The sequence below is a fragment of the Streptomyces sp. PTL18 genome (genome assembly GCF_059510295.1).
Genome location: NZ_JCAJZO010000002.1, coordinates 401,756 through 515,602, shown reverse-complemented (window position 1 = coordinate 515,602; position 113,847 = coordinate 401,756). Strand labels below are relative to the sequence as shown.

Genomic DNA, 113,847 nt, shown 5'->3' with positions numbered 1-113,847 from the left:
AGTACGTGCCGCCCTTCACGGTGGCGTCGTTGGCCACGATCACGCACTCGCGGCCGCCGACCCGCCCGATCCCGGCGATCACCCCGGCGGCCGGCGCCTGTCCGTCGTACATCCCCTCGGCGGCCAGGGGGGCCAGCTCCAGGAAGGGCGAGCCCGGATCCAGCAGGGTGTCCACGCGGTCGCGCGGCAGCAGCTTGCCGCGCGCCGTGTGGCGGGCGCGTGCCTTCTCGCCGCCGCCGAGCCGGGCCGCGGCCAGCTTGGTGTGCAACTCCTCCACCAAAGCGCGGTGCGCCGCCTCGTTGGCCCGCCAGGCCTCCGACGCGGGGTCTGCCGCGCTCGTCAGCTCCGGTGCCTCGTGCATCCTGCGGTCCCCTCACCTTGTTAATGAGCGTTAACGCATTTCCTTCAGGTTAACGACCGCTAACCTCCCTGTCTAGAATTGTTTTCATGGCCACCAGAACCGACGCCCCCACCCGTCGCCAGCAGATCCTCAAGGAGGCCGCGCGGCTGTTCGCCGAGCGCGGCTTCCACGGCGTCGGGGTCGACGAGATAGGGGCCGCGGTCGGCATCAGCGGACCCGGTCTGTACCGGCACTTCGCGGGCAAGGACGCGATGCTCGCCGAGCTGCTCGTGGGGATCAGCGGGCAGCTGCTGACCGGTGCCAGGCGGCGGGTCGCCGAGGCCGACGGAGGTCCCGACGGGCGGAAGCCGGAGGCGGTCCTCGACTCGCTGATCGAGGGGCACATCGACTTCGCGCTCGACGACCGTCCCCTGATCACCCTGCACGACCGCGAGCTGGACCGCCTCCGGGACAGCGACCGCAAACTCGTGCGCCAGCTGCAGCGGCAGTACGTGGAGCTGTGGGTGGAGGTGCTCCGCGAGGTCTACCCGGGGCTGGCGGAGCCGGCCGCCCGATCGGCGGTCCACTCGGTCTTCGGGCTGCTCAACTCGACGCCGCATCTCGGCCGCCCGGGGTCGCTGCCGGGGCGTGGGACCACGGCGGAGCTGCTGCACCGGATGGCGCGGGGGGCGTTCGCGGCGGCGGTGGCCGAATGAGCCGGGTGTCCGGTCCGTGAGCGTGACGAGCGTTACGGCCGGGTGCCTCTGGACTGTGGTCTGTACTGGCCGGTACGGTGCTCTCTGAGCAAGCGCTTAGACATGGCCGGAAGTAGCCAGCTGGAGGTGGCGGCGGTGCGCCGTACTGTGTTCAACGAGGACCACGAGGCGTTCCGGGAGACCCTGCGCGCCTTCATCGAGGCCGAGGTCGTACCGGTGTACGACGAGTGGTTCGCCGCCGGCCAGGCGCCGCGCGACTTCTACTACAAGCTCGGCGAGCTGGGCATCTTCGGCATCAGCGTTCCCGAGGAGCACGGCGGCGCGGGTCTGGACACCCACAAGTTCGAGGCCGTCCTCTACGAGGAGACCGCGCGCGCGGGCGTGCAGTTCGGCGGCTCCGGGGTGCACGTCCTGCTCGCCCTGCCGTACCTCAAGATGCTCGCCACCGACGAGCAGAAGAAGCGCTACCTGCCGAAGTTCGTCACCGGCGAGGAGATGTGGGCCATCGCGATGACCGAGCCGGGCACCGGCTCCGACCTCGCGGGCATGAAGACCACCGCCAGGCTCTCCGAGGACGGCACGCACTACGTCCTCAACGGCGCCAAGACGTTCATCACCGGCGGCGTCCACGCCGACCGCGTCATCGTGTGCGCCCGCACCGCCGCCCCGCGCGAGGACGACCGCCGCTTCGGCATATCCCTGTTCGCCGTGGACACCAAGTCCGAGGGCTACTCCATCGGCCGCAAGCTGGACAAGCTGGGCCTGCGCACCTCCGACACCGCCGAACTGGCCTTCGTCGACGTCAAGGTGCCGGTCGAGGACCTGCTCGGCGAGGAGAACAAGGGCTTCCACTACCTCGGCCACAACCTGGCCTCCGAGCGCTGGGGCATCGCCTTCGGCGCGTACGCGCAGGCCAAGGCCGCCGTCCGGTTCGCCAAGCAGTATGTTCAGGAGCGCACCGTCTTCGGCAAGCCGGTCGCCCACTTCCAGAACACCAAGTTCGAGCTGGCCGCCTGCCAGGCCGAGGTGGACGCCGCGGAGGCCGTCGCCGACCGCGCGCTCGAGGCCCTGGACGCCGGCGAGCTGACCCCCGCCGAGGCCGCCTCCGCGAAGCTGTTCTGCACCGAGGTCGCCCACCGCGTCATCGACCGCTGCCTCCAGCTGCACGGCGGCTACGGCTACATGAACGAGTACCCGATCGCCCGTCTGTACGCCGACAACCGCGTCAACCGCATCTACGGCGGCACCAGCGAGATCATGAAGACGATCATCGCCAAGGACATGGGTCTGTAAGGTCACCGAAAAAAGTGCCGGATACAACTGACCCCATGAGTCAGGCACTTCAGTCGCTGCTCGATCTGCTCGATCTGGAGCGGATCGAGCGGGACATCTTCCGCGGCCAGTCCCGCTCCGCCGTGGTCCCGCGCGTCTTCGGCGGGCAGGTCGCGGCCCAGGCGCTGGTCGCCGCGGGGCGCACGGTCCCCGAGGAACGGCACGCGCACTCGCTGCACGCGTACTTCCTGCGCCCCGGCGACCCCGGCGCGCCCATCGTCTACACGGTCGACCGCATCCGCGACGGGCGTTCGTTCACCACGCGCCGGGTCGTGGCCGTCCAGCACGGGCAGCCGATCTTCCACCTCTCCGCGTCGTTCCAGACGTACGAGGAGGGACTGGAGCACCAGGCGCCGATGCCGCCCGCGCCCGACCCGGCCGCACTGCCCACCTCCCAGGAGCGGCTGCGCGGCTACGAGCACCTCGCCCCCGAGGTGGTGCAGAGGTTCCTCGAAGCCCGCGAGGCCGTGGACCTGCGGTACGTGGAAGAGCCGCCGTACGGCAGGTTCGGCGAGCCGCGCGAGCCCCACTCCCAGGTGTGGTTCCGCACCAACGGCAAGCTCGACGACGACCCCCTGCTGCACGTCGTCCTCGCCACCTACGTCTCCGACATGACGCTCCTCGACTCCGTGCTGCTCGCGCACGGGCGCGGCGGCTGGGCCGTGGGCGACGTGGTCGGGGCCTCGCTGGACCACGCCATGTGGTTCCACCGGCCGTTCCGGGCCGACGAGTGGCTGCTGTACGACCAGGAGTCGCCGTCGGCCTCCGGGGGACGCGGGCTGGGCCAGGCCCGCATCTACACCCAGGACGGGCGGCTGGCGATCTCGGTGATCCAGGAGGGCGTGGTCCGCGTCCCCCGCTGACCCGCTCAGTCCTCCCTCAGACCCGCCGCACGCAGCAGGTACGCCGTCAGCGGGTCGTAGTGGCGGGGGCTGGTGACGTGGTCGTCGAGGGGGACCGTCACCTGCACGGTGCCCTCGGCCTCGGCGAGGAAGAGGGCCGGGTCGTTGCAGTCGGCGTACCCCACGGAGTCGATGCCGAGCTGCCCCGCACAGCCCGCCCAGCCGTGGTCGGCGACGACCAGGTCGGGCAGGGGGCGGCCCTCGGCCTCCAGGCCCTTCAGGATCGCCCGCATCGGCTCGCCCGAGTGCGTGTGCCAGAGGCTGGCGCCGTGCTCCAGGACGGCCACGTCCGCGAACTGCATGACGTACCCCTCGTCCGTCTGCAACCCGTCCGGGATCACGACGATCTCGCAGCCGGCGGCGCGCAGGGCGGCCGCGGTGGCGCGGTGCACGTCGAGGAGGCCGCCGGGGTGGCCGGTGGCGAACAGCACACGCTGCCCGCCCCCGGCGGCCTTGCGCAGGCGGGCCGCGAGGCGCTCCAGGGCGTCCACCGTCAGCTCCGGGTCGATGGTGTCCTGGCCGTAGCGGTACTCGGGGTCGTCGTTGACGCCGCAGCGCTCGGCCATCACCGCGAGGACGTCCTGCTCGTCGCTCCAGCGGTCGCCGAGCTCCAGGCCGAGCCAGTAGTTGCGGTCGCCGTTCGCGAGCTTGCGGTAGTGGGAGAGGTTGTTCTCGCGGGGCGTGGCCACCTCACCCGCGATACGGGTCCGGACGAGGTGGACGAGGAGCTCGGAGCGGCTGGGGGTCCCGGGTATCGGCATGTGCTCCATTCTGCCGGGGCGCTCCGCCGGGGCCGCCGGTGTTTCGTCCCGTGGGATGTGCGTCACTCCCCGGCGGGGTGCCCCCTCGGGACGTCGGCCTGGCCGCCCGCCTCCCCGTCACATCGGGTGGGGACCTGTCCGGCGAGGGGCGGGGGCGGCGGCCGTCGTCGGGCCGGCGTTGGTCCTTCGTCGGCCGTCACTCCGCCCCCGTCTGCTTGAGGGCGAACCACAGCTCCATCCGTACGTCCGCGTCGTCCAGGTCCGCCCCCAGCAGCGCCGCGCACCGCGCGATCCGCTGCCGGACCGTGTTGCGGTGGACCGACAGGGCGACCGCCGTGCGGTCCCAACTGCCGTGCAGCGACAGCCAGGCGCGCAGTGTCTCGGTGAGGGCGGTGCCCTGGGCCAGCGGTGCCAGCAGGGTGCGCGCGTGCAGCTCGGCCTCCGCGGGTGGGACCAGGTCCGCCAGGCCCGTGCGCTCGCCGTGCCGGACCAGCGCGGCGCGGGTCGCCCGGGCGCGAGCCAGGGCGCGGGAGGCCTGGGTGTCGGCGGCAGCCCAGTCGCGCGGGGCGACGGCGGCGCTGACGCCGAGGGTCCAGCCGGGCTGCGGGGCCGGATCGCGGTCGGCCGGGACCAGGATCCGTACGGCCCCGTCCCCGAGGTCGATCAGCGCGGACCCGAGCGCCGCCCCGAGCGCGGACGCGGCCACGGCGTCCGGTGCCGGTCCCTCCCCGGTGGGCCGGGCGTGCACCACCACCCACCGGTCCCCGCCGAGCAGCGGCGCGACCGCTTCCGCCGGGGCGCCGAGCAGCAGCCGTACGAGCGCCGAGGAGCGTGCCGCACCGGCGGCGCTCTCGTGCTCCCCGGTGAGGAGGGAGAGGAGCACCGCCGCGACGGAGGCGATGGTGTGGTCACCGTGGTCCCGCCGCGGTGCCGCCACGCCGAGCACGAAGCCCTGCCCGGTGCCGAGGGCGTAGGCGGCGAGTCGGGTTCCGGCGGCGGTGTCGGTGGCCGAGGAGGGGGTGGGGCCCGCGGGGCCGCCCGGGCGGACCACTCCCGCCAGTTCGCCCAGCGCCCGTACCGCCTCCTCGGGTGCCCGCCCCGCCTCCGCCAGTTCCGCGCCGTCCGGTCCGTACAGCACCGCCCGGCCGCCCGCCCACCGGGCCAGCTGCCGCAGTACCGACGGCACCGGGTCCGGGCGGGCCGCCGCCGCGGCCAGGCTCTGCTGCGCCTCCGTGACGCGCCGGAGTTCCGCGAGGCGGGCCTGGGCCATCAGCTGCCAGACCGCGCGGGCCACACCCGAGAACGTGGTCTGCGGAGGGACCGCGAGCAGCGGCAGCCCATGGTGGTCGCAGGCCGCCACCAGCGCCCGTGGCACCGTGTCGTGCACCGGCGCGAGGCCGAAACCGAGCGCCGCGCCGCCCGCCGCCACGATGCGGGAGACGTAGCCGTCGAAACAGGTCCCCGAACCCGCCGTCTCCTGGATGTGCACGCCCGCCGTCAGCAGCAGCTCGCCGCCCAGCAGGTACGGGTAGGGGTCCGCCATCTCCGAGGTGTGCGCCCAGTGGATCGCCGTGCCGGAGTCCCTCGGCCCGGCGATCTGCCGCAGGGCCAGGTCCTCCCGGGCCAGCAGGGCGGACAGGGGGACGGCTGGAGTGGGAGGGACTACAGGTGCGGATGGCTCCTGCATGATGTGCGTTCCCTCCACTTTTCCTCGTCCAGATGGAAGAAACGTACACTTTGCACCCGCCTTCCGGCCACCTACTGTCGTTCCGGGCCGGCAGCCCCGGTGCGGGCGGCCGTTCCACGAGGCCCGGCGCCGTCGGGGGCCCGCGACACTGGAAGACGCACCATGACCTGGAGGAGTCCGACGATGAGCAGCACCGAGAACCCCGCAGCAGGCGGCAGCCGGCCCCGCGGCCCCGTCGACTCGTCCCGCATCCCGCGGTACGCGGGACCGGCGACGTTCGCCCGGTTGCCCCGCCTCGACGAGGTCGGCACCGCGGACGTCGCCGTGGTCGGCGTGCCGTTCGACTCGGGCGTGTCCTACCGCCCGGGTGCCCGCTTCGGCGGCAACGCCATCCGTGAGGCCTCCCGCCTGCTGCGCCCCTACAACCCGGCGCAGGACGCCTCTCCCTTCGCGCTCGCCCAGGTCGCGGACGGCGGCGACATCGCCGTGAACCCGTTCGACATCCACGAGGCGGTGGAGACCGTCGAGGCCGCCGCCGACGAACTCCTCGGCACCGGCGCCCGTCTGATGACCCTCGGCGGCGACCACACCATCGCGCTCCCGCTGCTGCGGTCCGTCGCCAAGAAGCACGGCCCGGTCGCGCTGCTGCACTTCGACGCCCACCTCGACACCTGGGACACGTACTTCGGCGCGGAGTACACCCACGGCACCCCGTTCCGCCGCGCCGTCGAGGAGGGCATCCTGGACACCTCCGCGCTCTCCCACGTCGGCACCCGCGGCCCGCTGTACGGCAAGCAGGACCTGACCGACGACGAGAAGATGGGCTTCGGCATCGTCACCTCCGCCGACATCTACCGGCGCGGGGCCGACGAGGTCGCCGACCAGCTCCGCCAGCGCATCGGCGACCGCCCGCTGTACATCTCCATCGACATCGACTGCCTCGACCCGGCGCACGCCCCCGGCACCGGCACCCCGGAGGCGGGCGGCATGACCTCCCGGGAACTGCTGGAGATCCTCCGGGGCCTGGCGTCCTGCAACCTGGTCTCGGCGGACGTCGTCGAGGTGGCGCCCGCGTACGACCACGCGGAGATCACGTCGGTGGCCGCCTCCCACACGGCGTACGAACTGACGACGATCATGACCCGCCGGATCGCCGCGGCCCGCACCGCTGAGGAGACCGAGAGCAAGTGACCCACGACCACGACCTGGTACTGCGTCCCACGCCGGCTCAGAAGGAGGCCGCGCTGAACCCCCCACCCGGCCGCAACGGCGGAGACCTGGTCGTGGAGACCCTGGCCGGGCTGGGCGCGACGACGGTCTTCGGGCTGCCCGGCCAGCACGCGCTCGGCGTGTTCGACGCCCTGCGCCGCTCGGACCTGCGGTACGTCGGGCTGCGGGTGGAGAACAACGCGGGGTTCGCGGCGGACGCGTACGGGCGGATCACCGGTGAGGCCGCCCCGCTGCTGCTCTCCACCGGACCCGGCGCGCTGACCTCCCTGGCCGCGCTGCAGGAGGCCGCGGCGGCTTCCGCCCCCGTGCTGGCCGTCAGCAGCCAGGTCCCGACCGCCGGACTGGGCGGCGGCCGCCACGGCTATCTGCACGAACTCCCGGACCAGGCCGCCTCGTTCCGGGGCGTGGTGAAGTCGGTCCACCCGGTCCGTACGCAGTCGCAGATCCCGTCGGCGCTCGCGGAGGCCTGGACGTCGGCGCTGACGGTGCCGCACGGGCCGGTGTGGGTGGAGATCCCGCAGGACGTCCTGCTGGCTCCCACCCATCTGCCGGTGGTGACGGCGGTGGACGCGACCCCGGACGAGCTGCCGCCGCGTCCCGAACTCACCGCGGTGGCCGCGGACCTGCTCTCCCACGCCGAGCGCCCGGCGATCATCGCGGGCGGGGGAGTGGTCAGGGCGGACGCGTCCGGAAAGCTCCTGGCGCTCGCCGAGAAGCTGGACGCCCCCGTCGTCACGACCTTCGGCGGCAAGGGGGCCTTCCCCTGGGAGCACCCGCTGTCCCTCCAGTCCTGGCTGGAGGACCGCCACACCACGGACCTCCTCGAGGACGCGGACGTCCTGCTGGTGGTCGGCTCGGGCCTCGGCGAACTCTCCTCGAACTACCACACGTTCACACCGCGCGGCCGGATCATCCAGATCGAGGCGGACCTCGGCAAACTGGAGTCCAACCACCCGGCCCTCGGTATCCACGCGGACGCACGCCTGGCGCTGCAGGCGCTGTCGGAGACGGTGGAGCCGCGCGAGGACGCGAACTCCGCGCGGCGCGTACGGACGCTGCTCGCGAAGGTGGCCGAGCGGATCGCGTCCCAGGACCTGACCCTGGAACAGCAGGTGCTGGCGTCGGTGCGCCGCGCCCTCCCCGCCGGCGCCCCGTCCTTCTGGGACATGACGATCCTGGCCTACTGGGCGTGGTCGGCCTTCGACGCGAAGGGGCCCAACACCATGCACTCGGCGCAGGGAGCGGGCGGTCTCGGCTACGGCTTCCCGGCCGCCCTGGGCGCCGCGGCGGCGGACCCCACACGTCCCGTCCTCGCGGTGTCGGGTGACGGCGGTGCCCTGTACTCCATCGCGGAACTGGCGACGGCGCGGCAGTACGGTCTCCACGTCACCTGGCTGATCGTCGACGACGGCGGCTACGGCATCCTGCGCGAGTACATGACGGACGCCTTCGGCCAGGCCACGGCGACGGAACTGACCCGCCCCGACTACGTGGCGCTGGCGGAGTCCTTCGGCGTCCCGGGCGTGCGCACGACCCCTGAGGCCCTGGAGGCCGACCTGGCGAGGGCCCTGGCGGAACCAGGGCCCTCGGTGGTCGTCCTGCCGGCGGTCCTGCGGATGTTCGCGCCGACGCACCTGGGCACGGGCTGATCACCCGATCGGCTGGTCGCGGTGATCTCCAAGGGATATGTTCCGTGAGGTCGCAGGCGTCCCGGCCGGGCCGATGTCGGACGCGGCCACTACCCTGAGCCCGGAGAGGAGGACAGCGTGCTGCTGAGGTTCCGCGTCGCGAACGTACGGTCCCTGCGGGATGAGCAGGAGCTGTCCTTCGTCGTGCCTGGCGACGAGCAGGGCGGGTCGGCGAACCCGGTGGATCTCGCGGGCGGGGAATCCGTCTCCGTCCTTCCGCTGATCGGAATCTTCGGGGCCAACGCATCCGGCAAGTCGAACGTGCTGACGGCGATGACCGGCATGCGTAATGCGGTCCTCAACTCCTACGCCCGCTGGGCCTCTTACGACGGCATCCCGCGCCAGGTCTTCGCCCTTGACCCCAAGAGCGAGAGCGAACCTTCCTTCTTCGAGGTCGACGTCGTCATCGACTCGGTCCGCTGGACGTACGGCTTCGAGCTCGGCGCCACCCGTGTCGAGTCCGAGTGGCTGCACAGCTACCCGCGCGGCCGCCGTCAGGAATGGCTCGACCGCGACGCCTCCCGGCCGGACGTCTTCAAGTGGCCCGGCGGTCGTGTCAGGGACCGGGCCCAGCTCGTACGGCGTACGCGGCCCAACGCACTGCTGCTCTCCACGGCCGGCACGGACAACCACCCGCAGCTCTCCCCGCTGTTCCACTGGTTCCGCCGTAACTTCTGGATGATCAGTCCCGAGGTCGAGCGGGACGAGCGCGCGCGGTACACCACGAAGGAACTGTCCGGCCCGAGGGCCACCAGGATCCAGGAGCTGTTGAGGGTCGCGGACCTCGGCATCACCGGAGCCACAGTCGTCAAGGACGGCCCGGGCCAGGACGCGGTGAGGCTGACGCACCACGCGGCTCCCGGGGATGTGGCCTTCGACTGGCAGGAGGAGTCCTACGGCACCCGCTCCTGGTTCGCCCTCCTGGGCCCTCTGCTCCTCGCCCTCGACGAGGGCGCGGTCCTGCTCGTCGACGAACTCGACGCCAGCCTGCACTCCCGCTTCGCAGCCGAGGTCGTGCGGCTCTTCCACGACCCGTACGCGAACCCCAAGGGCGCCCAGCTGGTCTTCACGTCACACGACGCGACGGTGCTCACCACCCCGAGCGGCGAACGGCTCCTCGATCCGGCGCAGGTGTGGCTGACGGAGAAGGACAAGGACGGGGCGACCGAGCTGTATCCCCTCACCGACGTCGAGCCGGGCGAGGACGAGGACCTCACACAGTCGTACCTCGCTGGGGCTTTCGGCGGGGTTCCGGCCCTTCTGGAGGGCCAGATCGCGCGGCGACTGCTCGTGGCGCGTGAGGCCGATACGTACGACGAGACAGGCGAGCGAGCGGACCGGGCGGGGCGCGACTGATGGGGCGGGCGCACAAGGGCAGGGACTCGTGGGAGCGTCCGGCCCGAGGGGGCGGACAACGCAGGCGTCAGGTCTTCATCTTCACCGAGGGCAAGGTGACCGAGCCCTCGTATCTCGACATCCTCAAGGACAAGGGCGTCCCGCACGCCGACAAGGTCCCGGTGGAGATGCACATCGCCAACCGCAAGGCGGACAGCGGGCGCAAGCCGCTGGACCTCGTGGAGCAGGCGATCAAGCTGAAGCGTGAAGAGGACCGCAAGGCCAAGCGGGCCAAGCTGGACGCAAAGTACCTGCCCGCGGTCTGGTGTCTCTTCGACCACGACAGATACAAGTACATTCGCGACGCGTTGGAGGAGGCGGAGAAGGCGGGAATCGGAGTCGCCTTCTCGCATCCGTGCTTCGAGGTCTGGCGGCTCGCCCACTACAAGCCGGTCAGCGGCTCGTTCGCCGGGGTCTGCGACGGGGTGGCCGAGCGGCTCCCGTTCCGGCGAGGGTCCCAGGACGCCAAGACCCCCAAGGTCGTCCTGCCGCGCCAGATCCTCGGCCGTTACGAGACGGCGCGGAAGAACGCCGAGCAGATGAACAGTCGGCATGCGGCACATGTGGCCAAGTGGGACAGGGACCCGTACACAGACGTGCACGAGTTCGTGGAGAAGGCGCTGCACATCGGCACGTACTGATCCCGGAGGCCGTCTGCGCACCGATTTCGATATGGCTCCGGCCGGGCAATAAGGTCTCTCCGTTGTCCCAGGTCGGGTTGTAGGGAGTCGTACGTGGCCAAGCTCACGCTCGCGCAGCTGGAACGCCATCTATGGGCCGCCGCGGACATTCTGCGCGGCACGATGGACGCCTCCGAGTACAAGGACTACATCTTCGGGCTGCTCTTCCTGAAGCGCGCCAACGACGAGTTCGAGGCGGCCAGGGACAGGCTCCGGCAGTATGCCGTCGAGGAGCTGAAGCTCGGCGTCGAGGACCTTCGCGGCTACCTTGAGCAGCCGGGCCCCTACCGCAAGCGCGATGTGCTGTACGTGCCCGAGCAGGCCCGTTGGCACAGGATCTCCGCCGTCCCCCACAACATCAACGAGAAGGCGCTGCGTCCCGCGCTGCAAGCGCTCGAGAGCCAGAACGCGAAGCTCAAGGGCCTCTTCGACCACCTCGATTTCAACCGCATCGGAGGATCGGGCGCCGCGTCCGGCGCGGCCAAGCTCGCCGACCAGCGCCTGAAGCTCCTCATCGCGCACTTCGGGCGTATCAGGCTGCGCACGGACGACTTCGAGTTCCCTGACCTGATCGGCGCCGCGTACGAGTACCTGATCAAGGAGTTCGCGGACACGGCCGGACGCAAGGGCGGCGAGTTCTATACCCCGCGCGCCGTGGTCCGCATGATGGTCGAGCTCCTCGCCCCCACCGAGAACATGAGGATCTACGACCCGTGCGTCGGCTCGGGCGGCATGCTCATCCACGCGGCGGAGTACGTGGAGGAGCACGGCGGCGACACATCGTCGATGTTCTTCGCCGGACAGGACGCCAACTCCGGCTCCTGGATCATGTCGACGATGAACATGGTGCTGCACGGCGTACGTCGCTTCGACCTGGCCACCGGGGACACGCTCTCGCAGCCGGCGCACGTTCCGCGCTCGGACGAGGACCGGTTCGACGGGGTGCTCAGCAATCCCCCGTTCTCCCTGGACTACACCCTTGCGGACCTGGCGCACCCGGCCGAGCGTGCCAAGTACGGGGCGACGAGTGAGCGCGGCAAGGCCGACCTGATGTTCCTCCAGCACATGCTGTGGGAGGCCAAGCGGGAGGGCTCTCGCGGCGGCATGGTGATCACGGTCATGCCGCACGGGGTGCTGTTCCGTGGCGGCGGTGAGAAGACGATCCGTACGGAACTGCTGGAGAAGGACACCATCGAGGCGGTCATCGGCCTCGCCTCGAACCTCTTCTACGGGACCGGCATCCCGGCCTGCATCCTGGTGCTCCGCCCGCCGGGCCGGAAGGACCGGGAGCGTGAGGGCAAGGTGCTGTTCATCAACGCCGACCGTGAGTTCCACGCGGAGCGGGCGCAGAACATTCTGCTTCCCGAGCACGCCGAGAAGATCGTCTCGACGTTCCACGCGTACGAGGAGGTCCCCGGCTTCTCGCGGATCGTCACCCGTGAGGAGCTCGCCGCCAACGACGACAACCTCAATATCCGCCGGTACGTGGACAACACACCGCCGCCGGAGCCGCAGGACGTGCGGGCGCATCTGGTGGGCGGGGTGCCGCGCGCGGAGATCGAAGCGAAGAAGGCGCTGCTCGACTCGTACGGGATCGGGGTGGCCGACCTGTTCGTGGAGCGGGGGCCGGCGGACCCGGCGTACGTCGACTTCCGGGACGAGGCGGCGGGCGGCCGTCCCGATCTGGGCGAGCTGGCCCGGCCCCGGGAGGAGGCGCTGCGGGCGGAGTTCGCCAAGTGGTGGGAGGAAGAGGCCGCCCTGCGGCTGGAGGCGGTGGCGGCCACGCCCGAAGCCCTCGCGTCGTCCACGTCCTCCGAGCGCAAGGCCGCGTTGATGGCGGTGCGGGGGCAGCTGATGAAGTCGTTCGGGGAACGGCTGGGCCGGGTCGGACTGCTGGACCGGTACGCGCTGGCGGGGGCGGTCGCGGGGTGGTGGTGGGACGCCAAGTACGACCTGCTCGCGCTGTCGGAGAACGGGTTCGGGGGCGTCGTCGACGGGTGGGTCGAGAACGTCGACACGATGCTCTCGCCCGAACAGGACGCACGCACGAAGAAGCTGCGGACGCGGACGGCCGCGGAACGACGTCAGGCGTACGACCACAAGGTGGTCGCCGCCATCGCTCCCCGGTTTCTGGAGGAGCTGGCGGAGGCGGATGCGCGCAAGGCGGCGGCGGACGCGCGGTTCAAGGAGTTGAGCGCGCGGCTTTCCGGGGGCGGGGAGGAGCCGGAGGCAGATGGCGACCCGGTCGACGATGAGGTTGACGTGAAGGAAGTCGCTCTGAGCGTCGAGGAGTTGGTCGAGCTCACGGCTGAGCTGGCCCGCGTGAAGAAGGCGCGCACGAAGGCGGGCGCGGACATCAAACGCCTTGAGGCGGACTTCCACCGCTACCCATACCCGAGCGATCCGCCGACCTTGGGGGAGCAGCCGCCGCGTTTGTTCCGGGCGCGGGCGGAGCTGGACGCGGAGGGGGAGCACCGGGTGGTGCTCGACCTGCTGCGGGACGACCTGGCGGCGAAGCTGGACGGCCATGTGGTGCGGTGGCAGCGGGAGTTGGCGGCGTCCTATGAGACGTGGGAGCAGAAATACGCGGTGTCGTTGAGGGAGATTCGGGCGGGTCGGGAGCGGACGGCTGGCGAGCTGGACGGGTTCCTTAAGGAGCTGGGGTATGCGTGAGCTGGCTCCTGGGTGGATTTTGAGTAAGGTTGGCGACCTTTTTGACATGCAGCTCGGCAAGATGCTGAGCAAGGACGCTTCCGCGGGGCCTCAGCAGCGGCGGTATCTGACCAACAAGAACGTTCAGTGGAACAGGATCGATTTTGAAGCGCTGAACTATATGAGCTTCAGCTCGGCTGAGCGCGACAAATTTCGCCTGGTTCCAGGCGACCTGCTCGTCACTGAGGGGGGTGAGGTCGGGCGGACGGCGATGTGGGAGGAAGAGCGCGAGGAGTGCTACTTTCAGAAGTCCCTGCATCGGCTGCGGTCCCGTGGGCAGATCGAACCTCGGTACATGCTGCATTACATGAACTATGCGGCGCGCTGGCAGATGTTCACAGATTCGGTGGGGCAGACGAGTATCGCGCACCTGCCGCAGGACAAGTTTGCTGAACATCTTGTCGCGTACCCGGTTGACTTGGCGGAACAGCGGCGGATCGTTGCGGTGATCGATAGTGTCGCTGAGTTGGAGCGCGGAATCGAGACGTCGATCGCCAAGCTGCGCAGCGTGAGGCGGGGAACGCTGCTGGCGGAACTGGTATCTGTTGCTCGAGCAGCGCCTTCGCCAGGGTGGGTTCGCGTGCCACTCAAGGACGTTGTGCCCTCGGTCGAGTATGGAATTTCGGAAGCGCTTGACAGGGATGCTGGCGGCGTTCCTGTTCTGCGGATGAATAACATCCGGGATGGGCAGATCGACGTGGGAGAGCTCCGATACTGTCCGGTGCCAGTCCCAAGGCGGCTACTCCTCCAGCGTCAGGATGTTCTGTTCAACCGGACCAACAGCATCGACCACGTCGGCAAGGCTGCCATGTGGCGCGACGAACTGCCAGCTACAACCTTCGCGTCGTACTTGGTGCGCCTGGTTCCTGACTTGCAGCGGCTGACTCCGGATTACCTCGTCGAATGGTTGATGCACCCCCTGGTTCGGCAGCGTGTGCGATCCATTTCGACGGTTGCGGTGCAACAAGTGAATGTGAATCCATCCCGGCTGCGGGAGGTGGAGATCGATCTCCCAGTCGACCTGGCTGAACAGCGGCGCATCATAGCCACGCTGGAGGCGTGCGACGAGCAGATTGGGCGTGAGAACGAAGAACTGAACAAGCTTCGCGCACTCAAACAAGGACTAGTAGATGACCTGCTGTCGGGGCGAACTGAGAGATCTGCTGTGGTGGCCTGAGTGAACGATGTCTGGCCCGCGCTGGAGGGAGCGCGGGGGTCAGACGAATCGTGGTGGTAGCGGTTAGCCGGAGAGGCTTCCGTCCTTGACTGCTGTGACGAACGACGTCCAGTCGGCCGACGGGAAGACCAGCGCGGGTCCCTCAGGGGTTTTGGAGTCGCGGACGGGCACGCCCGTGGGGTGGTCGTCAAGGACCTCCAGGCAGCTGCCGCCCTGGTCGTTGCTGTGAGAGGACTTCCGCCAGCCCCTCAGTACCCCCGCGTTCGGTATCGCTCGGTCAGCCATGATGTTCGTAGTCCCTTGCTGTTGCCCTGAGCAGATCCAGTGATTCCTTGAGAGGCAGCGCGTTGCCCAGTGCGAAATCGTAGCGATGCTGCAGCTCCTGAACCACGGATGGGCTGTCGTGGATCTTCCCCATGTATAGGCCTTCGCCGTAGGCCACGGGCGGCTGATCCTCGAACCACATCAGCGTGAGCATGTTGCTCATGAGGGGATGCATGCCCAGCGTGAACGGTAGAAGGTGAAGTTGGATCCGTTCGGCCTCGGCGAGTCTGACGAGGTGGTCGATCTGCTCCGCCATGACCTCCGGGCCGCCGATCCGGCGTCGCAGCACCGCCTCATCCAGTAGCGCCCACACTACGGGTGTCACCGGGTCGGCAAGGATCTTTGCGCGTTCCAAGCGTGTGACAAGGCGTCTGTCACGTTCCTGTTCACTCGCCGGAGGGAACGGCATACTCAGAACCGCACGCGCGTACCCTTCCGTCTGGAAGATGCCGGGAATGAACGACAGGGCGAACTCCCTGATCATGGTCGCCTGTCGTTCGAGCTGAAGGGCCGCCTCGAAGTACCCCGCGACAGCGGTGTCGTCGTCCGGCAGGAAGCTGCTGAGCACATCGCCCGTGTTCAGCGCCCTGTCGAGGCGTCTTGCGTCCTCCTTCGACGGGGTGCGTCGGCCCGCCTCGATGTGCGCGATGTGCGAACGCGTCATGACGGCGGCCGTCGCCAGCTCTTGCTGTGTCATCCCGGCCGCCTCGCGCTGAGCCTTCAACCACTCCCCATAGATGTTGCTCATCGTCAACTCCCGTGTGACAGATGCGTTGTCACATCCGACCCTCTGGCGAGCCTAGTCCGATCCGTCTCACTCTGTGAGTGGATCACTACACAGCGATGTCCATGCACCTCGACCTGCCCTCGGGCACGGAAGACCCCCGCGACCGCTACCGACGGCCCGGGGGCATGGCCCTCAACCGCACTGGAGTTGAAGACGTGTTGCACCGTATCGCCCGCCTCGTCGAACCGCTGCTGCGGCTGCTGTGGCCCGCCTCAGGGCGGCACCGGCACCGGCACCGCGCAGGGGGAGGGGTGCCGCTCGGCCCAGTGCCGACCGTCGCCGTCGCACCAGGCCGCCGCCCCTCCCCGCACGAGAACCTCCTCCGCGGCGAGGACTCCCGGCTCGTCCGTCCCTACCTCCTCGCGCATGAGCGACGTGATCAGGCCAGGCGGCAACGCGCCCGGCGCAGGGCACTCTGGCTCGCCGTGCACGGCGTCGACGTAGGGCCAAGGCGTATCCATGGTGTGGACGTCGGCTCGCGCCGAATGCGGGACACCGAGGTGGCCGCCGCGTGATCTACGAGACCCGCGACGCCACCGCCCCCGCGGTCGGCCGGCCCCGCCTCCTCCCCTGGTCCAACCTCGACGGCAACCCTTGCTATCTCCTCACCGACGACACCGGCACCGGCCGTCTCTCGCGCCTCGCCGACGACGTCGAAGCCGTGCAGCTCGGCATGGCAGACGACCTTCTCGGCCATGCCGCCGATCTCCTGGGTGACTGCAAGGCCACTGCGCCACAGCTCCGCTTCCTCGCGGCCCGCTTGGCGGAATCGCTCCACGACGTGCATCGCATCGCCCGCAGCAGGGGAGCGCGCCTCCCCCTGCCCCACGACGACGAGGCCCCCGGCACCGCCCCTGAAGAGGACCCCGGCGCCTGACTCGCCCGCCCCGCCGCCGAGTCTGCGGACGTACCGCTACAAAGCCCCGTACGTCCGCATGCTCAGTCATGTCCTACGCCTGTATCCCTTCCCCTCACCCCGCCCCCCGGGCGCAGAATGGATCTCCGGGAACAGAGGGACTTACGGGAGGCGCGGGGCCGTGGTGGTGCACGTCGAGCGGGACGAGGTGGAACGGCCGTTAGTCGCGCAGTTGGAGGCCATGGGATGGACGCACGTCCCGGGCGTGGAGCTGGACACGCTCGACGCGGCTGTGCCGCTGCTCGTCGACCAGCTCGGGCCCGCACTGAGGCGAATCAACCTCCGGGGCAGTGACGGTCAGTCCTGGATGGGTGAGGACGACATCCGGCGGGCGGTCGGCGAGCTTGCCTCCCTCTCCCTCGGCAAGGGTGTCGTGCAGGCGAACCTCTCCGCCACCGACATGCTGCTTCACGGCTGGACGCTTCCCTCACCGTCCGCCGCGCACGGTGGTCCGTCCGCCACCGTCCAGTACGTCGAGTGGCATCCGGACCTGGTCACGCGCAACACCTTCACCGTCGTCGACCAACTCCGTGTGCGCAGCCGCTCCGGCGAACTGTCCATACTCGACCTCGTCCTCTTCGTGAACGGCATTCCGCTCGTCGTCGTCGAGTGCAAGAGCCCCGATCTCGCCGAGCCCGTCCGCAGTGCCGTGCTCGATCTCCGGTACTACGCGGGGAATCCCGTCCTTGACCTCGACGCCACCGGTACTCCAGTCGCCGCCGGCGTGCCGGAACTGTTCCGGACCGTGCAGCTCCTCGTCGCCGCGACCGGCGAGACCGCCCACCTCGGCACCGTCACCTCCGAGCCCGAGCACTTCCACCCGTGGCGCAGCGTCGAACCGGAGGAAGAGGGCACGCTGCGGCGGGAGCTGCGTACCGCCGGGCTGCTCGTGGACGGCGCCGACCCGGTCGCGCCCGCGCCGCTCGGCGAGCAGCAGAAGCTTGTCGGTGTGGTTCTGCGGCCGGCCGCCCTGCTCAACGTCGTACGGCATTACGTGATCCCGATGACCGTCGAGTCGGATGCGGACGGCGGGGCCGTGCGGACTGTGAAGGCCGTCGCCCGGCACCAGCAGTACCGGGCCGCCGAAAAGGCCGTGCGCAGACTGCTGACCGGGCGGGTCCGTGCCGGGCGTGACACCGAGGACGAGCGCGGCGGTGTCATCTGGCACACGCAGGGCTCCGGTAAGTCGCTGACCATGACGTTCCTGGTGCGGCGGGTGCATCTGCATCATCGACTCAGCGAGTTCATGGTGGTCGTGGTCACCGACCGCACCCAGTTGCAGACCCAGCTCTCACGGACGCTGAAGCTCAGCGAGTCCGACGTCGAGACGGCGGAAACCCGGACGCAGATGGAGGGGCTGCTGCGCGACGGCGGGCGGCGTGTCGTCTTCGGCATGATCCAGAAGTACGGGAGCGGTTTCACCTTCGCCGGAGACGCCGAAGGCAGCGGAGACGACCGGGACCTGACGGGAGAGGGAACGGACCCGAGCGAGGACGAAAGCCCCGGCCCCGTACCGGACTTCCCCGAGTGCAACACCTCACCGGACATCCTCGTCCTCGTCGACGAGGCACACCGCTCGCACACCAGTGTCCTGCACGCCGCCCTGCGCAAGGCCATCCCGAACGCCGCAAAGATCGGGTTCACGGGTACGCCGATCATCACCGAACGTGAGGAGGACACGCGCCGGATCTTCGGGCGCGGTGACTCGCCGCGGGGTTTCCTCGACGAGTACCGGATGGAGGATGCCGAGCACGACGGCGTCGTCGTCCGTATCCGGTACGAGGGGCGGACCGGGGAAGGTGAGGTCCGTGACGGGGAGGTCCTCGACAAAGGGTTCGACGACCTCGTCCGGGACCGCACGCCCGAGGAGCGGGCCGCGCTGCTCAAGCGGTGGCCCACTGAGCGGGACGTCGCCGAGTCCGTACCCATGATCGAGGCGAAGGCCGAGGACATGCTGGAGCACTGGGTCACCACCGTGCTGCCCGGCGGCTTCAAAGCGCAGGTGGCGGCCGTCAGCCGGAAGGCGGCCGTGCAGTACCACCACGCCCTGCGCAAGGCACGTGACGAACTGCTCTCCCAGCTGTCCGAGTTCGACCCGGAGTCGGTGGCCGGTATTCCGCCGGAGAAGCTGTCCGGCAGGCTGCGCTATCTCCACCAGGCCTACCAGTTCAGGGCGTTGCTGCGCCGGATCGACTTCGTCCCCATCATCTCACCGGGCCCCGGCCACAAGCGGGGGGAGTGGAGGGAGTGGACCGACGCCGGCCGCCAGGAGGCCTACACCGAGCGCTTCCAGAAGGCGTTCCCTGAGCTGGTGCCCGATTCGGAGTGGGTCGCCCTGACCCCTTTCAATCCACCCCAAGCCCCGATACCGCCCATCGATCCCGCCGACGGCACGAACGCCCCCTGGTCCGAGGCCGCGAACAGCGAGCCGCAGCCGCTCCCCACCTCGGTGCCCGACCCCGTGCACCCCGACAGCCCCATCGCGTTTCTGATCGTGAAGTCCATGCTGCTCACGGGGTTCGACGCCCCGCGCGAACAGGTGCTCTACCTGGACCGGCCGATCCGGGACGCCGAGCTGCTCCAGGCCGTCGCGCGGGTCAACCGCACCTCGCCCGGCAAGGAGGTCGGTTACGTCGTCGACTACTACGGCGTCTTCGAGCACCTCTCCAGCGCACTCGCCGGGTACCGGAACGCCGACGTCACCGACACCATGCGCGATCTGTCCTACGAGGTGGACAAACTCCGCCCCGCCGCCGAGAAGGTCCGCGACTTCCTGCGGCGCAACGGCATCGACGACGCGCAGCTCGACCAGCTCGCCAAGCTGGGACCCGCGGCCCTCGCCCTGCAACCCGAGGACCTGCGATTCGACTTCGACGAGGTACTGCACGCGTTCCTCGCCACCCTGGAACGCGTCCTCCCGCACGAAGAGGCCCTGGACTACGTCGCGGACGCCCGGCGCTGGAGCCTGCTCCAGAAGCGGGTGCGGCGGCTGTGCAGGGACGACGAGGGCGGCACGTTCACCCTGCGCCGGTACGGGCGCAAGGTCCGGGCGATGATCGCGGACCACCTCGAAGGGCCGGAGATCGACCAGGTCATCCCGCCGGTCTCGCTCACGGCCCTCACCTTCGACGACGCCGTGCGACGGCTGCCGCCGCGGGAGGCGGCGGCGGAGATGGGCCATGCGCTCCGCTTCCACCTGGAGGAGCGGACCAGGCGGGAGGACCCCGCAAAGTACGAGCGGCTCTCCAAGCGCCTGGAAGAGATCCTGCGCACCATGCCGGGCCGCTTCGAGGAGCAGATCGAGGAGTTCGGCCCGCTGATCGAGGAGGCCAGGCAGGAGCAGGAGGAGTCCCCGGAACTCGCCGGTCTCACGCCGCTCGAACAGAGGGTGTACCGGCTGGTGGAGCAGATCCTCGAGGACACCCCCGGCATCAGGCTTGCCGATAGAGGAGACGTCAGACGGCTCACGGGCAGGGTGTGCGACGTGGCCACCGGAGTCATGGCCAGGGCGTCGTACCAGGGGCAGCACCAGGACATCAGCATGCTGGCCGGAGACCTCCAGGATGCCTTGCTCAACAACGATGTCCGGCCCGTGGGCGGGGACTGGGCGTCGTTGGAGAACGCGGCTGAGCGCCTGGCGTCCTTCGCGCAGGACAACCTGCGACAGTTCCGGAGCAGGGCGAGGGGAGAATAAGCGGGTGACCGCGCCGGCCGATCCTTCGACGTACTCGACCCCCGAAGCCCTCCTCATTGTGGAGGGGCTGTCTCTGCGGGTGCGTACCAGCACCCGAAGGAAACGGTTCGCACTGACCGTCGAGACCGACGCGACCCTTACCCTGCACACCCCGGCCGGGCGTTCGACAGCCGAAGCGGAGCAGTTCGTCCGCGCACACTGGCACTGGCTGCTGAGCAAGCGGCGGGAACGGGAGCGCACACGCCCGCTCAGCCCCGTCAAGCAGCTCGCCGACGGAGAGGTCTTCCGCTATCTAGGGCGAACGTATCGGCTCGCCGTATCCGGTGAGGAAGGGGCGACCGGAGGAGTCCGGCTGATCGCGGGGCGTCTTGTCATGGGCCGGGACCTGGCGGCGGAGCCCCAAGCGGGTCGGGCGGCGCTGGTCGACTGGTACTGCCGGGCCGGCCGGAACTGGACGGAACAGCGGCTTCAGCCCTGGGCGGCCCGCATGGCGGTGACCGAGCCGGAACTCGAGGTGCGGGACCTGGGGGACCGGTGGGGTTCTTATCGACCGCCGCGGGACGGGGCGGGCGACAAGGGGTTGATGAGTCTCGGGTGGCCGCTCTTCCAGCTGCCCATGCATCTGATCGACTACGTCATCGCACACGAACTGGCCCACGTGAAAGTGTCCGGGCACCGAGAGGACTTCTGGCGGCTGCTACGGATCGCGCTGCCCGAGTACGAAGAGCGGCGTGCGGACCTCGACGAGCTAGGGCGACGACTTTGGATGGGCGATATTCGGTAAGTCCTGGCGTGACTCCCCGCGTGTAGGGAGTTCAGTTACCGCAGTGCCACCAGTCGCGTCCACCTACTCCGGCCACGGCGGACCCGACGCGCCCCGTCCTGGCGGTGTCGGGTGACGGCGGTGCCCTGTGCTCCATCGCGGAACTGGCGACGGCGCGGCAGTACGGTCTCCACGTCACCTGGCTGATCGTCGACGACGGCGGCTACGGCATCCTGCGCGAGTACATGACGGACGCCTTCGGCCAGGCCACGGCGACGGAACTGACCTGCCCCGACTACGTGGCCCTGGCGGAGTCCTTCGGCGTCCCGGGCGTGCGCACGGCCCCCGAGACCCTGGAGGCCGACCTGGCGAGGGCCCTGGCGGAACCAGGGCCCTCGGTGGTCGTCCTGCCGGCGCTCCTGAGGATGTTCGCGCCTACGCACCTCAGCTGACCGCGGGGCGGCCCGGCGGCCGTCGGACCGGGAGCGGGGGCCGCCGGGGACTTCGGAGCGAGGATGCGTGGCAGAGGTCACCGGTGCACCATGCGGGGATGCCACGGGTACGGACCGTGGTCACCCGGGCGTGGACTGTGGATGGTGAGATCCCGGTAAGCGGACGGCAAGTGAGAGGTTCCTCACAAGGGTGCCGTGACTGCGGGCGTGAACCGGCCTGCGGACGACTGTGTGAGCGAACTCGCCTACAGCTTTCGGACATTGCCGTGAGTCAATGGGGCACGAGCGCGCCTGGGTGCGCTCTTCTCCATGTAAGAGGATGGTCAACCTCTATGACTCACCGGATACCCGGTAATTTCCGGACATTTAACAGAGCTCGGGTCCTTGCGGCCGGGCTCGGCGTCGGCATGCTCGTACCGTTCGCGGCGGCCGCCGCGCCCGCCGCGGCCGCCACGCCCACCGTCAGCTGCACCTCGGGCAAGGCGGGTCTGGCCGCCAAGCTGCAGCACGACATCACCTCGGCCCTCGCCGGCCGAAGCGGCACCGTCGCGGTCGGCCTGTACGACCGCTCCACCAACACCACCTGCTCGCTGCGCGGCACGTCCGCCTACGACTCGGCCAGCGTGGTGAAGGCCACCGTGCTCGCCACGCTGCTGTGGGACGCGAAGAAGCACAACCGCTATCTGACGAGCCGCGAGAACAGCCTCGCCACAGCCATGATCACCAAGTCGGACAACAACGCCACCAGCACGCTGTGGAAGCAGCTGGGCCTGACGAAGATCAAGGGCTTCCTCACCGCCGCCGGCATGACCCAGACCAAGCCGGGCGCGAACGGCTACTGGGGCCTGACCCAGATCACCGTGCAGGACGAGCAGAAGCTCCTCAAGCTCCTCACCGCGAAGAACTCCGTGCTGAGCGACAACTCCCGCGCGTACGAGCTGAAGCTGATGGCGAACGTCATCTCCTCACAGCGCTGGGGCACTCCGGCGGGCGCACCCTCCGGGGTGGCGGTGCACGTCAAGAACGGCTGGCTGCAGCGCTCCACGCACGGCTGGCGGGTGCACAGCATCGGCACGTTCAACGGCCGCGGTCACGACTACATGATCACCGTGCTGACCTGGGACGACAGCACGATGAACTACGGCGTCAGCACCATCCAGAACGTGGCGAGGGCCATCCACGAGGACCTGGTGCCGACGACGTCCACCACCAGCACGTTCGTGCCCACGAGGACGCCGCAGGAGGCGTACCCGGCGGCTCCTGCGAGCTGACACGGCCGGATGCCCGGTGATCCGCGCATCCGGTCCGCAACAATCGGCCTCCTACCCGCCGGTAGGAGGCCGATTGTTGCGGAGGGATGAAAATCGCTGCTGACGGCGTTGGTGCCTTCCGGTAGACCAGGTATGAAGGAGGGCACCGCGTGGCAGCGCACCAGGGCGGGACACAAGGATGGGCGCGCAGGCTCGCCGGCTTCGCCTGGCGGTATCCCAAGGACGTCGTCCTCGCCCTGGGCTCGTCCCTGGCCGGGATGGCGCTCACGGCCCTGGTGCCCCTGATCACCAAGGTGATCATCGACGACGTCATAGGCAACCACAGCAGACCCATGGCCCCCTGGGCCGGCGCCCTGATCGGCTCGGCCGTCCTCGTCTACCTGCTCACCTACGTCCGCCGCTACTACGGCGGCCGTCTCGCCCTGGACGTCCAGCACGACCTCCGCACGGAGATGTACGGGACGATCACCCGGCTGGACGGGCGCCGCCAGGACGAGCTGTCCACCGGGCAGGTCGTCGGCCGCGCCACCAGCGACCTCCAGCTGATCCAGGGCCTGCTCTTCATGCTCCCGATGACCATCGGGAACGTCCTGCTCTTCCTGGTCTCGCTGGTGGTCATGGCCTGGCTGTCGCTGCCGCTGACCCTGGTGGCGCTGGCCGTCGCGCCCGCCCTGGGGTTCATCGCCAAGCGCAGCCGGTCCCGGCTGCACCCGGCGACCTGGTACGCCCAGGCCCAGGCCGCCGCCGTGGCGACCGTGGTCGACGGCGCCGTCAGCGGCGTCCGCGTGGTGAAGGGCTTCGGGCAGGAGGAACAGGAGACCGGCAAGCTCCGGGAGGTCGGTCGCCGGCTCTTCGCGGGACGGCTGCGGACCATCCGGCTGAACTCCAGGTACACCCCCGCGCTGCAGGCGGTGCCCGCCCTCGGCCAGGTCGCCATGCTGGCGCTCGGCGGCTGGCTGGCGGTGCGCGGGCACATCACGCTCGGCACGTTCGTCGCGTTCTCCTCCTACCTGGCGCAGCTCGTCGGACCGGTCCGCATGCTCGCCGTGGTCCTCACCGTCGGCCAGCAGGCCCGCGCGGGGGCCGAGCGGGTCCTGGAGCTGATCGACACCGAACCGTCGCTTCAGGACGGCACCAAGGAGCTGCCCTCCGACGCGCCCGCGACCGTCGAGTTCGACGACGTGTCCTTCGCCTACGAGGACGGGCGCCCGGTCCTGGACGGGCTCTCCTTCGAGATCCGCCCCGGCGAGACCCTCGCCGTCGTCGGCTCCTCCGGCTCCGGCAAGTCCACCGTCTCGCTGCTGCTGCCCCGCTTCTACGACGTCACGCACGGCGCCGTCCTGGTCGGCGGCCACGACGTGCGTGAGCTGACCCTTCCGTCCCTGCGGGCCGCGATCGGGCTCGTCCCCGAGGACTCGTTCCTCTTCTCGGACACGGTCCGCAACAACATCGCCTACGGCCGTCCCGACGCCACCGACGAGGAGGTCGAGCGGGCCGCGCGCGCCGCCCAGGCGGACCGTTTCATCGCCGAGCTGCCCGACGGCTACGGCACCAAGGTCGGCGAGCACGGCCTGACCCTCTCCGGCGGCCAGCGCCAGCGCATCGCGCTCGCCCGCGCCATCCTCGCCGACCCCCGGCTGCTGGTCCTCGACGACGCCACCTCGGCGGTGGACGCCCGCGTCGAGCACGAGATCCACGAGGCGCTCAAGCAGGTCATGCAGGGCCGCACGACCCTGCTGATCGCCCACCGCCGCTCCACCCTCAACCTCGCCGACCGCATCGCCGTGCTCGACGGCGGCCGTCTCGCCGACATCGGCACCCACACGGAACTGCAGGAGCGTTCCGCCCTCTACCGCCGTCTGCTCACCGACCCCGACGAGCTGGGCGGTGTCTCGCCGGGCCACACCCGGCCCGCCGTGCCGGAGGAGGACACCAGCGTCCGGGACGAGCTGGACGCCGAGTTCGACGCCGAGCGCGGCGTCACCCCGCGACTGTGGACCGGCGACCGGGAGCCCAAGGACCACGCCCTCGCCGGGACCCCGGCGACCCCCGAGCTGCTCGCCCAGGTCGAGGAGCTGCCCCCGGCCACCGACACCCCCGGCGTCGACGAGGCACGCGCCGTCCAGCCCGAGGAGTCCTACGGCCTGACCCGGCTGCTGCGCGGCTTCGGGCTGCCCCTGCTCGTCAGCCTCGCCCTCGTCGCGGTCGACGCGGGCATGGGACTGCTGCTGCCGATCCTGATCCGGCACGGCATCGACCGGGGCGTGTCCCGGATGGCACTCGGCGCGGTCTGGTCGGCGTCCCTGCTCGCGCTGGTCACCGTTCTGATCCAGTGGGCGGCGCAGGTCGGCGAGACCCGGATGACCGGGCGCACCGGAGAGCGGGTCCTGTACTCCCTGCGGCTGAAGATCTTCGCCCAGCTCCAGCGGCTCGGACTCGACTACTACGAGCGGGAGCTGACCGGGCGGATCATGACGCGGATGACGACGGACGTCGACGCCCTGTCCACGTTCCTCCAGACCGGGCTGGTGACGGCCTTCGTCTCCGTCGTCACCTTCTTCGGGATCATGGTCGCGCTGCTGGTGATCGACGTACAGCTCGCGCTCGTCGTGTTCGCCACCCTGCCCCCGCTGATCGTGGCGACCGTCTTCTTCCGCCGGGCCAGCGTGAAGGCGTACGAACTGGCCCGCGAGCGGGTGTCGGCGGTCAACGCCGACCTCCAGGAGTCGGTGTCCGGGCTGCGGATCCTGCAGGCGTTCCGGCGCGAGCGGGACGGTGGGCGGCGGTTCACCGAGGGCAGCGACTCCTACCGCCGGGCGCGCATCCGGGGCCAGTGGCTGATCTCGGTCTACTTCCCGTTCGTGCAGCTGTTGTCGTCGGTGGCCGCGGCGTCCGTGCTGATCGTGGGCGCGCACCGGGTCGGGGCGGGGACGCTGACGACGGGCGCCCTGGTCGCGTACCTGCTGTACATCGACCTGTTCTTCGCGCCGGTGCAGCAGCTCTCCCAGGTGTTCGACGGCTACCAGCAGGCCACCGTGTCGCTGGGCCGCATGCAGGAACTCCTCCAGGAGCCCACCACCACGCAGGCCGCAGACGAGCCGCTCGAAGTGCTGTCGCTGCGCGGCGACATCACCTTCGACGGCGTCCACTTCGCCTACGGAGACGACGAGGAGGCGCTGACCGGCGTGGACCTGACGATCCCCGCCGGACAGACCGTCGCGTTCGTGGGCGAGACGGGCGCGGGCAAGTCGACCCTGGTCAAGCTCGTCGCCCGGTTCTACGATCCCACGCGCGGCCGGGTGCTGGTCGACGGCACCGATCTGCGCTCGCTCGACCTGACCTCCTACCGGCACCGGCTCGGCGTGGTCCCGCAGGAGGCGTACCTGTTCCAGGGGACCGTCCGGGACGCCATCGCGTACGGGCGCCCGGACGCCACCGACGCCGAGGTGGAGGCCGCGGCGCGGTCGGTCGGCGCGCACGACATGATCGCCCGCCTCGAGGGCGGCTATCTGCACGAGGTCGCCGAGCGCGGCCGCAACCTGTCCGCCGGACAGCGGCAGTTGATCGCGCTGGCCCGCGCGGAGCTGGTGGACCCCGACGTCCTGCTGCTCGACGAGGCGACCGCCGCGCTCGACCTGGCCACCGAGGCCCAGGTCAACCAGGCCACGGACCGCATCGCCGGGCGGCGTACGACACTTGTCGTGGCCCACCGTCTGACCACGGCGGCCCGTGCCGACCGGGTGGTGGTGATGGACCACGGTCGCATCGCCGAGGACGGCACCCACGAGGAGCTGCTGGGCCGCGGCGGCCGCTATGCCGAGCTGTGGCGGACGTTCGTCGGCGCGCCGGAACCGGAGCAGGAGGAGCCGGTCGGCTCCTCGGCCTGACGCCCCGTCCGAATGCGCAGACGCTGCGGACGTCGCCCCCGGCGTTCGACAACGTCCCTGTGTGCACCACCGTGACGCAACCATTCGACGTACGCCATGCGTCCGTACATCAGTACGTTCATCGTCGCGGAGAGGGACCACAAAGGTGGACAAGGGTGCGATACGCCGGCGCCTGGCGCTCGGCATGACCGTACTGACGGCTTCCGGGCTGTTCGCACTGGCGAGCCCGGGACACGCGGAGGCGGCCGACTTCTGCTCGGGGAACAAGGTTCGTACGCTCTCGTTCTCCAGCGGCTCCGTGCAGGTCTACAGGCGCGACGGCTATGTGTGCGCGGTGACCTTCGCCCGTCGGGTGTCCAGCAGGAGGACGATGTCGGTGAGCGTGCAGGCGCGCGGCAGCCGCCCCGCGGCCGACAGAGGGTGGTACATGCACCACGCCGGGCCCGTCACCGTGCACGCCGGCCACCGGTGCGTGTGGATCCGCGGCTCCGTGGGATCCGGGTCGGTCAGCTCGGGATGGATCCTCTGCTGAGCCCTGACCGCGCGGAATGCCGTCACAGCCGCCGGGCGCAGCCCACCGGTGTGCTGCCGCCCAGTTGCACGTAGAGCGCGGTCGAGGACGGGCACTGCGCGCGGCGTGCGACCGCCGACGTCACCTCGTACTCGGGCGCGTGCGCGCCGCTGCCGTCGCAGGCCGTTTCCCGGACCTCCCCCCTGCCCGCGCCGTACACGCAGTCCCCGACGATCGTGCGCGGGCCGCCGCCGCCACCGGGGTCGCCCGGGTGCGGCGGCTCCAGGTTCCGCATGCACGCGTATCCGCGCCGCACCGCCCCGAAGGGGCTGATGTGCAGCACGAAGTCCGTGGTCGCCGGACATGCCGGGCCCTGCGCCGGATCGCCGTCGTACCGTGCGACCACCCGGGCGGCGGCCCGTTCGCTCGTGCACGGCACTTCCGTGAAGCTCTTCGTCCCGAAGGAACTGCACTCGTCCACGGCGAGGAACCGGGTACCGAACCCGGACGGCCCCGGCGACGCGGCAGGCCCGCTCGGCCGGTCCTGCGCCGCCCCCGCCATCGCCCGGCACCCTGACAGGCCGCCCGCCGCCAGCGCGGCGGCCAGCAGCGCACCCGGCCACGCTCGTGTCCCTCGCATCGCGAACCCCCCGGTCCACCCCCGTCCAGCGTGACCCGCGGCCACGGCGCACGCCAGACGTCCCGGGTGCTTTGCGACAAAAAGGGGCGGGGTGCCCGGTTCCCGGCGTACGGCTAGTACGACAGTCCGTACCCGATCGGGTACAGCACCTGCGCCGGGTCGTCCGCCCGTCGCACCGGCACCGGCAGCTTCCCGCGCGGCCCGACCCGGCCCGCGATCACCCGCGCCGCGGCGCGCAGTTCGACGTCCGTCCAGGAGTACGAGGCCAGGAAGGCGCCCACGTCGGGGAGTCGGGCCACGTCGTACGGGTTCCGCAGAGCGAGCGCGATCACCGGCTTGCCCGTGGCCACCAGCTGGTTCACCAGCGTCCGCTGGGAACCGGTCGCGCCCACGTCGTACGTGGCCACCACCACCGCGTCCGCGCCGTCGGCAGCCGCCACCGCCTTGGCGACGGTGGCCGACGAGGGCGCGGTCCCGGTGGACAGCGCGGTCGCCGTGAAACCCAGCTCGGTGAGGGCGTTCGCCAGGACGGTGGTGGGCGGTCCGTCGGTGCCGGTCGGGGACGCGGGGTCCGCGCCCGCCACCAGCAGCCGGGCGCGGGTGCGGCGCGAGAGCGGCAGCAGACGCCCCTTGTTGACCAGCAGGGTGGTCGTGCGGTCCGCGATGCGGTCGGCGGTGCGCAGGTGCCCCGGCGTGCCGACCGTCCGGTCCACGCCGGCCTCGCTCACGCAGGGCTGGTCCAGCAGCCCCAGCTTCGCCTTCAGCCGCAGGATGCGCAGCAGCGACTCGTCGAGCCGGGACTCGGTCAGCTCGCCGTCCCGCACGGCGCTGAGCACCGCGTTCCAGGCGAGGTCCAGGTTCGGCGGGTCGAGCAGCTGGTCGACTCCCGCCCTCAGGGCCAGCACGGGCACGCGGTCGTCGCCGTACTTCTGCCGTACGCCCGCCATGGCCAGCGAGTCGGTCACCACGACCCCGTCGTGGCCGAGTTCCTCGCGCAGGATGCCGGTGACGACGGGGCGCGAGAGGGTCGCGGGGTCGCCGGAGCCGTCCAGCGCGGGCACCATGATGTGCGCGGTCATCACGGCGTCGACCCCGGCCCGGACCGCCGCCCGGAACGGCACCGCGTCCAGCCTCTCCCACACCTCGCGGCTGTGCGTGATGACCGGGAAGCCGTAGTGGCTGTCGACGGCGGTGTCGCCGTGGCCCGGGAAGTGCTTGGCGGTCGCCGCGACGCCCGAGGACTGATACCCCCTCACCTCCGCCGCGACCAGGCCCGCCACCGCGTCCGGGTCGGCGCCGAAGGACCGTACGCCGATGACCGGGTTGGCCGGGGCGACGTTCACGTCCGCGTCGGGCGAGTAGTTCTGGCGGATGCCGAGGGCCCGCAGCTCGGCGCCGGCGATCCGGCCCAGGGCCTGCGCGTCGGCACGGGAGCCGCCGGCGCCGATCGCCATCGCTCCCGGGAACAGCGTCGCGGGCCTGCCCACGCGGGCGACGATCCCGTGCTCCTGGTCGGTGGCGATGAGCACGGGCAGCCCGCGCGGCTGGTCCAGCGACGCCTTCTGGATGCCGTTGGACAGATCGGCGATCTGGCGGGGATCTCGGGTGTTGTGCGCCCGGGTGAAGTAGATGATGCCGCCGACGCGGTACCTGGCCACCAGCTCGGCGGCGGTGCGGACGCCGATCTCCTTGAGGTTGGCGTCGATGTCGGACTGGTCGGGGGCGGTCGCGGAGTGGCCGTGGACCCGTGTCACGAACAGCTGGCCGACCTTCTCCTGGAGCGTCATACGGGAGATCAGGCCCCCGAGCCGCTTGTCGTCGTACGCGGCGTACCCGGCCGCTCGAGCGGCTCCCGGGGTCAGGGCGACGGCCGCCGTCAGGCCCGTCGCGGCGGTGAGGACCGTGCGTCTGGAGGGCAGTGCGGTGCTTCCCGTGCCGCAGTCGTGCACGTGCGCTCCTTCCGGAGGAGAACGCTGAGGGAAACTTCCGAGGGATCAGCAATATCCGGGAGCTTTCCGCCGGTCAAGGCGCCGCACAGGGGATACCGCGCATGAGGGGCCGCCATCGGCGCTGTTGGAGGGGGCGCGCCGACGGCGGCGTGCTGCCGGCCGCGTGCGGCGGAGAGGGTGGTCAGCGATCGCAGCCAGCGGCGAGGCCGACACCGCAGCGCGGAGACTCATCCGGCAACCTGCCCATGGGACGAAGGGACCCCGGGTCGGGTTCCCCGGAATCGGCCGGCGGCCGCACGTCGGTACCGGAGTGGTCAACGGGGCCCGTGCGTCGACACCGCGGGCCAGTGGTGCTGGAGGGTGCGCACGGTCTCGGCGATCGCCGGCCGCCGGGCCGCCCCCCTGCGCCACAGCGCGTACAGGTGCCGTACCGGCAGGGGGTCCAGGGGCACCTCGACGACCCCCTCCGGCAGCGGGCCCCGGCCCAGCCGCGGGATCAGGGCGATACCGAGTCCGGCGGCGACCAGGGCGACCAGGGTCGGGTTCTCGTCGGCTCGGTGGACCACCTCGGGCTCGTGCCCGGCCGCGCGCAGCGTCCGCACCAGCCACTCGTGGCAGACCCGGCCGGGCGGCTGGCAGATCCACCGTTCACCGCCCAGCTCCTCCCGGCGCACCGCCGACCGCCCGGCGAAGCGGTGCCCGGCGGGCACGAGCAGATCGCACAGGTCGTCTCCGATCGCCGCCTGTTCCACCCCCTCCGGCGCGGGCAGCGGCGCGATGTCCCAGTCGTGCGCCACGGCGACGTCCACCACGCCCTTGGCGACCAGGTCGACGGACAGATGCGGATCCACCTCGGTCAGCCGGGTGTCCAGGGCGGGGTGCCGGCTCGCGAGATCCGCCAGCACCCGGGGCATCAGCCCGCGCGCGGCCGACGCGAACGCCGCCACCGTCAGCCGTCCGGAGGGCAGGCCCCGCCGCTCCTCCAGTTCGGTCTCGGCACGCTCGACGATCGCCAGCAACTCCTGGGCGGTGGCGGCAAGTTGCCGTGCCTCGTCGGTGAGCCGCACGCCGCGCCCCTCGCGCTCGAGCAGCACCGTCCTGGTCTCCCGCTCCAGCTTGGCGATCTGCTGGGAGACGGCGGACGGGGTGTAGCCGAGCGCGACGGCCGCGGCGCCGACCGTGCCGTGGACGGAGACGGCGTGCAGGGCGCGCAGACGCTGGAGATCGAGCAAGATGCCCCCCGAGGAATCACCGATGCTTCATCCAACCATGCAGGAATCATCGCTGGTGCTTCACTGTTCTGGGGCGTGATCCTCGACGCATGCGACCCGCACACCTGTCTCTCGCCGTTCTCGTCGCCGCCGTCTGGGGCGTCAACTTCACCGTCATCGAACTCGGCCTCGGCCACTTCCCGCCCCTGCTCTTCTCGGCCCTGCGCTTCCTGGCCGCGGCCGTCCCCGCCGTCTTCTTCGTGGGCCGCCCCAAGGTGGCGTGGAAGTGGATCGCGGCGGTGGGCCTGGTGCTGGGCGTGGCGAAGTTCGGGCTGCTGTTCCTCGGCATGGCCGCGGGGATGCCCGCCGGCCTGTCCTCCCTGGTCCTGCAGATCCAGGCGGTCTTCACGGCGCTCATGGCCTTCGCACTCCTCGGCGAACGCCCCACGCGCCTGAGGGCGCTGGGCATGGCGGTGGCCCTCGGCGGTGTGGCCCTCGCGGCCGTCGACGAGGGAACGGCCGGCCCGCTCGGCGCGTTCGCCCTGGTCATCGTGGCGGCGGCCTGCTGGGGCCTGTCCAACGTCCTCACCCGCAAGGCGTCCCCGCCGGATCCCCTGAACTTCATGGTGTGGGTGAGCACGGTGCCGGTCCTGCCCCTGCTCGGCCTGTCCCTCCTCAGGGAGGGCCCGTCACGCGACCTCGCCGCGCTCCGCGCCCTCGACTGGCAGGGGGTCGGCATCGTCCTCTACGTCGCCTGGATCACCACGGTCTTCGGCTTCGGCGCCTGGGGCTGGCTGCTGCGCCGCCACCCCGCGTCCACGGTGGCCCCGTTCTCCCTCCTGGTCCCGGTCTTCGGGATGTCGTCCGCGGCCCTGTTCCTGGGCGAACCGATCAGCCCGCTGCGCTGGGGCGCGGCGGCACTGCTGGTGGGCGGGGTGGCGCTGACGTCGCCGGCGCCGGCGGTGAGGGTTTCGCCGAAGACGGTCCAACCGGCGGACGTGTCGGCGCGTGAGCCGGTCAGCGAGCCGGCATGAGGCCATGCCCGTGGTCCGGATCCCGGCTGGGGGGCGGGCGCGCTCCAGGGAAACCTGGGCTTCGTGGACGTGCTGCGGCGGATGGGCGCGGAGGTGGAGGTGGGCGCGGACCGCCCCAACCTCCTGCTGTTCCGCCACGCGTTCGAACACTGGGGCGTGGCGCGCGTCGACCTGAAGACCGACGCCCGCAACAACCGCTCCCGCGCGGCGATCCAGAGCGTCGGCGCCCGCTTCGAGGGCGTCCTGCGCAACTGGTCCCGCTCCTGGGCACCGGGCGAGGAGGACCGGCTCCGGGACTCCGCGATCTACTCGATCACGGCGGAGGAGTGGCCGGAGTGCCGGTCACTGCTGGAGGCGAAGGTGAGGAAGCGGGTCCAGGCGTCGGGGGAGACGGTGAGGTAGGGCAACTCCCGGGCCTTGGAGTCGCGGATGTGTATCGCGGTGGAGGGCGCGACCTCCACGCATTCGCCACCACTGCTGTCGCTGTAGCTGCTCTTGAACCACGCCAGTTCGGTCATAGCTCACCTGCCAACTGCTCGATCAGGGCGACGGATTCCTCCGGCTGGAGGGCCTGACTTCTGATCATCGCATAACGCCGCGCCAGGACACCGGCCTCATCCGGCCGGGAGATGAGAGTGCTGTGGCCGTTGCCCTCCATGTACGCCAAGGTGGTGTTCTCGGGGGTGTCGAGCACGGTCAGCGCCCCTTGCAGGCCTGCGTGTCCCGGCCTGTTTTCAGGCATGACCTGAAGCACGATGTTCGGTCGCCCGGCACATGTGAGCAGGTACTCGTACTGGTTGTGCATGGCCTCATGGCCGCATACGTGGCGCTTGAGAGCCGCCTCTTCGAGGATGACGTTGACGACGCATCCCGGCTTACGGTCCAGCAGCGCCTTGCGCTCCATGCGTGCCGAAACGAGCAGTTCGACCTCATCGCCTTCCAGCGGCGGGAAAGCGTAGTGCAGCACCGCCTCGGCGTACTCCTTCGTCTGCAGCAAGCCATGGATGAGCTGCGTGCAGTACGACGAGACACTCAACGCCTCCTGCTCCAGCTGCACGAACCCTTGGAAGTGCTCGGGATACCGCTCCAGCCGCAAGTACTTCGCCGCCGCCGCAATCAACCCCCCGGCATCCAGTGCCTTCTCCGCCGCCGCGATGAACTCGTCCGTCGCCGGCTTCGCGCACGTCTCCACCGCGCTCACCGCCGCCCCCGAGTAGGCCATCCGGTCGCCCAGTTCGTTCTGCGACAGCCCGGCCTTCATCCGCAGCGTCCGTAACACCTCCGCGAAGTACTGCGCTGCGGGTGACGCCGAGTTCCTCCTGGGCTGCCCCATCGCAGCCACCCCCCTCTACACGGCTCTACGTGACTCAACGTGAGCCCCGCCGCAGTTGCCGTACGTGACCGTCGTGTTCCGGGCCTGGTGGCGGCGGGCCTTCTGGCCGACAGTATCTCTATGAGCACAGAACGTGATGGCGTACATCCGCAATCCCGTACCTGGAGGCTGAGGTTCGCACCGACCCCGCGCAATGTCGTCGAGGCCCGACGCGGCGCCCGCTGCGTGCTGCGCTCCTGGGCGGTGTCGGCCGACGCGCGGGACGTGGTCGAACTCGTCGTCTCGGAGCTGGCGACGAACGCGATCCGCCACGGCCGCGTCCCGGGGCGCCACTTCGAGGTGGCGATGACGTACGACGGTGAGAAGACCGTGGACGTGGAGGTGTCCGACGCCTCCCCGCGCAGGCCGGTCCTGTCGGCCCCGGACCCGGCGGCGACCTCGGGCCGCGGCCTGCTGCTGGTGGCCGCGCTGGCGGAGGCGTGGGAGGTCAGGGAACGGTGCGTCGGGAAGACGGTGTGGGCCCGCGTCGTCGTCTGACCGCGGGGAGTTCGTACCATCGGCCCATGAGCGCCTACCTCATCCTCCACGGCTGGCAGAACCACCGCCCGGAGGACCACTGGCAGCACTGGCTGGCCGACCGGCTCACCGGACTCGGCCACCACGTCACCTATCCGCAGCTGCCCGACCCCGACGACCCCGAACTGGACGTGTGGCTCGCGGAGCTGGCCCGCTACCTCGAAGAGCTCCCCGGCGGCGCTGAACGCGTCGTCGTGGCCCACAGCCTGGCCGGCGTGCTGTGGCTGCACGCGGTCGCGCGGGGGGTGAAGGGCGTGGAGGTGGACCGCGTGCTGCTCGTGGCCCCGCCGTCCGCCTCCGTCCTCGCGCGGTACCCGGAGGTCGCCGCCTTCGCGCCGCCGCTCGACGGTCTGACGTCGCCCGCGCCCACCCTTCTCGTCGCGGGCGACGACGACCCGTACTGCCCGGAGGGCGCGAAGACGGTCTTCGGGGATCCCCTCGGCATCCCGACCGAGATCATCCCGGGTGCCGCCCACCTCGACCTGGACGCCGGCTACGGCTCCTGGCCCGCAGTCCTGGACTGGTGCCTGGACGGCTCCGCGAAGCTCACCGGTCGCTGAGGCCGGTCCGGGCGTCCCTACGCCGACTCGTTCAGCAGCCGCCGCAGATGCTCCCGCCCCGCGCCCAGCAGCTCCGGCAGCGGGGTCGCCGACTCGTACCAGCGCTTCTCGTACTCCCAGCACAGCCAGCCGTCCCAGCCGTGGCGGGAGAGGACCTCCACGCACTCGGCGAGCGGCAGCACGCCGGAGCCCAGCGGCAGCGGCGTCGTGTCGTCGGCGGACGCGATGTCCTTGACCTGGACGTAGCCGAGGTACGGGGACAGTGCCGCGTACGTCTCCTGCGGCTGCTCGCCGCCCAGCCAGGTGTGCATCACGTCCCACAGCGCGCCCGCGTGCCGGTGGCCGACCGTGCCGAGGACGCGCAGGGCGTCCGCGCCGGTGCGGTGCGAGTCGTGGGTCTCCAGCAGGATGCGCACGCCGGCGTCGGCGGCGTACTCGGCGGCGGTGCCCAGCCGCCGGGCGGCCGTGGCGTCGGCCTCCTCGGGGCTCTGCCCGGTGCCGGCGCCGGGGAAGACGCGGACGAAGGGGGCGCCCACGTCGTGGGCGAGGTCGAGCAGGGCGCGGATCTCGGCCAGGACGGGCGCGTCGTCCCCGGGCGCCGCCACGCGCGCGTACCCGGCCAGGCCCAGGATCTCGACGCCGGCCGCCTTGAACTCGGCGGCCGTGTCAGCCCGTTCCGTGGCACCGATACCCGGGTGGACGGGCTCGTCCGGATGCGCGCGCAGTTCGACGCCGTGGTAGCCGTGGGTGGCCGCGAGGTGGACCACGTCGGGTATGGGCAGGCCGGGGACACCGAGGGTGGAGAAGGCGAGCTTCATGCTCATCGACCCTACTGGGCAGCCAGGGGGAGCGCCCGTCGGCGACACCCGGGCGCGCCCGTCGCGGGGAAGCGCCCGCGGCCCCGGTCGGGCAGGCAGCGGCGGGACGTTCCCGTGCCCGCCCCACCATGCGGGCTTCCCGTGCCCGCCCCGTCATGCGGCGTTCCCGTGCCCGCCTCACCATGCGGCGCTCCCGTGTGCGCCTACCCCCGCGGCGCCCCCGTGGATCCCCGCACCATCAATTCCCCCCGCACCGTCGCGATCCCGCCCGGCGGCGGCTCCTCGCGCTCCATCGCGATGCGGCCCGCGCGTGCCCCCGCCGCCGAGAGCGGGAGGCGGACCGTCGTCAGGGCCGGTACCGCGTCGATCGCGAACGGGAGGTCGTCGAAGCCCGCCACCGACACGTCGTCGGGGATGCGCAGTCCGGAGTCCCGCAGGGCCGCGCAGGCGCCCAGCGCCACGGTGTCGTTCGCGGCCACGATCGCCGTGAGGGACGGGTCCCTGCGCAGGAGTTCGAGTGTCGCCTCGTAACCGGCCCGGCGGTCGTACCGGCCGTGCACCGTCAGCTTCGGGTCGTCCTCGATCCCGGCGGCGGCCAGCGCCTCCCGGTGGCCCTCCAGGCGGTGCCGCGTCGTCGTGCGCTCCTCCGGGCCCGCGATGTAGCCGAGCCGCCGGTGCCCGAGCCCGATCAGGTGCTCGGTGAGCTGCCGGCCGCCGCCCCGGTTGTCGAAGGTCAGTGCGATCGCCTCGGGTGCCGGTGGCCGGCCGCACAGCACCACCTTCGTCCCCGCCTCCGCGAGCTTGCGCAGTTTCGTGCCCACGGCCTCCACGTGTGCGCTGACCTCCACCGCGCCACCGGTCAGCACCACGGCCGCGGCCCGCTGACGCTGCAGCAGCGTCAGATACGTCAGCTCCCGCTCCGGCGAGCCGCCCGTGTTGCACACCACGGCGAGCCGTTCGCCGCCGGCCCGGCCGCCCGGGCCCCCTATCTCCGACTGGATCGCGCTCGCCATGATCCCGAAGAAGGGGTCGGCGATGTCGTTGACGAGGATGCCGACCAGGTCGGAGGTGGCCGCCGCCAACGCGCTCGCCGGGCCGTTGAGGACGTAGTCCAGCTCGTCCACCGCGCGCAGCACCCGCTCCCGGGTGGACGCCGCCACGGGATAGTTCCCGTTCAGCACGCGCGACACGGTGGCGGGCGACACCTGCGCGCGCGCCGCCACGTCCGCCAGGGTCACCGTCATCGTCGTCGTCCTCCGGTCGCGTGTTCTCGTCGTACCCGTCGTGCTCGGCGGCGTCCGCCGGTCCGTCCACCGACGTCGACCGACTTCCACCGAGATCCATCTACAGCTCTACAGACACCCGTGTACAGGCCCTCGGTTCGCCGTGTTCGACGGATCGACCAACTTCGCGCTCCCGGACCGTCCGAGTTCACGGCAACGTGTCCGTAGTGTCACGTCCTGTGACGTTGTATGTGGACACGTACATCTCGTCGTCGCCGCGGTCTTGTCCGGGCAGCCGAACAGAGGCTAGCGTCTCCTTCTGTAGAAAGCGCTTGCTGTCGCGCTCGTCGCCGAGCGTACGAGGCGCCGGACGCGTACGAAGGGATTGACGTGACACGCAAGACGGTGCGTATCGCCATGAACGGCGTGACGGGGCGCATGGGCTACCGCCAGCACCTGGTCCGCTCCATCCTGGCCCTCCGCGAACAGGGCGGCCTCGACCTGGGCCACGGCGTCGTGCTGTGGCCCGAGCCGGTCCTCGTCGGCCGCCGCGAGCACGCCCTGAAGGCGCTCGCCGAGCAGCACGGCCTGGAGCACTGGTCGACGGACGTGGACGCCGTCCTCGCCGACCCGGCCGTCGAGATCTACTTCGACGCGCAGGTCACCTCCGCCCGCGAGAAGGCGCTCAGGAAGGCGATCGCGGCGGGCAAGCACATCTACACCGAGAAGCCGACGGCCACGGGCCTCGAGGGCGCCCTGGAACTGGCCCGCCTCGCCCACCACAAGGGCGTCAAGCACGGCGTCGTCCAGGACAAGATCTTCCTGCCCGGCCTGCTGAAGCTGAAGCGGCTCATCGACGGCGGCTTCTTCGGCCGGATCCTCTCGGTCCGCGGCGAGTTCGGCTACTGGGTCTTCGAGGGCGACTGGCAGCCCGCCCAGCGCCCCTCGTGGAACTACCGTGCCGAGGACGGCGGCGGCATCGTTGTCGACATGTTCCCGCACTGGGAGTACGTACTGCACGAGCTGTTCGGCCGCGTGAGGTCCGTACAGGCCCTGGCGACCACCCACATCCCCCAGCGCTGGGACGAGAACGGCAAGCCGTACGACGCCACGGCGGACGACGCCGCGTACGGCGTCTTCGAGCTCGAAGGCGGCGCGATCGCCCAGATCAACTCCTCCTGGGCGGTGCGCGTCAACCGTGACGAGCTGGTGGAGTTCCAGGTGGACGGCACCGAGGGCTCGGCCGTCGCGGGGCTCAGGAAGTGCCGGGCGCAGCACCGCTCGGCGACCCCGAAGCCGGTGTGGAACCCGGACATCCCCGCCACCGAGGTCTTCCGCGACCAGTGGCAGGAGGTTCCGGACAACGGCGAGTTCGACAACGGCTTCAAGGCCCAGTGGGAACTGTTCCTCAGGCACGTCTACGCCGACGCCCCCTACCACTGGGACCTGCTGGCCGGCGCCCGCGGCGTGCAGCTCGCCGAACTCGGCCTGAGGTCCTCGGCCGAGGGCCGCCGCATCGAGGTGCCGGAGATCGCGCTGTGACCATCCACCTGCCCGACGCGAGCGGGCGGCTCAGGGCGTACGAGCCGCGCCGCGAGCCCCTCGCCGTCTCCACCGGCACGCCGTTCACCTCACGTACCGTCCTCTCCGCCGCGCACGTCGTCGCCGACCCGTACGCGGACGTGTCCCCCGACTCGCCCGCCGCCGTCGACTGGGACGCCACGCTCGCCTTCCGCCGCCACCTGTGGTCGCACGGGCTCGGTGTCGCCGAGGCCATGGACACCGCGCAGCGCGGCATGGGCCTGGACTGGGCGGGCGCCGCCGAGCTGATCCGCCGCTCCGCCGCCGAGGCGAAGGCGGTCGGCGGCCGCATCGCCTGCGGCGTCGGCACCGACCAGCTCACCGCCGGGTCCCTGGAGGAGATCCGCAAGGCGTACGAGGAGCAGCTCGCCGTGGTGGAGGAGGCGGGCGCGCAGGCGATCCTCATGGCGTCGCGCGCCCTGGCCGCCACGGCCAGGGGGCCCGAGGACTACCTGGAGATCTACGGCCACCTGCTGCGTCAGGCCGCCGAACCCGTCGTCCTGCACTGGCTCGGCCCCATGTTCGACCCGGCCCTGGAGGGCTACTGGGGCTCGAGCGACCTGGACGCCGCCACGGACGTCTTCCTCGAGGTCATCGCCGGTCATCCCGACAAGGTGGACGGGGTCAAGATCTCCCTGCTCGACGCCCAGCGCGAGATCGGCCTGCGCCGCCGCCTCCCGCAGGGCGTGCGCTGCTACACCGGTGACGACTTCAACTACCCCGAGCTGATCGCCGGCGACGAGAAGGGCTTCAGCCACGCCCTGCTCGGCATCTTCGACCCGCTCGGCCCGCTGGCCGCCGAGGCGGTACGGGTCCTGGACACCGGCGATGCGAAGGGCTTCCGGGAGCTGCTCGACCCGACCGTGGAGCTGTCCCGCCACCTGTTCCGGACCCCCACCCGTTTCTACAAGACGGGCGTGGTCTTCCTGGCCTGGCTCGCGGGCCACCAGGAGCACTTCACGATGGTCGGCGGCCTGCAGTCGGCACGCTCGCTGCCGCACTTCGCGAAGGCCTACGAACTCGCCGACGGCCTCGGCCTGTTCCCGAATCCCGCGTTGGCCGAGGCACGGATGAAGACGCTGCTGTCCCTGTACGGAGTGGCCCGGTGAGCGCGGCACCGGAGCGGTTCTCCATCAACCAGATGACGGTGAAGCAGCTCGGCATGCCCGAGCTGGTCGACGCCTGCCTGGAGTCGGGTGTCCGGGGCGTGGGCCTGTGGCGGGAGCCCGTCCGGTCCTACGGTCTGGAGGCGACGGCGAAGCTGGTCCGTGACGCCGGGTTGACGGTGACGACGCTGTGCCGGGGCGGCTTCTTCACCGCGATCGACACAGCGGCGCGGGCGCGGGCCCTCGACGACAACCGCCGGGCGGTCGACGAGGCGGCCACGTTGGGCACGGACACGCTCGTCCTGGTGTCGGGCGGGCTGCCGGCCGGCTCCAGGGACCTGCGCGGGGCGCGCGAGCGCATCGCGGACGCGCTCGCGGAACTGGGCCCCTACGCGGCCGGGCGCGGCGTGCGGCTGGCCATCGAGCCGCTCCACCCGATGTACGCCTCGGACCGCTGCGTGGTCTCCACTCTGGCCCAGGCGCTGGACCTGGCCGAGCGCTTCCCCGCGCAGCAGGTGGGCGTCACGGTGGACACGTACCACATCTGGTGGGACGACACGGCCCCCGAACAGATCGCCCGCGCCGGTGCCGGCGGCCGGATCCACACCTTCCAGCTCGCCGACTGGACCACCCCGCTGCCGGAGGGTGTCCTCAACGGGCGCGGGCAGATCGGCGACGGCGCGATCGACATGCGTGAGTGGAGGGGCTACGTGGAGGCCGCCGGCTACACCGGTGCCATCGAGGTCGAGCTGTTCAACGACGGGCTGTGGGCGCGCGACGGCCGGGAGGTCCTCGCGGAGACGGTGGAACGGTTCGTGGAGCACGTGATCCGGTGACGCGCCCTCGGGCGGGCCGGGCCCGGCCCGCCCAGGTGCTCCACGTGCTCTCACGCGCAGCGCAGGGCCCCGCAGGGGCTCTCACGGTGGGAGCAGCGTGCCCAGCGGGCCCAGGTCGATGTTGAGGTCGGCCATGGTCAGGCCGTACTGGTCGCACAGGTCGGCCATCTTGTCGTGCAGGAGCATCAGGGTCAGCCCGAGCCGCTCCTCCTGCTCCTCGCTCAGGTCGCCCTCGTCGACGCGGTGCAGGGCCTGCCGCTCCATCAGCTGACGCAGCAACTCGACGATGGTGAGGACCAGTTTGACGAGGTCACGCTCCACCGTCTCCGGGTCGGCGTGCAGACGGCGGGCGAGCTGCGAGCCCCGGCCGGCGGACGGCGGGGGGACCTCGTCCGGGCGGGCGGGCAGCAGCGAGAAGGCGCGGGTCGCGGCCTCGGCCACCTCCCGCAGCCGGTCGGCGTCCGCGCCGTCAGCCGGGCCCGTCACCGTGGCTCCCGTGGACGGGAAGCGCGGTGGGCCCCGGGGGCAGGAACGTCGACCATCCCTCGTCCAGCTCCTCGCGGACCGCGACGATCACCGCGCGCAGCGAGATCCGCACCAGGTCGACGTCGGCGATGGACAGCACGAGATCGCCCGTGAGCACCACACCGCCGCTCAGCAGCCGGTCCAGCAGGTCGATCAACGCCACCTGCGGCTGAGCGACCGGGCGGTCGTCGTACGCGTCGTACTCGCTCACCGCTGCCCGGCCCCTTCCGGCGTGTCGGGCGCGAGCGGCGCGGTGAAGGAGTACGGCGCCCACGGCCCGGTGACCTCCACGCGGATCCCGGGCAGGCCGTCGGCCGCGTGCAGCATCCGGTCGCGGAACTCCTCGGACCGCCGGCGCGGGACCAGATAGGCGTCGTTGGCGATGTTCTCGCCCGGCACGTGCGCGAGGCCCTCCTGCTGCGGCCGGTGCCGAGTGCGCTCCACCGCCAGGCCCCGGGCCTGCTCCTCGGTCCGTCGTACGGCCTCCTCGGCGGTCCGCCACGCGTCCGCGCGTGCCTGCCGCTGGTGCCGGCGGCTGCGCAGATACGCCCGGCCCGGGTTCTCCTCGCCCGCCGCGTCGCCGGTGGCCGCCTGGGCGGTCGGGGGCTCGGGCGGCGCCTCGACGTACACCTTCACGCCCCACTCCACGTGCTCGGCGAGCCGGGCGAGGAGCGCCCTGAACTCGTCCTGGCGACCGGCCAGCATCTCCCGTACCCGGCTCTCGTCCAGGTAGACGGTGGCCAGCCGCAGCGGGAGGACCGTGGTGCGCCCCGCCAGGGCCTCGATCACGAAGTGGTGCGCCCGGGCCGTCGCCTCCAGCCACCGCAGGTCCTCGAGACCCGCCTTCAAGGCCGCCTCCGAGAACTCGGCCGCGGGCACCGCGCTGACCGCGGCGGCCACCTCGCCGGAGCGGACGAGGGTGACGGGTGCGTCGGTCACGCCCCGGACAGCCGCGAGCGCCGTGTCCTGCACCGCGGAAGCGCCGAGCACGGCATACGCGTAGCACAGCTGCTCGTCCACCGTCCTCAGCTCCGGTCGTCGTGGTCGGCGTCATCGGTCCTGCGCCGGGTGCGCCGCGGCTCGGTGCGTGGCTTCCGTTCGGTGTGCGGCTTCCGTTCGGCGCGTGGCTCCCGTTCGGTGCGCGGCTCCCGTTCGGTGCGCGGCTCCCGTTCGGTGCGCGGCTCCCGTTCGGTGTCGCGGTCGCGCCGCCGCTCCCGCTCGGTGTCATGCTCCTCCCGCGGCCGGCCACGGCGGGCGGACCTGCCCTCGGACAGCTCGGGCGTCGGTGAGGCGGCCAGCTGTTTGCGCAGTTCCGCCACCTCGCCACGCAGCCGCTCGTTCTGCTCCCTCAGGTCGCGTCGGCCGTCGGCGCGGGAGGACAGCGCCGGGTCGTGCTCCCACCAGTCGATGCCGATCTCCCGGGCCTTGTCCACGGACGCGACCAGAAGCCGGAGTTTGATGGTGAGCAACTCGATGTCGAGCAGGTTGATCTTGATGTCGCCGACGATCACGATGCCCTTGTCGAGCACGCGTTCAAGGATGTCGGCCAGGTTGGCGCCGGAGGACCCCTGACTGTAGGGAGTCAGGGGCCGCGACGCGGGGACGGCGGGCTCGGACACGTCACACTCGACCTCGTTTCCCTGAGCACCCGACGTCGGCGTCGCGGAGACCGGGAGGTTCGCGCACCTCAGCGCCCGGAGCTATCCGCGGCGCCGACGCCCTTCGGGTGCCTCCCTCTCGTCGTAGCGGTCGTCGGGTTGCTCGTCTTCGTCCTCGTCCTCCTCCCACTCGTCGTCTTCCCCGGATGCGGGGTCGTCCTCGGATTGCCGGTCCTCTTCGTCCTCTTCGTACTCGTCCTCTTCGTCCTCGTCCCGGCGCCGCCCGCGGCCCTCCTCCTCTTCTTCCTCTTCCTCGCCCTCGCGGCGCTCCTCGGGTTCTTCCTCGCGGCCTTCCGCCTGCCCCTCCTCCGCTTCCTCGCGCTCCTCGCTCTCGACCTCCTCCGAGCTGCGGACCACCTCCCCGTCGCGGATCTCGCCGCGCCAGGCGCCGGTGGCCTCACCGCGGTCCATGACGAACGAGCGGTAGAGCTTGAGATCGAGCCGCGCCCGCCGCCCCTGGGCGCGCCACAGGCTGCCCGTCTTCTCGAACAGGCCCTTGGGGTAGTAGTGCAGGACGAGCAGCACCTTGGTGAGGTTGTCGCCGAGCGGGTGGAAGGTGACGACGCCCTTGTTCGTGCCCTTGGGGCCCTCAGTGGTCCAGGCGATGCGCTCGTCGGGCACCTGCTCGGTCACGATGCCCCGCCACTGGCGGTGTGACTTGGCGATCTTGACCTTCCAGTGGGTCGTGGTCTCGTCGTCCTGCCGGACGTCCTCGACACCCTTCGCGAACCGTTCGAAGTCCGGGAACTGCGTCCACTGGTTGTAGGCCTCACGCACGGGCACGCCCACGTCGACGTCCTCGACGATGGTCAGACCTCGCTGCGGTCCGCCGGCCTTGCCCTTGCCTCCTCCGCCCACCGCCTCCTTGGCCTTGCCGAGGAGCGTGTCCTTCGCCTGGGACAGCATCCCGCCCACCCCCGCGCCGTCGCCTCCGCCGCCGAGGAGCTTCTTGCCGCCCTTGAGGGCGAGCTTGGTCACCATGCCGGGACCGACGTGCGTCTCCGCGAGTCGGCGCGCTCCCTCGCCCAGTCGCTCGCCCATGCCCTCGAGCATCACCTGGAGCCGGGCCTGCAGGTAGTTCTCCAGCTCTTCCTTCAGCCGGTCCGCGCCAGGGCTCCCCTGCACCTGCTCACGAACCTTGTTGAGGGTGCCCTCAGCCATCGTCCGGCCTCCTCGATCGTGCGGACCCGCTTTTCGTCTTCTTCTCGCGCTCCTCGCTCCGGCGCCCCTGCCGCTCGCGGGTTCCGCCCCCACGCTTGCTCCGGCTTCCCCCGCCCCGGCCGCCTTCGCCCCGGCCGCCTTCGTCCCGGTCCTTTTCGTTCTCGCCTTCCTCCTCGCGGGCTTCCTCGTCCCGGCCGCGCCCGCCCTCGCCGTGCGCCTTCTCCTGCAGTTCCGCGGTGCGTTCGTGCAGGGCGTCGGCCAGACTCTCGGCCTTCGCCGACAGCACGGTGGTGGCGGCGGACTTGCCCGCGCTCGCCAGCTCGCCGCGCACCTGCCTGCTGACGTCGCCGAGGAGGGGGGAGTCCTGCAGCAGCTTGCCGACCCCTCCCCGCCTCATCCGCGACCCGGCCAGCGCCGCCCCGACGCTCAGGGCGAGCTTGCCCTTCTTCGTCCGGCCCAGCAGATAGCCGCCGAGGACAGCCGCGCCGATCTTGGCGTTGTTCATGGTTCCGTCCCTTTTCTTTCCTTCGCCGATCGTCACGGCCCGCCCTGTGCACGCCGCAGGTGGTAGGCCCTGATCTCCTCCAGGCGGTGCAGCAACGCCTCCTCGCGCCCCGCGAACTCCTCCTCGCCGATCCGGCCCTCGGTCCGCGCCTGCTCCAGGTTGATCAGCTCCTCCTGGACGGGAGCCGGGTCGTAGTACTCCTGCTCCGCGTTCTGGACGACCTTGTCGAGCACCCAGCCGATGCCCTTGAACGGGGCGAGCGGCAACCCCAGGATCCCCGTGACCAGTCCTCCCACAGCGCCTCCTCATGCCGTCCGGGCCGGTCGGTCCGGCCGGTCGATCGCACCGTTCAGGCGAAGCTGTACGGCGGCAGCGGCCCCCGTACACGCAGCTCGATGCCCTCTCCGAGGCGCTCGGCCAGTTCCTGACCGGTGCGCGTGAACTCCTCCGCCCGCTCGCCCTCCACCAGGAAGGACGCGTTGACGAAGTACTGCTTGGAGGCCGGGGACCCCTTCTCGGACAGCGCGAGTGGCCGCAGGGCGGCGACGACCTCCTCGGCCAGCGCGTCCTGACGGGTCTGTACCTCCTGGGCCACGAGTTGACCGAGCGCCAGCCGGTCGTCGTAGCTCCCGCCCTCGCGGGTCCGCTCGCTCAGCGCCCGCACCTGCTCGGACCCCTCCAGGACGGTGCGCAGCAGCGCGTCCTCCTGCCAGACGCCCTTGATGTTGAACTCCGCCCGCCCGGCGAGCTCGTCGAGCCGCCGGGAGAACTCCTCCGCCCGCGACTCCAGCACGGCGCGCACGGCGTCCTCGTCCTCCGCGACGTACCCGAAGCCGAGCGGCAGGATGCTGCCGCCCGCCCACAGACGTCCCTGGACCTCGTTGTGCGCCTCCAGATCCCGGCGCGCGACCGACAGGTCCGGGGGCGCGTCGCTGACGACGGCGCACAACGAGCCGCTGTGGACGGCACGCAGCTCGGCGGGGGCCTCACCCACGCCCTTGACCCCCTCCAGATCCAGCGGATGCGAGTCCTTGGTGATCGCGTACACGTACAGCGACATCGGCCCGCTCACTCCTCCCGGCCCTTCGAGGAACGGCGGCCCGAGTCGCGTTCGACGTGCTCGCGCTCCCTCTCGTGCTCCCCGTGCCCCTTCTGGAGCGACTCGGTGAACGCCTCGACCGCGCCGGTCAGCGCGCCCTTGCTCTTGCCGTGGGCCCCACCCTCGGTGACGCTCTGGGTGATGTCCGTCAGCGTCGCGGGGGCCTTGCGGCCGGACTCCAGGTCCAGCCGGTTGCAGGCCTCGGCGAAGCGCAGATAGGTGTCGACGCTGGCCACGACCACGCGGGCGTCCACCTTCAGAATCTCGATTCCGATGAGGGACAACCGCACGAAGGCGTCGATGACCAGGCCCCGGTCGAGGACCAGTTCCAGTACGTCGTAGAGGTTGCCCGAGCCGCCGCCGCCCCCGCCGGCCGGCGGCCCACCGCCCTGCGGCACTACAGTCACGATCTTTCCCTTCGAGCGAAGGGCGTCGGCCGCTGTCAGCGGCCCTCTTTGTCGACCTGCGCGCGGGTGTAGCGGCGTACGCGTTCGTAGCCCATCAGATTGCCCGCGGGGTCCAGAACGACCCTGTAGCTGGCCATGACGCTGCTCGTGTCCGGAACGCGCTCCAGCTCGAGGACCTCGATGAGGGCCTCCCAGCCCTGATCCGTCGGTCTCAGCGCCGAAACGGACTGAGGAGCCCGCCCGAGCAGCTCGGTGAGCTGCGCAGCCGCGCTCCGCATGGCCTCGGGAGCCGACGTTCGCTCCGGAGCGGACGCCTTCGGCGAGGGGGAGTCTGCCTTGTCCGGCTCACGGTCGTTCGTGATCCATCACCTTCTTCTCTCCCTCCATCATCGCCCCTGAACACAGCCCCTGCCAGTCAGGCTGCGCCGCCCGCAGCGGGCCCGCGGGAAATTCCTCGGCGAACGGTGCAACCCTCGCCGCTCTGTGCGTGTCGTAAGGGGAGTCAGGACTTCCCGGGGGGATCCGGGGGGATCACGGGGGTTCTGACGGGGTGGGGGAAACCGAGGGGCCCGGGCTGTGACCGGGCCCCTCGAAGTGTCAGGGCTGTTCCGGCGGGGCGGCCGGTCAGAAGAAGACGCCGCAGTGCAGGAGCACGTTCGCGTACGGGCGGGCCTCGCCGGTGCGGACCACCAGGCGCGCGTCGGCCGCGAACCGCTTCAGCTTCTCGTGCGGGACCGGCTCCAGGCGCGGGAAGCGGGCGTCCGGCAACGCCGTGGCCTGCGGGTTGGCGTGCCGCACCTCGTGCGCGGCGGTGGCGTCCTCCACCACCAGCTCCCGAAGCAGACCGTCCAGGACCTCGGCGAAGGACGGCACCCCGGCGCGGAACGCCAGGTCCACGACCCGGGGCCCTGCCGGAATCGGCATGCCCGCGTCGCAGACCAGCACCTCGTGCCCGTGCCCCGACTCGGCGAGGGCGCCCGCGAGGTGACGGTTCAGGATTCCGGCCTTGTGCACAGGGAGTCGACCTCCTCCGCCGTGGGGTACGACTCCTGCGCCCCCGGCCGCGTGACCGCCGCCGCCCCCACCCGGGCCGCGTACGCCGCCGCCCGAGGCAGCGACGCGCCCGTGCCCAGCCGCCAGGCCAGCGCCGCCGTGAACGCGTCGCCCGCGCCGGTCGTGTCGACGGCGTCAACCCTCACGGACGGGACGCGCGTCATGGACTCGTCGGCCGCCACCAGAGCGCCCCGCGCGCCCAGTGTCACCACCACCGAGCGGGGACCCAGCGCCAGCAGTGCCCGCGCCCGGTCCTCGGGCACCCCGCCCGGCTCGCCGCCCGCGATGACCCGTGCCTCGTGCTCGTTGACGATCAGCGGGTCGCAGGCCGCCAGCACCTCGGCGGGCAGCGGCCTCGGCGGCGACGGGTTGAGCACGAACCGGGTGCCGGACGGCAGGTTCCGTACGACCTCCTCGACCGTCTCCAGCGGGATCTCCAACTGCGCCGACACCACCCGGGAGGCGTGCAGCAGGCGCCGCGCGGCCCGTACGTCCTCCGGGGCGAGCCGCCCGTTGGCGCCCGGGGAGACCACGATGCTGTTGTCCCCCGACGGGTCCACCGTGATCAGCGCGACCCCCGTGGGCGCCCCGCCGGTCAGGACCCCCACCGTGTCGACGCCCGCCCGGCGCTGCGCGTCCAGCAGCAGCCGGCCGTGCGCGTCGTCGCCGACCCGGGCCAGCAGCGCCGTACGGGCACCGAGGCGGGCGGCGGCGACCGCCTGGTTCGCTCCCTTGCCGCCCGGGTGGACGGCCAGGTCCGAGCCGAGCACGGTCTCCCCGGCCGCGGGCCGCCGCTCGACCCCGATCACCAGGTCGGCGTTCGCCGATCCCACGACCAGGAGGTCGTAGTCGTACATCAATGGACTCCCCTACAGATGACATGGGGTGGGCGGTCGCAAGGACCGCCCGCCCGCCGTGCGGTGTCAGCCGCTGAACCCGGCCACGTTCTGCTTCGTTACCACCTTCACCGGCACCTTCACCGCCGTGTCGACCTTCCTGCCCTCCAGCGCCCGCAGCGCGGTGTCGATCGCCATCCGGCCGGGCTGCGAGGGCTGCTGCGCCACCGTCGCGTACAGCGTGCCCGCCTTGACGGCGGCGAGTCCGTCCGGACACCCGCCAGGCGTTCACGCCGTACCGGCGCACCTCCGCGCCGACCGCCCGCACGGCTCCCCCGTCATGGGGATCGGTGCGCATCCGGCCCACCCGCCCCCGTCTGTCACACCTCGGCGGTAGCGTCGGATCATGACCAAGGAGGCCAGTCGGGCAGGGCGGGCGGACGGCGCCGGGGAACGGCGCCTCGCCATGCTGGAAGGCGTGCTCGAGCGGATCACGTACGCCAACGAGGAGAACGGCTACACCGTCGCCCGTGTCGACACCGGCCGCGGCTCCGCTGACCTGCTCACCGTCGTCGGCGCGCTCCTCGGCGCGCAGGTGGGGGAGTCGCTGCGGATGGAGGGGCACTGGGGGTCGCACCCCCAGTACGGCCGGCAGTTCACCGTGGAGAACTACACGACCCTCCTCCCGGCCACCGTCCAGGGCATCCGCCGCTACCTCGGCTCCGGCCTCGTCAAGGGCATCGGACCCGTCTTCGCCGACCGGATCACCCAGCACTTCGGCCTGGACACCCTGAAGATCATCGAGGAGGAGCCGAAGCGGCTGATCGAGGTGCCGGGTCTCGGCCCCAAGCGCACCAAGAAGATCGCCGACGCCTGGGAGGAGCAGAAGGCGATCAAGGAGGTCATGCTCTTCCTGCAGACCGTCCAGGTGTCCACCTCCATCGCCGTCCGCATCTACAAGAAGTACGGCGACGCCTCCATCTCCGTCGTGAGGAACCAGCCGTACCGCCTCGCCGCCGACGTCTGGGGCATCGGCTTCCTCACCGCCGACCGCATCGCCCAGTCCGTCGGCATCCCGCACGACAGTCCGGAGCGCGTCAAGGCCGGCCTGCAGTACGCACTGTCGCAGTCCGCCGACCAGGGGCACTGCTACCTGCCGGAGGAACAGCTCATCGCCGACGCCGTCAAACTCCTCCAGGTCGACACCGGGCTCGTCATCGAGTGCCTCGCCGAGCTGGCGGCACCCCCGGAGGACGGCGAGGACCCCGGTGTCGTACGGGAGAAGGTGCCCGGCCCGGACGGAGGGGACCCCGTCACCGCGGTCTATCTCGTGCCCTTCCACCGCGCCGAACTCTCCCTCTCCGCCCAGCTGCTGCGCCTGCTGCGCACGGAAGAGGACCGGATGCCCGCCTTCCGGGACGTGGCCTGGGACAAGGCGCTGGGCTGGCTCAAGGGCCGTACGGGCACCGATCTCGCGCCCGAGCAGGAGGAAGCCGTACGGCTGGCGCTCACGAAGAAGGTCGCCGTGCTCACCGGCGGCCCCGGCTGCGGCAAGTCCTTCACCGTGCGGTCCGTCGTCGAGCTGGCCCGGGCCAAGCGCGCCACGGTCGTTCTCGCCGCCCCCACCGGCCGCGCCGCCAAGCGCCTGTCCGAGCTGACCGGTGCCGAGGCCTCGACCGTCCACCGGCTCCTCGAGCTGAAGCCCGGCGGCGACGCGGCGTACGACAGGGACCGCCCGCTGGACGCCGACCTGGTCGTGGTCGACGAGGCCTCCATGCTCGACCTGCTCCTCGCCAACAAGCTGGTCAAGGCCGTGCCGCCGGGCGCCCACCTGCTCTTCGTCGGCGACGTCGACCAGCTGCCGAGCGTGGGTGCCGGGGAAGTCCTCCGGGACCTGCTCGCCGACGGCAGCCCCATCCCGGCCGTCCGCCTCACCCGCGTCTTCCGCCAGGCCCAGCAGTCCGGCGTCGTCACCAACGCGCACCGCATCAACGCAGGTCAGCACCCCCTCACCGACGGCCTGACGGACTTCTTCCTCTTCGTCGAGGACGACACCGAGGCCGCGGGACGCCTCACCGTGGACGTGGCGGCACGGCGGATCCCGGCCCGCTTCGGTCTCGACCCGCGCCGCGACGTGCAGGTGCTCGCGCCCATGCACCGCGGCCCCGCGGGCGCGGGCACCCTCAACGGCCTGCTCCAGCAGGCGATCACCCCCGCCCGCCCCGACCTGCCCGAGAAACGGTCGGGCGGCCGCGTCTTCCGCGTCGGCGACAAGGTGACCCAGATTCGCAACAATTACGACAAGGGGGAGAACGGTGTCTTCAACGGCACCGTCGGCGTGGTCACCGCGCTCGACCCGGTCGACCAGCGCCTGACGGTGCTGACGGACGAGGACGAGGAGGTGGCGTACGAGTTCGACGAGCTGGACGAGCTGGCCCACGCCTACGCGGTGACGATCCACCGCTCCCAGGGCAGCGAGTACCCGGCGGTGGTCATCCCGGTCACCACCGGGGCCTGGATGATGCTCCAGCGGAACCTCCTCTACACCGCGGTCACCCGGGCCAAGAAGCTGGTCGTGCTCGTCGGTTCACGCAAGGCGATCGGGCAGGCGGTCCGCACGGTCTCCGCCGGACGCCGCTGCACGGCCCTGGACTTCAGGCTGTCGCCGCGGCCCCTGGAGAGCTGAGCCCTCTCCTTGGGCACCCGGGCCCGGTCGTCGAAAAAAATGATCGATCAAATGAGTCGCGAAGGTCACAGAGCACTTCCGGAACCGGTCCCGGGCGGGCAGGATGAGCAGGTTGACGGCACTCAGTGCCGCCGATGAGCCCAACGGCCGACCCCGAGTGCACTCTCCTGCGCCAAATGGGGGATGGTAGAGACAGTCAGGGCACCTCGAAGATGAGGCACTACGTCGGTGAGGGAAGACGTGAGCGACAACTCTGTAGTACTGCGGTACAACGGCAGCGAGTACACCTACCCGGTGGTCGACAGCACCGTCGGTGACAAGGGCTTCGACATCGGGAAGCTCCGCGCCCAGACCGGTCTGGTGACCCTGGACAGCGGCTACGGCAACACGGCCGCCTACAAATCCGCCGTCACCTACCTCGACGGCGAGCAGGGCATCCTCCGCTACCGCGGCTACCCGATCGAGCAGCTGGCCGAGCGCTCCACCTTCCTGGAGGTCGCCTACCTGCTGATCAACGGCGAGCTGCCCACGGTCGACGAGCTCTCCTCGTTCAAGAACGACATCACGCAGCACACCCTGCTGCACGAGGACGTCAAGAACTTCTACAAGGGCTTCCCGCGCGACGCCCACCCGATGGCCATGCTGTCCTCGGTGGTCTCCGCGCTGTCCACCTTCTACCAGGACAGCCACAACCCGTTCGACGAGAAGCAGCGCACCCTCTCCACCATCCGGCTGCTCGCCAAGCTCCCGACGATCGCGGCGTACGCCTACAAGAAGTCGATCGGCCACCCGTTCGTCTACCCGCGCAACGACCTCGGCTACGTCGAGAACTTCCTGCGCATGACCTTCTCGGTCCCCGCGCAGGAGTTCGAGCTGGACCCGGTCGTCGTCTCCGCGCTCGACAAGCTGCTGATCCTGCACGCCGACCACGAGCAGAACTGCTCGACCTCCACGGTCCGCCTGGTGGGCTCCTCGCAGGCCAACATGTTCGCCTCCATCTCGGCCGGCATCAACGCGCTGTGGGGCCCGCTGCACGGCGGCGCCAACCAGTCCGTCCTGGAGATGCTCGAGGGCATCCGTGACTCCGGCAACGACGTCGACACCTTCATCCGCAAGGTGAAGAACAAGGAGGACGGCGTCCGCCTGATGGGCTTCGGCCACCGGGTCTACAAGAACTTCGACCCCCGCGCCAAGATCATCAAGGCTGCCGCGCACGACGTGCTCTCCGCCCTCGGCAAGGAGGACGAGCTCCTCGACATCGCGCTCAAGCTCGAGGAGCACGCGCTGTCCGACGACTACTTCGTCGAGCGCAAGCTCTACCCGAACGTGGACTTCTACACCGGCCTGATCTACCGCGCCATGGGCTTCCCGACCGAGATGTTCACGGTCCTGTTCGCCCTCGGCCGCCTGCCGGGCTGGATCGCCCAGTGGCACGAGATGATCAAGGAGCCGGGCTCCCGGATCGGCCGCCCGCGCCAGATCTACACCGGCGTGGTCGAGCGCGACTTCGTCCCGGTCGAGGAGCGCTGAGCGGCGCCGCCGCGTAGCTGTCGTAGGTATCCATGGCGTACGCCGTCGTCGTAGAGCGGCGTACGCCATGCGCTCCGCGCGCATGAGTCGAAGGGGCGCGCGGAGCGCGCTGTCGAGAGCGCCGGTGGTCCCCCTGCTCGAAGAGCTCGGGGGGCGCGGAGGCCGGAAGGGCTGAGCACGGTCGTGGTCTGGACACCGCCACGCCGGCAGGCGCATATCGGCACTGTGGCGCTCCGGAGCCGAACCCAGCCGCAGAAGGGCAGAAGGCGCCCCGGCGCGCCGGTCCCCCCACGGGCCGACGACCAGGGCGCCTTCCCATGTCCCGGTGCGGATTCCCCCCACGGGATCCGGCCGGGCGTCTGCGGGACAGCGCCTGAATCGCTGCGAGCAAAACGAGCAGAACTCGGCATACCACTGCGGTGCGGTCTGCCGGGACGCGTACGGACGGGAGGGCCGCTCAAAGCTCCCCGGTGTACGTGCCCCGGCAACGCAATTACCCGGGAACGTCCCCCAAGACATCCCCAGATGTCAGTCACGCCCCCCAAGACGCTTCTGACATCGCCAACTTAGACCCACGAACCCTTCCGCTGGTTACGTTCACGTCACTGTGATCTGTGTCTCTTGCGCACCCCCGTCCTGAAACCACGCAAGAGCCTCGACGCGTTGATCGAGGTCCCAGCGTAAGGATGGTGCGCGGGCCTTGTGAAGAGCTTATGTGAGGCCCGCTTCGGACTCCAGAGGGACTCCTGCTCCGTGACCGGGCCGCCTCAGGAGAACGCCCGCAGCCGCAGGCTGTTCGTCACCACGAACACCGACGAGAAGGCCATGGCGGCCCCGGCGATCATCGGGTTGAGGAATCCCGCCGCGGCCAGCGGCAGCGCGGCCACGTTGTAGCCGAAGGCCCACACCAGGTTGCCCTTGATCGTGGCGAGCGTCCGCCGTGACAGCCGGATGGCGTCCGCGGCCACCCGCAGGTCCCCGCGCACCAGCGTCAGATCGCTCGCCTCGATCGCGGCGTCCGTCCCGGTGCCCATGGCCAGGCCCAGGTCGGCGGTGGCGAGGGCGGCCGCGTCGTTGACACCGTCACCGACCATGGCAACGGTCCGCCCCTCGGCCTGGAGCCGCCGCACGGCTCCGACCTTGTCCTCGGGCAGCACCTCCGCGATCACGTCCGCGCCGTCGATGCCGACGGCCCGCGCCACCGCCTCGGCCACCGCCCGGTTGTCCCCGGTCAGCAGCACCGGCCGCAGCCCCAGCGCGCGCAGGTCCCGTACGGCTTCGGCGCTGGTCTCCTTGATCGCGTCGGCCACGGTGACGACACCGAGTGCCATGCCGTCCCGGACCACGACGACGGCCGTACGTCCCTCCGCCTCGGCCCCGGCCTTCGCGCGGGCCAGCGGCTCCGGGAGCACGCCCGGGAAGCGGCCCACCATGACCTCGTGACCGTCGACGCGGCCGCGCACGCCGAGACCGGGCACGCTCTCGAAGTGCTCCAGCGCGGGAAGGTTGCCGACGCGCTCCTGGGCGCCTTCCGCGACCGCCCTGGCGACCGGGTGCTCGGAGGCGTGTTCCAGGGCCCCCGCGAGCCGCAGGACCTCCTTCTCGTCGCTGTCCTCGGCCGCGTGGACCTCCTGGAGCGTCATCCGGCCGGTGGTCACTGTTCCGGTCTTGTCCAGCACCACGGTGTCGACCCGCCGTGTGGACTCCAGCACCTCGGGGCCCTTGATGAGGATGCCGAGCTGGGCGCCGCGCCCCGTGCCCACCATCAGGGCGGTCGGCGTGGCGAGGCCCAGCGCGCACGGGCAGGCGATGATCAGTACCGCGACCGCCGCGGTGAAGGCGGCGACGGTGTCCCCGGTCACGCCGAGCCACGCCGCGAAGGTGCCGATCGCGATCAGCAGCACCACGGGCACGAAGATCCCGGAGATGCGGTCGGCGAGGCGCTGCACCTCGGCCTTGCCGTTCTGCGCGTCCTCCACGAGCCGCGCCATCCGTGCGAGCTGGGTGTCCGCGCCGACCCGGGTCGCCTCGACCACCAGCCGGCCCCCGGCGTTCACGGTCGCGCCGGTCACCGAGTCGCCCACCGTCACGTCGACGGGCACCGACTCGCCGGTGAGCGTGGAGGCGTCCACCGCGGAGACGCCCTCGACGACGGTCCCGTCGGTGGCGATCTTCTCGCCGGGCCGCACGACGAACCGGTCGCCGACGGCCAGCTGCGTCACCGGAACCCGCACCTCACGTCCCTCGCGCAGCACCGCGACGTCCTTCGCGCCCAGTTCGAGCAGGGCCTTCAGGGCCGCGCCCGCGCGCCGCTTGGAGCGGGCCTCCAGGTAGCGGCCGAGCAGGATGAACGCGACGACGCCGGCGGCCACCTCGAGGTAGATCGTGGACGCCCCGTCCGTGCGGGAGACGGTGAACTCGAAGCCGTGACGCATGCCGGGCATGCCCGCCTGCCCCCGGAACAGCGCCCACAGGGACCAGCCGTAGGCGGCGAGCGTGCCGACCGAGACGAGCGTGTCCATGGTGGCCGCGCCGTGCCGGGCATTGGTGAACGCCGCCTTGTGGAACGGCAGTCCGCCCCAGACGACGACGGGTGAGGCCAGGGTGAGCGAGAGCCACTGCCAGTTGTCGAACTGCAGGGCCGGCACCATCGCGAGCAGCACGACGGGCAGGGCGAGCAGCGCGGAGACGGTCAGGCGCTGACGGAGCGAGGCCGGCTCCGGGTCTTCCTCGAGCGCCGCGGACTGCTCGGACCCCTCGGCCGCGGCGGACGGTTCGGGCTGCGGCGGCGGGGGTTCCTCGGCGGTGTAGCCGGTCTTCACCACGGTGGCGATCAGATCGGCGACCTCGATGCCCTCGGGGTAGGAGATCTTCGCCTTCTCCGTCGCGAAGTTCACCGTGGCGGTGACGCCGTCCATCCGGTTGAGCTTCTTCTCGACACGGGCCGCGCAGGAGGCGCAGGTCATGCCGCCGATCGTGAGTTCGACCTCGGAGTGCGAGGTCGTGTCCTTTGTCGGAGTGGGTGCTGCGGTGCTGGTCATGTCCGGACTCCAGACGACGGACCGGGTCGTGCGGAGCCAGTATCAGCTGGTCGGTACGGCCCGGTACGGTGGGCGATGCCGGTGGTTCAGGCCCTGCCGACGAGTTCGAAGCCCGCCTCGTCGACCGCGGCGCGCACGGCCTCGTCGTCCAGGGGGGCGGCGGAGACGACCGTGACCTCGCCGGTGGACGCGACGGCGGTGACCGAGGAGACGCCGTCGATGCCGGAGATCTCGCCGGAGACGGAGCCTTCGCAGTGCCCGCAGCTCATCCCGCTCACCTTGTAGACGGTCGTCACGGAACCCGGGGTGTCGGTCTGCGCGGTCATGGCATTACTCCTCAGGGGGCAGATGGGGCCTACGTGAGTCACAGTATACCCCCTGGGGGTACCTGGTGGAGAGAAGTCGGGGCGCATCGGCGGGGCGCGTACCGTTCGGCCGGGGAGTGCGTGGCCGGCGTTCGCCGGGAGACGATCTCCGGGGCAGGGGCACCGGGACATGGGTGGAGGGTGCGGTCGTATGCGTGCGGTGGTGTTCGAGCGGTACGGAGAGCCGGCCGAGGTGCGGGAGGTGCCGGACCCGGAGCCGTCCGAGTACGGGGTCGTGGTGCGGGTCGAGGCGACGGGGCTGTGCCGCAGCGACTGGCACGGCTGGATGGGGCACGACCCGGACGTCGCGCTCCCGCACGTGCCCGGCCATGAACTCGCCGGTGTGGTCGAGGCGGCCGGGGTCCGGGTGACGCGCCGGCGGCCGGGCGACCGGGTCACGGTGCCGTTCGTGTGCGCCTGCGGCAGCTGTGCGTCCTGCGCGGCGGGCGACCAGCAGGTGTGTGAGCGGCAGACCCAGCCGGGGTTCACCCACTGGGGGTCCTTCGCGCAGTACGTGGCGCTGGATCATGCGGACGTGAACCTGGTGGCGGTGCCGGAGGAGATGTCGTTCCGGACGGCGGCGGCCCTCGGGTGCCGGTTCGCGACGGCGTTCCGGGCGGTCGTCCAGCAGGGCGGGCCGGCCGCGGGGGAGTGGGTCGCCGTGCACGGCTGCGGGGGTGTCGGACTGTCGGCGGTGATGATCGCGGCGGCGGTGGGCGCACGGGTGGTGGCCGTCGACGTGTCACCCCGGGCCCTGGCACTGGCACGGAAGTTCGGCGCGGCGGAGTGCGTGGACGCCGCGGGCACCGACGACACGGCCGAGGCGGTCCGCACCCTGACCGGCGGCGGTGCCCACGTCTCCCTCGACGCGCTCGGCTCCCCGGCGACGTGCGCGGCGTCGGTGAACGGACTGCGCCGCCGCGGACGTCACATCCAGGTCGGCCTGCTGCCCTCCTCCGACGGCACCACGCCCGTCCCCATGTCCCGGGTGATCGCCCTGGAACTGGAGATCCTCGGCAGCCACGGCATGGCGGCACGCACCTATCCGCCCATGCTGGAACTGGTCCGGTCCGGCGCTCTGCGCCCCGACCTCCTGGTCACGCAGGCCATCCCGCTGGCCGCGTCCCCCGAGGCACTGGCGGCCATGGGGACGGCACCGGGACAGGGAGTGACGGTCGTCGAGCCGTGGCGCTGAGCCTCCCGGTCGGGGGCGACCGGGAGGTGACGGCAGAGCCCAGGGGGAAGGGAAGCGGTCAGGCCTCCCTGCGACCGCGGTTGCCGGGCCGGGAGGCGACCCAGGCCCGGACCGTGTCGGCGTACCAGTAGGGCTTACCGCCCTCCACATGGTCGGGTGGGGGAAGCAGTCCGTGTTTGCGATAGGACCTCACGGTGTCCGGCTGCACGCTGATGTGCGCGGCGATCTCCTTGTACGACCAGAGGCGACGGTCGGTCATCTTCAAGCACCTCCTCGCGCACGCCACGGCGGCGACCGGGGGAAGGTCGTCGGGGGAGCCGGGCCTGCGCCGGCGATCACAAAGCCTGTGCCGGGTCAACGACCCTCGGCGCAGGGAGAAAGGGCCTGTGAACCGGCTGTGACAGAAGGCCCGCAGTGTCGGGACATGCGTGACCTGAGGGAGTTCTTTGTGACAGGCGCGGTGCGTCGGGGCGCAAGCGCGTGCGGAGGAACGACCCAGGGGCGGCGTCCGGAGTGGACGCCGCCCCTGGGCGGTGAACTGAGGGAGTGACGTGTGAACGACGGCACGGGTGCCGGGCGCGGCACGCCCGGCACCCGGCGCGCTACCGGCGGGAGGTGACCCGGCCCCGTCGGTACAGGATGAGCCCGCCGGTCAGCATCGCGACGCTGACGGCCGAGGCGGCGAGGATGCCCTCACTGCCGGTCTCGGCCAACGCGGGCAGCGTGCGCGCGGCCGTGACGGGGTGCATGCCGGCCCGAGGGTTGTCCGTCTGCGGAACACCCGCCTGCGGCGGCAGCGTTCCGTGCGGCGGCAGCGTTCCCTGCGACGGGATCCCGGTGCCCGGCCGCGGGCTGCCCTGTCCCGTGCCCGGCGTCTTGGGCGTCGTGCTGGATCGGTGCGGGGCGGCCGGCGTGCTCGGCCTGTTCTTGCGGGGCGTCTGCACCGGGACGGTCGCGGTGGGGGCGGGGGTCACGGGTGCAGGGGATGCCGTGGCACCCCGGCCGTTGGCACAGGCGTTGCCGAACGCCGGGTTCAGCACGGCGATCACGTTGACCGTGTTGCCGCAGACGTTGACGGGGATGTTCACGGGGGCCTGGACGGTGTTGCCGGACGCGAGGCCCGGTGATCCGGTCGTGGCGCCCTCGGCGCTCGAGTCGGCGAACACCGGGCTGCCGCACAGGGACAGAATGCCCGTCGCGGCGGCCGCCGCGACCATTCCCCTGCTCAGGGTCTGTCGCAATCTCGTTGTCTTCCTGCTGGTAGAGGTGGGAGAAGTGGTAAAGCCGGCCCTGGAACCGAGAAGAGCAGTCCAAGGCCGGCCATGCCACAGCCGGACGGCTGGTGTGTGACGTCAGCCGCGCGCGGCCATGGCGTCAGGTGTTCGAGCACGCACTGCCGGACGCGGGGTTCAGCAGCGAGATGAGGCCGATGCTGTTCCCGCAGAGGTTGACAGGCACGGCCACCGGAACCTGGATCACGTTCCCGGACAGGACACCCGGGGAGTTGGTCGCGGAACCGTCGGCTGCCGAGTCCGCCATGGCCGGGGCGGCCATTCCCAGAGTCATGATGGCGCCGGCCACCACGGCGGCGCTCTTCTTGTGCTTCACGGAGTTTCCCTTCTGTGCGGTCGTGCCCCTGTGACGGCCGAAACCGAGCGAGCACGCTTGAGGCGGCCCGCCGCACGACCTGCATCTGTGAAACGAGGAATAGGCGGCCGAAGCAACCCCCTCGCACGGGTCGCCGGACAATTCACCCGAACGCCGATCGTGAATGCACGCAAAAGGCGGCGCGGGCCGTCTGTGCGAATTCGTGCCGTCCAAAGGAATTCGAGCAGGGGCCGGGAGGGGGAGAACGTGCCGGCAACCGTCCGCACCCGGGCCGCCCGAAGATCCGACCGGCGGGCGGCCGGTGGGTGCGCGGCGGTCAGCGGTTGCCCGTGCCGTTCGCGGACAGGACCGGAACGTCGTCCAGGACGTGCGACAGCGGCTCGTCGCCCTTGGCCTGGGTGGAGTTCTCGGTGCACTGCTGGTTCTGCGGAGCCGACAGGACCGGGACGTCCTGCACGGCGACCGGCACCAGGCCGACGAGCGAACCGGCGCCGGCCTTGGCCGGCACACCGACGCAGAGCTTGTTCAGCGAGCCCTGCGCCAGGGACAGCTGCGGGCTCATGGCGCCCGAGGTCGCGGCGTTGCCGAACGACTCCGAGACGGTGTTCGCATTGGTGGACGTCGTCCCGGTGTCGTCACCGAGCGCCAGGGCCTGCGGAGCGGCCGCCGCCGAGACGCCCACCACGGAAGCCGCGACCGCCGCCGCGGCCATCGCCTTCTTGAACATGTCGCGTTCCTTTCCTGACAGAAGACACGTGTTCCTGCCATGCGACCAACCCGGCACCTTGGTATTGGTTTCGGTCATTCACCCGGTCGGACCGTTACGCGGGCAGAAATTCTGGAAATACGCGCCCGGCATACGGCTCCACTCGCCCCGTTCGGTATGGGCCATCGGAGTGAAGCGGAGCAACCATGGCACCGAGCGGCAGTTGTCCAGAGCGCTCCGGTGGACGGGGTTTCTCCAGAAGGGACTAGCAAGTGATGAAGAAGTTCATGACCGCCGCGGCGGTCGCCGCTTCCGTGGTGGGTGTCTCGGCCGCGGCCGCGCCCCAGGCGCTGGCGCTCGGCAACGACACCGGGACGACGTCCACCAACGGCAACACTTCGACCCAGCAGTACGGGAACTCGGCCACCTACGGCACCATGAGCCCCCAGATGGCGCTCATCCAGGGCTCGCTGAACAAGCCGTGCGTCGGTCTGCCGGCGAAGGTCAACGCCGGTTCGCTCGTCGGCGTCGTGCCGGTCGGCGTGCAGGACATCCCGGTCCTGTCGGCGTCGCAGAACCAGCAGTGCACCGAGAACTCCACCCAGGCCAAGGGCGACGAGCCGCTGTCGCACATCCTGGACGACGTTCCGGTCCTGTCCGCGAACGGCACCAGCAACGGCTGAGCCCGAAGCATCGGGCACACGAGGAGCGGCCCGCCGAGCGATCCGGCGGGCCGCTCCCGCGCATGCACCCCGGCCACCGCGCTCCGGGCATCCCCGGCCGGCCTACGAGACGACGTCCTTGCGGGCGAAGCCGCGGAACGCCAGGGCGAACAGCACGAGCGCGTAGGTCACCGAGATCGCCGTGCCCTGGATCATGCCGGCCCACTCCGGCTGGGACTGGACCGCGTCGGCCCAGGCGAACTGCCAGTGCGCCGGCAGGAAGTCGCGCCAGTGGCCGAGAGCGGTGACCGCGTCCAGGACGTTCCCCACGATGGTGAGACCGACCGCGCCGCCCACCGCGCCCAGTGGGGCGTCCGTCTTCGTCGACAGCCAGAACGCGAGCCCGGCGGTGACCAGTTGGGACACGAAGATGTACGCCACCACGACGACGAGCCGCTGAGCCGCCGTGCCCGGGGACAGGGAGCCGCCGGTCGGAATCTCCAGCGGCCCCCAGCCGTAGGCGGCCGTCCCCACCGCGAGCGCGACGACCGGCAGCAGCACCATGGCCGCGAGGCTCATGCCGAGTCCGACCGCGAGCTTGGACCACAGCAGGCGGGCGCGGGGCACCGGTGCCGCGAGCAGATAGCGCAGCGAGGACCAGCTCGCCTCCGAGGCGACCGTGTCACCGCAGAACAGGGCCACCGGGATGACCAGCAGGAACCCTGCGGAGACGAACAGGTTCACCGCGGCGAAGTTGGCACCCGACGCCGTCGCCGTGTCCATCAGCGTGATCCGGCCGTTGCGCGAGCCCGGGTCGCCGCCGATGGCGAACGCGACGACCAGTACGAAGGGCAGCAGACCCAGGATGGCGCCCATCACGAGGGTGCGGCGCCGCTTCAGCTGCCGGACGAGCTCGACGCGCAGCGGCAGCGTCTGCCGCGCCCGGTACCCGTCAGCCGTCCCCGCCTGCTCGGCGAGCGCACTCATGCGGAACCTCCGATCAGGGTCAGGAAGGCGTCCTCCAGACGCCGGTGGGGGCCCACGGACTCCACGGGGACGCCGAGCCGCACCAGCTCCGCGACCAGCCGCCGGGCGCTGCCGTCCGTGCCGAGCCGGACCAGCAGGCCGTCCTCCGTGCGCACCGCCGAGGCGATGCCCGGCAGTGCGCCCACCTTCTCGACGAGCGGCTCCTCCACGGGTGCGGCGGTGCCGACCAGCAGGGTGTCGCCCGAGCCGATGATCTCCTTGACCGGGCCCGCCTGGAGCAGCCGGCCGCGGTCCATGACCACCAGGTGGGTGCAGGACTGCTCGACCTCCGCGAGCAGGTGACTGGAGACGATGACCGTGCGCCCTCCCGCCGCGTACCGGATCATGACCTCCCGCATCTCGCGGATCTGCGGCGGGTCCAGGCCGTTGGTCGGCTCGTCCAGGATCAGCAGGTCCGGCAGGCCGAGCATCGCCTGGGCGATGGCGAGGCGCTGCCGCATGCCCTGGGAGTACGTGCGCACCGCGCGCTCCAGCGCGTCGCCCAGCCCCGCGATCCGCAGCGCCTCGTCCAGGTGCGCGTCCTCGGCCGGGCGGCCCGTCGCCCGCCAGTACAGCTCCAGGTTCTGCCGGCCGGACAGGTGCGGCAGGAAGCCCGCGCCCTCCACGAAGGCCCCGACCCGTGACAGCACCGGCGCCCCCGGGCGCACCGCATGGCCGAAGACGCGGATCTCGCCGCCGTCCGGCCGGATCAGGCCCATCAGCATGCGCAGCGTGGTCGTCTTGCCCGCGCCGTTCGGCCCCAACAGGCCCAGCACATGGCCCTTCTCCACGCGGAAGGACAGGTCCTTGACCGCGTACCGGTCCGCGGACTTCGCGTACCGCTTGCTCAGGCCGGTGATCTCCAGCGGCACGTCCGCCAGCGCGGTGTCGGGTGCCGGTGCCGTCGTGCGGCGGCGGGCCGTGAGCAGCAGGGCTGCCGCGACCGCCGCTCCCGTCACCGGCAGCCACCACACCCAGGAGGGCAGCGGGGCAGCCGCGGTCCTCACGCCCGGCGCCGTCGGGACCTTGAGGCCTCTCTTCAGGGAGACCGTGTACGTGGCGGGTGCCGCCGGGGAGGCGTAGCCGAGGTCCGTGGAGGAGAGGACCAGCCGCAGTCGGTGCCCCTTGCGCACCTCGTGGTCGACGGCGGGCAGGGTCAGTGTGACGTCCTTGCCTCCCTTGGCGCCCTCCACGCGGACGGGAGCCACCAGTTGCGAGGGCAGCACCGGCCGGGAGTCGCCCGGCCCGACGTCGTACACCTTCCCGAACAGCACGGCGTCGTCGCTCGTCGACGTGACATGCACCCTCACGGTCGGCGAGCCGGTGATCCACAGGTTCTCGCGCACCGGGCGCGAGTCGAAGTGCGCGTACTGTCCGGGGAAGTCGAGCGACACCCCGACGCCCAGCGACGACAGCTGGGCGAGGCCGCCCGAGCCGCCGAGGCCCGGGAGCGCGGAGACCGCGGGCGGGGTGGCCCCGGCCGGGTTGGTGAAGCGCTGCTCAGGGCCGCTGAGCCGGACCGTCCGCTGCCCGCTCGCCAGCCCCGGGTACCGGGAGCCGCTCGCGCCCTTCAACCGGGCCGCGCCGTCCGTGGAGTCGATGCCGCCGGTGCGGGTGATCCGGAAGGCGGGCCCCGTGTCGACGCCCTGGTCGCCCTTCAGATAACGGTCGAACCAGGCGGTCTCGCGGGCCTGCACGCGGGTCGTCTCCATGTCCCCGCCGTCGTGACCGCCCGCGATCCAGTCGACGTCCACCGGGGCGCCGTTGGCACGGATCGCCCGGGCCGCCGCGTCCGCCTGGCCGAGCGGGAACAGCGAGTCGGACTGGCCCTGCACCAGCAGGGTGGGCACCTTGATGTCCTTGCCGACGGCGGACGGCGAACGCGCCTGGAGCAGGGCACGCGCCTCGGTGTCCGGCGTGCCGGACTCGGCGACCCGCTCGTACATCCGGCACAGCTCGGCGGTGAATTTCGCGCAGCCGCCACCGGAGTTCACGAAGACTCCGGCCCACAGCTTCTTGAACACGCCGTTCGGGAACAAGGCGTCCGCCAGGTTCCAGTACGTGATCGCCGGGGCGATGGCGTCCACCCGGTGGTCGTGGCCCGCGGTCAGCAGGGCGATGGCCCCGCCGTACGACGCGCCGGCCATGCCCACGCGCGGATCGCCCGGCTTGTCCAGCTGCACCTCCGGCCGCTTCGCCAGCCAGTCGATGAGCCGGGAGACGTCGGCGACCTCTCCCTCCGGGTCGTTCAGCCCGATCCTCCCCGTGGACCTGCCGAAGCCGCGCGCCGACCAGGTCAGCACCGCGTACCCGTGCCGGGCGAGCCTGACCGCCTGGTCCGTCATGTCGTCCTTGCTGCCGCCGAAGCCGTGCGCGAGCAGGACCGCCGGGCGGCGGCCACCGGACCCGGACGTGAAGAAGGCGGTGTCGATGCGTACTCCGCCGCCCATGTCCATGACCCTGTCGGCGCGGTGCACGGCAGGCGCGTCGTCCGATGCGACGGCCGTCCACGTCCCGACACCGGCCAGCACGAGCAGGACCGCGGCCACGGCGGCCACGGCCCCTCGGCGCAGCTCGCGGACTGCGGGCAGTCGAAGATCCATGCGTCCACGGTAAGGGCCACCACCGACAACCGCGGCAGCCGCCGGGCTGAACCACGGCCCCTCCTGCGGGCGTACGGGTCTGCCGCCGTGTACCGCAGCTGTGGTACGCCGACGCGACCGCCCCGGCCGCCCGTCGGGTGCGGGCGGCCGGGGCGGCGCGGCGACGTGACGGCGGCTCAGGCCCGCGCGTCCTCCGGGAGCGACACCAGCCAGCGCGTCTCGCGGCGCGGGCGGAGGTAGAGGGCCCAGTACAGGGTGGCGGCGGCGGTGATGCCGCCGGTCCACAGCAGGTAGCCCGGCTCCTGCTGGGTGAGGATGTATCCCAGGACCGCGATCAGCAGGACCGGCATCGCGGGCCACAGCGGCATCCGCCAGGCCGGCGTCGTCGCGTGCGTGCCGCGCCGGGACAGCAGGGCGGCCACCGCGACGAGCAGGTACATGCCGGTCACCGAGACGCCCGTGACGCCGTAGAGCGTGTCCAGGTTGACGAAGCAGAGCAGCGCGCCGGGGACGCCGACGACAAGGGTGGCGACCCACGGGGAGCCGAAGCGGCCGAGCCTGGCGAGTGCGTTGTTGACCGGCTCGGGCCACGCCTTGTCGCGGGCCGAGGCGAACAGCACGCGGGAGTTCTGGATGACCATGACGATGCCCGCGTTGATGATCGCGAGCGCCACACACAGGCTCACGAAGGTGCCGACGGCCGTGTCGGACCAGGCGGTGACCATGCTGCTGAGGTCGCCGCCGGTCAGCGCCTTGAGGTCGGGGGCGCCCATGGTGATCGCGACGACCGGGACCAGGATGACGACGGAGGAGATGGCGAGGGTGGCGAGGACCGTGCGGGCGACGGTGCGGCGCGGGTTCTCCAGCTCCTCGGAGAGGTAGACGGCGGTCGAGAACCCCTGGGTGACGAAGAGGGCGATGGCCAGGCCGGAGACCACCATCATGGCCGTCACATGATCAGCGTGCCCGCCCGCCCCGGTCACCTGCATGGAGACCAGGCTGCCGAGCCCGCGCTCGCCGTGCGCGAAGCCGAGGACCGCGACGACACCCGCCGCCACGACCTCCAGGACCAGGAAGATCCCGGTGATCCAGGCGTTGGCACGCAGATCCAGCAGACCGGCGAGGGTGGCCAGGAGCATGACCCCGGCGCCCGTCGTGGCCGGGTCCAGGTGCACCACCGGAGCCAGGTAGTCCGCCGTGCCCGTCGCGATCACCGGCGGCACGACCATGACGACCAGCAGGGACAGCACGAACACCAGCCACCCCGCGAGCCGTCCGGCCAGCGTCGACACCATCGCGTACTCGCCGCCCGCGCTGGGGATCAGGGTGCCCAGCTCCGAGTAGCAGAACGCCACCGCGATACACAGGACGGAGCCGATGGCGATGGTGAGGGCGGTGGCGGTGCCGAGCGAGCCGAACAGGTCGGGGACGACCACGAAGAGCGTGGAGGCGGGCGTCACGCACGACAGGGTGAGCAGGGTGCCGCCGACGACGCCGATGGACCGCTTGAGCTTCTGGGGACTGTCCGATGCCCGGGCGGGGGCGTTCTCGACAGGGCGGAGCGTGTCGGTCATGCGGCGGTTCCGATCGACTCGTGCGACATGGTGGGGTCGGGAGCGTCATCGCCTCCGGCGGCTTCGGTCGTACTGCTGTGGTCCGCTCCCGGGGCACGCATCGAACCCCGACGAAAACCGGCGCGTCAATGGGGGTCCACCTACGAAATCCGTACCAGAGAGGCGATCTTCCACCGAATCACGTGTCATTGAGGGCGTCTGTTCGGCGTCTTGCGCGCATACGGGAACCGCAGCGCGACTCCGCAAAAAAATGAGGCCGTCCGCATGGCGGACGGCCTCGTCACCCGCACGGGCCGAAGGTCAGTGGTTGCGCGGGAAGCCCAGGTCCACGCCGGCCGGGGCGTCGGCCGGGTCGGGCCAGCGGGAGGTGACCACCTTGCCGCGGGTGTAGAAGTGCGTGCCGTCGTTGCCGTAGATGTGGTGGTCGCCGAAGAGGGAGTCCTTCCAGCCGCCGAAGGAGTGGTAGCCCACCGGCACCGGGATCGGAACGTTCACGCCGACCATGCCGGCCTCGACCTCCAGCTGGAAGCGGCGGGCCGCACCGCCGTCGCGGGTGAAGATCGCGGTGCCGTTGCCGAAGGGCGAGGAGTTGATCAGCGCCACGCCGTCGTCGTACGTGTCCACGCGCAGCACGCACAGCACCGGGCCGAAGATCTCGTCCTGGTAGGCCTTCGCCGTGGTCGGCACCTTGTCCAGCAGCGAGATGCCGATCCAGTGACCGTCCTCGAACCCCTCGACGGTGTAGCCGGTGCCGTCCAGGACCACCTCGGCGCCCTCCGCCGCCGCGCCCGCCACGTACGACGCCACCTTGTCGCGGTGCGCCTTCGTGATCAGCGGGCCCATCTCGGACGTCGGGTCGCCACCGGGGCCGATCTTGATCTTCTCGGCGCGCTCGCGGATCTTCTCCACCAGCTCGTCGCCGATCGAGCCGACCGCGACGACCGCGGAGATGGCCATGCAGCGCTCACCCGCCGAGCCGTACGCCGCCGAGACCGCCGCGTCCGCCGCCGCGTCCAGGTCGGCGTCCGGAAGGACCAGCATGTGGTTCTTGGCGCCGCCCAGGGCCTGGACGCGCTTGCCGTGCGCGGAGGCCGTGGTGTGGATGTGGCGGGCGATCGGGGTGGAGCCGACGAACGACACCGCCTTGACGTCCGGGTGTTCGAGCAGCCGGTCCACGGCCACCTTGTCGCCGTGCACGACGTTGAAGACGCCGTCCGGCAGCCCGGCCTCGGCGAGCAGCTCGGCCAGGCGGATCGAGGCCGACGGGTCCTTCTCGGACGGCTTCAGCACGAAGGTGTTGCCGCACGCGATGGCGACGGGGAACATCCACATCGGCACCATCGCCGGGAAGTTGAACGGCGTGATGCCCGCTACCACGCCCAGCGGCTGCCGGATCGAGGCCACGTCCACCCGGCTGGCCACCTGCGTGGACAGCTCGCCCTTGAGCTGCACACTGATACCGCAGGCCAGATCGACGATCTCCAGGCCGCGCGCCACCTCGCCGAGCGCGTCGCCGTGCACCTTGCCGTGTTCGGCGGTGATCAGCTCCGCGATCTCGTCGCGGTGCTCGTCCAGCAGCGCCCGGAACCGGAAGAGGACCGAGGTGCGCTGCGCGAGCGAGGACTGGCCCCAGGTGGTGAAGGCCTCCTTGGCCGCGGCGACGGCCGCGTCCACCTCCTCCACGGTCGCGAACGCGACCTCCGTGGTGACCGCGCCGGTCGCCGGATCCGTCACCGGCCCGTACGTGCCCGACGCGCCTTCGGCGGTCTTGCCGCCGATCCAGTGGTTGACGATCTTCGTCATGCCCGAGAACTCCTTCACAGATGGCGGCGTCGGGTGGCAACGTGCCGTTCGTAGACCTCGCGCGCCTTGACCGCGGACGGCCGGGTCGCGGTCTCGGCCACGGGCACATCCCACCAGGCCTGCGCCGGAGGCGCGCCCGACACAGTGTCTGCGGTTTCGGTCTCCACATAGACACATGTGGGAGTGTCCGCGGCGCGCGCCTCGGCGAGCGCGTCACCCAGGTCGCGTACGGTCCTGGCGCGCAGCACCCGCATCCCGAGACTGGCCGCGTTGGCGGCGAGGTCGACGGGCAGCTTCGCCCCCGTGTACGTCCCGTCGTCGGAGCGGAAGCGGTAGGCGGTGCCGAACCGTTCGCCGCCCACCGACTCCGACAGGCCGCCGATGGACGCGTAGCCGTGGTTCTGCACGATCAGCACCTTGATGGCGATGCCCTCCTGCACGGCCGTCACGATCTCCGTCGGCATCAGCAGATAGGTGCCGTCGCCGACCAGCGCCCACACGGGACGCTCCGGCGCGGCCAGCTTCACACCGATCGCGGCCGGGATCTCGTAGCCCATGCACGAGTAGCCGTACTCGAGGTGGTACTGGTCGTGGGACCGGGACCGCCACAGCTTGTGCAGGTCGCCGGGGAGCGAACCGGCCGCGTTGACGATCACGTCCGACTCGTCCACCACCGCGTCCAACGCGCCGATGACCTGCGGCTGCGTCGGCCGCAGATCCGGTTCCTCGGCCTCGAAGCAGGCCTCCACACGCTGCTCCCAGCGCTCCTTGTCCTCCGTGTACTCGATGACGTACGCCCGGTCGACCCGGTGGTCGTGCAGTTCGAGCGCCTCGGTCAGCTCTTCCAGGGCGCTTCGCGCGTCCGCGACCAGCGGCGTTCCGGACATCTTGTGCCCGTCGAACGACGCGATGTTGACGTTGAGGAAGCGGACGTCCTCGCCGGTGAAGAGGGTGCCGGAGGCGGTGGTGAAGTCCGTGTAACGGGTGCCGACACCGAGGACCAGGTCGGCGGTGCGAGCCAGTTCGTCGGCGGTCGCGGTGCCGGTGTGGCCGATGCCGCCGACGTCCTGGGGGTGGTCCCAGCGCAGCGAGCCCTTGCCGGCCTGGGTGGAGGCGACCGGGATGCCGGTGGCCTCGGCGAACTCGGCGAGGGCCGCCTCGGCACGGCTGTGGTGGACACCGCCGCCCGCGATCACGAGCGGGCGCCGGGCGGCGCGGATCGCCCGGACGGCCTCGCCGAGTTCGACCGGGTCGGGACCCGGACGGCGCACGTTCCAGGTCCGTTCGGTGAAGAACTCCTCCGGCCAGTCGAAGCCTTCCGCCTGCACGTCCTGGGGCAGCGCGAGCGTGACCGCGCCCGTCTCCACCGGGTCGGTGAGTACGCGCATCGCCTGCAGGGCGGCCGGGATCAGCGCCTCCGGGCGGGTGATCCGGTCGAAGTACTTCGACACCGGGCGCAGGCAGTCGTTGACCGACACGTCCCCGGCGTGCGGAACCTCCAGCTGCTGGAGGACCGGGTCGGCCGGGCGGCCGGCGAAGGCGTCGCCGGGCAGCAGCAGGACCGGGAGGTGGTTGACGGTGGCGAGGGCGGCCCCCGTGACCAGGTTTGTCGCGCCCGGTCCGATGGACGTCGTCACCGCGTGCGCGGACAGCCGGTTCGACTGGCGGGCGTAGCCGACCGCCGCGTGCACCATCGACTGCTCGTTGCGGCCCTGGTGGTACGGCATGAGGTCGGGATACTCGACCAGTGCCTGCCCGATGCCCGCGACGTTGCCGTGCCCGAAGATCCCCCAGGTGGCGGCGATCAGCCGGCGGCGCACCCCGTCGCGCTCGGCGTACTGGGCGGTCAGGAAGCGTACGAGCGCCTGAGCGACCGTGAGCCTCGTCGTTGAGGTCATCGGTATCCCTCCGTGTGGTCCGGGTGGAAGCAGATCCGCACCTGAGGTACGGCCCTGCCGCCCTGCACGTCTCGACCGTACGTCGCTGGGACCTCCGGCGCGGGGCCGTAGCGGGCGGGGAGTCTGCGCTCGCACTTCGCTCCTGCCAGGGCGAAGCGGTCTCCCGCGCCGGAGGCGATCGGTGCCCGGGGGTCCGGGACCCGTGTGCGGAGCCGACGTCCCCGCCAACACCGTGCCCCTGTCCGGGAGTTGTTACGTTTTGCCCTCTATGCGCACGGTACCGTCCCGGGGGCGGGCAGCTCCGTGCTCATGTGGTCCACGCGGTGGTGGCGCGCCGGTGTCCACGGTCGCGGCGCACGCACGCGCACGGTGGCGGTCTTCTCGGGCCGCGGCGCGCCGTCGTGGACTGTTTCGGGCCGCACGCGCGCGGTGGTGCCGTTCGCGGCGGTCACAGCGCCGCTTCCGCCGTGATCGCTGCCTCCGCCTCGTCGGCCGCGGTCATCGCGGACGAGCACTCCGGGCGGGAGGCGACGACGGCGCCCGCCGCGTCGCCGAACCGCACGATCCGTTCGCAGGTCCTCACGGCGGCCGAGACGGGCTGCGGCGAGCGCGGCGTCCGTCGCCGAACCGCCCGGAAACCTCCCGAAGGACGTCACCTGCGGCAGGGGCAACCCGGTCTGCAGCGGATAGAGGTCCACGCCGATCCCGCCCATGGCGATCAGGTCGTAGGCCTCCATCGGGTTCCCTTCGTATCGGCTGCCCCCAGGTCTAGCCGTGCCGGGAGGCGCTGTCAATGTTTTGTCCAGACATTCGGATGACACCTTGACGTGGTGTCGGGGAGTCGAGGGTCATGGGCTTCCGGAGCCTGCGGTGGGTGGGCACCATGGATGCTTTCCTGTGCGCCTGTGCGCCTGTGCGCCTGTGCGCCTGTGCGCCTGTGCGCCTGTGCGCCCGTGCGCCCGTGCGCCCGTGCGCCCGTGTGTCTGTGTGCCTGTGCGCCGGGAGGGCGGATGGCGAGCGGGACGGTGGCGCGGAGCGGGCGCGGGCCGTGCGGCAGTTGGGAGACCGTGTTCGCGCGGCCGCACCCCCGGTCGCGCCGGTGTGATCGGCTACCGGGGGCTCCGGCTCGCACTCGACGGCCCGCGCAGCCGCCTGCAGACCCCCGTCGGCGCGGCCGCGCTCCTTCTTGGCTTCGAGGGCACCGTCCGTGTCGCGCGCCTCGGCCGGCCGCCGACGCCCCTCGGGTCGGTGTACTCCGGGCTGGACACCACGGCGGCCGTCGGGGAGCACGGCGGCCGCATCGTCGGCATCGAGATCCTGCTCACCCCGTGGGCCGCCTTCACGCTCTTCGGCACACCCCAGTACGAGTTGACCAACCGGCCCGTCCACCCGGACGAGCTGCCGCGTCCGACCGGGGGCGGCGGCCGGGCGGGCGCGGCCGAACCCGCCGCCGCGCCGGCGGCGTTGCCCGGCTGGACGGACCGTTTCGCGCTCCTGGACGACCTGCTCGCGCGCTGGTCGCGGGCCGGGCCGCCGAGTTCGGCACCGGTGGTGCGTGCCTGGTCGCTGTTGCGGCGCAGCGCAGGTGCCGTGCCGGTGGCGCGGCTCGCGGACGAGGTCGGCTGGAGCGTGAGGCAGTTGGAGAACCGGTTCCGCGAACAGATCGGGCTCGCCCCGAAGGCCGCCGCGCGTGTGCTGCGGCTGCGACGCGCGCGCCGGCTGCTCGCCTCCGGGCGGTCGGCCGCCGACACCGCGGCGCTGTGCGGTTTCTACGACCAGGCGCATCCGAACGGGGAGTTCCGGGCCATGACCGGGTGCACGCCCAGGGAGTTCACCGCGGCGCGCGGGGCGGTCGCGGCGGCGCGGTCCGGGCTGCCCGGGGCGGACCGGATGACGGGCGAGGCGACGAGCCTGGTGCTCTCATCGAACGGCAGTGCGCATTTTTCCGAGACCGGAAGGATCGCCTGACGGCAGGGTGGGTCTGCGGCGGTCGCTGCGGGGGAACGCCCGGACCGCGGGCCGGGCCCGACGCAGTGGGTCCGGCCCGCCCTGTACGGGGGGCAGGGCCGGCCGGACGCGTACGCGACATCGGCTCGCACCGGCGTGGCGGCGACCGCCGGCCACGGCCCGAGACGTCGGCTCATGCGGAGTACGAAACCGGTCAAATTTATCACAGGGGTGAAGCGTGGCAACTGGGTAGATCACCCCATCGGAGGCGCAACCCGGGCGGGCGCATCGCAGTTGACTCAACGTCGGGCATTCCGCCCGGCTTGTTGTGACAATCCCCAAGGAGCACCTCTCCATGTCGCGTATCGCGAAGGGCCTCGCCCTGACCTCCGTTGCCGCCGCGGCCGTGGCGGGCACCGCCGGCATCGCCGCCGCCGACAGCGGCGCCAGCGCCGCCGCCGACAACTCCCCGGGCGTTCTGTCGGGCAACGTCGTGCAGGTCCCGATTCACGTTCCGGTCAACGCGTGCGGGAACACGATCGACGTCGTCGGCCTGCTGAACCCGGCGTTCGGCGGCACCTGCGCGAACGGCTGACGCCCGACAGCGGACCCTTCTGCCGGCCGTCCCCCTTCGGGGGGACGGCCGGTTGGCGTCGTCTCGCCCGTTTGGCGTTGCACCGAACGGGTGGTGCCCTCTCCGACCCCCTCCCATGGCGTCTGATCAGCGGAAACGTGGTGCACGACGGGCGGCTGGCGCTACTCCGCGCAGCCGATCTGTTGCACGCCACGGCGGCTCCTTCCACGGTGAGCACAAGCACCCTCACCGACCACGAAGGGACCACACATGCCCGCTCTGCCCGTTGTCCGCCTTGCTTCCACCGCTGTCTGCGCCGCCCTGCTGGTCGGCGTCACGGGGCCCGCCGCGATGGCCGCCGACCACGACGCGTCCCGCGGGCGTACCCACGCCTCCGCGCCCCTGCCGGCACCCGACGTGCTCCTGCCCCGCGTCCAGCGGCTCGCCGAAGCCGACCGTGCCGTGGCACCCGTCTCGGAGCTGCTCAAGGCCGCGCTCGCCGGTGACAACCACCGGCTGCCCGCCAAGGAGGTGGCCAGGCTCGCCAAGGCCGCGAAGGACTCCATCTCCGGGATCACCTCGCCCACCCCGGCGCCCACCGGGTCCATACCGGCGCACAACGACACCCAGCGCGACGCGCTCGCGGCGCTGCGCAAGGCGGTCGACGACCTGGCCGCGGCGGCCATGTCCGGCAACGTCGGTCAGGTACTGCCGGCGGCCACGACCGTGCTCAACAAACTCATCAGCGTCCTCGTCGCTTCCGTCGCCAGTGGGATGACCATGCCCGCTCTTCCCAGCCTGCCGAACCTGCCCAGCCTTCCGCCCTCGCTGACGCCGAAGCCGAGCGGGAGCCCCTCGGCGAAGGCCAGTTCGACGGCCACGCCGGGTCTCAGCGGGAAGTCCAGGCCGTCCAACACGCCCATGGACCCGCCACAACGCACGGTCTCGGCCACGCCGTACGGCAGGCGCTGAACCGGGCCGTCCGAATCCTCCGCACGCGGGGTTTCCGCCGGGTCGGGGGCTCGTTAGCCAGGACGCAACCGTCCCCTCCGGTGGCCTTCGGTCACCGAAGCTCCGGTGACATCGGTCGCCGAAGAAAGGAACACGGATGAAGTCCCTCAAGGCCGTCGCAGTCGTCGCCGGGTCCCTGGCCCTCACCGGCGTCGCCGCACCCGCCTTCGCCGACGACGCCTCCGGCCTGACGCCCACCAGCCTCAACGGCGCGCTGCAGACCATCACCACCCAGAAGACCCTCGACGTCCGCCCCATCGCCCACCAGTCCGAGACCCTGGACACCGAGAACAAGCACTCCGTGCTGAGCACGGTGAACGGCGCGGCGGCCGCCCTGAACCGGCACGTCGGCACCTCCCGCCTGCTGGGCGGTCTTCCGCTCCGAGGCCGGTAGCCGTCCGCGTCCCCGTCCCTCGTTCGTGTGGTCACCGCAGTCCGCATCCCCCGGTCGGGCGAGAAACCGCACGGTGACCCGCCCGGCCGTCGATACGGTTCGGCGGTGACCACAACTTCCAGCGCGGCGCGCCCCTTTCGTGCCGCAGACCTCGGCACGCTCGTCGTCCTGGCCTGGAGCGGCGAGGCCCCCGACGGGGACATGCCCTACCTGCTCGCCTACTCCCTCGGCGACGGCGACAGCGGTCCGGAGGGCTCGGCGGCCGCCGTCGAGACGCTGCTGCGCGCCAACGGGCTCGACCCCGGCGGCAGGCTCATCGACGGCACCCAGCGCCCGGGCCTGCCGGTGACGCTGCTGGCCGAGGCGGGTCAGGTCGTCGTCACGATGCCGTATCTGAACGCCCAGTGCACCGTGCCGCCTCAGTGGCTCGCCGCCCTGCGCGCCCGCGGCCACGCCTACTTCCTGTTCGCCACCCGCCCGTGGCCCGGGGCCGCGCCCGGCAGGCCCGTCGAGCCGGAGCGGCTGGCGGAGTTCGCGGGCGCCGAGGAGACCCTGACCACGGCCGCGCACGTCCTGGTGCCGGCGCTCAGTCTGCGCGGCTGACCCGAGAACACGGGCCGGCCGCGGCGGCAGGTCGTGGTTCGTCATGAGGCGTCGTGCGTTCGTCATGAGACGCCATAACGCGTCATGACACATCATGAGACGCCTTGACACATCATGAGATGCCCTGACACATCATGAGTCGTCGGAGGACGTGCGGGATCACTGCCCCTGTCTGTTGCCCCACAGGTAGACGCTGTCCCCGATGCGCAACAGGGACCAGAGAGCCTTGGCGTCGTCGTACCGGAGATTCACGCAGCCGTGCGATCCCGGGTCCTCGAAAATGGGCCGGTAACTGGCGTGGAGGGCCTCACCGCGGTCGAAGAACTGGCTGTACGGCATCGGGCCGGGAAACAGGTCCGAGTAGAAGTCCTCGACGCGCCGGTAGATCTTGTGCCGGCCATTGCGGGTCCCGTACCCCGGCCTGCCGGTACGCGCGGGGACGGGACCGAAGACGATCTTTTTCTTCTTCCGCACCCACAGCAGCTGACGGGTCTGGTCCACACAGACCACGACCTTCCGCGCCTCCGGGCATCCGGTGAGGGACTGCTTGTGCGTCGCCGCCCAGACAACGATCGACGCGCGGTAGCTGACGACGTCGGCATAGCCGTCCGCCGGGTCGATCTCGTACTGCTGCTGCATTTCCTGGATGGCCGCGCAGTCCTCCTCGGACTGCACTCCGTCCTGGGGCAGGCCCAGATATTTTTCCACCTGCAGTTGAAAAGGCCCGGTGCTGAGCCGGCATGCCCGGGCGCCGCCGCCGTCCGGCGTGCCGTCGTCGGCGGGGCGGACCTCGCTGGTACTCGCGGCCGAAGGCGCCGAGGCGACGGCAAGCGTCACGGGAAACACGATGCCCGCAGTGGCCCAGACGCGAATCCAACGAAGGGGGATTCGTCTCCTCCTTGCCATCAGGTTCCCTCTCGGTACCGGGCCCATGGAATTCCCGGGCGTCACGGGGGACCAGTTGACGTTTCCCGTTCCCGCCAAACGTCAGGCGCCGCGGGCATCACCCCAATGCCCCGAGGCGCTCCGACGACAGCGCCCTACGGCCTCCTCGTCGGCCCTCGAAGCCCTGAGCGCGCAGGATCGCGTCGACGCGGACGCGGTGAGCCTCCCCCCACGCGTCCAGGGTTTCGGCGGCCTCCTCGGCCCGACCCCGGAACCGCCGGCCCGGTCGCGGGTGTCCCAGGGCGTGTGCCGAAACCGGATCAAGGTGCCGGGAGACGCGGACTGGCCACGTGGGCACTGGGAGCGGTCCTGCTCAAGGCGCCGGCGCTCGGTCTGGACCGGGTCCTCCTCACCCGTGACGACGGCAACGCCGGAATGAGGTGCTCATGACCCTGATTCCCCGAGCTTCCCGCCCGATCCGGTGCGGTAGTGGCGCGGCCACTCGGACGGCCCGCAGGCGGCCCAACGCTTCCCGCCCATGCGGAGCCTGGTCTGCTGGGCGACCCTGGAGGCATGAACCGCCGACCCCCTGAGCGGCCCTCGGAGACCCCGACGGCCACCGCGGCCCAGACGGATTACAGCGGCGCCGTCTACGGCTCGCTGCTTGCCGCCTCCGTGGTGGTCGGCGCCGGATCGCTCGGCTCGTTTCCGCGACTGGAACTCGTTCTGCTGCTGCTGTGCACCGGTGTGGTGTTCTGGGCCGCGCACGTCTTCTCCCGCCTTTTCGGCGCCCGGATCGTGCACCACTTGAGCCGGGGGGAGGTCCGCCGTGTGTGCGCGGAAGAACGCCCGATCATCGACGCGGCCGTCCCACCTGCCGGTGCCGTGGCCATCAGTCCCATCCTCGGCCTGGACGTTCGGGGGGCGGCATGGCTGGCAGTCGGGGTCGCTTTGGCCGGGCAGGTCGGCTGGGCAACCGTGGCCGCCAGCCGCGTCGGCGCATCACCCCGTTTGATGCTGCTCGCCGGTGCGATCAACCTTCTCCTCGGATCGGTCATCGTGGTTTTCAAGGTCGCGCTTCAACACTGAGGTCCCGTCTCCGCGATCAGGGCGGATTCCGCGGCCTTTGCCCTGGTGCCCGGCAGGATTCGAAGCCGCGACACCCGCTTCAGGAGTTCGGTCGACCGGGCGCTACTGCTGCGGTGAAGGGTGCGGTGGCGTAGGGGACCGCTGGGGTCCGCCGGGGACCGTGGGCGTACTCGTACTCCGTCGTTGATGTCACGCGTGGTGTCAGGCAGGCCGAGGCACGATGCTCACCGCGCGGTAGTCGTACCCGTCCTGCTTGAAGCCAGGGGCTTCCCATGTGAGTTCGACCTGCTGCCCGCGTGAAAGCGTACGGAAGCCGGTCGACTGGATGTTGGAGAAATGGCCGAAGCAGCCGCCGGGGGTCTCGGGGGAGTCGAGAACGCCCCATCCTTCCTCGTCGTCCCACTCGCGGACAGTCGCAGTCACCACGGACGGAACCCTACGGCTTCCTCCGCGCCGACGCGCCTGGCGCGCCTCCCTGCGGCCCGAGGTCGACCAGGCTTCGCTGAGGAGCAGGCAGTTGCAGCTCCGTGAGGGCTGTCCCAACAGCATGACGGCGCTGTGGATGCAGGGCTGCTGACCAGGTGAGAAGGTCGGGGCCACATCATTGCCACGGCGCGTCGGTCACCGTGGTTTGCGCACGACCGGGAACCGCGTGAGCCACAGGCACCGTGCTTGAGCATCCTCACCGTGACTGCTGTGGCACCTCGGGCGGGTGATCCCCAGCGTTGTTGTCAATATGCCTGCGGATCGGTCTGACTACTGATTGCATGACGGTCATGGCAACGTCTCCGCCCCCGCACGATGAGCGAGCGCTCATCCAGTACCAGATTGTTGCCACCAGACGAGCTGGGTTCGACTCGATGATGTGGCAAGTACCTGGTCTGGCGCTGGCGGCCCAGGCGTTCCTGATGACGATCGCCCTCAGCCCGGATGTCGGGCGACTGGCGCGGGTCACTGCAGGCGTGCTGTCGATCGTGGTGTCCTTCATGTCCGTGCAGCTCTTGGCGAAGCACCGGCGTCACGAACTCGCTGACAGCCTCTGGTTACAAGAGTTCGAAAGAACCACAGGGCTGCCCGAGATCCATGCCCCCGCAGAGAAACGTTGCCGATCCGTAGGACTCCCTTCCAAGGGCCTGGTCAAGCTGCGTTCCCATCGCGTATGGACAGCCGGCCTAACCGTGTTCGGGCTCGTCGGCCTTGGCATTGCTGTGGTAGCCCTGGTGCGACCGTAGATCAGGGGATGTTCGGCGCTGTCGGCTTGGGAAGCTTGGGGCCGCCCTGGACAGGTTCGGGACGCTGCTGTCCGGCGAGTGACAGGGCCGTTGCTGTCAGCGTTGCCGCTGAGGTTGAAAGGGTGGGGTGACAGCGGGCGTTGGTGGTGCTACATCCTCGTCATGAGATACGCGGATGGCGGCGGTGGGGGCCACCGCCTGCCGGCGCGGACACGCTGGTCGGCGAGCAGAGGGCGGGGTCGAGGGGGAAGTCGGCGTCCGTCAGGAACGCCCGCAACGCGCCCTCGGTCATCCAGGGGGGCGCGCGGCAGGTCCTCCGCCCTGCGGGCGGGGTACCAGACGCCGGCCATCAACTCGCGGTGATGCCCGGGGCCGGCCACGGGATCCGGGCGTGAGGTGTCGACGAGGTGGAGTGGCACCGTGCCCACCGGGTGCGGTCCGGTGGGCGGAGGCAGTGTGAGTTGTGCCGGGCTGGAGGCGGTCGGAGCCGCCCACGCGCGGTTCGAGGATGTTCACCGCAGGACACTGCCTTGATCGGGCCGAGGTTCCCGACGCCGAACAGACGGATGGTCTGAAGGGATGTACATCGTCAAGGCTCCTGGCTGTGGATTCAGAGACAACCGTTGTCGTGCCGCGAAGAGCTCCATCAGCCCCGGACGCCCATGGGAAGGATGTCTGGGGCCGTAGCGGGGAGTTGCGTGTCAGCCGTTGCGGGCGGCCTCTGGGCCGGTGATGCGTTTGAGCAGGGGGAGAGTCGAGGCGATGATGCCCAGCGAGGCGACGAGGCCGAGGGCGACGAGCGCGTAGTACGCCGTGCCCGGCGACACCAGGTCGTAGTGCATCTGCGATTTCAGGAACAGGGCGGAGGCGGCGAAGGCCGTACCGATCGAGATCGCGGCCACCGCCAGCAGCGGCAGTGTGCTCTCCAGGCCGATCACCCGCTGCAGCAGCCGCAGCGGCGCGCCGGTGAGTCGGAGCAACGCGAACGGGCGTCGGCGATCCGACAGGCCCGCAACCACGCTCACGGCCAGGCTGCAGCCGGCGATCGGCAGGGTGGTCAGCAGCACCACGTCGGCCAGCTGCCGCCAACCGGCCAGCTCTTGCTGCAGATCGGTGCCCCAGTCGCCCACTGTTTGGGCCTGTTGGTGCGGGTAGGCGGTGGTGAGCAGGGTCCGTACGCGTTCCATGGCGGCTGTCGACCCGTCGGTGGCCACGTAGACCAGTTGCACGGGCAGCTTGGCGACGGCTGCGGTGCTGATCGCAGCGGCGGGCCACGGCAGGCTCGGGTGCGACTGCAGGCTGACGAAGGCGTAGAAGTCGACGGCCGTGACGCTCGCGCCGGCCGGGCAGCGGCCGACCATGGGAGTCTGCGCCAGGTCGGAGCAGGTCACCAGTGCCGGCGCGTCTGGAGGAGGATCGCCCGGGTGGACTCGCCGGTGTACCACCTTGCCGACGCCGTCGGGGTTGGCGTGGACGACGGCCAGGCCCCGCACGCCCGGGATCGCCCGCACCTCGGTGAGCAGCCGTGTCGGGACGGTCCCGGCCAGGGGCGCCTCGCCGAGGGCACCGGCCTCCACCACCGTCCGGGTCTGCCGGTCGCCGTCGAGCGTGCCGCGGTTGTGGTTGATGGTGCCGATGATGCTGACTGTCGCGGTGGTCACGAAGAGGGCCAGGACGAGGCCGCTGACCGCGCGGAAGCCGGCCTTCGGGTCGTCGGCGAGCCGGCGCACCGCGATCAGGGCGGCCGGGCGGCGGGTGCGCCGGGCGACTGCCCGGGCGGCGGCCATGGTCAGCCACGGCCCGGCGATCACCAGGCCCAGCATTACCACCAGGAAGCCCGGGAGGTAGGCCGCCGTCTGGCCGTTCCCGGTTGCCGGGCGGTGGCCGGCGAAGACGAAGTACGCCAGCTCGGCCAGGCCCGCCAGCAGCGGGATCAGCCGCCAGGCGCGCGGCGGGCGCGGGGTCACCCGGCGGGTCACGCCGAGCGGGGAGACGGTGACCCGGCGCAGCGCGAGGCGCGCCACGATCGCCGCCGCCACCGGCACGCCCACGACGATGCCCAGGGCCTGCGGGGCGCTGAGCGTCAGGTCCGAGGGGAAGAACCGCTGCCCGGTGAACGAGATGGTGGCGACCAGCGGGCGCAGCGCGGCGTAGAGCCCGAAGCCGACCATCGTCCCGGCGGCCGCCGCCAGCGCGGATTCCACTGCCGAGATCACCGACACCTGCCGGGGAGTGGCGCCGACCAGCCGCATCGACGCGTACCGCTGTTCACGGGTGGCGGCGGACAGGCGGGTCGCGGTGGCGATGAAGATCAGCACCGGGAAGATCAGTGCCCCGGCCACCACGGCGGAGATGAGTGTCATCGCGTCGCCGCGCACGGCCTTGTCCCAGCACTCGTTGTCGCAGGGGGATGGCCGGGTGCCGGCGATGGTGGTGACCGCTCTCGCCCCTGGTGCGCCCTTGATCTGGGCGGGGGTACGGCCGATGACAGCGATCAGTGAGTCCGGGGAGGCCAGGGCGGCGTCGCCGATCGTGCCGGTGAGCCGCCCGGGGAAGCGGTCGCCCAGCTGGTCGGCCGGGGTGTCGCGGATCAGCTTGGCCAGCGCGGGGGAGGCGTAGTACTCGCCGGGCGCCGGCAGGTGCGTGAGGCCGGGCGGGACGGGCGAGGTCGGGCCGGTCGCTGCGACGTCGACCTCGGTGAGGGACTTGCCGTCGTAGTAGTCGCCGTGCGGCCACCACCACAGCGGGTCCGCCGACGCCCGCTCGGTACGGCTCGCAGCGCCGGTGTCGAGCCACACCTGCCGCTGGTTCGTCCGTTCGACGGCGTTCATGCTGGCGAAGGTCGACAGCAGCAGCCCGACGCCGATGGCGACCGCGGCGGCGATCATGGCCAGCCGGGCGAGGGCCTCCCGGCCGCCGCTGACCGCGAGGCGGAGCGCGAAGGCGATCACGAGGCGATCCCTCCGGTCGTGAGCAGGTTGGCCTTGCCGTCGCGGACGATGGCCTCCCGGTCGGCATGCGCGGCGACCCGGGGCTCGTGGGTCACCAGGACGATGGTGGTGCCCTCTTCGTGGGCCGCGTCCACCATCAGGTCCATCACCTGTTCGCCGGTCAGCGAGTCCAGCGCCCCGGTCGGCTCGTCGGCGAACAGCACCTTGGGCCGGGCCACCAGGCCGCGGGCCAGCGCCACCCGCTGCGCCTGACCGCCCGACAACTCGCCGGAGCGGCGCTGCTCCAGGCCGTCCAGGCCCAGCCGGGCGAACCAGGGCCGGGCCTCGGCGAGCGCGCTCGCCCGGCGCATGCCGGAGAACAGCAGCGGCAGGGCGATGTTCTCCTCGGCGGTCAACTCGGGGACGAGCTGGCCGAACTGGAAGACGAAGCCGAAGGTGTCGCGGCGCAGGGCGCTGCGCTCGGCCTCGTTCATGGTGTCGATGCGGTGTCCGTCGAAGTGGACCTCGCCCGAGTCGGGGGTGAGGATGCCGGCCAGGCAGTGCAGCAGGGTGGACTTGCCCGAGCCGCTCGGGCCCATCACGGCGAACACCTCGCCGGCCTCGATGGCCAGGCTGGCGCCGCGCAGGGCGGGGGTCTCGCCGAAGGAGAGGGTGAGGTCGCGGGCCTCGATCAGGGCGGTCATCCGCGCACCGCCGCTGCGAGTGTGTCCATCCGGGCCGTGGTCAGCTCGATCCATCGTAGGTCGGCCTCCAGGTGGAACAGGCCGTGGTCGGCGAGCAGGGCGTCGATGATCGGGCCGGTGCGACGCAGCTTCGTCAGCTCGTGCATCCGCTTCAGGTGGGCGGCCCGCTGGGTGTCGAGGTACTGCTGGGCGTCGCGGCCGAGCATCAGGGCCAGCACGACTTTGGTGAACAGCACGGTCTGCAGATTGGGCTCGGGGGCCACCGGCTCGGTGAGCCAGGTCTCGAACTCCGTCGCCCCCGCCTCGGTGATCACATAGCGCTTGCGCTCGGGGCCGACCCCGGGCTCCGCCTCGCCTGCAATGACCTTCCCGTCCCGCGCCAACCGGCCAAGAGTCGTATAGACCTGCCCGTACGGCAGCGGCTTGCCGCGGTTGAAGAAGGCGTCATAGTCGCGCTTGAGGTCGTAGCCATGGCTCGGCTCCCGCTCCAGCAGCCCCAACAGGGTGAGAGGAACACTCATGCGAGGACCATACACCGCAGATATACTCTGAGTGTATATCTGCTGAGAGTGCGTTCTGGTTTTGGCCTCGCATCCGGTTGCGGGCGCGTCACCGGCGACCAGCGTGTCGCCCTGAGCCGACTGTCAGGGACGCTGGTTCAGAGCTTTGGTCGGCTCCCGGTTGGCGGCTCGCGCGGCGGCGGGTGTCGGCTTTGTGATCTGAAAGACCGCCCTTTTCAGGCTGTAGCCGACAGCACGACACCCGCACGTCGGCGCGCTCGGTCCGCTCCCACGAACCCCCGATCGCCGCCGGCCAACGCCACCAACGCAGCAGGTCGTACGCGTACGAGCGGCACGAGCTGCGGCTCACGTCGCCCGTGCTGAAGTCCCGTAGGCCGTCGCCCTGCAAGATCCACCACCGCACACCACCGAGGGCTGTCGGGGCGATCAACGGCCCCCTGCTCTGCCCCGCAAAGCCTCTTGATCCCCAGAGGGGCCCGGCACCTTGCTGGGCGGCTCACTGTTGCCGGGCCGACGCCCCCGTGGGGTGGATTGCGGTTCACGACGTCGCAGGAGGCACGGAAGCTGCCTCAACCGCCACAGGGCGCGGGAGAACTTCTCCGCGTATTCACCGCGGCCATCCGCAGAAACCCGGTGACAGCCGGACGCCGCCGGAACCTCCCCGCGATCAGCGGGGGCGGTCCGGCGCTCTTGCGTGTGCGCCCGCACCCGCCCTGACCAGCAAAAAGCCCTTCCCGAAGGGAGAGCCGAAACCGGCGCCCCCGGCAGGACTCGAACCTGCGGCCAAGCGCTTGGAAGGCGCTCTGCGGCTGCGTCCCGTCCTCCTCTTGACCTGTGACTCTTCCTCAGCTGAGCGGCTTGTCGGTAGAACTTCGACACGGATTCGACACGCAGTGTCCTGGTGGCTCTGTACGGTGCCAACGACACACACGCCGAGTAGCAACTGTTGGGGGCGGGCATGACGGAGTATCTGTCTGAGGTTGATCCGCGATGGGCTGAGCACTCGGGCGAAGACGGGCACTACGGCGCCCCGGAATGGGGTCCGGAGGACTTGCAGCGCGCCGCAGTGTTCTTGGCTGAACTCGCACCGCAGGCCCGGCAGGTGCTCGAGTACTTGGCGCGCAACCCTGGCCGGCGGATCCACTGCACGGAGCTGGTGGACAAGGCCCTGGACGGGCCGAACGAGAGTGATCCGGCGCGGCGCGTGGCAGGGGTGCTGTCCGGGATGCGCAAGGGACACAGCAAGAGTGGGCGGCGGCTTCCGTTCTACTGGTGGGAGGCACCCGAGGGGAGCGCGGGCGCGACGTACGCAGTCCGCCCCTCGGTGGCAGCGGTGTTCCTGGCCGCTCAGCTCGGCGAGTGACTCCATCGCTCATGGCCTAGGTGTTCTGGCCGGCGGATCACGGGCCGAGCCAGGGCCGGACCGAGGCGAGGGCCGACCAGTGCCCTGATCGTGTTGACCGCCCCCGACAGGCAGTGCTGGAGTCGGCACGTGGACAGCATCCCCGCCAACCGGCGGCTCTGGAACCGGATCAGCAGCGCCTACCAGCGCGAACACGACCCGCAGATCGGGGCCACCCCCCGGCTGTGGGGCATGTACTCCATCCCCGATGCGAACCTGAAGGCCCTGGGCGACGTCACCGGCAAACGCGTCCTCGAACTGGGCTGCGGCGCCGGCCAGTGGTCCAGGGCGCTCGCCGCCGAGGGCGCCACTGTGGTGGGGCTCGACCTGTCCGAAGCCCAACTCGCCGCAGCGAGCCGCGCGATGGGAGCGGCCCGCTATCCGCTGGTGCAAGCCGCCGCCGAACGACTCCCCTTTGCCACCGACAGCTTCGACCTGGTGTTCTGCGACTTCGGTGGGCTCAGCTGGGCACCCCCGCACATGGCCGTCCCGCAGGCCGCGCGCGTCTTGCGCCCAGGCGGGCGCCTGGTGTTCAACGTCGCCAGCCCATGGTTCGAAGTCTGCTACGACGAAGCCGCCAGCCGCGTGACCACGACGCTGCAGAAGGAATACTTCGGGCTGAACACCATTGCCGAAGACGGCGACGCGACCAGCTATCAGCTCACCTACGGCGACTGGGTCAGGGTCCTGCGCGGCGCGGGTCTCGTCATCGACGACCTCATCGAGCCGCGGCCCGAACCCGGAACACCCAACGGCTACAACGAAACCGACCCACCCGACTGGGCACACCGCTGGCCGGCGGAACTGCTCTGGGTAACCCACAAACCGTCAGTTCCGCCGGCCGAGACGGTGAAGGCATTCCCTCGCCGGGCAGGCCTTAAGGGACCGCTGATCTCGCAGTGGCGCCTCGCTGACGACCAACTGTCGTCGACGGGGCGCACGCCTTTTGCACCTCACGCTGCGGCCGTCAGCCGCCCCCGGAGTGACGGTTAGCGGTTGATCGGGATCTCGTAGACGATCTCGCAGTGCGCGGCGGGCACCACGATGTCCGCTGTCTCGACCGGCCGTCCTTCGTCGCTGTAGTACGTCCGCCGGATGTGCGTCACGAGCGCGGCCTTCTGGATGCCCAGGAGTGAAGCCTCCTCGGAGGTCGCATGCCTCGGCTCCGGCTGCTCAACGGCGTGGCTGACCGTGACCCCGATGGCCGCCATCCGGTTCACGACACCCGCTCCGGCGTGGGGCCCTCCCTCGGGGAGTACGACGAGGGTGCCGGCGGTGAGGTCGTACGGCTCCCAACTCGTAGAGAGCTGTACTGGTCGGCCATCGGCCAGGAACTCGTACGTCGTCCGGACGCAGAGGTCGCCCTCGGCGATGCCGAGCCGCGCCGCGATGTCCGCCGGAGCCGGCACCTTGGCCTCAGTCCGGCTCTCCCAATCCCCTTGCCTGCCCACAGCCTTCATGTCCGCCCGGAACGGCGATCCGTCGGGCCGCTCACGCGCGGAGGAACGAACCACTCGCGCCCGCTGCCGGGGCTCGGCGACGTACGTGCCCGAACCGGCGCGGCCCTCCAGCACACCCTGGGAAATCAGCAGCTCTTGGGCCCGGCGGACCACGTTCTCGCCCACCCCGCACTCCTGGCCGATCTGAGCGCGGGAGGGCAGACGATCCCCCGGCTCCCATACGTGCTCCGCGATCCGCCGCCGGAGTTCGTCGGCGATGCGGAGATAGGGCGGCTGCTCAGGCATATGGAAAATCTAGTCCACTAGCTCTAATCTAGTTAACTAGCTTCACTGAAAGTGATCACCGATTGACGGAGGCTGCCCTGTGCCCGCTTCGGGATCTAGCGCGGCGGCCATCGCCGCCCGGCTGTCCGCCGTCGGGCTTCCCACGCGCGTGGAGGAGCACGACCGGTACGCGTCGGTCGAAGCGGAGGTACCGGGATCGCTCTCCGCCGACTTATGGCGGGAGGTTCTGGAAGTGGTGGCCGAGGCCGATCGGTTCGGGCTCGTCGCCACCAGTCTGAACGGCCGCACCCTCTGGGCGGTCGTACACAAAACGGTCCCCACGACGGGCGATGTCGGGGGACCCAGCCATCAGCGGAAGGAGCTGAGCAGCGTGCTCAACCGTATCCGCCGTGCCGTCTCGCTCACCAGAGCGCGGTACTTCCCCAAGGGCAGGCACCGCCGCCCCTTAGCGCCCTCCCGGCCGCCGGCCGCCCCCGCCTTCTCTGCGTTCGCTGACGCCGCGACGGTCATCGTGGGCCGGGCTGCCGAGAGCGCGAACCACTGTCACCCGCTCAGGGGCGAGGAAAGCGAGCTCGTCCGTCCGTACCTGCTGGCTTGGGAGAAACGAGTGCGGCCGCGCGCGGTGGTAGGGGCTTCCCATCTGACCGCCGAAGCCTGGTCGTCCCTCGCGCGGGGGTCAGCTGATGCCTAGCCAACAGCCGACATCGCCGAGGCCTCGGCCGTCCCCTACCGGTCGACCGCCTGCCGTATCGGCGCACACCTTGCTTGCACGGAGTCCTCCCCCGTCTCCGCACCGATCGACCTGCCGGTTGTCTACGAGACGTGCGACTGCCCGTGTCACCCGGCTTCCGACCAGTCCACGCCTGCGGAGGTGGAGCGGTGACCGGCTGGACACACGGTGGCGCGCCGGTATCCAACATCGAGGTCACCGCGACCACCGTGCAGCGTGGCGACATCATCCAACTCGGCGTCCGGGGCTACCGAGTGACAGACCTCTTCCAACTGCCCCAAGGCGCCAAGCAACTGCTCTTCGAGTCGGGCGAGCTGCTGACCATACACGCGCGAACCCGGATCGCCGCCGTTCGGATGTTGAGAAGGCGGTGATCCGGTCCGTGCCTTCACACCATCACGAGATCGCCGACGATCTGAGTCACCAGATCGCCACTGGCAGCATCAAGCCCGGCGAACGGGTCTGCTGCACGATCGGGTGACATCTGAACTGGCTTGCCTTGTAGGGCGGGTGGGAAGGATGTCGCTGTGCCCCGGCTCGGAAAGAAGAAGCTCGCCCGCGACGCGTCGCTCGGAGCGGCCGGTCCCCCTCCCGGCCGTGTGCGTGGACGCACTCCGCCGGCACGGTGAGCGCCAGGCAGAAGAGCGCGAGACTGCGGGGGAGCAGTGGCAGGAAACCGGCCTGGTCTTCACCACCAGGCGGGGGACCCCGATCCGCCCCGGAACCTGAACCGGCACTTCTACCCGATCCGGGAACGGCTGGGCCTGGACGTCCGCTTTCACGATCTCCGCCACACCTGCGTGACCTTGCTGCTCGGCCTCGGCATCCCGCCGCACATCGTTCGCGACATGGTCGGGCACAGCGCGCTGGACGTGACCATGAACATCTACGCGCACGCGGACATGAGCGAGAAGCGGGCCGCCCTGGACCGGCTGGGGAGCCTGCTGGCCGACGAGTGACCGGGCCGTTGCCGTCAGCGTTGCCGTCAGAGACGCGAAACGCCCTGGAGGGGAGAACCCCTCCGGGGCGTTTTTGCAGGTAGGACGTGGCGCCCCCGGCAGGACTCGAACCTGCGGCCAAGCGCTTAGAAGGCGCCTGCTCTATCCACTGAGCTACGGGGGCCTGTGTGGTGGCCTGTCGTGGTGCCCGGACGGGCTGATCCGTGACCTTGCCGGGGACAAGGATAGGGCTCCCCGGGCCCTTGTCCCTGTTGCTTCGCCTCCGTGGCTCCCTGTGGAGGTTCGGTGAAGCGGTCCGATAATCGCAGGCAGGTACGAATCGTGCACCGCTTTTGGCGTCCGACGCCCCGGGTGTTGTGCACTCGTTATGCCTGCGTCCCAGTCGCCCCTTCCGTCCCGTGTGTCCTTCGGCGCGCAGACATTGCCATATGCTTCAGAAAACCTCCAAAATTGGGCATTCTTCGCATGTGGTGACCTTGGACGTACGGCCTCAGCTGCTCGACGCACTCTCCGCCCTGCGCGACCGTGTCGCCGCCGCACGCTTCCCGCTGCCCCTGGCCGGGGCTCAACGCGCGCGTGCGAATCGCGACGAGCTTCTCGCACAGCTCGACGACTATGTCGTGCCCCGCCTGAGAGAGCCTGAAGCGCCCCTGCTGGCCGTCGTCGGGGGATCCACCGGCAGCGGCAAGTCGACGCTCGTCAATTCCCTCGTCGGGAGGAAGGTCAGCGAGGCCGGAGTGCTGCGGCCCACCACCCGTACACCCGTCCTCGTCTGCCACCCGGGGGACCACCACTGGTTCAGCCGTATGCGCGTCCTGCCCGCCCTTCCGCGCGTGTGGGTGCCGCAGCAGGACTCCGGCGACGATCTGCGTGCCGCCGTCGGCCGCGAGGAGCGAGTGCTGCGCATCGAGACCGCCGACACGCTGCCGCCCGGGCTGGCCCTCCTCGACGCGCCCGACATCGACTCCCTGGTGGCGGGCAACCGGATCCTCGCGGCCGAGCTGATGTGCGCCGCCGACATCTGGATCCTGGTCACCACCGCCGCCCGCTACGCCGACGCCGTGCCGTGGCACCTGCTGCGCACCGCCAAGGAGTACCGCGCGACCCTCGTCACCGTGCTCGACCGGGTACCGCACCAGGTCGTGTCCGAGGTGTCACGGCAGTACGGCGCCCTGCTCGCCAAGGCCGGGCTCGGCGACGTTCCCCGCTTCACCGTGCCCGAACTGCCCGAGTCCGCCTGGGGCGGAGGCCTGCTGCCCGCCACGGCCGTCGAGCCCCTGCGCGAGTGGCTCACCCACCTGGTGCGGGATTCCGCCGCCCGGGAGGCCGCCATGACACGGACCGCCCAGGGAGCCCTCGACTCGCTCAGGGCGCGGTTGCCCGAACTGGCCGGCGCCGCCGCCGCCCAGTACGCCGCCGCCCTCCGGCTCACGGCCGAAGTCGACACTGCGTACGACAGCGAGTACGCGCGCGTGCGGGAGCGTCTGGAGTCCGGGGCCGTCCTCTCCGGCGACGCCCTGAAGCGCTGGCGCGGTCGCCCCGTCGACAGCACCGCCGCGGAGCTCCTGGACGCCCTCGTCGACAGCCTGGGTGCCCTGCTGCTGTGCGCGGTCTCAGCCGCCGACGAGCGTGTGGAGGAGGCCTGGCGGGCAGAACCCGCCGCTGCGGCCCCGGAACTGACGCAACGCGACTCCACGCTGGAGAGCGCCGAGCACCGCATCGGGATGACCGTACGACGCTGGCGGCGCGTCCTGGAGGAGTACTCCGAGGAAGCGGTGCGGGACCTCGACAAGGCCGCCGCCCAGGACGCCGACGAGGTGGCCGCCCTCGTCGCCACGGCCCTGCTCGGCGGACCGCGGGCCAGGACGGCCGGCGAGGGGCTCGCCGAGCGGATCGGCGCCCAACGGGCGCTGCGGCTGCGTGAGCGCGCCGCGCTGCTGCTCTCGGAGTACCTCGACCGGGCCCTGCGCACGGAACGCGAGCGCCGCCTCGCCCCCCTCGACGCCCTCGACGTCCACGCCGAACCCCAGGCCGAACTCATCGCCGCGCTGTCCGTACTGGAGAAGGAGAGGTGACCGCGGTGACCGCTGCCAAGGATCCCGGGGACCACAGCCATCACAGGGCTCAACACGAGCCTCACGATCTTCCGGAGGGACTCGTCAGCACCGTTGAGGGGCACGCGGGCGGCGATCGGCCGACCGGTGAGTACGCGCGCGAGGAGCACGATTCCGGGCACACACGCGGGGAGCGCGGTGCCGCGGCACAGGAGACCGGTGCGGGCATCGGCGCGCCGTACGGATCCCCGACGGGCGCGCCCGAGCAGACGTCCGCCGGCGTGGCGGAAGACCGGCACGCGGGCGTGCACGGCGACCCGGTGGTGGGTCCGGAGGCGCCTACCGTCTGGGACGACGGACTGATCGCCCGCCGCATGCCCGCCACGGCCGTCCCGCAGGAGGGCATCGCACCGGGCGAGCCCACCGGCGCGGCCGTACGGCAGCCCGCGCCGCTCGCCTACGACGGCCCCCTGCGCTCGCGCCTGGACGCGCTGCGCGAACTGGTGGGTCTTTCGCGGACCCGGATGGACAGCCGCGCGCTCGCCGAGGCGGGCCGCGTCCTGGACGAGGCGGCCGCACGACGCAGGCTCTCCGGGGAGCACACCGTGGTCGCCCTCGCGGGCGCCACCGGCAGCGGGAAGTCGGCGCTCTTCAACGCGCTCGCCGGTGTGCCCCTCTCCGAGACCGGGCTGCGACGGCCGACCACCGCCGCCCCGATCGCGTGCAGTTGGAGCGACGGCACAGGCCCGCTGCTCGACCGCCTCGGCATCCCGGGGCGGCTGCGCCGTCGCCCCCTGCCGAACCCCGACGGCGAGTCGCGGCTGAACGGGCTCGTCCTGGTCGACCTGCCCGACCACGACTCCGCAGCCGTGGAGCACCGGGAACAGGTCGACCGCATCCTGGCGCTCGTGGACGCCGTCATCTGGGTCGTCGACCCCGAGAAGTACGCCGACGCCGTCCTCCACGAACGCTACCTGCGACCCCTGGCCGGGCACGCCGAGGTCATGTTCGTCGTCCTCAACCAGGTCGACCGGCTCCCCGGGGAGGCCGCCGAGCAGGTGCTCGACGATCTGCGGCGGCTGCTCGACGGGGACGGGATCGCCCTGGGGGAGTACGGCGAGCCGGGCGCGACGGTCCTCGCGCTGTCCGCGCTGACCGGCGAGGGCGTGGGTGAACTGCGCGAGGCGCTCTATCAGTTCGTGGTCGAGCGCGGGGCCGCCGCGCGCCGTGTCTCCGCGGACGTGGACGCGGTAGCCGCCCGGCTGCGGCCCCTCTGCGCCACCGCGGTGCGGGCCGGGCTCACCGACGAGGCGCGCCAGGAGTTCGCCGCCCGGCTCGCGGACGCGGTGGGTGCGACCGCCGCGGGAGAGGCCGCCGAGCGCGCCTGGCTGCGGCACGCCAACCGGGCGTGCGGAACGCCGTGGCTGCGGCTGTGGCGGTGGTGCCGGCAGCGGCGCGAACCCTCCACGGGACGTCTGCCGCTGCCCGTGCCCCCGGATGAGGAGGCAACCGCGCGGCAGCGCGTCGAACAGGCTGTGCGGACGGTGGCGGACCGGGCGGCCGCCGGGCTGCCGGTGCCCTGGGCTCAGGCGGTGCGTGAGGCCGCGGTACGGGGAGCCGTGGGGCTGTCGGAGGCGCTGGACGAGTTGTCGGTGCATGCCTCCCCGCCGACGGAACGGCCGCCCCGGCCCGGGTGGTGGCGGGTCGCCGTGCTGGCCCAGATGTCGATGACACTTCTGCAACTTGTGGGGTGCATGTGGCTGTTGGGACAGGTTGTCGGCTTCATGTCGTCGAGCCCCTGGATGCCGTTGCTGCTGTTGGTGGCCGGGCTGGCCGGCGGTCCGGCCGTCGAGTGGGGTTGCGGGATGGCGGCACGGGGACCCGCCCGGCGGTACGGGCTGGAGGCGGAACGGCGGTTGAGGGACGCCGCGGCCGAGTGCGGTCGGGGCCGGGTCCTGGACCCGGTGGCGGCGGAACTGCTGCGGTACCGGGAGGTGCGGGAGCAGTACGCCAAGATGGCGGGGACCGGGGTGGCGGCGCGGGTGGGGTGAGTGCCGTGCTTCCTGTGCTTGTCGTGCCTACTGCGTTTATGGGCTTGTGTTTGCTGTGGGCGCCCTGCTTGCCGTGCTCGTCGTGCCCCTCGTGCTTCCTGTGCTTGTCGTGCAAGCCGTGCGGCCGTCGTGCCGGAGTGCGGACAGAGGCGCGGTCAGGCGCAGGGAAGGGGAGGGCCTCCTTCGGGTGGCGAAGTTTTCCACAACCGGGAGGTAGCCCACAGCGCACAGCGGGATCTTGCCGCCGGAGGCAGTCTGGCTTCGCGGCGATCGCGGACGACGCGGTCGCCGCGTCGGCGGCGGGCGACAGGGCCTGACCGCCACGGCAGACGCATCCGTGCGGGAGGGCCCGTACGCGTACCGCTCCGGCGCGCAGCCGGGGCGAGGGAGGGGTTTCGCCATGAACGAGACGACGGTGTGCGTGGTCGGCAACGTCGCCACCCAGCCGGTGTACCGGGAGTCGCCGACGGGTCCCACCGCGCGCTTCCGGCTGGCGGTGACGGCGCGGTATCTGGACCGCGAGAAGAACGTGTGGACGGACGGGCACACCAACTTCTTCACGGTGTGGGCCAGGCGCTCGCTGGCCACGAACGTCGCCGCGTCGGTGGCGGTGGGGGATCCGCTCGTCGTCCAGGGGCGGTTGAAGGTGCGGACCGAACAGCGCGACGGGCAGGGCTGGCTGTCGGCGGACCTCGACGCGGCGACGATCGGCCACGACCTGTCGCGCGGCACATCGGCCTTTCGACGGTCGTCCCGGCCCGAGGCGCCGACCGGCGTGACGGCGCAGCCCGAGCCCAACTGGGAGACAGGTGAGGCGAGTCGGGGGCCCGAGGATGCCGAGGGGGGCGAGGAGAGGCAGCAACGACGCCTGGAGCCGGCCGGAGTGACGTGACGCCAGTCACGCCGCATCCCCGTCCTTCCTCAACTGCCGCTTATCCCTGCATGTATGGGCGGATATCCCGACGCTTCCTGCGCAGAGGGCGACAGGCGCAGCTCACAGGCTGGGTGAGCGATAACGATTACGAGTCGGATCGGCTGTTCGGTCACATGATCGAGGAGCGGGATGCGCGGCCTCCTTAGGATGCCGGACGTAGCTCTCGGGGCTTCTGATTCTGCTGGTGGGACCACGCCCCCCACATCAACGGGTCCTGCTCGAAGGGGAATTCTGTGTTTACTGCGTTCTCTGCGCGGTCCCCGCGCAGGCGAGGGGCCGCCCGCCTCGCCGCCGCGACGCTGGTGTCCGGACTCGTGGCGGCGGGCCCGCTGTCAGCCACGGGGGCGGCGGCCGCCGACCGCGCGCCGCAGGGTGAGGGCGGGGCGACCGCGACCATCGGGGGCCTGAAGACCTACGGGGCCGCCGTCGTCCACGACGGCGGCACGAACGAGCAGGTGTCGGCGGGCTTGTTCGAGATGTCCGTCGACGACGGCGGCACCCTGCAGACGTACGGAATCGACCTGCACAACCCCACGCAGAAGGAAGCCAGATACCAGGAGACCGCCTGGAGCGGCACGTCCCTGAACGGCAACAAGAACGCCGGAAAGATCCGCTGGATCCTGCAGAACTCCTATCCCCAGGTGAACGACCTGGCGCGGCTGGCGGCCAAGGCCGGGGTCAAAGTCCTCACCGAGCAGGATGCGGCGGCCGGCACCCAGGTGGCGATCTGGCGCTACTCGGACGGCGCCGACGTGGACGCGGTCGACCCGCAGGCCGAGAAACTCGCGGACTACCTGGAGAAACACGCGCGGAGCCTCCCGGAGCCCGCAGCGTCCCTGACTCTCGACCCGCCGGCCGTCTCCGGCCACCGGGGCGAACGGCTCGGCCCGGTCACGGTGCACACGAACGCGGACAGCGTGACGGTGACCCCGCCGGCGAACGCCGCCACCACCGGAGTCAGGATCGTCGACAGGAACGGCAAGCCGGTCACCACCGCGGCCGATGGCAGCCGGATCTACTTCCAGGTGCCGAAGACAGCGCAGGACGGTGTGGCCGAGCTGACCGTCCAGGCGTCGACCACCGTGCCGGTCGGCCGGGCCTTCACCTCCGAAACCCACAGTCAGACGCAGATACTCGCCGGCTCCAGCGAGTCCACCGTCTCGGCCACGACCACGGCGGCCTGGGCCGGGAAGGGCGCCGTACCGGCCCTGTCGGCCGGGAAGAACTGCGCCGAGGGCGGCGTGGACGTCACCGCGGTGAACAAGGGCGACGAGGCGTTCACATTCGAGCTGATGGGAGCTGAGCACACGATCCCCGCAGGCGCGTCACAGACCGTGACCGTTCCGCTGCAGGAGGATCAGCCCTACGACTTCAGGATCAAGGGGCCGGCGGGGTATGAGATGTGGGTCAAGGGCGTCCTCGACTGCAAGACGGAGACCGCCACGGGCGGCCTGAAGATACAGACACTCGGCGAACCCAGCCCGGCCACGGCGGGCGGCACGGCACCGGACACCAACCTCGCCGAGACCGGCACGTCGGACACCACCCCGTTCATCGCGGGCACCGCGATAGCCCTGGTCGTGATCGGCGGCGCGACGCTGCTCCTGCTCCGCACGAGGCAGACGGGGACGCGGGACTGACCGGTAGGGATCATCCGGCCCCGGGGTGAAGGACCGGCGGGCGCGGGACTCGGCGGCGACGAGGTCGGTCTCGGCTGCCGGCGCAGGACGTCCTGCTCGCGGCCGGGCTTGGCCGCGCATCGACGACGCCTCCGTCAGCTGCGACCTGGACGCCGGGCGGAACATCGGCTTCGACGACGCCTTTCCGTACGGAGGACGGACGAGCCACTGCCACCACCAGTGAAACCGCAGGTCACAGGCCCCGAACCCAATGGGTTTCCGCCTACGCCTGGCCGTACGGCAAGATGGGGTGTATCTGCCCACTGCCAGATTTCAAGCTGCCGGACGGTTTCTCTTGGCTGAGTTCATTTACACCATGCGCAAGGCGCGCAAGGCGCACGGCGACAAGGTGATTCTCGACGACGTCACCCTGAGCTTCCTGCCGGGCGCGAAGATCGGCGTCGTCGGTCCGAACGGTGCCGGCAAGTCGACCGTGCTGAAGATCATGGCGGGACTGGAGCAGCCGTCCAACGGTGACGCCTTCCTCACGCCCGGCTACAGCGTCGGCATCCTCCTGCAGGAACCCCCGCTGAACGAGGAGAAGACCGTCCTGGAGAACGTCCAGGAGGGTGTCGCCGAGATCAAGGGCAAGCTCGACCGGTTCAACGAGATCGCCGAGCAGATGGCGGTCGAGTACACCGACGCGCTGATGGAGGAGATGGGCAAGCTCCAGGAGGACCTCGACCACGCCAACGCGTGGGACCTGGACTCCCAGCTCGAGCAGGCCATGGACGCGCTGGGCTGCCCGCCCGGTGACTGGCCCGTCACCACCCTCTCCGGTGGTGAGCGCCGCCGCGTCGCGCTGTGCAAGCTGCTGCTCGAGCAGCCCGACCTGCTGCTGCTCGACGAGCCCACCAACCACCTCGACGCCGAGTCCGTGAACTGGCTGGAGCAGCACCTGGCCAAGTACGAGGGCACCGTCGTGGCGATCACCCACGACCGGTACTTCCTGGACAACGTCGCCGAGTGGATCCTCGAGCTGGACCGCGGCCGCGCCTACCCCTACCAGGGCAACTACTCCACCTACCTGGAGACCAAGGCCGCCCGCCTCAAGGTCGAGGGCCAGAAGGACGCCAAGCGGCAGAAGCGGCTCAAGGAAGAGCTCGAGTGGGTGCGGTCGAACGCCAAGGGGCGCCAGGCCAAGTCCAAGGCACGTCTGGCCCGCTACGAGGAGATGGCGGCCGAGGCGGAGAAGATGCGGAAGCTGGACTTCGAGGAGATCCAGATCCCGCCGGGGCCGCGCCTGGGCAACGTGGTGGTCGAGGTCGACGACCTGCACAAGGCCTTCGGCGAGAAGATCCTCGTCGACGGGCTGTCCTTCACCCTGCCGCGCAACGGCATCGTCGGCGTCATCGGCCCCAACGGCGCAGGCAAGACCACCCTGTTCAAGATGATCCAGGGTCTGGAGACGGCGGACTCCGGCGACATCAAGGTCGGCGAGACCGTCAAGATCTCGTACGTCGACCAGAGCCGCGCCAACATCGACCCCAAGAAGACGCTGTGGGAGGTCGTCTCCGACGGGCTCGACTACATCAACGTCGGCCAGGTCGAGATGCCGTCCCGGGCCTACGTCTCCGCCTTCGGCTTCAAGGGGCCGGACCAGCAGAAGCCGGCCGGTGTCCTCTCCGGCGGTGAGCGCAACCGCCTCAACCTGGCGCTGACCCTGAAGCAGGGCGGCAACCTGCTGCTCCTCGACGAGCCGACCAACGACCTCGACGTCGAGACGCTCTCGTCGCTGGAGAACGCGCTGCTGGAGTTCCCCGGCTGTGCCGTCGTCGTCTCCCACGACCGGTGGTTCCTCGACCGTGTCGCCACGCACATCCTCGCCTACGAGGGTGACTCCAAGTGGTTCTGGTTCGAGGGCAACTTCGAGTCGTACGAGAAGAACAAGATCGAGCGGCTCGGCCCCGACGCCGCCCGTCCGCACCGCGCCACCTACAAGAAACTGACCCGGGGCTGATCTTGCGGCACCTCTACCGCTGCCCGCTGCGCTGGGCGGACATGGACGCATACGGGCACGTCAACAACGCGGTGTTCCTCAGCTACCTGGAGGAAGCCCGGATCGACTTCCTGAGCCGCCCGGACAAGGAGTTCAGGCAGGGATCCGTGGTGGCACGCCATGAGATCGACTACAAGCGGCAGCTCGTCCACCGGCCCGAGCCGGTGGACATCGAGCTGTGGGTGACGGAGATCAAGGCGGCGTCCTTCACGGTCGCCTACGAGGTCAAGGACGACGGGAGGGTGTGCGTCCGGGCGTCGACGGTGGTCGTGCCGTTCGACTTCGCGACGCAGCGGCCCCGCCGGATCACGGCGGAGGAGCGCGCGTTCCTCGAGGACTACCGGGACGACGAGGAGGAGGCCGTCGCCGCATGACGGTGCTCCACCTCGCCGACGACGGCGAGGCGGCCGACCTCGCCGCCTTCCTGTCCCGGCTGCTCCACTACGACCGCGGCGCCGCGGTCCGCCTGCAGGCGGCCGGGACGGCGCTGGCGGTCTTCGGGCGGCCGCCGTCGTTCGAGGTGCTCGCGGTCCGCGCCGTGCGGCTCGCCAAGCCGTACGAGAACGGGCTGGAGGACCAGCTCGATGCGACCGTGTCGGCGGGTGAACTCCTGGAGTCCGTCGACGAGTCGGCGGCCACGGCGGCGGTTCCCGCCGTCGTCACCGGGCCGCCCTGGGCGGGGGTTCTGCCGCCGCGCGCCGGCTGGCGGCCCGAGCCCGGGCTTCCGGCGTCCGGAGCGTTGCGGGCGACCGTGGCCGCGGTGGTGGCCGAGTTCCGGTCGCGCACGCAGGAGCTGCCGGCCGAGCGGCGCACCCGTGGCGAAATCGACCGGATCGGCCGGGAGATCTGGTCCCGCACGGTGGCGGACACCGCGTTGCCGGTGCGGGCCGTGCACGCCGCGCAGTCGCTCGGCTTCCTCCGCCCCGCCGCGCAGGCGTTTGCCGAGGAGGAGCCGGCCGAGGCGGAGCAGGTCGCGCTGCTGTCGTCCGGGGCGTGGCTCCGGCTGCGCACACCGTACGGGTCGATCGCCGTGCGCAGAGCCGGACTCGGCGCGCTGAACGTCAGCGTCCGCTGACGTCAGGGAGATCCGACGCCTCGGGCGGGGTTCACCCGGGGGTGTTCACCATCGTCGCAGCGGCGTACGTCAGGTAGTTCCACAGCGTGGTCTCGTGTTCCGGGGAGAGCCCGAGTTCCTCCACGGCGACCCGCATGTGCCTGAGCCAGGCGTCGTGGGCGGCCCGGTCCACGGTGAAGGGGGCGTGCCGCATGCGCAGCCGGGGGTGGCCGCGCTGCTCGCTGTACGTCGTCGGGCCGCCCCAGTACTGCATCAGGAACAGCGCGAGACGCTCCTCGGCGGGGCCCAGGTCCTCCTCCGGGTACATCGGCCGCAGGACCGGGTCCTCGGCGACCCCCTGGTAGAAACGGTGGACCAGACGGCGGAAGGTCTCCTCACCGCCGACCTGCTCGAAGAAGGTCTGCTCCTGAAGCGTGCCGCGCCGAATCTCATTCACATGCTCCATGGTCTCAGACCCGGTGACCGAGCATGCAAGGCTCAGGGCCAGGGGAACCGCTGGATCCGAGGGGACCTGAGGGACGGATTCCGGATCCGGCGCGGCGTGCTCGCCTCGGGACTGTGTGCGGCAGCACAGTGGAGGTATGGCCACGCACGCTCTCGACCGGGATCTGGAGAACATCGCCGCGTCCGCACGGGCGGATCTCGTGCGGGAGATCGACGCGAGCGGCGCCTGGGACGCGGATCCCGTGTGGCGGGAGGCGTTCGAGGCGGTGCCGCGCCATCTCTTCGTGCCGTACTACTACCTCGGCGTGAGGGGCGGCTACGAGCGACGATGGTGCGGCGACCCCGACCCGGAACGCAGGGAACGGTGGCTCCGCGGCGCGTACACCGACGCCCCGCTGGCCACTCGTGTGCGCGACGGCGAACTGGTCTCCTCCAGCAGCCAGCCCTCCCTGATGGCGGAGATGCTGACCGAGCTGAGGGTCGAGGACGGGAACGCCGTACTGGAGATCGGTGCCGGCACCGGCTACAACGCGGCCCTGCTCGCCCACCGCCTCGGCGACGACCGGGTCACCACCATCGACCTCGACCCGGAGATCACCGAGTCCGCCCGGCAACACCTGGCGGCCGCGGGCCACCACCCGGTCGTGGTCACGGGCGACGGCGGGCGCGGTGTACCGGAACGCGCCCCCTTCGACCGGGTCATCGCCACCTGCTCGCTGAGTTCGATCCCGGGCGCCTGGCTCGCGCAGTGCGCTCCGGGCGCGCGCATCCTCACGCCGTTCGCGACCGGGCTGCTCGCCCTGCGGGTGCGGGACGCGGAGCACGCGGAGGGACCTTTCCTGCGGACGCCCGCCTTCTTCGTACCTTTGCGCGGGGGCACCCGTGGTGAAACGGAACCGCGGGATCTGAGCGCACTGCCGCAGCGGGCGCGCGGAAGCGACCGGTTCCGGTTCCTGCTGACCCTCACTCGGGGCAGCCTCGACCCCTACGAGGCGTACACGCTGTGGGAGCGTGAGGGGCAGCCCGGACGGGACCGGTACGGCATCACGGTCGGCGGCGACCGTTCCTGGGCGTGGCTGGACGATCCGGAGGGGCCGTACGCCTGGCCCCTCCCCTGATCGTCGTTTCCCGCGCCCTTCAGCCCCGGCGGAGGGTGATCGTCGTCCAGGCGCCCACGTGCACCCGGTCCCCGTCCTGCAGGGGCACCGGCACGAACGGCTGGATGGGCTCCTCGGAGCCGTTGACCGTGGTGCCGTTGGTGGAGTTCTGGTCGACGATCGCCCACGAGCCGTCCGGCTGCTGCACCAGCACCGCGTGCTGGTGCGAGACGCCCGGGTCCTCCGGCGGCACCGACAGGTCGATGTCGGGGGTGTCGCCGGTGGAGTGGCGGCGGCGGCCGATCGTGACCTGGTTGCCGGTGAGCGTGCGCTGCTGCTCCGGGGAGTACGCGGGCAGGTTGAGGCCCGCGGCCTCGGGGCCGGAGCGCTGCATCATCGCCATGAAGTACTCGCGGTCCGGACCGATGGTCGCGGTCCAGGTCGCCGGCCGCTGCTGCTCGTAGGGGCGCGGCGGGGCCTGGGTGGAGCCGGGCTGCGGGTAGCCGTAGCCGCCACCCTGGCCGCCGGGGCCCCCCGGGCCGCCGTGGGTCGGGGCGGGCGAAGGCGGCGAGATCACCCAGTCGTCGTCACCGCCGCCGAAGGACGGGCCGTCCGACTGCGGCGGCGCGGGCGGCGGGAAGCCCTGGGTCTGCGGCGGGGGAGGCGGCGGACCGGGCCGCTGGAAGGCGGACGGCGGTGCACCCTGCGGGAGGAAGTTCGAGGGGGCACCCGGAGAGGTGGTCTGCGGACCACCGGGCACACCGGGACCTCCCGGACCACCGGGACCGCCAGGGCCACCGGGACCGCCAGGGCCACCGGGACCTCCCGGACCACCGGGCGTGGGCGGAACCGGACGCGACGGATCGGCACCGAAGCCGGGCGGACCGGGCGGACCGGGTCGGCGCGAGCCGTCCGGGCCGAACCCCGTCGGCCCGGACGGCTCGCTGCCGAACGGCGGTGACGGCGGAATCGGTTCGGCGGGCCGGTTCACCTGTGACGGCCGGGAGCTCTGGTAGTCGTACGAGTCCGGACCGGGCCCGGCCGGGCCGCCCTGCTGGAAGCGCACCCCTGTACCGGGCGCCGGCTGACGCGGGGCGGCGGGGGTGTACGAGGTCGCCGTGTTGGTCAGGAAGTTCCACCGGCACTCCTCGCAGAACGGGGCGCCACCCTCGCGGGGCGTACGGCACTGCGGGCACAGCTCCGGCTCGGCATCCGGGCGTCCCCCGGGACGGCCGCCCGGGCCCGGAGGCGGCGGGGGCGAACCCGCCGACGGGTAGCCGTAACCGGCGGCGGGGGGCGGTGGTGGAGGCGGCGGGGGCACGGCACCGGCCATACGGTGACCGCAGACCTCGCACCAGTCGTCGGAACCCGACTGGTGTCCGTTCGGGCAGGTCGGCATGTCGGCGCGTCCCCCTCTCCTTCTTCCGGCCCTCGAGGCCGGCATGGTTCTCCAACCCCTGGGGGTCGGGCTGGTTGTTATGTCACTTCTTTACACGAACAGTCTTTGTGGACCGTGTCTCGAGTGTCATCTCGTCGGCCTCTGCGACCTTCGCCTTCAGTCGCACAGTACCTGTCGCGGCATCGACCACGTCCACCACCTTCGCAAGCAGTTTCGCAGTATCCGCGTTCCCCGAGGCGTTCGCGAGCTGAACGGCGCGGCCCAGTTTGGCCGTTGCTCCATCGAAATCGCCCTCTTTGCGGAGATCAAGCCCCTGTTGGATGACTTGGGCGAGTTCGGCCTGCCCTGTGTAGTGGGCGACCTGCGGGTTGATCGACGTGGACACCGCCATGTCGTCGGTCCACACGGCTCGCACGAGCCCCTGCGCGCCGAGGTTGCGCGCACTGCCGTCGCCCTGGGGTATGACCAGGGACACACGGGCGGCGAGCATCTCCTGACCGACGTTCGCGGACGGGACCTGGACACAGATGTGGTAGTCGCGGGACTCGTCGCCCCAGGAGCCGGTGGGGTAGTCCCCTGCGCGCGGACCCGCCTCGACCCGGCGGCTGGTCAGATCCTCGACGGTGGGGGCCACCTGCTTGACGAACCTGATCTCCGTGCCGACGGGTGTCCACAGCCGCAGCGCGACGTCGGCGACCTCCTTTCCCATGGCCGTCTCCATCATCTGCGTGAAGTCCGCGGCGAGCGCGGCCGGGTCGGCGACGATGTCGGCGGTGCCGAGCAGCGCGGAGGCGATCCCGGTGACCTCCTTGACCTCCCAGTCGGTGCCCACCCCGCGCGCGTCGCAGGTGAAGCGGCCGGCGCAGGCGTCCAGGGTGGCCTTCAGGGCGTCGGGGGACTCGTGCTCGTTGCGGCCGTCGGTGAGCAGGATGCCGTGGCGTATGGAGACGTCCGCCGAGGACAGCAGTCGGTCCGCGAGCCGCAGCCAGGTGCCGATCGCGGTGCCGCCGCCCGCGCTCAGCCGGCGCAGCGCCTGCTTGGCCTGGCCTCGGGTGGCCGCGTCGGCGACGGCGAGCCGCCCGCCGCCCGGGTAGACCTCCTTGGCCACATGGGTGCCGTCGATCACCGCGAAGCGCACGCCGTCGCGCAGGGTGTCGATGGCGGCGGACGTCGCCTCGCGCGCGTTGCGCATCTTCGTCGGCGGATGGTCCATCGACCCCGAGCAGTCGACCATGATCGCCACGGCCGCGTCCGGGCCCTGCCCGGGAGCGTAGAGGTGGGGCGCCGTGACGGCGCCACCGGTCGTCCCGCCGCCGGTCGCCGTCACCGTGACGATGGCGTTGACCTCGCGGCCCCCCTCCGGCAGGTACTCGTTCTGGTAGACGTCCACCGAGAACTGCGGCGCGTTCGACTTCGAGAAGTTGGCCATGGCCGTATCGGATCCCCCTTGAGAACCCCACCGCGGTGGGGGGTGACTGCTGACGGACCGCTCCCCTCCGGTCCTTGGGCCGGTCCCCGCCGGCCACGGGCGCGCCCCGGGCACCCCTCACGGGACCCCGGGCACACGTCTCAGGCGGATCCTGCCCCCTGCGGTGCCGCCGGGAACGGGAGCACCGCCACTGTTACGTTGTCGTGCCCACCGCCGTCCAGGGCATGGCCCACCAGTACCCGGGCGGCGTGCAGCGGGCGGAGCCCCGCGTCCAGCGGCACCACCTCGGCCATCTCCTCGGCGCTCTCCGCGTAGTTCCACAACCCGTCGGTGCACACCACCACGACACCCGGCCGGTCCGGCTTGAAGGACGCGGTGTGCGGGTCCAGTTCGTAGGCGTCCGCGCCGAGCCAGCCGGTGATCGCGTGGGCGCGCTCGTCGGCGTACGCCTCGGCCCCGTTCATCAGGCCCGCGGCGACCATCTGCGCGGCCCAGGAGTCGTCCTCGGTGAGCCGGGCCGGCGGCGCGGCGCGGTCCAGGGGGACCCAGTAGGCGCGGCTGTCTCCGACCCAGCCGACGACGAGCAGGCTCGCGGTGACCACGACGCCGACCAGGGTGCACGCGGGCGCGTTCTGGTGCGGGGCGTGCTCCTGGGCCCTCTCGGGCTCGGCGGCCAGGGAGTTGACGGCGTGCGAGGCGGCGACGATCGCGTCGTGCATGGCCTGCTGCGGGTGCGTGCCGCGCGGCAGGGCGTCCAGGAGCGCCTCGTTCGCCGCCCGGGCGGCGGCCAGCGAGGCGTCGTCGGGGCGGGTCGCCGAGGACACGCCGTCGCAGACGATCGCGACGACCGCGGGCGAGCCGTCGGGCAGCGCGGTCGCGGAGACCGCGAACGCGTCCTCGTTGCGGTGGTGGCGCAGGCCCCGGTCGCTGACCGCGGCGACCGTGCCGAGCTCCTGCTCCATGTGGTCGCGTTCGCGCGGCTGGGCGTGGCCGCAGTTCTCGCAGTAGCCGTCGTCGTCCACGGTGCCCGCGCGGCAGGCCACGCAGACCTTTGTGCCGGCGGGAGGCGTCGGCGGGACGGCGGTGCGCGGGTCGACCGGCTGGGGCGCCGCGAGATGGTAGTCCGCGGAATCGGCGGGGCGGTCGAAGCGCACGTCCCTCGCGGCGGGGGCCGCGGGCAGCTCCGAGCCGCCGGAGTCCGTGCCCGGGATGTCGGTCGGCAGGTGCGGCGGGTCCGGCGTCCGGGTGCCGCCCGCCGTCGGGGCGGCCGGCCAGTCCACCGGGGCCTGTGAAGGGGGGCGCGGCACCGTGCCGTTCATGGTCAGCGTCGGGGGGTCCGACGGCGGGGCGGGGACCACCGACAGGTCGTACCCGCAGGCACCGCAGTAGAGGTCGCCCGACTCGAGGGGCTCCTCACAGCTGGGGCACCTCGAAAGCGCCGTCGACCGGGGCATCTGCGACATCGATCACACCCACGTTCGGGGGCGGTAACGGTTGGCACGTTCCACCAGGTCGATCCTCTCCTCGCCGCCTTGTGCGAGCCTGGCCAGCGTTCGGTACGAGCGCTCCAGGCCGAAGCGCAGGCCGCGCTCGTCCAGGTCACTGCCGAGCAGCGCGCGTCCGTCGGCTGCGGGCGGCGCGGTGCCCCGGCCACCGGAGAGTACCCAGTCCAGCGCACAGCCCAGGACCTCTGTGGACAACTGCTCGCGCCGTACGGCGTCCAGACCGTACGCCTCCAGGGCCTGTACCTGGCCCGCGGCGGCCACCAGGTCGTCCAGGAAGGCGCGGTCCGGTTCCCGGCCGGCGCGCTGCCGCAGCCGCGCCCGGACGGCGGCGACACGGGCGGCGGTGTAGTGGATGGACGCCTCCGGCACGGACTCCAGGGTACGCACGGCGCCCTGGCGGTCACCGGAGGCGAACTGGACGCGGGCCAGGCCGAACGCCGCGCTGACATAGCTCGGGTCGGTCGTCCACACGAGGCGGTAGTACTCGGCGGCGTTGTCGAGCTGGCCGAGCACCTCCGCGCACAGGCCGAGGGCCAGCTTGGGGGCGGGCTCGCCGGGGAAGGCGTCGTAGACCGCGTCGAAGGAGAGCGCGGCGGCCTCGTGGTCACCCGTGACAAGCGCGGCGACGCCCCGGTACCAGACGACCCGCCAGTCGTCGGCGTGGTCCTCCTCCAGCGCCGCGAGAGTCTGCCCGGCGTCGGCCGTCTCGCCCATCTCCAGCCGGGCGCGCAGTTCGCGCAGCCGCAGCTCCGGGGAGGCGGCGGGCGCGGTCCGCAGCGCTACGACCAGCTCGGCGGGCGCGGAGGCCATGAGGCCGGCCAGGAAACCGGCGTTGGGGTCGCCGGGGTCGACGTGCGGAACGGGCAGCGCGAGCGCGGCGGCGGGGGTGTCGACCGGCTTGACGGAAGCCCGGGCGCCGGGGGTTGCGGCTGTGCCACCCGTGCTCCCCGCCGCTCCCGGAGCGGTGCCGGCGGTGGGGAAGCCGGAGGCGGCGGGGGCGGCGACGGGAGGGGCGGACGCGGCCTCCACGGTGCCGTGGCCCGGCGTGCCCGGTGCCGCGGGCGGCGCGGTCGCGGTGGCGGAGTTCGCCGTGCCCGGTGCCGCGGGCGGCGCGGTCGCGGTGGCGGAGTTCGCCGTTCCCGGCGTCCCGGGCAGCGCGCCCCCGGCCGCCCGGCGCCAACGGCGCGCCGTCACCACCCGCGCCCCCAGCCGCGACACCTCCTCGGCCTGCTTCGGGAACAACTCGGTGTCCGTGACCTTGAGTTCCGGACCGAACAGCGTCGACAGCGCGGGCTTCGGACGGCCCGTCGAAAGCGCGACGACCTCACGCAGCACACCCGTCAGCTGTTCCGCCATCTCCTGCGCGGACCCGAACCGGCGCGCCGGGTCGGGGTCGGTGGCGCGGACCAGCAGCCGGTAGAACGACTCGTACCGGCGGAACACCTCGATGGTGTCCGGGTCGGGCAGCGAGTCCGCGTAGACGTTCGTGTAGCCCTGGAAGTCGAAGGTGAGAACCGCCAGGGTGCGCGCGACCGTGTAGAGGTCGGAGGCCACCGACGGCCCGGCCTCCGCGACCTCGGGAGCCTGGTAGCCGACCGTGCCGTAGATGGCCGACTCGTCGTCGTCCATCCGTCGCACGGCGCCCATGTCGATCAGCTTCAGCTGGTCCTCGGTCTGGATGGCGTTGTCCACCTTGAAGTCGCAGTACAGCAGGTTCCGGCTGTGCAGGTGACCGAGCGCCTCCAGCGCCTCGATACCGTACGCGCACGCCTGCTCCACCGGCAGCGGGTCGCGTCGTCCGCCCGGTGTGCGCCGCTCGTTGGCGATCTCCTTCAGCGACTTGCCGCCGACGTACTCCATGACGATGTAGCCGTCGAGCGAGCCGGTGCGCTGGTCCAGGTGCTCCACGAAGTTGTAGATCCGCACGATGTTGGAGTGCTCGATCTCCGCCAGGAAGCGCCGCTCGGAGATCGCCGCGGCCATCGCGTCCTGGTCGCCGGTGTCCAGCAGGCCCTTGAGGACCACCCACCGGTCGGAGACGGCGCGGTCCACCGCCAGGTAGATCCAGCCGAGGCCGCCGTGCGCCAGGCAGCCCACGACCTCGTACTGGCCGTGCACGATGTCGCCGGCCTTCAGCTTCGGCACGAACGAATAGGGGTGGCCGCACTTGGTGCAGAAGCCCTCCGTGCGCCCCGGACGGTCACCGCGCGCCCGCCCCACCGGGGCGCCGCAGTCGGAGCGCGAGCAGAACCGCTTGCGCTCGGGCACCTCCGCGCGTTCCAGCACCATCGCCCGCGGGTCGGGCCGCGGCACCGCCGGGACCTGCACCAGGCCGAGACCGAGCCGGCTGCGCCCCGAACTCCCGGATGTGGAGCCCGAGCTGCGCACCGACACCGAACGGCCGGTGGACTTCCCGGACAGCCGGCCCGACACCGACCGCCGGGACTGCGAGGATCGCGAGGACGACCGCGACGACGGCCGGGAACCGGGCTGCGAGCCGCTGCTTCCGGAACCCCCGGAGCCCTGGCCGCCCGCGCCTTCCCCCGTCGGCGGCGAGCCCACCGCGGCCTTCGCCGAGACGACCGGCGCGAGCCCGCACGTGTCGCAGTACAGCTCGCCGCCGCCCATGTCCTCGTACGACCCCTCGCAGCCGGGCCGCTGACACATCCGCCCCGCCCGGCTCATGCCTCCCCCCTTCGGTCGGCCGGTGCGCCCGGCTCGGGCACCCGCGCGCCGAGCAGTTCCGCGGCCGCCCGCTGGTAGCGCAGTACCGCCTGCTCCGCGGCTCTCAGGTCGCAGGGCGCGCTCCACAGCATGCGCCGCGCCGCGTCGTACCGCTCGACCAGCAGCGGGTCCTCCGCCAGGCCGTGCCGGGCCACCTTCGCCTTGTACGCGTCGAGACGGCCGCGCAGCTCGGCGCGGACCGCGAGCGGCGCGGTCACCGCCGTCAGCGACTCGCGGGCGCGCTGGAGCTCGTCCTCCGCCCTCTGTTCCAGCGAGTCCAGGAGCGGCGACAGACGGTGCCACTGCGCGTGCCTGCGGTACTCGGCGGCCGTCGCCAGCTGCTCCTGCAGTGCGGTGGGCGGGCCGCTGACCGCGGGCACCTCCGAAGCGGCGATCTTCGCCAGCACCTCACCGCGCGCGCTGCGGGCCTCGGCCAGGGTGCGGTCCGCGCGGCTGAGCAGGTCGCGGAGTCTGACGAGCCGCTTCTCCGCGTCCTGCCGTACCGTCAGCACCGCGTCGATCTCCCGGCGCACGTCCTCCAGCGCGCGCGCCTGGCGGTCGTACACCGTGGTGTCCGGCCGGCCGCCGCCGGGTGCCGAACTCCCCTCGGCCGGGACCCAGTACGCCAGCGGGTCGGAGACCACCTGTTCGCGCAGCCTGGTCAGGGTGCGGGTGATGCGCTCCAGGTCGTCTCCCGCCGGGTGCTCGCCGGGTCGTACACCCACCGAGTGGGCGAGCTGACGGGTGCGCTGCAACTCCGCGGCCAGTAAATCGATCCGGGCGGGCAGCGCCGACCACACCGCGTCGGCGGCGACGACGATGTCCAGCGAGGAGGCGTACAGATCGTTCATCCGGTCCACGAGCTGCTCCAGGGAGAACCGCTCGCTGAGCCGGCCGGTGCCCGCGAGGGTCGGCGCGTTCGCCGTCGCCGTGACACCGCCCGCGACGGTGACGCTCGGGCCGCGCAGCAGCTCGGTCAGCTCGACCAGGTCCTCACGGCTGGACCAGCGCCTGCGGGCGCGGATCTCGCGCGCGGTGCGCAGGGTCTCCGTGTAGGCGTCGAAGTACGCCCACAGCAGGGTGATCGACGCCTCCGCCGACGCCCACCGCTCCTTGGTGACGCCGGTCAGTTCGGCACCCTCGAGGAGTCTGCGGCCCGCGTGGTCCTGGAGGGCGAGGAGCGAGGTCTCTATGGCCTCGTGCTCCGCGCCGAGCCGCGCCAGCGCACGGTCCACCTCGTCCCGGTCCATCACCGGCCCGGTGGGTCCCGTGACGCCCATCGATCACCTCTCGCTCTCGTCGTTCCCCGCGCTCCTGTCCGGGGCGCCGGGGCAACTCTCCAGTGGTACCAGGTCGGTCGCGCCGGTTCAGGTCGAAGGCGGCTGTGACGGCGTCGAGTCCTCGCCGAGCGTCTGGGACAGCCACCGGGTGTACGAGGCCTGCCAGCCGTTCCTGCGGTAGTCCTCCAGCACCTGGTTGACCCGGCGTACCAGATCCCTGTCATCCTTGTTCATCGCCACGCCGTAGTACTCGGTCGTGAAGGGCTTCCCCTTGAGTTGGACGGTCGGGTCCTGGGCGGCCTGGCTCGCGGCGAGCGCGCCGTCGGTGACCACCGCGTCGACCTCGCCCAGTTGCAGCTTCACCAGGCAGTCGAGCTGGTTGGGGACGGTGGTGGAGATGTCGGCGGACGCGGCGAGCCGGCCGCGCTTCCGGTCCTCGGTCAGTGCGGCGTTCGCGGTCGAACCCTGCGCCGAGCAGATCCTCTTGCCGGCGAGCGATGTGTCGTAGCCCGTGATCGGGGACGACCTGGGAGCCAGGACCTGCTGGCCGGTCGTGAAGTACGGCTCGGAGAAGGCGACCTCCGCCAGCCGGTCGCAGGTGATCGTCATGGTGCGCACCACCATGTCCACCTGGTGGCTCTTGATGGCCGGGATGCGCTGGTTGGTGGGGATGGCGTGGAAGCGGACGGCGTCGGGGCTGCCGATGATCTGCCGGGCGATCTCTCGCGCGAGGTCGATGTCGAAGCCCTCGAGGTCGCTGCCCTTGGTGTTGGGGTCGCGGTAGCCCCAGCGGTAGCTGTTCTGGTCGACGCCCACCGAGAGATAGCCGCGCTGCTTGATGGCCGTGACCGCCCGGCCGCTCTCGTCGCTCGACGGCGGCGGGCTCATCCGCTCCGGGTGGCCGCCGCAGGAGTCGGCCCTGGCCTGCGTGGCCTCGGCGAGGCCCGGGGCCCGGGTGCCCGCCGTGCCGTTCTGGCGCGGATGGGCCAGCGGCAGCAGCAGCGCGAGGACGAGGGTGAGAGTGCAGGCGACGAGCATCGCCGCCACACCGCCCCAGCCCTTCAGGCTCGGCCTCGGACGCCGTGCGATCATCGCCGCTCCCCCTCTCACCGGTACTCCGACAGCCTGCGCCCGATGCCGAGCACCGCGCCGGACGCGCCCAGCACGGCGAGCACGGCCGCGCCCACCGGAAGCCCGGTCATGGCGTCCCGGCCGCCGCTCGCCGCCCGCACGAACTCACTCTCCTCGTGGTCCAGCGCCTTCGCCAGGTCCGCGTCCACGCCGTCGAAGCACTCGCCGGTCGGCCGGTTCGCCTTCGTTCCGATGACCTTGTCGAGCGCTTGCCGGTAGTCGCCCTGGTCGTCGGCGGTCCGCGCCTCGGCGTGGCGCTTGCGCCATTCCCTCATGGCGCCGGCGGCGGCCTTCACGGGCTGCCCGCCCGCCTGGTCGTCGGCGAGGGAGGCGGCCTTGGCGAGGCCGGTGTTGAGCGCGTCCATGTCCTGCTGGAAGGCGTAGTCGTAGGCGTCCTCGACCGCTCCGCCGGGCAGCTTCCTGGTCTCGGCGCCGCGGCTGACCAGGGTCAGGTTCTCGTTGCCCCGCGCGTTCAGGGACGCGATGCGGGCGTCGTGCAGCACGTCCAGCGAGCGGATGCCGTGCGCGTACGAGGAGTTCAGGCCCGAGCGGGCGACGCTGTGGCCGACGGCCAGCCACAGCAGGACGATCGCGGAGGCCGCCGTGGCGGCGACCAGGCCGTGATTGAGCACCCGGTTGGTACGCAGGTAGTGGCGGCGCTGTACCCAGCCGAGGGCGGCGAGTGCGAGGACGCCGAGGGCGAGGGCGAACCAGGGATAGGGAGTGGCGCTGCGGTAGTCGGAGCGCAGCCGCTGGTTCTCCTTGGTGTACAGGTCCTGGGCGGCCGGCAGCATCTCCTGCTGCATCTCCTCGTTCGCGGCCCGCAGGTAGGCGCCGCCGACCGGGAAGCCCTGGCGGTTGTTGGCACGGGCGCGTTCGATGAGGCCCTTGTACTCGGGGAGCAGCGTGTTGAGCTTGGTGATGGTGGCCGCGGCGGGGGAGCCGGGCTCGGCGTTGGCCGCGGCGGTGACCAGCTTGGCGGCGGCCGTCCGGATGTCCTTCTCGTACCGGAGGGTGGTCGCCGCGGGTTCCTGGCCGCCCGCCAGGAAGCCGCTGGAGGCCGTGGTGTTGGCGTCCGCCAGGGAGCGGTAGATGTCGGCGGCGCCCGCGCTGAGCGGCTGGCTGTGGTGCAGTACGTCGTCGGCGGCGCCCGCGCGGTCGGTCGTCTGCCAGGCGGTGACCGCGCCGAAGGAGACGACGAGCAGGGCGAGGACGGCGCCGATGACGCGGAGCCGGCCGGGCTCGGTGGCCGCGGCGACGCGCAGACGGTCGGCGCCCTCGGCGAAGGCGGTGCGGCGGGGTGCGACGGGCGTCGCCGGTGGGGCCACGCCCTGCTGCAGCTGTGTCACCTGACCTCCCCCTTGGCCATCTGTCGCGGCAAGTATCGCCGCCGGGGGTGCCGTCCGCACAGGGCTTCATACGATCTTGTTGCTGAGCTGTGCCGTTGCGGTGCCCCCATTTCTTGAATACGCGGCCTGTACCTGGTTGGTTCCCGGCGGCGGGGTGGGCCGGGGGCTGCGCGACCCGGCGCCGACCGGGTGCCTCCCCCAAGCTCTTCGAGCAGGGGGGACCTCCGGCGCCCACCCGTGCCGGCCCGGCGCCCACCCGTGCCGGCCCGGCGCCCACCCGTGCCGGCCCGGCGCCCACCCGTGCCGGCCCGGCGGCGCCGCTGACCGCAGCTGTGCAGGCGGGCTCCCCGCGGCTACGCGGGTGCGTAGTGCGCCCGTACCCGTTCCTGTGTCTCCTGCGGTGCGTTCTCGTGGTCCAGGCCCAGGAGTGCCGCACCCAGGACCGGGCGGGCCGTCACCACCTGGGGGACCGCCTTCGGGGCCCTTGCGACCAGGAGGTCCCTTACCGCGTCGTCCAGTTGGGCATGCCGGGCCGCCAGGATGCTGCCGCCCAGGACGACCGGGGTCTCCTCCTCCAGGAGGTTCAGCCGGCTCAGTGCCACCGTCGCCATCGTGACCACCTCCTCCGCCAGCCGGTCCACGACCGCGCGGGCCACCGGGTCTCCCTCCGCGGCCGTCCGGAACAGCACCGGGGTCAGTTCGTGCCGCCGCTCGGGGGCGATGTGTCTCAGGTGCAGCGCCTCGATGAGCGCGTACATCGAGACGAGGCCGAAGTGCGCCGGCAGCGTGCGTGCCAGGGCGGTGGGCCCGCCGCGGCCGTCCTCCGCGCGCGCCGCCCACCACAGGGCCTCCTCCGCCAGGCCCCAACCCCCGCCCCAGTCGCCGGAGATGCGGCCCAGGGCGGGAAAGCGGGCGGTGCGTCCGTCGGGGCGCATGCCGACGCAGTTGATGCCGGCGCCGCAGACCACGGCGATGCCCCTCGGTTCGGCCACCCCGGCCCGGAGGATCGCGAACGTGTCGTTGCGTACCTCCACCGTCGTGCCCCACGCGCGCGCGTGCAGCGCGGCGGCCAGCTGCTCCTCCTCCGCCGGCAGGTCGGCGTTGGCCAGACAGGCCGAGACATGGGCGACCGAGGCGACCCCGGCCGCCGCGCAGGCCCGCTCGACGACTTCGGCCAGGGCGTCCACCGCCGTCTCCACGCCCACGGACGGCGGCCGGAACCCCCCGCCCCGCGCGGTGCCGAGGACCTCCCCGTCGGCGGCCACCACGGCGACGTCGGTCTTGCTGTTGCCCGCGTCGATGGCGAGGACACTTGCGGTCAGGCCCACGCGAGATGCTCCCGGTTGTGCGCGATCAGTCTGTCGGTGAGGGCGTCGGCGTGGTCGTACTGGCCGATCAGGGGGTGGGAGAGCAGGGCGCGGAAGACGCGGTCCCGGCCGCCGCGCAGGGCGGCGTCCAGGGCCAGTTCCTCGTACGCCGTCACGTTCGCCATCAGGCCCGCGTACAGCGGGTCCACGGCCGGCACGGGCAGCGGACTCGGTCCGTGCGGGCCGACGGCCGCCTGCACCTCGATCACCGCGTCGTCCGGCAGGAAGGGCAGCGTGCCGCGGTTGCAGGCGTTCACCACCTGGTACGGCGACCCGGAGCCGCCGAGCAGCGCCGCCGCCAGGTCGACCGCTGCCTCCGAGTAGTAGGCGCCGCCCCGCTTCGCGAGCAGCGCCGGCTTCTCGTCGAGCGAGGGGTCGCCGTACATCTGGAGCAACCGCCGTTCCATGTCGGCTACTTCGGCGGCACGGGAGGGTTTCGTCCGCAGCTCCCCGACGACCTCGTCGTGCGCGTAGTAGTAGCGCAGGTAGTACGACGGGACCACGCCGAGCCGGTCCAGGAGTGCCCGGGGCAGCCGCAGATCGGCGGCGACCGCCTCGCCGTGCTCGGTGAGCAGCCCGGGCAGCACGTCCTCGCCCTCGGGGCCGCCGAGGCGCACACCTGTCTCCCAGGTGAGATGGTTCAGGCCCACGTGGTCCAGGTGCACATCGGCGGGTGTGACCCCGAGCAGCGCGGCGAACTTCCGCTGGAAGCCGATCGCCACGTTGCACAGCCCGACCGCCCGGTGGCCCTCCTTCAGCAGGGCACGGGTGACGATGCCGACCGGGTTGGTGAAGTCGATGATCCAGGCCTTCGGGTTGGTGCGGCGGACCCGTTCGGCGATGTCCAGGACGACCGGCACGGTACGCAGCGCCTTGGCCAGGCCGCCCGCGCCGGTCGTCTCCTGGCCGACGCAGCCGCACTCCAGGGGCCAGGTCTCGTCCTGCTCGCGCGCGGCCTGGCCGCCGACGCGCAGCTGGAGCAGCACGGCGTCGGCGCCCTCGACGCCCGCGTCGAGGTCGGAGGTGGTGACGATGCGGCCGTCGTGGCCCTGCTTGGCGAAGATCCGGCGAGCCAGTCCGCCCACCGGTTCCAGGCGTTCGGCGGCCGGGTCGACCAGCACCAGTTCCGCGAGGGGCAGGGCGTCCCGCAACCGGGCGAATCCGTCGATGAGTTCGGGTGTGTAGGTCGAACCTCCGCCGACCACGGTGAGTTTCATTGCGGCTGACTAACCCTTCACTCCGGTGAGCGTGACGCCCTCGACGAACGCCCGTTGGGCGAAGAAGAACACGAGGATCACGGGGGCCATGACCAGCACGGTCGCGGCCATGGTCAGGTTCCAGTCGGTGTGGTGCGCACCCTTGAACGACTCCAGGCCGTAACTCAGCGTCCAGGCACCGGGATTCTCGGATGCGTAGATCTGCGGGCCGAAGTAGTCGTTCCAGGCGTAGAAGAACTGGAAGAGCGCGACGGCGGCGATCCCCGGCCGGGCCATGGGCAGCACGACCTTCAGCAGGGTCCGCAGGTCGCCGCAGCCGTCGACCTTCGCGGCGTCCAGGTACTCGTTCGGGATGGTCATCAGGAACTGACGCAGCAGGAAGACGGAGAACGCGTCGCCGAACGCCATCGGGATGATCAGTGGCCACAACGTGCCCGCCAGGCCCAGCTGCTTCGCCCAGAACAGGTACATCGGGATGATGATCACCTGCGGCGGCAGCATCATCATCGAGATCACCAGCATGAGGGACAGATTGCGTCCCCGGAAACGGAACTTGGCGAGCGCGTACGCCACCGGAACGGAGGACACGACGGTCAGGACGGTGCCGAGGCCGGCGTAGACCAGGGTGTTCCTCCACCAGGTGAGGAAGCCGGGGGTGGTGAGCACGCTCCTGTAGTTGCCCCACTCCCAGGTGTGCGGGACCAGGTCGCGGCTGAGCGCCTGGCTGTCGCTCATCAGCGAGGTCAGGAACACGAACACGAACGGCAGCGCGAAGAACAGGGCGGCGGCGACGCCGAGGGAGTGGACCGCGACCCATTCCAGGGCGGCCCTGCGGCGGGCGGTGCGCTGGGCCGGCGAGACGGGGACCCGCACCTGTACCGGCTGGTCGAGTACTTGGGTCATGGTCAGTCACCTGCCAGGTTGAGGCCGCCCCGGCGCCGCATCAGGAACGCGGTGAACACCATGGACAGGGAGAACAGCACGAGCGCGACCACGCAGGCGGAGCCGTAGTCGAAGCGCTGGAAGCCGAGGTTGTAGACGAGCTGGGGCAGGGTGAGCGTGGACTTCTCCGGGTAGCCCGGCTCGAACTGGGTTCCGGCGCCCTGGATGACACCGGAGGCGACCTTTCCGGCGATCAGGGGCTGTGTGTAGTACTGCATGGTCTGGATCACTCCGGTGACCACCGCGAACATCACGATCGGCGAGATGTTCGGCAGCGTCACGTACCGGAACCGCTGCCAGGCCGACGCGCCGTCCAGTTCGGCCGCCTCGTACTGCTCCTGCGGCACGTCCAGCAGCGCGGCCATGAAGATCACCATCAGGTCGCCGATGCCCCACAGGGCGAGCAGGGTGAGCGCGGGCTTGGACCAGGAGGGGTCGTTGAACCAGCCCGGCGCCCGGATGCCGATCTTCTCCAGGATCGAGTTGACCGGGCCCGTACCGGGGTTGAGGAGGAAGGCGAAGGACATGGTCGCGGCGACGGGCGGGGCGAGGTAGGGCAGGTAGAACAGGGTGCGGAAGACGCCCGTACCCGTCTTGATCTTCGTGATCAGCAGGCCGACGCCGAGCCCGAAGACGACCCGCAGGCTGACCATGACGACGACCAGCCACAGGGTGTTGCGCAGCGCGGGCCAGAAGTAGGGGTAGTCCTCGAAGACGTACGTCCAGTTCTTCGCTCCGCTCCAGGCCGGTGGCCGGAAGCCGTCGTAGTGCATGAACGAGAAGTAGACGGTCGAGACCAGCGGATACGCGAAGAAGACCGCGAAGCCGATCAGCCAGGGCGACATGAAGGCGGCCGTCCGAAGCGCCGCCCTGCGGCGCTTCGAGGCGAGGGTGATCGTGCTCATCGCTACTTCGCCTGCGCGATGTCCGTGTCGATCTGCCGGGCGGTCCTCCGGAGAGCGGCCTTCAGGTCGGTGACCTTTCCGCTCTCGTAGTCGTATCCGAGCTGCTGGATCGTCGTGAGGTACACGCCGCCGTTGACCGAGGCGGGCGTGGTGGTCGAGTTCGGGTCGGCGGCGATGTCCAGGAACGTCCTGAAGCGCGGGTCGTACTTCAGCTTCGGGGACTTCAGGGCCGCCAGCGTGGAGGGCACGTTGTGGATGGCGTTGGAGAAGTCCACCACCGCGTCGGTGTCGGTGGTCATGTACTTCACCAGCTCCCAGGCCGCGTTCTGCCTGGTGCTGGTGGCGGCGATGCCGGCGATCGTTCCGGTGATGTAGCCCTTGCCGTACTGGGCGGCCTGGTCGTCGGGGACGGGCAGCGGGGCGACCCCGATGTCGAAGTTCGGCTTGGCGGCCAGGGCCATGCCCAGGCGCCACTCGCCGTCGAGCTGCATGGCCACCTGGCCGGTGTGGAAGGGGTGCTTGGGGCCCCATTCGTCACCGAGCTTCGAGCGGTACCGCTCCAGCTTCTGATAGCCGCCCAGTTCGTCGACGAGCTTCTTCTGGAGCGTGAAACCCGCGGTGAACGCGGGGTCCCCGGCGAGGTTCGACGTGCCGTTCTTGTTGAAGTAGGTGGGGGAGAACTGCGCGAAGTAGTGCTCGGTCGTGGTCTCCCAGCCGTGGTAGTCGGGCATGAATCCGAGCTGCCGGTAACCGTCGCCGTCGGGGATGGTCAGCTTCTTGGCGTCGGTCTCGAACTCGGACCACGTCCTGGGCGGGGCCGTGATGCCCGCCTTCTTGAAGGCGGTCTTGTTGTAGTAGAGCCCGTACGCGTCACCCAGCAGCGGCACCGTGCAACGGTTGCCGTCGAATCGGGTGTACTCGTTCATCGCCTTCGGGAAGGTCGTGTCCGGGTCGATACCGGCCTTCTTGAAGAAGGGGTTCAGGTCGACGAGCGCCCCCGAGGAGCAGAACTTGCCGACGTTGTTCGTGGTGAAGGACGAGATGACGTCGGGGGCCTGGTCGCCGCCGGTGCGCAGCGCCTGGTTGATCTTGTCGTCGGTCATGTTGGCGACGACGTGGACATGGATGTTGGGGTGCGCCTTCTCGAAGCCGGCGACCAGCGCGTTCACGGCCTTGGTCTCGTTCGGCGCGCTCCAGGCGTGCCAGAAGGTGATGGTGGTCTCCTTCGAGGCGTCGTCACTCGCGCCGGAGGAGGACTGGCCGGTACAGGCGGTGGTGAGGAGGGCGATAGAAGCAGTCAGGGCAAAGGCGACTTTTCTCGCTGTTTCGGGCATGACGGGGTCTCCCTGGGCGGGCGGAGGTGTGGTTCGACCGGGACGGATGCTTGGGGCGCGGGTGGAACCGGGGTGGGGGCCCGGGGCTTCAGCGCGAGGTGTCGAAGACCTCGTCGCGGGTGGCGGCGAGGGCGCTCTCCAGCGCACCGCGCAGCACGGGGTGTTCGCGTACGTCGCCGACGACGAGGCGTGGCCGGGACGCGGCCAGCTCCTCCAGTTCGGCCTGGAGCAGGCCTCGCAGCGGCTCGCCCCCGGCGGTGAGGGAGGCGCCGCTGAGGACGACGAGTTCGGGGTCGAGCACGGCGACGAGCGAGGCCAGGCCGGTGGCGAGCCGGGTCGCGTACGCCTGCAGGAGCCGCCGGTGGGGGCCGGAGGCGCTGTCGGCGGCCCGGGCGACGAGGGTGGCGGCGACCTCGGCGTACGGGCCCGTGGGCAGGTCCTCGACGCCCAGTTCCCGGGCGAGCTTCGGGATCGTCTGGGAGCCGGCCAGCTCCTGGTAGCCGCCGCTGTTGGCCTTGGTGACCTGGCGGACCAGGGGGGCGCCGGGCACCGGCAGGAAGCCGACCTCGCCGGCGCCGCCGGTCCAGCCGCGGTGCAACCGGCCGCCGAGGACCAGGGCGGCGCCGAGACCGCCCTCGTTCCAGAGCAGCACGAAGTCGTCGTGGCCCCTGGCCGCGCCCAGGCGCTGCTCGGCGAGGGCGACGAGATTGACGTCGTTCTCGTACTCGACCGGCATCGGCAGGGCGGCGGCGAGTTCCTCCAGCAGCGTGGGGGAGTGCCAGCCGGGCAGGTGGGAGGCGTAGCGCAGGCGGCCGGTGTTGGGGTCGAAGGCGCCCGGGGTGCCGATGACGACCCGGTGGACGTCGGAGACGGCGAGCCCGGCGGCTTTCACGGCGCCGTCGAGGGCGTCGGTGACCTGGCGTACGGCGGGTTGCGCCGGGCGGCGGCCGGGGGTGGGCAGCTCGTACTCGCCGACCGTGCGGCCGGTGATGTCGGCGACGGCGGCGAGGATGCGCTCGGGGGTGACGTCGAGGCCGGCGACGTGGGCGGCGGCCGGGTTGACGACGTAGAGCTGGGCGCCGGGGCCCGGGCGGCCCTCGCTGGTGCCGGTCATCAGGACGAGTCCGGCGGCCTCGAGGCGGGCGAGCAACTGGGAGGCGGTGGGCTTCGACA

The 113,847-nt window shown here is 71.3% G+C and carries 101 protein-coding genes, 1 tRNA gene and 7 pseudogenes (2 of these 109 only partly in view); 49 read left to right on the top strand and 60 right to left on the bottom strand.

Annotated features, from left to right (window positions below; translation table 11 throughout):
* Window positions 1-361, bottom strand: partial view of a carboxyl transferase domain-containing protein gene (locus AC5WS8_RS06745; RefSeq protein WP_496102351.1) — the start only. The gene continues 1,256 nt to the left of window position 1, outside the view; 361 of the gene's 1,617 nt are visible here — the first part of the coding sequence; it begins with the start codon at window positions 359-361; its stop codon lies beyond the left edge, outside the window.
* Window positions 362-447: 86 nt separating this feature from the next.
* Between AC5WS8_RS06745 and AC5WS8_RS06740 the strand changes: the two genes are divergently transcribed.
* The 3 genes from AC5WS8_RS06740 to tesB all read left to right on the top strand — a co-directional run bounded on the left by AC5WS8_RS06740 (window position 448) and on the right by tesB (window position 3,251).
* The gene (locus AC5WS8_RS06740; RefSeq protein ID WP_496102350.1) at window positions 448-1,056 is read left to right on the top strand and encodes an SACE_7040 family transcriptional regulator; all 609 of its coding nucleotides are present in this window, start codon (window positions 448-450) and stop codon (window positions 1,054-1,056) included.
* Between the two features lie 135 nt (window positions 1,057-1,191).
* On the top strand, window positions 1,192-2,349 hold the full coding sequence (locus AC5WS8_RS06735; protein ID WP_496102422.1) for an acyl-CoA dehydrogenase family protein: 1,158 nt from the start codon (window positions 1,192-1,194) through the stop codon (window positions 2,347-2,349).
* A 35-nt stretch (window positions 2,350-2,384) separates the two neighbouring features.
* A complete protein-coding gene (tesB, locus tag AC5WS8_RS06730; protein ID WP_496102349.1) occupies window positions 2,385-3,251 on the top strand; it encodes an acyl-CoA thioesterase II in 867 nt (288 codons plus the stop codon).
* Between the two features lie 5 nt (window positions 3,252-3,256).
* On the opposite strand, the gene AC5WS8_RS06725 is transcribed toward tesB, so the two are convergent.
* Together AC5WS8_RS06725 and AC5WS8_RS06720 are read right to left on the bottom strand one after the other, a co-directional pair.
* Window positions 3,257-4,051, bottom strand: a complete 795-nt coding sequence (locus AC5WS8_RS06725) for a phosphatase (protein WP_496102348.1) — start codon at window positions 4,049-4,051, stop codon at window positions 3,257-3,259.
* 196 nt (window positions 4,052-4,247) lie between these two features.
* Window positions 4,248-5,738, bottom strand: a complete 1,491-nt coding sequence (locus AC5WS8_RS06720; protein ID WP_496102347.1) for a helix-turn-helix domain-containing protein — start codon at window positions 5,736-5,738, stop codon at window positions 4,248-4,250.
* Window positions 5,739-5,921: 183 nt separating this feature from the next.
* Here AC5WS8_RS06720 and speB point away from each other — a divergent pair, with 183 nt between their 5' ends.
* The 6 genes from speB (at window position 5,922) to AC5WS8_RS06690 (ending at window position 14,620) form a co-directional block, all read left to right on the top strand.
* The gene (gene speB, locus AC5WS8_RS06715; protein WP_496102346.1) at window positions 5,922-6,929 is read left to right on the top strand and encodes an agmatinase; all 1,008 of its coding nucleotides are present in this window, start codon (window positions 5,922-5,924) and stop codon (window positions 6,927-6,929) included.
* Window positions 6,926-8,617 carry a thiamine pyrophosphate-binding protein gene (locus AC5WS8_RS06710; RefSeq protein WP_496102345.1) on the top strand — a complete coding sequence of 564 codons (1,692 nt, stop codon included), beginning with the start codon at window positions 6,926-6,928 and terminating at the stop codon, window positions 8,615-8,617. The genes speB and AC5WS8_RS06710 overlap by 4 nt, the downstream gene beginning before the upstream one ends.
* 117 nt (window positions 8,618-8,734) lie before the next feature.
* Window positions 8,735-10,012 carry an AAA family ATPase gene (locus tag AC5WS8_RS06705; RefSeq protein WP_496102344.1) on the top strand — a complete coding sequence of 426 codons (1,278 nt, stop codon included), beginning with the start codon at window positions 8,735-8,737 and terminating at the stop codon, window positions 10,010-10,012.
* Window positions 10,012-10,692, top strand: a complete 681-nt coding sequence (locus AC5WS8_RS06700) for an RloB family protein (RefSeq protein WP_496102343.1) — start codon at window positions 10,012-10,014, stop codon at window positions 10,690-10,692. The genes AC5WS8_RS06705 and AC5WS8_RS06700 overlap by 1 nt, the downstream gene beginning before the upstream one ends.
* Window positions 10,693-10,785: 93 nt before the next feature.
* Window positions 10,786-13,404 carry a type I restriction-modification system subunit M gene (locus AC5WS8_RS06695; RefSeq protein ID WP_496102342.1) on the top strand — a complete coding sequence of 873 codons (2,619 nt, stop codon included), beginning with the start codon at window positions 10,786-10,788 and terminating at the stop codon, window positions 13,402-13,404.
* Window positions 13,397-14,620: a restriction endonuclease subunit S gene (locus AC5WS8_RS06690; RefSeq protein ID WP_496102341.1), complete on the top strand. Its 1,224-nt coding sequence runs from the start codon at window positions 13,397-13,399 to the stop codon at window positions 14,618-14,620. Before AC5WS8_RS06695 ends, AC5WS8_RS06690 begins: the two co-directional genes overlap by 8 nt.
* Before the next feature lie 63 nt (window positions 14,621-14,683).
* Here AC5WS8_RS06690 and AC5WS8_RS06685 read toward each other — a convergent pair whose 3' ends face one another.
* Both AC5WS8_RS06685 and AC5WS8_RS06680 read right to left on the bottom strand, forming a co-directional pair.
* Window positions 14,684-14,905 carry a DUF397 domain-containing protein gene (locus AC5WS8_RS06685; RefSeq protein ID WP_496102340.1) on the bottom strand — a complete coding sequence of 74 codons (222 nt, stop codon included), beginning with the start codon at window positions 14,903-14,905 and terminating at the stop codon, window positions 14,684-14,686.
* On the bottom strand, window positions 14,898-15,692 hold the full coding sequence (locus AC5WS8_RS06680; RefSeq protein ID WP_496102339.1) for a helix-turn-helix domain-containing protein: 795 nt from the start codon (window positions 15,690-15,692) through the stop codon (window positions 14,898-14,900). The genes AC5WS8_RS06685 and AC5WS8_RS06680 overlap by 8 nt, the downstream gene beginning before the upstream one ends.
* A gap of 77 nt (window positions 15,693-15,769) precedes the next feature.
* On the opposite strand from AC5WS8_RS06680, the gene AC5WS8_RS06675 reads away from it, so the two are divergent.
* From AC5WS8_RS06675 to AC5WS8_RS06640, 8 genes and pseudogenes are all read left to right on the top strand, one after another.
* Window positions 15,770-16,246 (top strand): hypothetical protein, encoded by a 477-nt coding sequence (locus AC5WS8_RS06675; protein WP_496102338.1) that lies wholly within the window; start codon window positions 15,770-15,772, stop codon window positions 16,244-16,246.
* Entirely contained in the window at window positions 16,243-16,608 is a 366-nt protein-coding gene (locus tag AC5WS8_RS06670) for a hypothetical protein (RefSeq protein ID WP_496102337.1), read from the top strand. The genes AC5WS8_RS06675 and AC5WS8_RS06670 overlap by 4 nt, the downstream gene beginning before the upstream one ends.
* A 160-nt stretch (window positions 16,609-16,768) precedes the next feature.
* Window positions 16,769-20,341, top strand: coding sequence for a type I restriction endonuclease subunit R (locus AC5WS8_RS06665; RefSeq protein WP_496102336.1), 3,573 nt, complete (start codon window positions 16,769-16,771; stop codon window positions 20,339-20,341).
* Between the two features lie 4 nt (window positions 20,342-20,345).
* Window positions 20,346-21,125: a M48 family metallopeptidase gene (locus tag AC5WS8_RS06660; RefSeq protein ID WP_496102335.1), complete on the top strand. Its 780-nt coding sequence runs from the start codon at window positions 20,346-20,348 to the stop codon at window positions 21,123-21,125.
* Between the two features lie 71 nt (window positions 21,126-21,196).
* Window positions 21,197-21,556 (top strand): annotated as a pseudogene (locus AC5WS8_RS06655) (thiamine pyrophosphate-dependent enzyme); the annotation flags it as partial.
* Window positions 21,557-21,963: 407 nt separating this feature from the next.
* The gene (locus tag AC5WS8_RS06650) at window positions 21,964-22,827 is read left to right on the top strand and encodes a serine hydrolase (RefSeq protein WP_496102334.1); all 864 of its coding nucleotides are present in this window, start codon (window positions 21,964-21,966) and stop codon (window positions 22,825-22,827) included.
* 149 nt (window positions 22,828-22,976) lie between these two features.
* Window positions 22,977-26,714, top strand: a complete 3,738-nt coding sequence (locus AC5WS8_RS06645) for an ABC transporter ATP-binding protein (protein ID WP_496102333.1) — start codon at window positions 22,977-22,979, stop codon at window positions 26,712-26,714.
* 145 nt (window positions 26,715-26,859) lie between these two features.
* Window positions 26,860-27,246 (top strand): hypothetical protein, encoded by a 387-nt coding sequence (locus AC5WS8_RS06640; RefSeq protein ID WP_496102332.1) that lies wholly within the window; start codon window positions 26,860-26,862, stop codon window positions 27,244-27,246.
* A 22-nt stretch (window positions 27,247-27,268) separates the two neighbouring features.
* Here AC5WS8_RS06640 and AC5WS8_RS06635 read toward each other — a convergent pair whose 3' ends face one another.
* The 3 genes from AC5WS8_RS06635 to AC5WS8_RS06625 form a co-directional block, all read right to left on the bottom strand.
* The gene (locus AC5WS8_RS06635) at window positions 27,269-27,865 is read right to left on the bottom strand and encodes a hypothetical protein (protein WP_496102331.1); all 597 of its coding nucleotides are present in this window, start codon (window positions 27,863-27,865) and stop codon (window positions 27,269-27,271) included.
* A 113-nt stretch (window positions 27,866-27,978) separates the two neighbouring features.
* The gene (locus AC5WS8_RS06630) at window positions 27,979-29,814 is read right to left on the bottom strand and encodes a glycoside hydrolase family 3 protein (RefSeq protein WP_496102330.1); all 1,836 of its coding nucleotides are present in this window, start codon (window positions 29,812-29,814) and stop codon (window positions 27,979-27,981) included.
* A 314-nt stretch (window positions 29,815-30,128) separates the two neighbouring features.
* Entirely contained in the window at window positions 30,129-31,046 is a 918-nt protein-coding gene (locus AC5WS8_RS06625) for a LysR family transcriptional regulator (RefSeq protein WP_496102329.1), read from the bottom strand.
* Between the two features lie 89 nt (window positions 31,047-31,135).
* Here AC5WS8_RS06625 and AC5WS8_RS06620 point away from each other — a divergent pair, with 89 nt between their 5' ends.
* Together AC5WS8_RS06620 and AC5WS8_RS06615 are read left to right on the top strand one after the other, a co-directional pair.
* Window positions 31,136-32,059, top strand: a complete 924-nt coding sequence (locus AC5WS8_RS06620) for an EamA family transporter (protein ID WP_496102328.1) — start codon at window positions 31,136-31,138, stop codon at window positions 32,057-32,059.
* 120 nt (window positions 32,060-32,179) lie between these two features.
* A pseudogene (locus AC5WS8_RS06615) lies at window positions 32,180-32,461 on the top strand (GNAT family N-acetyltransferase); the annotation flags it as partial.
* On the opposite strand, the gene AC5WS8_RS06610 reads toward AC5WS8_RS06615, so the two are convergent.
* The gene (locus AC5WS8_RS06610) at window positions 32,365-32,577 is read right to left on the bottom strand and encodes a DUF397 domain-containing protein (RefSeq protein ID WP_496102327.1); all 213 of its coding nucleotides are present in this window, start codon (window positions 32,575-32,577) and stop codon (window positions 32,365-32,367) included. The pseudogene AC5WS8_RS06615 and the gene AC5WS8_RS06610 sit on opposite strands and share 97 nt — an antisense overlap.
* On the bottom strand, window positions 32,574-33,392 hold the full coding sequence (locus AC5WS8_RS06605; RefSeq protein WP_496102326.1) for a helix-turn-helix domain-containing protein: 819 nt from the start codon (window positions 33,390-33,392) through the stop codon (window positions 32,574-32,576). Before AC5WS8_RS06605 ends, AC5WS8_RS06610 begins: the two co-directional genes overlap by 4 nt.
* Before the next feature lie 120 nt (window positions 33,393-33,512).
* Here AC5WS8_RS06605 and AC5WS8_RS06600 point away from each other — a divergent pair, with 120 nt between their 5' ends.
* Together AC5WS8_RS06600 and AC5WS8_RS06595 are read left to right on the top strand one after the other, a co-directional pair.
* Window positions 33,513-33,929, top strand: a complete 417-nt coding sequence (locus AC5WS8_RS06600; RefSeq protein WP_496102325.1) for an ATP-binding protein — start codon at window positions 33,513-33,515, stop codon at window positions 33,927-33,929.
* Between the two features lie 26 nt (window positions 33,930-33,955).
* Window positions 33,956-34,528, top strand: a complete 573-nt coding sequence (locus AC5WS8_RS06595) for an RBBP9/YdeN family alpha/beta hydrolase (RefSeq protein ID WP_496102324.1) — start codon at window positions 33,956-33,958, stop codon at window positions 34,526-34,528.
* A 17-nt stretch (window positions 34,529-34,545) separates the two neighbouring features.
* Here AC5WS8_RS06595 and AC5WS8_RS06590 read toward each other — a convergent pair whose 3' ends face one another.
* Both AC5WS8_RS06590 and AC5WS8_RS06585 read right to left on the bottom strand, forming a co-directional pair.
* Window positions 34,546-35,346, bottom strand: coding sequence for a sugar phosphate isomerase/epimerase family protein (locus AC5WS8_RS06590; RefSeq protein ID WP_496102421.1), 801 nt, complete (start codon window positions 35,344-35,346; stop codon window positions 34,546-34,548).
* 203 nt (window positions 35,347-35,549) lie between these two features.
* Window positions 35,550-36,590 (bottom strand): LacI family DNA-binding transcriptional regulator, encoded by a 1,041-nt coding sequence (locus AC5WS8_RS06585; protein ID WP_496102323.1) that lies wholly within the window; start codon window positions 36,588-36,590, stop codon window positions 35,550-35,552.
* 369 nt (window positions 36,591-36,959) lie between these two features.
* On the opposite strand from AC5WS8_RS06585, the gene AC5WS8_RS06580 reads away from it, so the two are divergent.
* Genes AC5WS8_RS06580 through AC5WS8_RS06570 form a run of 3 tightly spaced genes read left to right on the top strand, consistent with a single transcriptional unit; the run spans window position 36,960 to window position 40,092 of the window.
* Window positions 36,960-38,111 carry a Gfo/Idh/MocA family protein gene (locus AC5WS8_RS06580; RefSeq protein WP_496102322.1) on the top strand — a complete coding sequence of 384 codons (1,152 nt, stop codon included), beginning with the start codon at window positions 36,960-36,962 and terminating at the stop codon, window positions 38,109-38,111.
* Window positions 38,108-39,259 carry a dihydrodipicolinate synthase family protein gene (locus AC5WS8_RS06575; RefSeq protein WP_496102321.1) on the top strand — a complete coding sequence of 384 codons (1,152 nt, stop codon included), beginning with the start codon at window positions 38,108-38,110 and terminating at the stop codon, window positions 39,257-39,259. The genes AC5WS8_RS06580 and AC5WS8_RS06575 overlap by 4 nt, the downstream gene beginning before the upstream one ends.
* A 32-nt stretch (window positions 39,260-39,291) precedes the next feature.
* Window positions 39,292-40,092: a sugar phosphate isomerase/epimerase family protein gene (locus AC5WS8_RS06570; RefSeq protein WP_496102420.1), complete on the top strand. Its 801-nt coding sequence runs from the start codon at window positions 39,292-39,294 to the stop codon at window positions 40,090-40,092.
* A gap of 81 nt (window positions 40,093-40,173) precedes the next feature.
* Here AC5WS8_RS06570 and AC5WS8_RS06565 read toward each other — a convergent pair whose 3' ends face one another.
* The 13 genes and pseudogenes from AC5WS8_RS06565 to AC5WS8_RS06505 form a co-directional block, all read right to left on the bottom strand.
* The gene (locus AC5WS8_RS06565) at window positions 40,174-40,578 is read right to left on the bottom strand and encodes a gas vesicle protein K (protein WP_496102320.1); all 405 of its coding nucleotides are present in this window, start codon (window positions 40,576-40,578) and stop codon (window positions 40,174-40,176) included.
* Window positions 40,562-40,828: a gas vesicle protein gene (locus AC5WS8_RS06560; RefSeq protein ID WP_496102319.1), complete on the bottom strand. Its 267-nt coding sequence runs from the start codon at window positions 40,826-40,828 to the stop codon at window positions 40,562-40,564. Before AC5WS8_RS06560 ends, AC5WS8_RS06565 begins: the two co-directional genes overlap by 17 nt.
* Window positions 40,825-41,637, bottom strand: coding sequence for a GvpL/GvpF family gas vesicle protein (locus AC5WS8_RS06555; RefSeq protein ID WP_496102318.1), 813 nt, complete (start codon window positions 41,635-41,637; stop codon window positions 40,825-40,827). Before AC5WS8_RS06555 ends, AC5WS8_RS06560 begins: the two co-directional genes overlap by 4 nt.
* Window positions 41,638-41,642: 5 nt before the next feature.
* On the bottom strand, window positions 41,643-42,236 hold the full coding sequence (locus AC5WS8_RS06550) for a gas vesicle protein (protein ID WP_496102317.1): 594 nt from the start codon (window positions 42,234-42,236) through the stop codon (window positions 41,643-41,645).
* Between the two features lie 81 nt (window positions 42,237-42,317).
* Window positions 42,318-43,436, bottom strand: coding sequence for an SRPBCC family protein (locus AC5WS8_RS06545; protein ID WP_496102316.1), 1,119 nt, complete (start codon window positions 43,434-43,436; stop codon window positions 42,318-42,320).
* Window positions 43,429-43,941, bottom strand: coding sequence for an ABC transporter substrate-binding protein (locus AC5WS8_RS06540; RefSeq protein WP_496102315.1), 513 nt, complete (start codon window positions 43,939-43,941; stop codon window positions 43,429-43,431). Before AC5WS8_RS06540 ends, AC5WS8_RS06545 begins: the two co-directional genes overlap by 8 nt.
* A gap of 32 nt (window positions 43,942-43,973) precedes the next feature.
* A complete protein-coding gene (locus tag AC5WS8_RS06535) occupies window positions 43,974-44,237 on the bottom strand; it encodes a gas vesicle protein GvpG (RefSeq protein WP_496102314.1) in 264 nt (87 codons plus the stop codon).
* Window positions 44,238-44,290: 53 nt separating this feature from the next.
* The gene (locus tag AC5WS8_RS06530) at window positions 44,291-45,001 is read right to left on the bottom strand and encodes a GvpL/GvpF family gas vesicle protein (protein WP_496102313.1); all 711 of its coding nucleotides are present in this window, start codon (window positions 44,999-45,001) and stop codon (window positions 44,291-44,293) included.
* A gap of 8 nt (window positions 45,002-45,009) precedes the next feature.
* The gene (locus AC5WS8_RS06525) at window positions 45,010-45,447 is read right to left on the bottom strand and encodes a gas vesicle structural protein GvpA (protein WP_496102312.1); all 438 of its coding nucleotides are present in this window, start codon (window positions 45,445-45,447) and stop codon (window positions 45,010-45,012) included.
* Between the two features lie 35 nt (window positions 45,448-45,482).
* Complete coding sequence (locus tag AC5WS8_RS06520; RefSeq protein ID WP_388994369.1) at window positions 45,483-45,809, bottom strand: gas vesicle protein GvpO; 327 nt, start codon at window positions 45,807-45,809, stop codon at window positions 45,483-45,485.
* A gap of 262 nt (window positions 45,810-46,071) precedes the next feature.
* A complete protein-coding gene (gene rbsD, locus AC5WS8_RS06515) occupies window positions 46,072-46,461 on the bottom strand; it encodes a D-ribose pyranase (protein ID WP_496102311.1) in 390 nt (129 codons plus the stop codon).
* Complete coding sequence (locus tag AC5WS8_RS06510) at window positions 46,440-47,357, bottom strand: ribokinase (protein ID WP_496102310.1); 918 nt, start codon at window positions 47,355-47,357, stop codon at window positions 46,440-46,442. The genes rbsD and AC5WS8_RS06510 overlap by 22 nt, the downstream gene beginning before the upstream one ends.
* 66 nt (window positions 47,358-47,423) lie before the next feature.
* Window positions 47,424-47,615: pseudogene (locus AC5WS8_RS06505) on the bottom strand (hypothetical protein); the annotation flags it as partial.
* Window positions 47,616-47,742: 127 nt separating this feature from the next.
* Between AC5WS8_RS06505 and recD2 the strand changes: the two are divergent.
* The gene (gene recD2, locus AC5WS8_RS06500) at window positions 47,743-50,022 is read left to right on the top strand and encodes an SF1B family DNA helicase RecD2 (RefSeq protein WP_496102309.1); all 2,280 of its coding nucleotides are present in this window, start codon (window positions 47,743-47,745) and stop codon (window positions 50,020-50,022) included.
* 240 nt (window positions 50,023-50,262) lie between these two features.
* Window positions 50,263-51,552: a citrate synthase gene (locus AC5WS8_RS06495; protein ID WP_496102308.1), complete on the top strand. Its 1,290-nt coding sequence runs from the start codon at window positions 50,263-50,265 to the stop codon at window positions 51,550-51,552.
* Window positions 51,553-52,319: 767 nt separating this feature from the next.
* Here AC5WS8_RS06495 and AC5WS8_RS06490 read toward each other — a convergent pair.
* Both AC5WS8_RS06490 and AC5WS8_RS06485 read right to left on the bottom strand, forming a co-directional pair.
* Complete coding sequence (locus tag AC5WS8_RS06490) at window positions 52,320-54,593, bottom strand: heavy metal translocating P-type ATPase (RefSeq protein ID WP_496102307.1); 2,274 nt, start codon at window positions 54,591-54,593, stop codon at window positions 52,320-52,322.
* A gap of 86 nt (window positions 54,594-54,679) precedes the next feature.
* A complete protein-coding gene (locus tag AC5WS8_RS06485) occupies window positions 54,680-54,919 on the bottom strand; it encodes a heavy-metal-associated domain-containing protein (protein ID WP_496102306.1) in 240 nt (79 codons plus the stop codon).
* Between the two features lie 190 nt (window positions 54,920-55,109).
* Here AC5WS8_RS06485 and AC5WS8_RS06480 point away from each other — a divergent pair, with 190 nt between their 5' ends.
* Window positions 55,110-56,153, top strand: a complete 1,044-nt coding sequence (locus AC5WS8_RS06480; protein ID WP_496102305.1) for a zinc-dependent alcohol dehydrogenase family protein — start codon at window positions 55,110-55,112, stop codon at window positions 56,151-56,153.
* A gap of 58 nt (window positions 56,154-56,211) precedes the next feature.
* On the opposite strand, the gene AC5WS8_RS06475 is transcribed toward AC5WS8_RS06480, so the two are convergent.
* The 4 genes from AC5WS8_RS06475 to AC5WS8_RS06460 all read right to left on the bottom strand — a co-directional run bounded on the left by AC5WS8_RS06475 (window position 56,212) and on the right by AC5WS8_RS06460 (window position 58,488).
* Window positions 56,212-56,412, bottom strand: a complete 201-nt coding sequence (locus tag AC5WS8_RS06475) for a helix-turn-helix transcriptional regulator (RefSeq protein ID WP_496102304.1) — start codon at window positions 56,410-56,412, stop codon at window positions 56,212-56,214.
* A 343-nt stretch (window positions 56,413-56,755) separates the two neighbouring features.
* Window positions 56,756-57,394, bottom strand: coding sequence for a chaplin (locus tag AC5WS8_RS06470; RefSeq protein WP_496102303.1), 639 nt, complete (start codon window positions 57,392-57,394; stop codon window positions 56,756-56,758).
* 133 nt (window positions 57,395-57,527) lie between these two features.
* A complete protein-coding gene (locus AC5WS8_RS06465; RefSeq protein WP_496102419.1) occupies window positions 57,528-57,719 on the bottom strand; it encodes a chaplin in 192 nt (63 codons plus the stop codon).
* Between the two features lie 358 nt (window positions 57,720-58,077).
* Window positions 58,078-58,488, bottom strand: a complete 411-nt coding sequence (locus AC5WS8_RS06460) for a rodlin (RefSeq protein ID WP_496102302.1) — start codon at window positions 58,486-58,488, stop codon at window positions 58,078-58,080.
* Window positions 58,489-58,739: 251 nt separating this feature from the next.
* Between AC5WS8_RS06460 and AC5WS8_RS06455 the strand changes: the two genes are divergently transcribed.
* Window positions 58,740-59,150, top strand: a complete 411-nt coding sequence (locus tag AC5WS8_RS06455; RefSeq protein WP_496102301.1) for a rodlin — start codon at window positions 58,740-58,742, stop codon at window positions 59,148-59,150.
* A gap of 102 nt (window positions 59,151-59,252) precedes the next feature.
* Here the strand turns inward: AC5WS8_RS06455 and AC5WS8_RS06450 are convergent, their stop codons facing one another.
* The 8 genes and pseudogenes from AC5WS8_RS06450 to AC5WS8_RS06415 all read right to left on the bottom strand — a co-directional run.
* Entirely contained in the window at window positions 59,253-60,116 is an 864-nt protein-coding gene (locus AC5WS8_RS06450; RefSeq protein ID WP_496102300.1) for an ABC transporter permease, read from the bottom strand.
* A complete protein-coding gene (locus AC5WS8_RS06445; RefSeq protein WP_496102299.1) occupies window positions 60,113-62,758 on the bottom strand; it encodes an alpha/beta fold hydrolase in 2,646 nt (881 codons plus the stop codon). The genes AC5WS8_RS06450 and AC5WS8_RS06445 overlap by 4 nt, the downstream gene beginning before the upstream one ends.
* A gap of 176 nt (window positions 62,759-62,934) precedes the next feature.
* Window positions 62,935-64,332 carry an APC family permease gene (locus AC5WS8_RS06440; RefSeq protein ID WP_496102298.1) on the bottom strand — a complete coding sequence of 466 codons (1,398 nt, stop codon included), beginning with the start codon at window positions 64,330-64,332 and terminating at the stop codon, window positions 62,935-62,937.
* 300 nt (window positions 64,333-64,632) lie between these two features.
* Complete coding sequence (gene mmsA, locus AC5WS8_RS06435; protein WP_496102297.1) at window positions 64,633-66,135, bottom strand: CoA-acylating methylmalonate-semialdehyde dehydrogenase; 1,503 nt, start codon at window positions 66,133-66,135, stop codon at window positions 64,633-64,635.
* A 14-nt stretch (window positions 66,136-66,149) separates the two neighbouring features.
* Window positions 66,150-68,033, bottom strand: a complete 1,884-nt coding sequence (gene iolD, locus AC5WS8_RS06430) for a 3D-(3,5/4)-trihydroxycyclohexane-1,2-dione acylhydrolase (decyclizing) (protein WP_496102296.1) — start codon at window positions 68,031-68,033, stop codon at window positions 66,150-66,152.
* An 86-nt stretch (window positions 68,034-68,119) separates the two neighbouring features.
* Window positions 68,120-68,227: pseudogene (locus AC5WS8_RS06425) on the bottom strand (5-deoxy-glucuronate isomerase); the annotation flags it as partial.
* 254 nt (window positions 68,228-68,481) lie between these two features.
* Entirely contained in the window at window positions 68,482-68,616 is a 135-nt protein-coding gene (locus AC5WS8_RS06420; protein ID WP_496102427.1) for a hypothetical protein, read from the bottom strand.
* Window positions 68,615-68,770, bottom strand: a pseudogene (locus AC5WS8_RS06415) (5-dehydro-2-deoxygluconokinase); the annotation flags it as partial. The gene AC5WS8_RS06420 and the pseudogene AC5WS8_RS06415, both read right to left, overlap by 2 nt.
* A 364-nt stretch (window positions 68,771-69,134) precedes the next feature.
* On the opposite strand from AC5WS8_RS06415, the gene AC5WS8_RS06410 reads away from it, so the two are divergent.
* The 5 genes from AC5WS8_RS06410 (at window position 69,135) to AC5WS8_RS06390 (ending at window position 72,562) form a co-directional block, all read left to right on the top strand.
* Window positions 69,135-70,001 carry a helix-turn-helix domain-containing protein gene (locus tag AC5WS8_RS06410; RefSeq protein WP_496102295.1) on the top strand — a complete coding sequence of 289 codons (867 nt, stop codon included), beginning with the start codon at window positions 69,135-69,137 and terminating at the stop codon, window positions 69,999-70,001.
* Window positions 70,002-70,335: 334 nt separating this feature from the next.
* The gene (chpG, locus tag AC5WS8_RS06405; protein WP_496102294.1) at window positions 70,336-70,575 is read left to right on the top strand and encodes a chaplin ChpG; all 240 of its coding nucleotides are present in this window, start codon (window positions 70,336-70,338) and stop codon (window positions 70,573-70,575) included.
* Between the two features lie 249 nt (window positions 70,576-70,824).
* Entirely contained in the window at window positions 70,825-71,526 is a 702-nt protein-coding gene (locus tag AC5WS8_RS06400; protein ID WP_496102293.1) for a hypothetical protein, read from the top strand.
* 136 nt (window positions 71,527-71,662) lie between these two features.
* On the top strand, window positions 71,663-71,959 hold the full coding sequence (locus AC5WS8_RS06395) for a hypothetical protein (RefSeq protein ID WP_496102292.1): 297 nt from the start codon (window positions 71,663-71,665) through the stop codon (window positions 71,957-71,959).
* Between the two features lie 105 nt (window positions 71,960-72,064).
* Window positions 72,065-72,562 carry a DUF5949 family protein gene (locus tag AC5WS8_RS06390; RefSeq protein WP_496102291.1) on the top strand — a complete coding sequence of 166 codons (498 nt, stop codon included), beginning with the start codon at window positions 72,065-72,067 and terminating at the stop codon, window positions 72,560-72,562.
* A 159-nt stretch (window positions 72,563-72,721) separates the two neighbouring features.
* On the opposite strand, the gene AC5WS8_RS06385 is transcribed toward AC5WS8_RS06390, so the two are convergent.
* The gene (locus AC5WS8_RS06385) at window positions 72,722-73,399 is read right to left on the bottom strand and encodes a L,D-transpeptidase (RefSeq protein WP_496102290.1); all 678 of its coding nucleotides are present in this window, start codon (window positions 73,397-73,399) and stop codon (window positions 72,722-72,724) included.
* 621 nt (window positions 73,400-74,020) lie between these two features.
* Between AC5WS8_RS06385 and AC5WS8_RS06380 the strand changes: the two genes are divergently transcribed.
* Window positions 74,021-74,536, top strand: coding sequence for a hypothetical protein (locus AC5WS8_RS06380; protein WP_496102289.1), 516 nt, complete (start codon window positions 74,021-74,023; stop codon window positions 74,534-74,536).
* Between the two features lie 201 nt (window positions 74,537-74,737).
* On the opposite strand, the gene AC5WS8_RS06375 is transcribed toward AC5WS8_RS06380, so the two are convergent.
* Complete coding sequence (locus tag AC5WS8_RS06375) at window positions 74,738-74,962, bottom strand: cold-shock protein (protein ID WP_496102288.1); 225 nt, start codon at window positions 74,960-74,962, stop codon at window positions 74,738-74,740.
* Between the two features lie 341 nt (window positions 74,963-75,303).
* Between AC5WS8_RS06375 and AC5WS8_RS06370 the strand changes: the two genes are divergently transcribed.
* Window positions 75,304-75,768: a hypothetical protein gene (locus tag AC5WS8_RS06370; protein WP_496102287.1), complete on the top strand. Its 465-nt coding sequence runs from the start codon at window positions 75,304-75,306 to the stop codon at window positions 75,766-75,768.
* 701 nt (window positions 75,769-76,469) lie between these two features.
* Here AC5WS8_RS06370 and AC5WS8_RS06365 read toward each other — a convergent pair.
* The 3 genes from AC5WS8_RS06365 to AC5WS8_RS06355 are packed head-to-tail and all read right to left on the bottom strand — an operon-like array spanning window position 76,470 to window position 79,923.
* On the bottom strand, window positions 76,470-78,719 hold the full coding sequence (locus tag AC5WS8_RS06365; RefSeq protein WP_496102286.1) for an ABC transporter permease: 2,250 nt from the start codon (window positions 78,717-78,719) through the stop codon (window positions 76,470-76,472).
* A complete protein-coding gene (locus AC5WS8_RS06360) occupies window positions 78,716-79,402 on the bottom strand; it encodes an ABC transporter ATP-binding protein (protein ID WP_496102285.1) in 687 nt (228 codons plus the stop codon). The genes AC5WS8_RS06365 and AC5WS8_RS06360 overlap by 4 nt, the downstream gene beginning before the upstream one ends.
* Entirely contained in the window at window positions 79,399-79,923 is a 525-nt protein-coding gene (locus AC5WS8_RS06355; protein WP_496102284.1) for a PadR family transcriptional regulator, read from the bottom strand. Before AC5WS8_RS06355 ends, AC5WS8_RS06360 begins: the two co-directional genes overlap by 4 nt.
* Window positions 79,924-80,989: 1,066 nt before the next feature.
* Between AC5WS8_RS06355 and AC5WS8_RS06350 the strand changes: the two genes are divergently transcribed.
* Together AC5WS8_RS06350 and AC5WS8_RS06345 are read left to right on the top strand one after the other, a co-directional pair.
* The gene (locus AC5WS8_RS06350) at window positions 80,990-81,286 is read left to right on the top strand and encodes a DUF6416 domain-containing protein (RefSeq protein WP_496102283.1); all 297 of its coding nucleotides are present in this window, start codon (window positions 80,990-80,992) and stop codon (window positions 81,284-81,286) included.
* A 129-nt stretch (window positions 81,287-81,415) separates the two neighbouring features.
* Window positions 81,416-82,153 (top strand): annotated as a pseudogene (locus tag AC5WS8_RS06345) (class I SAM-dependent methyltransferase); the annotation flags it as partial.
* Window positions 82,154-82,314: 161 nt separating this feature from the next.
* Here the strand turns inward: AC5WS8_RS06345 and AC5WS8_RS06340 are convergent.
* Entirely contained in the window at window positions 82,315-83,070 is a 756-nt protein-coding gene (locus tag AC5WS8_RS06340) for a GntR family transcriptional regulator (protein ID WP_496102282.1), read from the bottom strand.
* A 79-nt stretch (window positions 83,071-83,149) separates the two neighbouring features.
* On the opposite strand from AC5WS8_RS06340, the pseudogene AC5WS8_RS06335 reads away from it, so the two are divergent.
* The 3 genes and pseudogenes from AC5WS8_RS06335 to AC5WS8_RS06325 all read left to right on the top strand — a co-directional run.
* Window positions 83,150-83,425 (top strand): annotated as a pseudogene (locus tag AC5WS8_RS06335) (hypothetical protein); the annotation flags it as partial.
* A gap of 524 nt (window positions 83,426-83,949) precedes the next feature.
* Complete coding sequence (locus AC5WS8_RS06330; protein WP_496102281.1) at window positions 83,950-84,174, top strand: hypothetical protein; 225 nt, start codon at window positions 83,950-83,952, stop codon at window positions 84,172-84,174.
* A gap of 291 nt (window positions 84,175-84,465) precedes the next feature.
* Complete coding sequence (locus tag AC5WS8_RS06325) at window positions 84,466-84,759, top strand: tyrosine-type recombinase/integrase (protein ID WP_496102280.1); 294 nt, start codon at window positions 84,466-84,468, stop codon at window positions 84,757-84,759.
* 87 nt (window positions 84,760-84,846) lie between these two features.
* Here the strand turns inward: AC5WS8_RS06325 and AC5WS8_RS06320 are convergent.
* Window positions 84,847-84,922: transfer RNA gene (locus AC5WS8_RS06320), tRNA-Arg, on the bottom strand.
* A gap of 304 nt (window positions 84,923-85,226) precedes the next feature.
* Between AC5WS8_RS06320 and AC5WS8_RS06315 the strand changes: the two genes are divergently transcribed.
* The 7 genes from AC5WS8_RS06315 (at window position 85,227) to AC5WS8_RS06285 (ending at window position 94,551) form a co-directional block, all read left to right on the top strand.
* The gene (locus tag AC5WS8_RS06315) at window positions 85,227-86,834 is read left to right on the top strand and encodes a dynamin family protein (RefSeq protein ID WP_496102279.1); all 1,608 of its coding nucleotides are present in this window, start codon (window positions 85,227-85,229) and stop codon (window positions 86,832-86,834) included.
* Window positions 86,831-88,864: a YfjP family GTPase gene (locus AC5WS8_RS06310; protein WP_496102278.1), complete on the top strand. Its 2,034-nt coding sequence runs from the start codon at window positions 86,831-86,833 to the stop codon at window positions 88,862-88,864. The genes AC5WS8_RS06315 and AC5WS8_RS06310 overlap by 4 nt, the downstream gene beginning before the upstream one ends.
* 400 nt (window positions 88,865-89,264) lie before the next feature.
* The gene (locus AC5WS8_RS06305) at window positions 89,265-89,756 is read left to right on the top strand and encodes a single-stranded DNA-binding protein (RefSeq protein WP_496102277.1); all 492 of its coding nucleotides are present in this window, start codon (window positions 89,265-89,267) and stop codon (window positions 89,754-89,756) included.
* Between the two features lie 275 nt (window positions 89,757-90,031).
* A complete protein-coding gene (locus AC5WS8_RS06300; protein WP_496102276.1) occupies window positions 90,032-91,438 on the top strand; it encodes a TQXA domain-containing protein in 1,407 nt (468 codons plus the stop codon).
* Window positions 91,439-91,772: 334 nt separating this feature from the next.
* Window positions 91,773-93,437, top strand: a complete 1,665-nt coding sequence (ettA, locus tag AC5WS8_RS06295) for an energy-dependent translational throttle protein EttA (RefSeq protein ID WP_496102275.1) — start codon at window positions 91,773-91,775, stop codon at window positions 93,435-93,437.
* A gap of 2 nt (window positions 93,438-93,439) precedes the next feature.
* On the top strand, window positions 93,440-93,850 hold the full coding sequence (locus AC5WS8_RS06290) for an acyl-CoA thioesterase (RefSeq protein ID WP_496102274.1): 411 nt from the start codon (window positions 93,440-93,442) through the stop codon (window positions 93,848-93,850).
* On the top strand, window positions 93,847-94,551 hold the full coding sequence (locus AC5WS8_RS06285) for a DUF8010 domain-containing protein (protein ID WP_496102273.1): 705 nt from the start codon (window positions 93,847-93,849) through the stop codon (window positions 94,549-94,551). The genes AC5WS8_RS06290 and AC5WS8_RS06285 overlap by 4 nt, the downstream gene beginning before the upstream one ends.
* A gap of 31 nt (window positions 94,552-94,582) precedes the next feature.
* Here the strand turns inward: AC5WS8_RS06285 and AC5WS8_RS06280 are convergent, their stop codons facing one another.
* Entirely contained in the window at window positions 94,583-94,996 is a 414-nt protein-coding gene (locus AC5WS8_RS06280) for a globin (protein ID WP_496102272.1), read from the bottom strand.
* A 136-nt stretch (window positions 94,997-95,132) separates the two neighbouring features.
* Here AC5WS8_RS06280 and AC5WS8_RS06275 point away from each other — a divergent pair, with 136 nt between their 5' ends.
* Window positions 95,133-96,113: a methyltransferase domain-containing protein gene (locus AC5WS8_RS06275; RefSeq protein ID WP_496102271.1), complete on the top strand. Its 981-nt coding sequence runs from the start codon at window positions 95,133-95,135 to the stop codon at window positions 96,111-96,113.
* Window positions 96,114-96,132: 19 nt separating this feature from the next.
* Here the strand turns inward: AC5WS8_RS06275 and AC5WS8_RS06270 are convergent, their stop codons facing one another.
* The 4 genes from AC5WS8_RS06270 to AC5WS8_RS06255 all read right to left on the bottom strand — a co-directional run bounded on the left by AC5WS8_RS06270 (window position 96,133) and on the right by AC5WS8_RS06255 (window position 102,738).
* Window positions 96,133-97,491, bottom strand: a complete 1,359-nt coding sequence (locus tag AC5WS8_RS06270) for an FHA domain-containing protein (protein ID WP_496102270.1) — start codon at window positions 97,489-97,491, stop codon at window positions 96,133-96,135.
* Window positions 97,492-97,573: 82 nt separating this feature from the next.
* A complete protein-coding gene (locus tag AC5WS8_RS06265; RefSeq protein ID WP_496102269.1) occupies window positions 97,574-98,920 on the bottom strand; it encodes a vWA domain-containing protein in 1,347 nt (448 codons plus the stop codon).
* Between the two features lie 140 nt (window positions 98,921-99,060).
* A complete protein-coding gene (locus tag AC5WS8_RS06260) occupies window positions 99,061-100,383 on the bottom strand; it encodes a PP2C family protein-serine/threonine phosphatase (RefSeq protein ID WP_496102268.1) in 1,323 nt (440 codons plus the stop codon).
* A 3-nt stretch (window positions 100,384-100,386) separates the two neighbouring features.
* Window positions 100,387-102,738: a serine/threonine-protein kinase gene (locus AC5WS8_RS06255; RefSeq protein ID WP_496102267.1), complete on the bottom strand. Its 2,352-nt coding sequence runs from the start codon at window positions 102,736-102,738 to the stop codon at window positions 100,387-100,389.
* 55 nt (window positions 102,739-102,793) lie between these two features.
* Here AC5WS8_RS06255 and AC5WS8_RS06250 point away from each other — a divergent pair, with 55 nt between their 5' ends.
* Window positions 102,794-103,087 (top strand): hypothetical protein, encoded by a 294-nt coding sequence (locus tag AC5WS8_RS06250; RefSeq protein ID WP_496102266.1) that lies wholly within the window; start codon window positions 102,794-102,796, stop codon window positions 103,085-103,087.
* Between the two features lie 19 nt (window positions 103,088-103,106).
* On the opposite strand, the gene AC5WS8_RS06245 is transcribed toward AC5WS8_RS06250, so the two are convergent.
* The 9 genes from AC5WS8_RS06245 to AC5WS8_RS06205 form a co-directional block, all read right to left on the bottom strand.
* Entirely contained in the window at window positions 103,107-104,429 is a 1,323-nt protein-coding gene (locus tag AC5WS8_RS06245) for a coiled-coil domain-containing protein (RefSeq protein WP_496102265.1), read from the bottom strand.
* A gap of 87 nt (window positions 104,430-104,516) precedes the next feature.
* The gene (locus AC5WS8_RS06240) at window positions 104,517-105,521 is read right to left on the bottom strand and encodes a glutamate ABC transporter substrate-binding protein (RefSeq protein ID WP_496102264.1); all 1,005 of its coding nucleotides are present in this window, start codon (window positions 105,519-105,521) and stop codon (window positions 104,517-104,519) included.
* A 14-nt stretch (window positions 105,522-105,535) separates the two neighbouring features.
* Window positions 105,536-106,909: a GlnX family signal transduction membrane protein gene (locus AC5WS8_RS06235; RefSeq protein ID WP_496102263.1), complete on the bottom strand. Its 1,374-nt coding sequence runs from the start codon at window positions 106,907-106,909 to the stop codon at window positions 105,536-105,538.
* A gap of 353 nt (window positions 106,910-107,262) precedes the next feature.
* Window positions 107,263-108,237: an N-acetylglucosamine kinase gene (locus tag AC5WS8_RS06230; RefSeq protein WP_496102262.1), complete on the bottom strand. Its 975-nt coding sequence runs from the start codon at window positions 108,235-108,237 to the stop codon at window positions 107,263-107,265.
* A complete protein-coding gene (locus tag AC5WS8_RS06225; protein ID WP_496102261.1) occupies window positions 108,228-109,493 on the bottom strand; it encodes a 6-phospho-beta-glucosidase in 1,266 nt (421 codons plus the stop codon). The genes AC5WS8_RS06230 and AC5WS8_RS06225 overlap by 10 nt, the downstream gene beginning before the upstream one ends.
* 9 nt (window positions 109,494-109,502) lie before the next feature.
* Window positions 109,503-110,396, bottom strand: a complete 894-nt coding sequence (locus tag AC5WS8_RS06220) for a carbohydrate ABC transporter permease (protein ID WP_496102260.1) — start codon at window positions 110,394-110,396, stop codon at window positions 109,503-109,505.
* A gap of 2 nt (window positions 110,397-110,398) precedes the next feature.
* A complete protein-coding gene (locus AC5WS8_RS06215) occupies window positions 110,399-111,340 on the bottom strand; it encodes a carbohydrate ABC transporter permease (RefSeq protein ID WP_496102259.1) in 942 nt (313 codons plus the stop codon).
* A 2-nt stretch (window positions 111,341-111,342) separates the two neighbouring features.
* On the bottom strand, window positions 111,343-112,674 hold the full coding sequence (locus AC5WS8_RS06210; protein ID WP_496102258.1) for an ABC transporter substrate-binding protein: 1,332 nt from the start codon (window positions 112,672-112,674) through the stop codon (window positions 111,343-111,345).
* A gap of 88 nt (window positions 112,675-112,762) precedes the next feature.
* Window positions 112,763-113,847, bottom strand: the 3' portion of a protein-coding gene (locus tag AC5WS8_RS06205) for an ROK family transcriptional regulator (RefSeq protein ID WP_496102257.1). It continues 127 nt past the right edge of the window; only the last 1,085 of its 1,212 coding nucleotides appear in the window; its start codon lies beyond the right edge, outside the window — the gene reads right to left on this strand; its stop codon occupies window positions 112,763-112,765.

Bases quoted from the DNA above. Each gene is read 5' to 3' on its own strand.
- AC5WS8_RS06285 (WP_496102273.1), top strand. From the start codon at position 93,847: ATGACGGTGCTCCACCTCGCCGACGACGGCGAGGCGGCCGACCTCGCC.
- AC5WS8_RS06400 (WP_496102293.1), top strand. From the start codon at position 70,825: ATGCCCGCTCTGCCCGTTGTCCGCCTTGCTTCCACCGCTGTCTGCGCC.
- AC5WS8_RS06460 (WP_496102302.1), bottom strand. From the start codon at position 58,488: ATGTTCAAGAAGGCGATGGCCGCGGCGGCGGTCGCGGCTTCCGTGGTG.
- AC5WS8_RS06450 (WP_496102300.1), bottom strand. From the start codon at position 60,116: ATGAGTGCGCTCGCCGAGCAGGCGGGGACGGCTGACGGGTACCGGGCG.
- tesB (WP_496102349.1), top strand. From the start codon at position 2,385: ATGAGTCAGGCACTTCAGTCGCTGCTCGATCTGCTCGATCTGGAGCGG.
- speB (WP_496102346.1), top strand. From the start codon at position 5,922: ATGAGCAGCACCGAGAACCCCGCAGCAGGCGGCAGCCGGCCCCGCGGC.
- AC5WS8_RS06540 (WP_496102315.1), bottom strand. From the start codon at position 43,941: ATGAACAACGCCAAGATCGGCGCGGCTGTCCTCGGCGGCTATCTGCTG.
- AC5WS8_RS06440 (WP_496102298.1), bottom strand. From the start codon at position 64,332: ATGACCGACACGCTCCGCCCTGTCGAGAACGCCCCCGCCCGGGCATCG.
- AC5WS8_RS06265 (WP_496102269.1), bottom strand. From the start codon at position 98,920: ATGGCCAACTTCTCGAAGTCGAACGCGCCGCAGTTCTCGGTGGACGTC.
- AC5WS8_RS06635 (WP_496102331.1), bottom strand. From the start codon at position 27,865: ATGCGAGGGACACGAGCGTGGCCGGGTGCGCTGCTGGCCGCCGCGCTG.
- AC5WS8_RS06590 (WP_496102421.1), bottom strand. From the start codon at position 35,346: ATGAAGCTCGCCTTCTCCACCCTCGGTGTCCCCGGCCTGCCCATACCC.
- iolD (WP_496102296.1), bottom strand. From the start codon at position 68,033: ATGACCTCAACGACGAGGCTCACGGTCGCTCAGGCGCTCGTACGCTTC.
- AC5WS8_RS06340 (WP_496102282.1), bottom strand. From the start codon at position 83,070: ATGCCTGAGCAGCCGCCCTATCTCCGCATCGCCGACGAACTCCGGCGG.
- AC5WS8_RS06360 (WP_496102285.1), bottom strand. From the start codon at position 79,402: ATGACCGCCCTGATCGAGGCCCGCGACCTCACCCTCTCCTTCGGCGAG.
- AC5WS8_RS06700 (WP_496102343.1), top strand. From the start codon at position 10,012: ATGGGGCGGGCGCACAAGGGCAGGGACTCGTGGGAGCGTCCGGCCCGA.
- AC5WS8_RS06370 (WP_496102287.1), top strand. From the start codon at position 75,304: ATGACGGTCATGGCAACGTCTCCGCCCCCGCACGATGAGCGAGCGCTC.
- AC5WS8_RS06240 (WP_496102264.1), bottom strand. From the start codon at position 105,521: ATGATCGCACGGCGTCCGAGGCCGAGCCTGAAGGGCTGGGGCGGTGTG.
- AC5WS8_RS06210 (WP_496102258.1), bottom strand. From the start codon at position 112,674: ATGCCCGAAACAGCGAGAAAAGTCGCCTTTGCCCTGACTGCTTCTATC.
- AC5WS8_RS06485 (WP_496102306.1), bottom strand. From the start codon at position 54,919: ATGACCGCGCAGACCGACACCCCGGGTTCCGTGACGACCGTCTACAAG.
- AC5WS8_RS06570 (WP_496102420.1), top strand. From the start codon at position 39,292: ATGACGGTGAAGCAGCTCGGCATGCCCGAGCTGGTCGACGCCTGCCTG.
- AC5WS8_RS06490 (WP_496102307.1), bottom strand. From the start codon at position 54,593: ATGACCAGCACCGCAGCACCCACTCCGACAAAGGACACGACCTCGCAC.
- AC5WS8_RS06605 (WP_496102326.1), bottom strand. From the start codon at position 33,392: ATGGGGCAGCCCAGGAGGAACTCGGCGTCACCCGCAGCGCAGTACTTC.
- AC5WS8_RS06650 (WP_496102334.1), top strand. From the start codon at position 21,964: ATGCTCGTACCGTTCGCGGCGGCCGCCGCGCCCGCCGCGGCCGCCACG.
- AC5WS8_RS06355 (WP_496102284.1), bottom strand. From the start codon at position 79,923: ATGAGTGTTCCTCTCACCCTGTTGGGGCTGCTGGAGCGGGAGCCGAGC.
- mmsA (WP_496102297.1), bottom strand. From the start codon at position 66,135: ATGACGAAGATCGTCAACCACTGGATCGGCGGCAAGACCGCCGAAGGC.
- recD2 (WP_496102309.1), top strand. From the start codon at position 47,743: ATGACCAAGGAGGCCAGTCGGGCAGGGCGGGCGGACGGCGCCGGGGAA.
- AC5WS8_RS06475 (WP_496102304.1), bottom strand. From the start codon at position 56,412: ATGACCGACCGTCGCCTCTGGTCGTACAAGGAGATCGCCGCGCACATC.
- AC5WS8_RS06720 (WP_496102347.1), bottom strand. From the start codon at position 5,738: ATGCAGGAGCCATCCGCACCTGTAGTCCCTCCCACTCCAGCCGTCCCC.
- AC5WS8_RS06225 (WP_496102261.1), bottom strand. From the start codon at position 109,493: ATGAAACTCACCGTGGTCGGCGGAGGTTCGACCTACACACCCGAACTC.
- AC5WS8_RS06245 (WP_496102265.1), bottom strand. From the start codon at position 104,429: ATGGGCGTCACGGGACCCACCGGGCCGGTGATGGACCGGGACGAGGTG.
- AC5WS8_RS06545 (WP_496102316.1), bottom strand. From the start codon at position 43,436: ATGGCTGAGGGCACCCTCAACAAGGTTCGTGAGCAGGTGCAGGGGAGC.
- AC5WS8_RS06690 (WP_496102341.1), top strand. From the start codon at position 13,397: ATGCGTGAGCTGGCTCCTGGGTGGATTTTGAGTAAGGTTGGCGACCTT.
- AC5WS8_RS06620 (WP_496102328.1), top strand. From the start codon at position 31,136: ATGCGACCCGCACACCTGTCTCTCGCCGTTCTCGTCGCCGCCGTCTGG.
- AC5WS8_RS06270 (WP_496102270.1), bottom strand. From the start codon at position 97,491: ATGCCGACCTGCCCGAACGGACACCAGTCGGGTTCCGACGACTGGTGC.
- AC5WS8_RS06685 (WP_496102340.1), bottom strand. From the start codon at position 14,905: ATGGCTGACCGAGCGATACCGAACGCGGGGGTACTGAGGGGCTGGCGG.
- AC5WS8_RS06275 (WP_496102271.1), top strand. From the start codon at position 95,133: ATGGCCACGCACGCTCTCGACCGGGATCTGGAGAACATCGCCGCGTCC.
- AC5WS8_RS06445 (WP_496102299.1), bottom strand. From the start codon at position 62,758: ATGGATCTTCGACTGCCCGCAGTCCGCGAGCTGCGCCGAGGGGCCGTG.
- AC5WS8_RS06305 (WP_496102277.1), top strand. From the start codon at position 89,265: ATGAACGAGACGACGGTGTGCGTGGTCGGCAACGTCGCCACCCAGCCG.
- AC5WS8_RS06530 (WP_496102313.1), bottom strand. From the start codon at position 45,001: ATGTCGCTGTACGTGTACGCGATCACCAAGGACTCGCATCCGCTGGAT.
- AC5WS8_RS06280 (WP_496102272.1), bottom strand. From the start codon at position 94,996: ATGGAGCATGTGAATGAGATTCGGCGCGGCACGCTTCAGGAGCAGACC.
- AC5WS8_RS06465 (WP_496102419.1), bottom strand. From the start codon at position 57,719: ATGACTCTGGGAATGGCCGCCCCGGCCATGGCGGACTCGGCAGCCGAC.
- AC5WS8_RS06610 (WP_496102327.1), bottom strand. From the start codon at position 32,577: ATGACCGAACTGGCGTGGTTCAAGAGCAGCTACAGCGACAGCAGTGGT.
- AC5WS8_RS06395 (WP_496102292.1), top strand. From the start codon at position 71,663: ATGAAGTCCCTCAAGGCCGTCGCAGTCGTCGCCGGGTCCCTGGCCCTC.
- AC5WS8_RS06600 (WP_496102325.1), top strand. From the start codon at position 33,513: ATGAGCACAGAACGTGATGGCGTACATCCGCAATCCCGTACCTGGAGG.
- AC5WS8_RS06510 (WP_496102310.1), bottom strand. From the start codon at position 47,357: ATGTACGACTACGACCTCCTGGTCGTGGGATCGGCGAACGCCGACCTG.
- AC5WS8_RS06260 (WP_496102268.1), bottom strand. From the start codon at position 100,383: ATGTCGCAGATGCCCCGGTCGACGGCGCTTTCGAGGTGCCCCAGCTGT.
- AC5WS8_RS06585 (WP_496102323.1), bottom strand. From the start codon at position 36,590: ATGACGGTGACCCTGGCGGACGTGGCGGCGCGCGCGCAGGTGTCGCCC.
- AC5WS8_RS06220 (WP_496102260.1), bottom strand. From the start codon at position 110,396: ATGACCCAAGTACTCGACCAGCCGGTACAGGTGCGGGTCCCCGTCTCG.
- AC5WS8_RS06740 (WP_496102350.1), top strand. From the start codon at position 448: ATGGCCACCAGAACCGACGCCCCCACCCGTCGCCAGCAGATCCTCAAG.
- AC5WS8_RS06595 (WP_496102324.1), top strand. From the start codon at position 33,956: ATGAGCGCCTACCTCATCCTCCACGGCTGGCAGAACCACCGCCCGGAG.
- AC5WS8_RS06680 (WP_496102339.1), bottom strand. From the start codon at position 15,692: ATGAGCAACATCTATGGGGAGTGGTTGAAGGCTCAGCGCGAGGCGGCC.
- AC5WS8_RS06725 (WP_496102348.1), bottom strand. From the start codon at position 4,051: ATGCCGATACCCGGGACCCCCAGCCGCTCCGAGCTCCTCGTCCACCTC.
- AC5WS8_RS06380 (WP_496102289.1), top strand. From the start codon at position 74,021: ATGAACCGCCGACCCCCTGAGCGGCCCTCGGAGACCCCGACGGCCACC.
- AC5WS8_RS06215 (WP_496102259.1), bottom strand. From the start codon at position 111,340: ATGAGCACGATCACCCTCGCCTCGAAGCGCCGCAGGGCGGCGCTTCGG.
- chpG (WP_496102294.1), top strand. From the start codon at position 70,336: ATGTCGCGTATCGCGAAGGGCCTCGCCCTGACCTCCGTTGCCGCCGCG.
- AC5WS8_RS06480 (WP_496102305.1), top strand. From the start codon at position 55,110: ATGCGTGCGGTGGTGTTCGAGCGGTACGGAGAGCCGGCCGAGGTGCGG.